The sequence below is a fragment of the Flavobacterium sp. WV_118_3 genome, from assembly GCF_039778605.1.
Lineage (GTDB): Bacteria > Bacteroidota > Bacteroidia > Flavobacteriales > Flavobacteriaceae > Flavobacterium.
In genome coordinates this window covers 1,885,822-2,001,164 of record NZ_CP156060.1, presented here as the reverse complement: position 1 = coordinate 2,001,164, position 115,343 = coordinate 1,885,822, and the positions used below count along the sequence as shown (strand labels likewise).

Genomic DNA, 115,343 nt, shown 5'->3' with positions numbered 1-115,343 from the left:
ACAAGGCAGGATTTCGGCACTACTATTGCCATGTCTTTTTCCGATGGTATCTCAGGCGCAGGATATCTTATGGGAAAAATCCTATGGCGGTAAACATGCCGAATTCTTAGCAGATGCGCTGCCCACACCCGACTATGGGTTTCTTTTAGCAGGCAGTTCGCTATCCGACAAAAACGGAAACAAAGAAATGGTATCAAGCGGTAATTTCGATTACTGGCTTTGGAAAATGGACGAACACGGATCGGCCGAATGGCAAAAAAGCTATGGTGGATCCGGTATGGATTTTCTACAAAGTGTACAATTAACAACCGACGGCGGTTTTATTCTGGCTGGTATTTCGGATTCCCCGAAAAGTGCCGGAAAAAAAGACGACTCCAAAGGTCATGACGACTTCTGGATTGTAAAACTCGATGCCAAAGGTGCCGAACAATGGCAGCGTACTATTGGCGGAAACGGTCAGGAGCAACTGGCTTGTATCCGTCGTACCAAAGATGGCGGTTATATTGTAGGCGGTTCGTCTGCATCGGGAAAATCGGGTGACAAAACGCAAGCGAATTTTGGCAACCTGGATTATTGGGTGATTAAACTCGCTTCCGAAGGCAAAATCGAATGGCAACAAACCTATGGAGGTAAAAACCTGGATCAGTTAAAAACGATCGAGCAAACCCCGGATGGCGGCTATATCATTGGTGGCTATTCGAATTCACCGGCTTCAGGAAACAAACTCAACGACAACATGGGCGCGGGGGATTACTGGATTCTTAAAACCGACAAACAGGGCGGCATCGAATGGCAGCGTACCTTAGGCGGTGATGGTGATGATAACCTGACGGCACTGATCCAATGCAAAACCGGTGGCTATTTATTGGGCGGAAGTTCCAATTCAAATCCATCGAACGATAAAAGTAAGGCCAACGGTAAAGGAACCGACTTTTGGGTGGTACGATTGGACACCGACGGACAAACCATCTGGCAGGAAACCTATAATTATGGTAAAACCGACCTGTTAACTTCGATTATTGAGAATGACGATCATACTTTTCTGATCGGCGGATACGCACATACCGAAGTAGGCGAAGGCAAAAAAGATAAAAAAGACATCAACGACTATATCGCGGTAAAAATCAACGATAAAGGCGAAGAAGTATGGAGTAAAACCGTAGGAAGTGATGGTGAAGACATCTTAGGCCGCTTGATCGAAACCCGCGATGGCGGCTACCTTTTAGCCGGAACGTCGAAAGGGAAACCTTCACGCGATAAAAACGGCGGAAATGGTGGTAGCGATTTTTGGGTGGTAAAGCTTAAAGACCGTTATAAAAAAGAACTGGACAAACCGGCCATCGAAGCTCTTCCAAACCCGGCACAACAATTCACGAACATCATTGTGGGTTACGACTTCCAAACGGGAACGGCCTCCGTCTTTGACCTTTCCGGCCGACAACTGCAACAGTTTTCTATTGACAGTCGCACCGTACCGGTAGATTTAAGTCAGTACCCGGAAGGCATCTATATCGTAGAGATTCGCACCAACGTACAACACAACTCGGTAAAAGTCATCAAGGGTATCCAACCTAAATAAGAAATCAAATGAAAAAAATAGTACTCTCTTTACTGCTTTTAGGGCTTTACGGCGAAGCTATGGCGCAAGATGAAGGTAACGGAACGATCCTGAAGCCTGATGTTACAGCTCCATCGCCACAGGCATATGCCCTTACCAAATACGGTGACATTCCTGTCAATGAATTTTCGGGAATGGTCAATGCAACTATACCGATCTATACGGCAAAGGTCGGGAAACTGGAATTACCAATAACGCTGAATTATGCGGCGGCAGGTGTTAAGGTCAATCAAACTGCTACATGGACGGGTATCAACTGGACACTGAATGCGGGTGGCGTTATTTCCCGTACGATCAATGATGCGCCGGATGAATCCACAACGGCAGATAAACGTCTGACAGCAGATATGATCATTCCCAATCAGTTGGTCAACGGTTCAGCACACGCTTATTTCCTGAACGGTGTATTTGTAGGGGCGCGAAAGCATTATGACTTTAAACCGGATCTATGGAATTTTTCATTCGGCAGTTATTCCGGTACGTTTTATCTCGATGCAGATTTTATGCCTAAACTGTCAAAAGTGGATAGCCCGCTAAAAGTCGAAATTGTAGGTAGCGAGTCCGATATGCGCCAACGCTTCCGTAACAGTCAGGAGTTCTGTATTACCACCCCCGATGGTATTAAATATTATTTCGGTGGTCTGAATGCCTGCGAAAGCTCCTTTATGGGATCGCACCGTGACAATCCTTATGCCAATACCGGATTTTATCTGCATAAGATACAGCACCCGGATTATGGTGTGATCTTGTTTGAGTACGATACCGATACGGTAACACACTCGGTGTGGACAAGTCAGGAAGAAAGCGTAACGGTAAAAGTACTGGAAACACGTGAAGGTGAATTGTGCAAACGACCACCGACAAACGAAGGGCAGCATAGCTATATTGGCAGTGCGACAGTAACTATGAATGGTAAATGGCTGAAACGGATTTATAGTCCGCACAGCTATCTACAAATCCTATTCAACCGCAGTAACGGTTCCGGTGGGAATTACAAATATGTATTGGATAATGTAGAAATCAAGGAAGGTAGTACGATGGTGCGCAAGGCTGAATTTACTTATCTGTTTCCTCAGACCAAAACCACTTCCGAACGGTTCTTTCTAACAAAAGTTGAGTTTGACAAAGACCGTAATTACGGCAGTGGTCAGGGACGAAAAAACGAAGAATATATACTGGAATATAATGACCCGCTCGGACTACCTAACCGTAGAAGTGAGGCAAAGGATTTAATAGGATATTATAATGGTAAGTCCGGTAATACGACGGCATTGCCGCAGAACGAAGATTTATTGTTCCATAACTATTACCCGAATCTGGCTGACCGTAGTCCAAGTGCCGCGCATATGGCCAAAGGAAGTTTGGTCAAGATCACCTATCCGACCAAAGGATATACCATTTTTGAATACGAGACACCCAAGGCTAAAGCATACGACAGGCAGCACCGATCAATGACAATCTGGCGAAACAGCCCCGGTAGGGTTCCTGCTTCCAAAACAAACATCGCAATACCTTTGGGTGATTTTATTGCAAATCCTGATGGTACATTTGGAACCAGTGCCGCTGTTGTTGATGAAGAAGTAAAAGTGCGGGTAGAGTTAATGGCCGATGCTCAGATGGGACATACCGATAGGATTACTTTTAGATTAGTGGATCAGACTACGGGGACAGTACAGTCCTTTCTGGTACAGATGCCAGATGGTAATCAGGAGATCGGAACGGGCGATTTTAATTTTAGCCGTGAGTTTACCGTAAATGTGATCAAGGATCATATCTATACCGTTGAAATGTATAACAATTATTCGGCTCCGGTGATGTTTGAAGCTAGCGCTTACTTTTTCCATACGCGTGGGTTTAAGACGGTGGATGAACAAGGTGGACTGCGGGTAAAGCGTACCACTGATTTTACAGAGAATGATCAGACGGCATTTAGCAAGCGATTTTATTACACGCAGGCAAAGGACGTATATGTCGATCCGTTTTCACTTATGGGATTCAAAAAGAATGTTGATTATGTGACCGAGCTGTATCTGACCAAATGCTGTAGTCCGGGCGGTATTTTTGGCCCCGGATGGATGAGCCATACCGGAGAGATCAAGCTACGTACCCTGTACTCGTCAAGTGTCTTTACCAGTGCTTTTGACCAGAAATACGAGTATGTAACCGTTAGTTATGGTGGTGATAATTTTGAACTGGGTGGAAAGCAGAAGCAGTTTGTAAACAAGTCATCCTCTACCTATCAGGAAATCCATCCGTTTTACGTAAGTCCGTTCCAAAACGAACACGCCATGTACAGGGGTAACCTGCAATATATCTATGAAGGCACATTGCTTTCGGAAATGGATATTATGAAAAGAGGAAATACCCTCTATAAGGTTAGGGAACAGCAATATGAATACGATTATATCCCTTACGGAAACGGTATTACGGGCGTTATAGGCGGTTATGCGCATATGAACTGCGGTTATCCGACCGATGGTGCGGACAATCTGGACATCGCCAAATTTGAGTTTATGTCCAAAAAGGTACATCTTGTTTCGCAGACTCAGAAAGAATTTATGATTCCGATGTCAATCACCTTAGATGCCGTCTTTGAAAACGGATACAAGCCGGTTGTAATTAAAACGGAATACAGCTATGGAGCGCTGGCCGGTTTGCCTACGGCAATTAAAACCACTACTAGCGAAGACACTATGGTAAACTTTGTGCATAATTTCTATGCCGACCAATCCAGTCTGATACCAAATATCACACCAGATCAGACTACGGCTTTAAACAAATTGGTGGAGTTAAATAAAATATCCCAGCCGATTATGGTTAAAACCTTCCGTGGACCGGGGAATGGAATTCCAACGGCAACGGCTACCAAAGTAACTTTATACAAAAGCTGGAACAATAATTCGAATCTGATTTTACCGGAGATGATCCGTTTTGCAAAAGGAAGCGGAGCTTTGGAAGACCGGTTTCAGATTCTGCAATACGATACCAGAGCGAATATGACACATGTTACGACGGTTAATGGTCCGAGAACACGTTACGAATATGATGTGTATGACAATGTAAAAGCAAAAATCGACAATTATACCGGATCGGATTCGGTACCTGTTGAAGCGCCAAACCTTCCGGTTGACTTTGAACCGGGAACCGCAGCACCATGTGGCTTTGGTGCGATGTATCCGGAAGGAATGGTTACCTGGTATTATTACGATACGTTTACAAGATTACTGCGCCGTACGGTCGATAGCAATTGTCGTAGTACGTATTATGAATACGATGCGCTCATGCGCTTAAAGCAGATCAAAGACCATGATGGTAACATTATCGAATCGTATGAAAACAATTATCGAATCAATTAAAACCAGCCGTATGAAAAAAATACTTATCACTTTATTGTGTGCGCCGGTTTTGATGGTGGCACAAACGAATTCGCAAAACTGGACTAAAAAAACGACCTATCGGGAAACCGGTAGTGGTCGTCCGGCTTCGACTGTGACCTACTATGATGGTTTAGGTCGACCGGTTCAGCAAAATATAAACAAACAATCCGGTACCGGAAAGGATATGATCACCCATATCGAGTACGATTTAGGTCGTCAGTTAAAAGACTATTTACCGTATCCCGCCACAACTAACGATATGAGTTATCAGGCCGGAGCACAGTCGGCAACCCTAAGTTATTCACAATATAGCGGACAATATCCGTTTAGTGAAAAGCTATTGGAATTATCGACTTTGGCACGTCCGTTAAAGCAGGGCGCACCCGGATTCGACTGGCAGGTAAAACCCGATTCGGATACGGATCATACGATAAAAATGGACTATCAGACCAATAGTGCCAATGAAGTCAAAAACTATTTTGCCGCAACCACCTGGGATAATGCCAACGGTGTCTATACAATTCAGTTGCAGGACAAAGGACATTATGCGATCAACCAATTGTATAAAACGATTGTTAAAGACGAAAACTGGACTTCGGGAACCGACAATACCACTGAGGAGTTTAAAGATAAAAATGGGCGTGTAGTTTTAAAGCGTACCCATTTTAAAGAGCCTCATGACACCTATTATGTTTACGATTTGTATGGAAATCTGACGTATGTCATTCCGCCATTGGTAACCAATCCGACTGCGCAACTGGATGATTTGTGTTATCAGTATAAATACGATGCCCGTAACCGTATGGTCGAAAAGAAACTACCGGGCAAACAATGGGAGTTTATTGTTTACGACAAAATTGACCGTGTGGTTGCCACCGGACCGGTTTTGTCACCTTTTGGCGGCACGCAAACCGGTTATCTAATCACCAAATATGACGGATTGAGCCGCGTAGTGTATACGGGTTGGTTACAAACTTCGACCACGCGTGCCAGTATGCAGTCACAATATAATGCCGCAGCCACAGTGGTATCAGAAACAAGAGCTAAGGTTGGCGCCCCGGTAATGGTCGACAATATTGCAATCGGATATACCAATCTGGTGATACCGACCAGTGGGATGAAATTACTCACGGTGAGTTATTACGACAATTATAACTATCCGAATGGCATTACACCACCGTCGCTAGTTGAAGGGCAAAACGTAGCAACCTCGGTAACCGGGTTATCAACGGGTAGTTGGGTACGCGTATTAACTACGGCATCGGAAACGCTAAACGAACAAAGTTATACGTTATACGATCCGAAATACCGTCCGATTCGAACCTATACCGCTAACCATTTGGGCGGTTATACCCGAGTGGACAGTAAGCTGGATTTTAGTGGAAAGGTACAGTATACCCAAACGTTTCATAAACTTAACAGTAGCGCGACGGAACTGAATATAGTCGATACCTACAGTTATACGGAAGAAGACCGCTTGTTGTTACACACGCATAAGATTAATGGCGGAACGGAACAGCTATTGGCCAAAAACACTTACGACGAATTAGGTCGATTAGTGTCCAAAAACGTAGGCGGTGAAGATATAACCGGAGCGATTGGACTACAAAAGGTAGACTATCGTTATAACATCCGCGGATGGTTAACGGATATTAATAATAGTGCTCCTTTGTCCTATCCGGGACTTACTTTAGGCGGAGGCGACCTGTTTGGATTTAAGATCAATTATAATCAGGTAACCGAAAGCGATAATTCACAGGTAGTAAGTGCCACCGAAAGTCAGGATGGTAATGTATTACCACTTTATAACGGGAATATTTCGGAGACTTTTTGGGTAACCAGTAATGATAACGTCCTTAGAAAATACGGGTATACCTATGATGCCATTAACCGGATGACATATAGTTATTATCAGCGGCCGGAAACTGGAAATCCGGCTACGAATTCCTATAATGAATATGTACGATACGATAAAAATGGAAATATCACCAACTTATTTCGTAACGGAAATCTGGACAATCAGGTTTTTTCCATTCCGATTGATGAGTTGACCTATTTCTATAACGGAAACCGTCTGAAACGGGTGAACGATGCGACAAACAATCCGGAAGGCTTTAAAGACAACGGGTATAACAATACCTACGACGATTATGACTACGATGCCAATGGAAACATGATCAAAGATGAAAATAAAAAGATCACGAATATTGTTTATAATCATTTAAACCTGCCGATGGAAATTCTGTTTAGTGATGGAAATAAAATTCTGTATCTTTACAACGCAACGGGTGTTAAAGTTCAGAAAAAGGTTATTAACGGAGGAGCTACGGTTCAGACAGATTACCAGCTAGGCTTCCAGTATGAAAATAGTACTTTAAAACTGTTCCCACATGCCGAAGGCTATGTAAGTGTCGCTTTTACGTTGGGTCGTTATAATTTTAATTATGTGTTTAACTATACGGATCATTTAGGAAATATCCGCGCGAGTTGGGCCTGGGACAGAAGAACCAATACGTTAAAAATAATGGAGGAAAACCATTATTATCCGTTTGGTTTAAAACATACGGCCTATAATACGGAGTTATATACTTTTGTGTTACCATTTGATGGATCACCGGGTTATAATGTCCCGTATTTAGAACAACAAAGTGGTAAACCGGTTGTAAATCCGTATAAATATAAGTACAACGGGAAAGAGCTGCAAGATGAGCTGGGGCTTAATGTTTATGATTATGGTGCGCGTAATTATGATGCCGCGATTGGTAGATGGATTAATATTGACCCGCTGGCGGAAAAGTTTCAAAAATGGAGTCCTTACAATTACGTTGAAAATAATCCAGTTAGCAAAATTGACCCAGACGGTAGAGGTCCTTTAGACCATTGGAAGTTAAATGCTTCGGGTAAGTTAGAGTTGGTAAAACAAACAAATGATAAATTTAATGTCTTTTTCGATGAAAAAGGGAAAAAATTATTCCAGACAAATCAGCAATCTACTGAAATGACGAAAAAAGAATGGGAAGGTAAAGCTGATGAGTACATAAATAAAGTTAAAACGGTTTTTACTGAGATTGCAAAAGAGCCTGTTGTTTTTGATAAGATGCAAGATAGGGCAAATGAAACGGGCTTTGACAATAAACTTGTTAGTGTTGAGGGAATGAAAGAAGTTGGTGAAAAATACATAAAGGATGGACCTAAAGTAGCAGCTTTAGGAGCAATACCAGCTTTGATAAAATGGGCAACAGGCTATGGCTTTGCAGATGCAATTCCAAAAATGGGTGTAATTCCTGAAGCAGCGAATGCAGCTTATAAGAGTCAAACTGGAACTGACATTAAGAAAGATGCAGGCTATTTGGTAAATAGTGCAATAGATAGTATGAAACAATTTTGGCAAAATGTAAAAACAGAAGTTAATAATGGAATCAATCAAATCAAACCTTAATTATTTAAAATTATTTTCATTGTTTTTAATGCTTGGAACTATATTGATTTCTTGTGTGAAAAACAAAAATAATAATGACGAGAAAATATTAACAAATGACGGATACGAAATAGGTAGACTAATAAATGGTGAAAAAACGGGGATTTGGAAGTTTTTTAATAATGATAATATTTTAGTTAAGGTTTCTAATTACAACAATGGAAAATTAGATGGAGTTACAACTAGTTATTATTTAACGGGGAGTGTTTATAGTGTAGGTTACTATAAAAATGGTATTCCAAGCGGGAATATGTCAGTTTTTTATGAAGATGGTAAACTGAACTTTTCTGATAATTATCACAACGGTAAAAAGGAAGGTATTAGTTATTTTTACAGTAAAGAAGATGGAATCGAAATGAAATCAAATTATGAAAACGGATTAAAAGAAGGTAAACAAATACATCTCAAAGGAATGGATACTCTAAAAATTGATTTTTTTGAGAAAGGAAAGTTAATTAAAACTATTGAAAAATAGGTTGAAAATCAAAATCATTAATCCGTTTCCAACGGCATTCGGAATACAGGATGGGCGCAACATAACGTGTCCATCCTTTTCTTTTTTTTATATTTGAAGTATGGCAAAAGAACCTTTCGCAGCGAAGCTAACCTCAATTTGGATTGGCGGATTTTTATTCTGGATTTTAAAAGGATTTAATGGGAAATTTACAGACCAAATTGTACCAGAATATCAAAATAGGAATATTTGGGTAGGATATCTAATTTCAATTATAGCTGTTTGTTTAGCAGTATATTTTATTTTCTTAAAAGAATAATCTTGAAATCATTAAACCGTTTCGATAACGGTATCATAAAGGGATGGGATGGGCGCATAATCGTGTCCATCCTTTGTTTTTCCATCAACAACCGATAGCGCGGATTTATTTCATCCGTTCGGCTAAAGCCTCGGGTGTAATCCGTGATAATAAAGAAAGAGCAAACTACAACCCTAAAAAGTTGTAGTTTTGTTTTTAGAGGGTATACGGTTTTAGTGGATTTTAAACTTAGTGCGGATTGTAAATCCGATCGAGTTGGACCTATGATGATAAAGCTGGAGGTTTAAAAATAATGGAAGAAAGCCATTATTATCCGTTTGGATTAAAACATAAGATGTATAACGTACAGCAGTTTGTTTTTGTTACCCCGCCGGATGGTTCCCCGGAGTATATGTCGCCGGTATTGCTGGAAGGCGGTTCAAAACCGTTGATCAACCCGTATAAATATAAATACAATGGGAAAGAGCTGCAAGACGAGCTGGGGCTTAATGTTTATGATTATGGAGCAAGAAATTATGATGCTGCCATTGGTAGATGGATGAATATTGACCCGAAAGCTGAGCATCCTAAACAAATTGGGACTTCACCATATGTAGCATTTGCAGATAATCCGATTAGATATGTTGACCCAACGGGGATGACATGGGAAGACCCGAAACAAGCTGAAAAGTTAAATAATTCGATAAACAATCGAATTGGAAGCATTAATAAGGATAATGCAAAAATTCAAGCGCAAATAGATAAAGGCGGTCTAAGCGATAAAAAATTAGCTAAACTTGAAAATCAATTAGCAGAAAACGGGCAAAAAATTGGCTTATTAAACCAGTCTCTCTTGGATATCAAAGCAATTGGCGATGCAAAGGAGACGTATACATTGACAGGACCAAGTAAGAACGATGGCACTCATGGCGTTGTTAAAGATGATAAGGGGGTTATTCGAATTGAAGGAAGTAACACGGGATTACATATACATGAAATTAGACATGTGGGACAATCTATCGAAGCAGGTGGGGTTAAATTCAATAATAAAGGTCAATTATTAAATTCAGCTACTACATACCAAGGCGCAAGAAATAATGAAATCAATGCTTATCAAGTTCAATATTCTTATGATGGAACTTACCCTGCTGGTGCTAGTTCTTTGCAAAGTATAAATGCTAGTTCTTTAATGGAAATCAAAAGAGAAGATGGTTCCTCAGTTTATGAAGGATTAAAAGATAAAAAATAATAAAATGAAAAAAATATTTTTCTTGCTATTGATAGCATTTCAACTTTTGAGTTGTTCAATACATAAAAGTAAAAACAGTAATGATGTTGATTATTCAGGTACTTACAAGAAAAAAAGTTCAAGTGAAAAACTGGTGCTTAAAAAAGATGGTACATATGTTTTGCTAAATCCAGAAATTACTTTTACACCGGCTATTGAAAAATGTGATTTTGCATCAACAGGTAGATGGAGTATGTTGCAAAATAATTTGCTTGAAATCACTAGTGAGAATTATTATACTAAGCAAAAGGGTTATGAGTATAATATAGAAAAGAAGAGTAGTTTTTCTCAGGACAGTCTGTACATTCAAATTGATTTTCCAAGTGATTTTCATCCTGTCAAATTGAACTTTTATTTTAACAATAATAATAGTAAATCAATAACGACAGAGAAAACATTAATTGTAATACCTAAATCAAAATACTTGTGGGATAGAAAAATTAACACAAATCAAATCAGTTTTAGTCTGGATGCTAAAGCTGCTGGTGTTACACTTTATAACAGTAGAATTCTTTTTGAAATTTTTAATGAAAGTATCGATACTGAAAAATATAACTATTTGACAATTAAGCTTCCAAATTTTGACAGATGCTTTTTTGAATTTCAGCCATATAAACAAGAATTAATTTACTTTGACAAAAAGAAACTACAGTGGCAAGGTGAAATTTGGGAAGTGGAAGCTAAATAAGATTAAAGTCATTAATCCGCTTCGATAACGGCATAATAAAGGGATGGGATGGGTGCACAAACAATCGTGTCCATCCTTTTTCTTTTAAAACTGTATATTTGAAAGAAGTAATCTGAATTTAAAGAAAAATTAATGGATGAATTTATTATTGACGAAGAGTATGTTTTAAAAAGAAATACCATTAATTCTGAATTATGGGATACATATCGACATGGGAAACTTTTGTCAAAAAGTGCTGAAAAATTATATAGGTTTTATCCATTAAACCTTTATAGTATTGATGGGCTCTTTAGAAGTTATTTTCATCTTTCAAATCCAGGAGATTTCAACGACCCTTTTGATTGTAACGTAAATCTTATTGAAGATGTCGATGATTTGTCTCATATGAAAACAGTAAAAAGAAACAACTTCGGTAATCTAGGAATTTGTTCCTTTTCAGAAACAATCGACAACCATTTGATGTGGGCACATTATACAAATAATTATTACGGTTTTGCACTTGAATTTGATGGTGATAAGATTGATATGAAACAAAGAGAAGGTCATTTATTAAGACATACATTGACAAGGGTAATTTATCCAAAAGAACCAATTAAAATAAAAAAAGATTACCCATTTGCTTCGCATTATGTGTTGACAACAAAATTCAAGCATTGGGAATATGAGAAAGAATGGAGAATTATCACAGAGTTAGGAAATGATGAAAGATGTTTGGAATACTTCCCTAAATGTGTAAAAGCAATTTACATTGGTCACAAAATAGTGGATAATGATATAAATCTTTATAAATTATTACTGGAACTTCATGAAATGAAATTCCCTGACATTCCAATATCTGTTGTCTATCCTCACCCAACAGATTTAAAATTAGAATTTGAGAAAGTATTGAATTAAAACATGGCTAGAGAACCTTTCGCAGCAAAACTCACTTCACTTTGGATTGGTGGTTTTTTCTTCTGGATTCTAAAAGGATTTAAAGGAAAATTAACCGACCAATTTGTACCTGAATATGAAGGTAGTATCTCACTAACTGTGTAAGTATAAGTTCAATGGGAAGGAATTGCAGGACGAGCTGGGGCTGAATATGTACGATTATGGAGCACGTGGATATATGCCTGATATAGGCAGAACAACAACTCATGACCCACTTGCTGAAAAGTTCTATCGTCTATCTCCGCAATCGTTTTTAAATAATAACCCTTTACGTTTTATAGACCCTACAGGAATGGAAAGTGATGATTGGATTGAAAGAAAAGGAAAAGATGGTAATTCAACTTTCTTCTATGATTCAACAATCAAAACAAATGAACAGGCGGTAGCCGCTTATGGAAATGATGTAAATATTGTAAATGAAGGAACTCGTACTGTGAGCACCACAGACGGCAAAGCAGATGGTAGATATTCTTATACATATCATAATGATGGCACGGTAAGTGACAAAAATGGTCAAAATGTAGATTTTAGCAATGGTAATTTGACAACACCTGGAGGAACTACTATTGTAAGTCCTGAAAATAAATCTGGAACTTTTAGTGGCTTTTCAATGGGAGGAGCTGTTGGAGGCGGCATTTCATTTGAACTTGGTTTAGTTAGCGATTCATCAGGAGGCAAAGCCTTATATTTTACATTTGGAGGAAATTCAGGCTTTGGAGGTGGTTACGGAATGAAAGGTGGTGTTGTCACTCCTACTGGTGATAATCCTTTTTCTGTTAATGATTTTGGAGGTAAAGGAAATTCCTTTAGTGCAGGATTTGGGACTGTTACTTATGAAAGAGGAGGTACTCAAGGAAATGGATTTAGTGACTATGGCTCTTATATAAAGGGAGCTCAAGAAAGACCTTACATTTATCAAGCAGGAAGTCAAACTGGTCATTATCCAGGTATAAGCGTACCTAACATACAAGTCGGGGGAACTATAAGTGAAACTAAAACTTGGACTTTTAAATTATAATCGTATGAAAAAGACTGGTATCGAGTTTTCTAACAATTTTTTATATAAAGCTTTGGGTTTTATTATTATAATATTTATAACTTTTATGATTGGTTGGGAATTTCTTTATAAAAATACTGATAAAAATAAAGCCAATAGTTATAAACTCTCATTAGAACATATATACAACAGCAGTTACACTGGAGTTGTCAAGTATAAAGACTACGATAAAAGTAATCATAACAATCCAACTATATATTTTACTAATGGCAATTCTTTAATTGAAGGGGATTTTTGGTCAGTTATTAAAAAAGGTGATAGTTTGATTAAAAAGAAAGGAGAATATATCATTAGAGTTTATAGAAATGACTCCATGTTTAACTTAAATCAAAAAGAAGCTTTACAAGATTATCAAAAAAATAAAAACTAAATTTGAAAAAGAAACAATTGAAATGAAAAAGCTCTTAATATTTTTATTGATAATGATTCCAACAATATTTATCGCTCAAGAAGTGCAAACTGAAGAGTTGAGAGATGCAAATGGGAAACTTATATCAAAAACAGTAATTAATCCAAACAAACGTGAAAAAAGTTTAACTGCGGAAGAAATAGCTGATTTATTTTATAAAAATCAAAATAATGTTAAGCATTTGAATTCCTTGATGAGTTTTCGGTTTTATCAAAAAACGCCGTATTTTAAGTTTAAAGAAATTATGGAACAGAAAAATCAGACTTTTGGTAAATTTCTAAATAAAACTTTAATTAGTGTAACTAATCCTGAAAAAGGTATAACAATTCATAAATACAAAGTGAATTATAAAAAGCGCACTACAGTAGAGGAAATAGGTTTTATTAAAGAAAATGAAGGAGATTCATATGAGGTAATAAGTTATAATATAAATTAATATCTAAAGTCAATAATCCGTTTCCAGCAATGGTATTCGGCATTATAAGGTAGTATCTCACTAACTGTGTAAGTATAAAAATAATGGGGTTTTAAAACCCCATTATTTTTTTGTTTAATTTTAAATGTTACACAGTCTTATGAAAAAAGAAGAGTTATTATCAGAAGAGTTTTTAAAACAGTTCAAAACAGGTGAAGACTTAAATGGTTTTCTTGCCCAACTACAAAAACGTGGTTTAGAAGCCATCTTGAATGGTGAGTTAGATGCTCATTTAGGTTACGATAAACACGAAAAATCAACGACATCCAATTCTAGGAACGGTTATTCCAACAAAAAGGTTAAAACCTCATTTGGAGAATCAGAACTTCAGGTTCCCAGAGACAGAGAAGCTTCTTTCAATCCCATGATAATTCCTAAAAGGCAAAATATGGCTGACGGATTGGAAAATGTCATCATATCACTTTATGCAAAAGGAATGAGTGTTAGCGATATTGAAGAGCAGATAAGAGAAGTTTATAATTTTGATGTATCTACCTCTACTATATCCAGGATTACAGAATCAGTAGCCAATGATATTATTGCTTGGCAAAACCGTCCATTAGATCCCGTTTACTTAATTGTTTGGATGGATGGGATTGTGTTTAAAGTTCGAGAAAGTTCCAAAGTTATTAATAAGACTATCTATTTAGCTGTAGGCCTAAACAGAGACGGTAAAAAGGAAGTTCTTGGTATATGGTTAGGCAAGAATGAAAGTGCCAGTTTTTGGTTGGGAGTATTAACGGATTTAAAAGCCCGAGGTGTGGAAGATATTCTCATTACTGCAACTGATAACCTCAATGGCTTTACACAAACCATTAAAAACGTATTCCCGGAATCTCAAACACAAATCTGTGTTGTTCATCAAATTAGAAACTCAGCCCGTTATGTAGTCTGGAAAGATAAAAAGGAGTTTTCTAAAGATATGAAACAGGTTTATGATGCGCCAACCAAACAAGCTGCAAAAGGAGCTTTGGAAGATTTTGCCAGCAAATGGAATCATAAATATCCTTATGCGGTTAAATCCTGGGAAGAAAACTGGGAGGAACTTACCGTCTTTTTTGACTTCCCAATTGAAATCAGAAAAATCATTTACACCACAAATCTAATTGAAAATCTTAATGGGAAAATTAGAAAATATACCAAAAACAAATTGTCATTCCCTACGGATGAAGCCGTTTTAAAATCCGTATATTTGGCTTTAAGAGAAGCAACCAAAAAATGGACTATGCCAATCCATAATTGGGGATTAATCCTCAATCAGTTCTTAACCATATTTGAAAAAAGGGTTCAACTTTAAATAAAAAGTCAAACCCTGTTATTTTTTAACTTACACACTTTTTGGGATAGTGTCAATAATATTTAGAAACGGATTATAAATCCACACCATCAGGGCAGTGCGTTGGGCTTTTATTCCGTTTTGTTTAATGTCCATATAATTGCCTTTTCCTTTGTAGCTCTGAATATGGTTGTGTGCTTTTCTTTCGGTTCGTCAGAAAATTTCCATTGTACGTTTGCTCGGTTTTCTATTTTCAAAATATCTGCTAATTCTTTTGTAAATGGCGCGATATCTTCTGCGTTTGAACCTGCAAACCAAAGTCGTTTGTTAGATGATGGAAATTTAGCCAAATGTTCTTTTGCAGTTCTTACTAAGTAATGATTATTCCACCAAAGCGATGGGTCAAAAGCAATGTAATTGTCAAACATTTCAGGTGTCAAGAAAAATGTTTCCATAACAAAAAGTCCTGATGCAGATTCACCAATAATACTTTTTTCATACGTTGTTCTGTATCGTTTCTCTATTTCAGGGAAAAGCTCGTCTTGAATAAACGCTCTAAACTTTTTTGAACCACCAACAATTGGTGCGATTTTTTTGTCTTTTGCTACTTCTGTAAATCCTGTCAAATCCCTTCTTCGTTGTGTGTTTTCAATCCCTACGAGAATTAAAGGTCTTATTTTGTTTTCTTTAATTAACTTCGCCAAAGTATTTGCCATGTGCGGAAAATCTTCTTTTATTCCACCGTCAGCCATATACATTACAGGTAATGAGTCAGATTCTGTTTTATAGTTCATTGGCGTCCAAATATTAATAATTCTCTCTTCCCCAACTTTTTTAGACTGAATTTTAAAAGTCTCGTATTCTGGAATTGGATCGTTTGGTTGTGATGCGTTAGAGCAACTTATAAATGTTACAAGAATAAAAAGCAAGTTGTAATAAATAAATTTCATCTTTTCTGTTGTTTTTTCTGTTAATATTCTAAGCACTGTTGTTTTAAACTAATGTACAAACTTGTTTGCATTTATAATAAAACTAAACAAAAAACGCTCAAATTTTGTCAGATACATGATTTCAACAAAGCTTAATTAATAAAAGAAATAGCTCAAGAAACGCCCGATAGCGTGGATTTATTTCATCCGTTCGACTAAAGCCTCGGATGTGCCGTGCTAGAAAACAGAAGCAAACTACAACTGTAAAAAGTTGTAGTTTTGTTTTTAGAGGATATGCGGTTTTAGTGAATACTTTATAAAAGTAGTACAATTACAAGTTCGTACTCTCGGAACTAGCCACAGTTCTTTTTTGCTCATAATATTCCATCCAATTGCGGATTCTTCCCACATACATTTTTAGATAGTTCTCCGTAAAAAATATATTCGACCAATCAAATCGTTGGGCTTGTACACCGAGATAAAATACAAAAATTGACGCTCCGGCTTCTGGAATTGATTCCATTTCTTCTTTGGATAAATTCCTTATTTTTTGGTAGCCATTTAGAAAGCTTTTCACTTTTGATTCATATTCATTTTTATCCGATTCTATAAAAAATAACTGTTTGCAAAAATAGCCGACATCTAAAATTAATAACCCATTTCCGCAATTGTCAAAATCAAAAATGGTGATTTCATTTTCATTATTTACACTTAAATTATCATACCAAATATCCAAATGAACGATTCCGGTTTTATTTTCGGATAAATTACGGTCTTTAATTCTCGTTGCTATTGTACTACCGATTTCTTTTAAGAACGTCATTTCGTCTAAATCTTCGTTAAAAAAAGGCTTTAAATTGGCATGGGGTTGATTCAGAAGTATTTCGGAATCATAATTTACCCGGTCAATTTTTTTACGTTCGGTTATGTTGTGAATTTTAGCCATCAGCGAACCAATGGAAAAGCACGTTTCGTTGGACATAAATCGCATTTTTTCACCTTTAGCAAAAGAAAAAAGTACGCCATATCGAATGCCCTCGGGAGCATTAATTTCCTGAATAAAGGTTCCATTGCGATCTGAAATGGGATAAGAAACAGAAAGCGAATTTTGTTTGAGTAAATTTAAAAGCGCTAATTCTTGCTCAATTTCTGTTTTTGTTCGCCATTTATGACAATACACTCTAAAAACAAATTTTGTTTCATGATCCGAAATAAAGTAAGTATGATTTACGCCTGTTCTAAATAATTTACAATTAAGATTTTCGGATAGCGGGTATTTTTCTTTTATAAAATTCCCTAATGCTGTTTCTGATAATGTTGAGGCTGTTACTGGAAAAGTTGTCATTTAGTTCGTTTTTTTATAATTGTGGCTAATGGTTTAGGATGAATTAATAAACAGGTATCGCTATACCATAAAACTAAAAACCTACTCCCGTTAGGAATAGGTTTTACAGGATAAAAACTACTGATGTTATCGGTAATTGTTATTTTTTGTATTCTTTTACGACTTGATTGATTTTACCAAATATTGAATTGCCGTTACGGTCTTTCATTTCAATTTCAATGCTGTCTCCAAAACGCATAAACGGAGTGGACGCTTTTCCGTCTTTTATGATTTCTAAACATCTAACTTCAGCCAAACAGCTTGAACCATTCAGGCTTCCCTGGTTAGCCACTGTTCCGGAGCCGATAACAGTTCCGGCCATTAAAGAACGCGTTTTAGAAGCATGTGCGATTAGCTGACCAAAGTCAAATGTCATATCGATTCCTGCATTAGGAGAACCGATACGTTTGCCATTTAAAGTTGAATATAAGGGTAAATGGAGCTTTCCGTTTGTCCAGTCACCATCCAATTCGTCTGGAGTAACAACGACCGGTGCAAATGATGTCCAGGGTTTGGATTGATAAAATCCAAATTGTTTGGATAATTCATTAGGAATCAGATTTCTTAGCGAAACATCATTGATAATTGTGATTAGTTTAATGTGATGTAAAGCGTCTTCCGGATTTGTTCCGGCTGGAACATCATCAGTAATAACGGCTACTTCCGATTCGAAATCAATACCCCATTCTTCGTTTTCAATCATTATGTCGTCATTAGCCCCAATAAATGCGTCAGAAGCGCCCATATACATTAACGGATCTGTCCAAAAAGATTCCGGTAATTCCGAATTTCGGGCCTTACGCACCAGTTCTACATGGGTCACATAAGCACTTCCGTCGGCCCAATGGTACGCTCTCGGAATTGGTGCTAAAACGCGGGCAGAAGAAAAATCAAATGTATCAGGTAGCTTGTCTGCGTTTAAGTCTTCATAAACACGTTGTAATTTAGCCTCAGTTTCTTTCCAATTATCGATTGCAAATTGCATGGTTGCTGCAATTTCAGGCACTTTTACTGCTTTAGTTAATTCTTTATTTACGACTACTAATTGTCCATCTCTGGTCTTGTTGTCAATTGAAGCTAATTTCATGTACTATTTGTGTTATTCGTTTTTTATAATTGTAGTTAAATTAGTATAAGAACACCAAATTTAGACAAAAACATTGAAACGAACCCAAAGGGATAAGCATCATTGATCATCTCTTTTTTAGTAGTGCTAATTTGTAACCCTTGTCAATAAAACAGTACAAGCTAAAAGTTGTCGTCTTGTGTTTAGGATAGCCCTGCGATTTAATCTCAGGGTGTATAATTGTTAAATATTAGTTTTTTTAATTAATACCTGATATTGAATAGGTTTCATTAATAGCTGATTTTCTACATTTTTATTTAGTTCGAAAAATTCTCCAAAGTTATTTTCAGCATCATAGTTGTAAATTCTATAAATACTATATTGATTAGGATGTAATCTCATGAAATCGAACTCATTATCACTTAGATAAAATGGAGAATATTCATTGCCTGTAGTTGTTTTTACTTCTATGAATTTTTCAACTCCATTTTCATCAAATGAAAAAACATCATAGCCTTTTCCATCTTTAACAATATCGACTAAGGAAGCTTTATCATGTAACCCTTTTTCATTTAAAAAATCAATTTCTCTTTGTTTTACCAATGCTTCTCCTGCGTCGCCTAAATCTTTTTGAGTTTTAGCTTTACTTTGAAAATCAATATCAACACCTTCAAATTCTTTTTTATTTTCAGGTATAGATTCAAAACCATTAGTCGGTCTGTCTTTTTTTACAAGTTGGTTTTTGAAAAGCGCGGGAGGAATTGGTTCGCCCCAAACAGAATTGATAATGGCGTCGTAATGCTCAACATGAGCATTAATAAATTTAACGCAGATATTGATTAAATACTCCCAATTGTTGGTTAATAAATCTTCAAAGATGATTTCATTCCATTTGCCAGTTTTTGGAATTAATGACTTACAAAGCTCAATCTGAGAATTATTTAGCTTAGAATCTCTTTTGTCTTGACAATCGATTTTGTATACAAAAGCTTTTACAGATGGATGGGCGTCTATTCCGAATGTAAAAAAGATATCTTTTCCTTTATCGGTATTCTTAAATATTTTAACCCAAGTGTAAGGTTTGAAAATGGCTGCTTGAACATTATCTCCTTTGTTATTTTCCTTCCAACCTCTTTGATGCCAAATTTTCTTCCCTTCAACGTTAAAGCCTTCTAATCTCTTTACAATTTCTTTTCCCAAATAAATACTCTTTTCCCAGACAGTATTCATTAAATAGTTTTTCGCTTCAACGTGTTTTTTATTTTTTGGATCATAGGATTCAAGTTGCCAAATTTTAAAAAAATCTAATTCTTCCTGAGTAAAAAAATCTATTTCATGATTTTGATTTGACATAGGTATTATTTTTTGAAAAGTTTTATATTTATCATCAATTTGTCCAAATTATTTATCCCGAGAGAAGGTGTTTTTTGATCAATTCGATAGTCTCAGATTTAATCCATATCAATAAAATAAAAACAAACTACAACTTTTTAGGGTTATAGTTTTTTTATTTTGTAATGATCCCTACACCGGTCAGGGGATCTTTTTTTTCGACAGAGATGGAAGTCTCAACGGTAAGCGTCCACCAATTAAAAAATCCTAAATCATCATCCTGCATTCCGGTACGGGAATCGATTAATTCTTTCCAGCTTTTACAATACAGGATAAATTTATCCATAAACTGTAATCGGTATGCTAAGGAAGTTGTCCTTGCAAAATGATACCGAATGCCTTTTTCTTTAGATAGGGATACAATTACTTGCTCGCCATCAGTTGTCAGGAAAGCAAAAGCCTGAAATGCATCAGGAAGTCCCAATCGGTGTGTATTTTCGTCAACCAGCTTTAAGGTTTTAAGCAGATCGGCAGTGATATAAGACCAATAACGTTGAGTGATGGAATAGGCCGTTGTCCATTTGTTGATAATAGGGGATGATTCAAAAATAGCATCCTCTTCCGAGGGAAGCCACATGGCAAAATCGACATCCTTTAAATCCTCCCAAGCAATAGATCCTTGAATGGTGTTCTCAAAATTTAGAATTGCGTTTATTAGAAGATTTTCTGATTCGTTCATTTGTTTTGGAATTGATTCGTTTGTTTGTAAAACGGATTTATTGGTAAAAAGCACTATAGCTTAAAATTAGTTAGCCAATTTACTTAAAAAAATGTAAGATAAATTTGAGATAAATAAAAAAGTTAGCAGAAAACGAAATAAGACTAAAGATCTTTTATGTCTCGTTAAAAAAGTTGCTTTTTAAAGAGAATAGCAATAAAAAAATCATAAATTTAACAGTGATAATGCATAACTGCTTTAATAATTGTGGTTTATGGGAAATACCAATCAAAAATCAGATCAGACAGCATCCGTACACTACTGGTCGATGCAACCCGATGCATTGTTTACGGTATTAAAATCGAACGAAAAAGGAATCTCGGAAGAAGAAGCCCGCCAACGGATCGAAAAGTTTGGCCCGAATACCTTAAAAGGGAAAAACACATCCAGTGCGTATATGCTGTTTTTCAATCAGTTTAAAAGTCCGATAACCCTGATTCTGATTGCCGCTGCGGTACTATCGTTTATCCTACAGGATCATACCGATGCGATTATTATTCTAATCATCGTTCTGGTGAGCAGTGGTCTGGGATTCTGGCAGGAATATGGTGCTTCCAATGCCGTAGCCAAACTGTTAAAAATGGTTCAGGTCACTGTAAGCCTTTTCCGCGACGGAAAGCTGGAAGAACTGCCAACGGAAGCCATTGTTCCGGGCGATGTGATCACATTAGCAGCAGGAGATATTATTCCGGCCGACAGTATTCTATTGACGTCTCAGGATCTTTTTGTAGACGAAGCCGCTTTTACCGGTGAAAGTTATCCGGTCGAAAAGCAGGAGGGAACCGTAGATGTTGAGGCTCCCCTTGCGAAACGTTCGAATATGCTGTTTATGGGGTCGCACGTCATTAGCGGAAAGGCCACTGCCATAGTAACAACGACAGGTAGCTGCACGGAATTTGGAAAAATTTCCGATCGCTTGCGAACCAGTATCCCGGAAACGGAATTCGAAAGAGGCATCAAAAAGTTCGGATTTATGTTGATGGAAATCACATTGGTGCTAATCCTGATCATCTTTGCGGTAAACGTACTGTTGCACAAACCTATTTTAGACTCCTTTCTATTTTCATTGGCATTGGCTGTCGGATTAACCCCACAGTTACTTCCGGTCATTATAACGGTCAACTTGTCTACCGGTGCCAAAAAAATGGCCAAAAAGCAAGTGATCGTCAAAAGACTGGCAGCGATTGAAAATTTCGGAAGTATGAATATCCTGTGTTCGGACAAAACAGGAACGATTACACAGGGAAAAGTAAAACTATACAAAGCATTCGACGGTAAGGATACCGAAAACGAAAAAGTAACGCAATTTGCCCTATATAATTCGGCATTGCAACAGGGATTTAAAAACCCGATTGATGAAGCCATCATCGAGGCCTTTCAAAATGATACGATAACATTGCCAAAAGTACTGGATGAAGTCCCGTATGATTTTATTCGGAAAAGATTGAGCATTCTGGTGGCACTCGACGGAAATCCAACGATTATAACCAAAGGAGCCTTCCAGCAGGTTATGGACGTTTGTAGTCAGGTACAGGTCGATAAAGATACTATTCGTCCGCTTACGGAGGAGAATCGTAAGCATTTAATAGACTTGTACGAGCGATACAGCAAAGAAGGGTATCGGACATTAGGGCTTTGCTGGAAAAACAGTGATCAACCAAAGATCTCCAGAGAATCGGAAAAAGAGATGGTATTTCTGGGGTTTGTTACTTTTTTTGACCCGCCCAAAGAAAGTGCTATTACCGCGATTGCCGACCTGAGAAGTCTTGGAGTCGCTTTAAAAATTATCACGGGCGATAATGCCCTTGTTGCCGAAAGTCTGGCGCAACAGGTAGGGATGAAAAATGCCGTGGTGGTAAAAGGGAGTGATTTGCGGAAAATGAGCAGCGCGGCCTTGGTTTCAAAAGTGTTACAAGCCGATATTTTTGCCGAAGTCGAGCCGAATCAGAAGGAACAGATTATTCTGGCACTTAAAAAATCCAATAATGTCGTTGGATTTATGGGCGATGGAATCAATGATGCTGCCGCATTACATGCTGCCGACGTTGGAATTTCGGTTGATACAGCTGTTGATGTCGCCAAAGAAGCGGCCGATTTTGTACTCATGGATCAGGATCTGGAAGTACTGGCCAGAGGTATTAAAGAAGGCAGAAGGACTTTTGCCAATACGATGAAATATATATTTATGGCCACCAGTGCCAATTTTGGAAATATGTTTAGTATGGCCGGAGCGTCGTTACTGCTTCCGTTTTTACCACTTTTACCCAAACAAATCCTGTTGACGAATTTACTGACCGACGTACCGGAAACAACCATTGCGACCGATAATGTAGATGAAGAATACATCAAAATGCCACACCGAATTGATATTGGGTTTATCAAAAAATTTATGATCATTTTTGGACTGCTCAGTTCGGTATTCGACTATTGTACCTTTGGCGTCTTACTTTTGGTACTTAAAGCCGACGAACAGCAATTCCAAACCGGATGGTTTCTCGAGTCGGTTGTTTCGGCTGCCTTCATCGTATTGGTAGTGCGAACACGTTTGCCATTTTATAAAAGTCCACCGAGCAAAGCCTTGTTATTTTCTAATTTATTTGTCATCCTTGCGGTGCTGATATTACCGTTAACGGCTTTGGGAAGTGTATTTGGTTTTGTGGTGCTACCGTTTAAATTTTACGTCTATATGGGAGCAATTGTAATTGTATATGTTATTACAGCCGACTATATGAAACGGTGGTTTTATCGGAAACTGGCTTCGGGCTATTAAGACCCAATGAGAAGCATTGCTTGGAAATAACGACTTTACTATAATTTTTGACTTATGAAAAGTGCTAAAACTGCTCCGCATATTTTAAGTACGTCTGCCAATTTGTTGGGATTCTGTCTTTTTGTGATCACCGCACTTCGGGTCAGTGATAAACAGGAAAGTACCTTGGTGGACGAATTTACCGCTTGAATTGCGTTGTTACTGGCGATATCGTCGCTATTGTCGTTTTGTTCCATTCGCGTACACGACGATTCCAGATTGGGAAAACAACTTGAGAATATAGCGGATATCCTTTTTATGATTGCGCTAATCGCAATAGTTATATTGATCATCTTTATATTGCTACATTTGCTATAGAAAACGATCGTAGGGGATTTGTAATCCAATGGAATTAAAACTACAACTCTAAAAAGTTAGACTTTGTTTTTAAGAGACATGCGATTTTAGTAAATACTTTATGAATATCGCACGGATTTATAATCCGTGCGATTAGCATTATTTTATTTGAGTAAGCATGGATTACAAATCTGCGCTATCATATAACAATTCAAGATAGTTATAAATGAATTTACAGAAGCAAATTTTAGATAATAAGGAGGAATACTATCAATTAGCAATTGAATATTATTATAATATTGATGAGGAACATCTTAAAAATATAGATAAAATTGTTTTTAAATCTATAGTAATACTAATTGATCATGAATTCGTTCCAACACCTTGTATTGAAATTAAAATTGAACTTTATCATCAAAACGAATCGGACAGAATTAGCTCGTATTGCTTGTATATTGACAAGGAAAAAGAGTTTATTTATGAGTTTTTAATAGATAAATAAATAAGATTTCCGTTACGCAAAGTTTTCTGACTTAGCACGTCAATAAATGAAACTACAACTGTAAAATATTGTAGCAAACTCCTTTATGTTTAACCGCGGATTTTGAAAATTATAAAGCAACATATTTGATATATTCTTTTTTAATCAATCATTAATAAAAGCAACTACTCTTTGATCATTAATGTATTTGATTTCAAAATTTTCATCTCTCGCTTTTTGAATAATACTTTTTATTGCATTATTCAACTCTTTATAATATACTCCAAAACTACCTGTATGATGAAAATAAAATACAAACTCATTGTTTGGTTCATAAAACATCATACTATAAGGAGCTGTATGCTGTGCCACACAATTTAGCGTTATAGACAAAAATTTATCCCAATCTAAGCATTTACAAAAACCAGAATAATTAGGTTCAATTTCACTATCTTTTAGCATTGCAAGATAACTTGCCGTGGGCTCTTCTTTGTTCTCAGGAGAATAATCGTATTGATCATTTTCTATATCCCAAGTATCTAAGCAAAAATCACCCCATTGCCCATCGGGTCTATATTCTGAAATTAAAATTTCTTTTACAAAAGGCTTATACAAAGAATAAAATGCCAAAATTAAATCAGAAACGATATCGTCAGGTTCAGTTATATATACTTCAAATTTATATCCATCACTATCTGTTAGATGATAAAAATTAAGCCAGCTAAACCCTTTGAAATCTTTTTTTTTATATTTTTCGATTATTTTCATCGAACTATTTAATAGTTGTTAATTTTCCCATGTCTTTCTCTATTGTCGTACTTCTCTTACCTACAAATTTAGCACCTTTTACAATATCATCAAAAGGAACCCGATCGCGTGGTTCGGCTAATGCCTCGGGTGTAATCCGTGTCAGTAAAGAGAAGGAAGTTAAAACTTTAAAAGTTGTCGTTTTGTTTCTTTATAGAATTATAAAATGAACATAATTTTGGTTTGATCAACATTAAAAATTATCTTATAGATTTTGTAAGTTGTTTTTATTCCACTTTTCAGCTCTGTCATAAATCCTATTTGCTAATTCCATTCCATCATGACCAACAAAACCATCCCAAATAGAAGTTGGGGCAAACCACAAGCATATTTGTCTGAAATCAGGAACATTTTGAACTTTTAAATCAGCGACTTCTTCGGTAAAAGCGTTGTAAAAATCCTCAACGGAATCGAAATGATAAGAAGATCCACCAGTTAGTTTACTTAAAATGTCTTGTGCTTGTTCCAAATCATGAAACAATTCAAATAGTTCATATTTTTTCCAGATTTCAATTTTATCCATTATTTTTTTTGTTTAGGTCTTATTTTGTTGATTACAAGTCTGATTCTTTTAAAAATAAAGACAAAAAATAAGAAAACAGTAATTTTTAATAGCAAAGCAAGAATTAAATTTGACGGGTAAAAATCCAAATCCGTATACATTGTCCAGGAGCTTGGAAGATAATCCCGATGAAAGGTAATTATAAGAATCACAAGTTTTTCAATAGAAAAAATGAAAAGAAAACCAAAAAGAATTCGAAGGAAAATATTGGTTCGGATATTTTTAAATCTCAAAAGTTGCGTAATTATAATCCATAGTAGCGGTTGTAGCCAATATCCGAACCAATATTTTCCAAACATTCGGTTTAACAATAATACTTTGTCTTCTTCATTCATTAAATGCAGTTCAACAATTGTTCCAATACTATATAATACTAAATATATAAGCCCAATTAATGAAATGAATTTATTTGATTCATTATCAACTTGATTTAAAATAGGCTTTTTAATGAATATTTTGAGGATAAGATAGATAAACGTGAATAGTCCAAATGCGGTGAAAAAATCAAGGCATATTAAACGTGAATTATATAGTAGTTCTTCAGACATTTCTGCTAAAACAAATTAAAAAAGGTAGAAAAAGGTAGAAAAAGGTAGAAAAAAATGACTCATGGTGTAGTTTGTATTCTGCGTGATCTGCTTAATTTAAAGGAACCATAATAATTCACCCTCGGCGTAATATTCATCCAAGTCATCCAAGTCCCCGCTTTTTTTACAGTCTTCAATGTATTTTAGCGCTTGTTCTGATACCTCGTCCTTTTGAGTTTTTAAATAATCAATTGTTTTTTCTAATCCGGCAAAGACAACCAATTGAATATCAAAACCACACATCGTATCAAAATCTATAGTTTTAGATTCCCAAATTTTCAGACAATCTTCAACGTTTTGATGCAATCCTAAAATATAACTTGCCAACATTAACGTTTGAACACCAACATCGTATCCATTCGGATAAGGTTGATTTCGAGCTTCCGATGCACTTTCTACAAATTGAAGTGCAAAATCCCGATCCTTATTTTTGATAAAGTAGTCAACCAGTTCTCCTCCGATTGTATCGTTGTTTCCTATTGCTTTAATAGTTTCCAAATGGAATGATTTAGTTGTGTCAAATTCATTTAATAGATTCTCTAAGGTGATCATAGTGTTAATGTCTTATATTGTTAATTATGCGCTGTAAATGACTGTCAGATGTCTCTATTATTATTGCATCGCCAAATAATCGGCAACGACTTCTTTTTGGGTTAAATCAATAATTCGTTTTTTATACCAGTCGACTAAAACCAGTTGCAGCTCTACACCAATAGCATACAGAAAATCGATCATCCCGGAATTGTCGGGCGTCGTTGCTATTTCGGCATCAAACGAATCGAACCATAAATAGGTTATCGTAGTCGTTTCGGCATATAAAAAAATAGCAAAATTGTGATACATAAAACAATGCGCATTTTGAATAGTATTGCGATACGATTTAAACGTACTGTTTTTTACAAAATCAGGCTCGGCATAGGGTATAAAACCGTAGTTGATCAATTTTGTAGTCATATCAGATACGGTAATCGCTAAATCAGATGTAGGAACAGGACGGTTACCGCCAATAGGGCGCGTGTTAAAATACTGTTGACTTTCCGGAATCGACTCCCAGGAATTGCGCTCGTCGTCTTCCAGTTCCGTCAATAGCGTAAAAGCCTCGTTTATAAAATGCACATTATTGATCGGAGTAAACTCATAACATAAAAAAGAATCCTCGTAAAAGTAGGGCTCCATAGGCGTCATTTTAGCGATAGTTAACAAAGCTATCAAAAGTAAGTGATCAAAAGATAAAAATTCTTTGTTGTTATATTTTACACCTGACAGGTTTCCAAAACCTGTCAGGTGTTTATTCAAAAGTTAGCGGGATCAAATATTATTGATCCTCGGCTACATATTCGAGTATATCTCCGGGCTGACAATCTAAGGCTTTACAAACGGCTTCCAGTGTCGAAAATCGGATCGCTTTTGCCTTTCCTGTTTTTAAAATGGAAAGATTCGAAAGGGTCAGGTCGACTTTTTCGGAAAGCTCATTCAGCGACATCTTTCGCCTGGCCATCATAACGTCTAAGTTTACTATTATCGGCATATATTATATCGTTAAATCGTTTTCATTCTGAATTTCGATACCGCGTTTTACGATTTGAGCAATTACAAACAGGGTCACGGCCATAAAAAGCCATACGTCGGCACCATCGAGATTTAAGAGACGCAAGTTAGGAATTCCGGCGCCTTGTTGGGTAAGCCATTCAGAATAATGTAAACCGTAATACGAAAACAAACCGATTCCCAAAGCCAGATACGCGATGTTCTGAATAAATTGGTGTAAGGCACTGCTAAAAGGATTGGCAATGTTTAGTTTTTTGTCGACAAACAGTTTGACGATACAATAAAACAGTATCGCTTTTAATACGGCTACGATGGTCATAATAATGGTAATAACAGCAAAATGACCTCGATCTGATTGAAAAAGACCAGATAGATAATCGGCGCCTTCCCAAAAATTATGTACACCATCGGGGTTGATAAAAAGTGAAATAATAGTGTTTACAGCTATGCCGCCTGCTTCTACACATAAGCCGATAAAAATGATCCAGGAAAATACTTGAAGTACTTTCAAAATCTGGTTGGTGGTGATTTTAATTTCCATAAGAGGATGATGATTTAAAATTTACATGACAAATATCAGTAAAAATTTATTGAAAAACAATAAAAATAAATTGAAATACAAAATATTTAAAAGTTGAGGTTTAGAATAGAGTGTTCTTATTTCCGGTTTTCCGTAAGGAAATCGCGGTTTGCAGACTGTTATTTGCCGGTAATTACAAACCATAAATAAATTAATCATGGAAACCATTCAGGCGATTAAACCCGGACCAAAAAGACAAACGGACAAAGGGAAAGACGACAAACGGCAACGGGTAACACCCGATAACAAGCCAAAACATCCAACTTTAAAACCGCATAAGCATAAACGTAATGACTAACGGTAGGGAGAAAAAGAACGGAGTCTTTATCAGACTCCGTTTTTAATTATTGATCAAAGCTATATAGAAAGGGCGCTTGTCGCATAAAACGAGGTTGTTCCATTTCCTGTAGCACAAAATCGGCCAGATCGGTAGTACTGATAAAAGCACCGGGGCAATCGGTCAGGGAAGTATGATACGGAAACGATTCGTTGGTTTGCCGGATTAAAGGCAACCGAATCATCGTCCAGTCCAGATCACTTTGCGCGAGTAGTTCGTATTCCTTTTGTTTATCATATGTGGTTTCCGGGAAATGATCATACATCCAGCGAGTGGCCATTTGTACTGTATCACTTTTAGCATCGGTTGGCGTGTTTACATTTAATCCGGTTGTTACAATATAACGTGATAATTTATAGTGGCGCATGGCTCTTATAATATGGCCGGTTGCGGTGCTAAAAATCGTAGGTTCGCCTTTGGGTTGTCCAAGTGTACTTACCACCCTATCACAGTCCTGTAACAAAAGCAATACCGATTCAAAATTGCGGACATCGCCTTTTACAATTTCAAGCAAAGGATTTTGAGTATCATAATTTTCGGGATTCCGAAGTAGTAATCTAATGGAAAAACCTTTTTTAAGCAGTTGTTGTACAAGGTATTTTCCGGATTTTCCAGTGCCGCCAATTACGGCAATTTTTATAGTTTTCATTGTGATTGTTTTATAAAATTAGAGAATAAAATACCGGGACTCCATTGGGAATCCGGATGTTCAGGAAGCATTCCTAAACCGGGATTGTTATTTTATAAAACAATTCGAATACAGCTAAGATACAAAAAAGGAAGTACAAAAGCGGCTAATTTTTAAACTCGGAACCGATACTGTTGCTAAGATCATAAAGCAACCACTGTTTTTCCAGTACGGCATTTTTTTCATTTTTCAGCAACCGGATAAAATCCGAAACACCAACCGGTTCATTACCATTACCATGAATCAGCACAATACTTCCGGAAGTCGCTGATTGTCCTTTTGCAAGCCAGGCATCACTACCAATTGGAATCAGTCCGTAATCCGTTACAAGACCAACGACTTTGTTATCCGATACCAATCCGGGAAACCGGAAAAATACCGATGGGATAAGTCCTTGTTCGAGCATGACAACCTCGTTTTGTAGTATTTCGAAATTAATATCGGTACCGGGTTTGAGTAGGAAATTCTCCTGTAAGGGGAATTTAGGGTCATAAAAATGACTATACGTATGGTTGATCCAGGTAATACGGATCGCATTATTCTTTTCGAGTTGTTGTAACCATCCGATATCGTCACGATGGTTTTCCAGAAAATGTCCGGATAGGGAAAGTGCTACCGGAACCGGTTTTTCAATGGTACCAAATGCAGCTATAAGATCGGTAAAAATGTTCCGGTCCAACGGTTTGTGCGACGGACAAAGGTCGATGGTTAGTGTAATGCCTTTTTCTTTCGGATAGCCGTGAATAATCCCCGCATCCTGTAACGAAAAAGATTGTGAAGAGGCATATTGCAAGGCTTTTAAATAGGGCGTGTCCTTAAATTGTTTTTTCAGTGTTTCCCAGGAAGCAGTTTGAACCTGTAATGCGGTAGCGGGTACAATCCGGGTTTCGAGTGTCGTACAATTTACGGTTAGATATTGCAATTGTCCGTTTTGTTGAAAACGTCTTAAAACGATCAGATCTTCCCGGTTGAATTGTCCGTAGCCAGTGTAACGTGTATATTGGCGAACATCAGATTGTGCATTCGCCGAGGTAACGAACAGGTACAACAAAATTTGGAATAAGTGTTTTAAGGACATCGCAGACTATTTTAAACAGTATTGAAAGTACTAAATTCGGACGAATTTCAGCTATAAATATTAAAATCAGAGCATTTAGTACAACCAAAAAACCGTTTTGTAATACAAAAAATCCCTTAAATAAGGGATTTTACAAATAATAAGGATGAGATTAAGCCACAGTAATGGCAAATTCTTCCTGCGGTAAACGCACTTTTTTAAAAGTCGCAAAAGTATCATTTTCGGCATCGCGGTAACCTAAAGCCAGTACCACAACACTTTTTAATCCTTTTTCCTGTAAACCCAAAAGGCGATCGAATTTTTCAGGGTCGAAGCCTTCCATAGGTGTGGAATCGACACGTAAATCGGCAGCAGCAATCATTGCGGTTCCAAGACCGATATAGGCTTGTCGGGCGGCCCATTGGAAATTGTGTTCGTCGCCGCGTGACAAGATACCGTTTACCAATGCATTTTTAAAATCAGCTAGATTTTCAACCGGAATTGCGCGTACGGTCGCAATATGGTTCATATAGTCTTCAATTTGTTCAAGAGTGACTTTTTCAAATGCGGCAAAAACCAATAGATGAGAGGAATTGGCAATTTGCGTATTAAAAGAACCTTCGCCCAATTCTTTTTTAAGTTCCGGGTTTTCGACTACAATCAGGCGATACGGCTGTAATCCGGTTGAAGAAGCCGATAAATTGGTCGCATTAATAATCTGGTCGATAGTATCGGGATTTACTTTTTCGGTGTTGAATTTTTTAGTCGCATAACGCCATTTAAGGCTTTCGATTAATTCCATGATAGTACAATTTAATGATTCTGAGGACAAAGTTCGAAATAAGTTGTTTACTTTTGTCACTAACAAACAAAAAGTAATAGTAACATAGAGGTAACAAGCTGGATATGGAAACACCGATTCACTCACAAATGGCCTGTAATAAGGCAATAATGGCGGTACATGATGCAATGTATGTTTTGGGCGGTAAATGGAAGATTTCGATTATTGCATCGTTGCTATTCGGAAAAAAACGCTATTCCGATATTTTAAAGGATGTCGATGGAATTTCCGGAAAAATGCTCAGTCGGGAGTTAAAGGAAATGGAAATAAATCAATTGATCAAACGTACGGTGATCACGACACAACCGGTTAGTGTGATGTACGAACTCACACCTTATGGCGAAACGGTACAACCGGTAATTACGATTCTGGCACAATGGGGAATTGCGCACCGGGATCTGATTACCAAAGGAACTGCCAGCGTAGAATTGTAATAAAACTTGTGATACGTTTTAAAAAATAGTAACTTGAAACGGTATTAAACCAAAACAAAAAACGATGGCCTGGAATCCCGAACGATACGATCAGTTTAAAAAAGTCCGTTACCAACCATTTTATGACCTGGCGGCTTTTATTCAACCGAAAGAAAATCTTAGAGCGATCGATTTAGGTTGCGGAACCGGTGAACAAACCGCGATTTTATCCCGACAGTTTCCCGGAAGTCATTTTACCGGGATTGATGCTTCGGCCGAAATGCTGGAAAAATCAAAAGCGTTTGTAAACGAGAACCTATATTTTAAGCAGACGACAACCGAATCGGTTATCCATTCCGATCAAAAATGGGATCTGATTTTTAGTAATGCCGCGTTACAATGGTCGCCGGATCACGAAGTGTTGTTTCCTAAACTCATTTCTTGCGTTCAGTCCGATGGACAATTAGCGATACAAATGCCGGTGCAAACGGAGAATATTTTAAACCGGATTTTATTCGATATGGTCCAGGAAAAGCCCTTTTCAGACTATTTAAAAGGATACAAACGCGACTCACCGGTATTGTCTTTGGATCGTTATGCGCAGATTTTGTTCGACAACGGCATACGCGACATGCAATTGCTACAAAAAGTATATCCGATCATCGCGGAAGATCATAAAACCTTGTTTGAATTTATTTCCGGAACTGCCTTATTGCCTTATACAGAACGGATGGACGACGATCAACAGTTGCATTTTAAACGAGTGTTTTTGGAACGAATCGCTGCACATTTCCCAAAACTACCGGCATTATATGCTTTTAAACGAATACTGTTATACGGTGTAAAGATGGTTTAAGAAGAAAGAGAAAAGAAGAAAGAGAAAAGAAGAAAGAGTGCGATCGTGTGGAATAGGAGTTTGGGGTTTATATAAAATTTAGTTAACGATGTATTCCGATATCCGATTTTTATATAATTTTCAATTTATATTTATTGATCAAATAAAAGTAAGTATGGCCGCCATTAAAACCAGACAAACCGACGCCAATGTTCACGAGTTTATCGACAGCTTTGCCGCTACCGAACAAAAAAAGCAGGATAGCTATGCTTTGGTGAAAATCATGCAGGATTTTACCGGTTTTGAACCCAAAATGTGGGGACCATCAATTATCGGTTTCGGGCGCTATCATTATAAATCGGAGCGAAGCCGGCAGGAAGGAGACTGGCCTTTGGTTGGATTTTCACCGCGAAAAGCGGCTATTTCATTATACATTCATATGGGAAATGAAGAACAGCACCCGTTGCTGGAAAAGCTCGGAAAATGCAAGATAAGCAAAGGCTGCATTTATGTCAAAAAACTGGCGGATATCGATATTGAAGTGGTTAAGGAATTAATGGGAAATACGATACAACAATTGCACGAAAAATACGGTAAATTGTAAAAGGGATTCCTGCATTGTATAGAAAATGAAAGCCATTTTTGAAACCTTTTCACCGGAAACCCAATATATTATTATGTTGACATCAAACCCGATAATGTGAGAACCGAGTTTACCTGTTTTCCGCATTACAACAATGTTATTTCCCTCTATCGATCGCACCAAAGAACGCCCGAAGGAATGATGGTCAGAGTTTTACGGAACTGGCATACGAATATAATTTTAGTGATCAGGCGCATTTGAATAAAACCTTTGAAAAATTTACCATCATTCGCCTAAACAGTTTTTTAATAAAGGAACCCGGTTAGGCTCGGCCGATACTTTTTGGTATTTCACAAAATAACAGGATGTCTCATTTTTACAAGTTTTCGGTTTTTAAAAAAAAAGTAATCTTGTTATTCCAAACCCTATATACAAACCAAAAATATGACAAAGCCAAACTTTCTTCAAACAATAACGATACTATTGCTATCGGCTACAACCTTTTCACAAACAACAGACAACCCGGAACTTCAAAAAATGGCCGATGATGATCAAAATGCCAGAAAGCAACCGAATATTGACTGGACGATTTTAAATAAAGAAGACAAAACAAGACGCGAACGAACCGCACAATTGTTTAAAGAAGACCGGGTAAAAACCGCGAAAGACTATCTCAATGCGGGGATTGTATTTCAGCACGGCAGTGACTCGATCGATTCGGCTATGGCGGTCAAAAGTTTTGAAAAAGCCATACAATTGGACGAAACACTGAATAAATGGTGGTATGCGGCGGCAGTCGACCGGGATTTAATGCGAAGAGGAAAACCACAGATTTACGGAACACAATTCGTTAAAAACAGAACTAACGGACGGTGGGAACGTTATAAAATCGATCCGACGCAGATAACCGACGAACAGCGAAAATACTATAGCGTAGAAACGCTTGCCGAACAGGAAGCGAAAGAACGGGCGATGAATTTAAAATCGGTTTCGGCCTATTATAACGAACAAAAAGCGATTGATCCGATCATTCAATTACTCAAATCGGAAGTCGCCAAAGGGAAACAATCGGAATACGATGTTAGTGAGGAAAGGATCAATAGTTTCGGATATGAATTATTGGAATCGGGAAAAACGAACGAAGCCCTGAAAATTTTAAAACTAAACACCGAATTGTATCCGAAAGGTTTTAATACGTTCGACAGCTACGGCGAAATATTACTACAAACCGGTGCGACAAAAAAGGCGCTTCAGGCTTATCAAAAATCATTAAAATTAAACCCGGATAATGATAATGCAAAAAAGGTACTCGAAACACATAACATCCGAATAAAATAAAAGACCAAAATAGTATTTTAAAACTCCGAAAGTATAGTGCTTTCGGAGTTTTTTATTCCATTAAAAAATCAAAAATAAGGATTGTTCTGTTTTTAAGGCATTGATTTTTAATACTTTTTTTAAACTAATATATTTTTTAACTATATACTTTGTAATACTATGTATTTTGTTTTTATATTTGTCCCATGAACGAAGATTTTACAACCAAATGGATCTCGCAACTCAAAAAAGGCACATTGTCATTTTTGGTGCTTAGTATTCTAAAAGATGGAAAAGAATACTACGGGTATGATTTAATCAATGAGATTAAAAAACGAACGCAAATCGACATCGCGGAAGGGACGCTATACCCGTTGATGAACCGATTAAAAAAAGAAGAACTGGTAGCCTCAAAATGGGTGGAACAGGAATCGGGTATTCCAAGGAAATATTACACCATTAGTACTTTGGGATTACATACTGTAAACGAAATGAAAACCTATTGGGACAGTCTCAATACAACGATAAATGCAATATGAAATTTAAAGAAATAGCTTTCCGGGAACCGAATTCGAAACGAATTTACCTGGATTATATCACACGGATTCAACAGGCGATTAAAACACTGAATGCAGCCAATCAACAGGAGATTTTACTGGAAATCAACAGTCATATTTACGAAAGTCTGATGTCGAATCCGGATTCCGGAAAAGAAGAGGTAGCCCATTTACTGGATATTCTGGAAAAACTAGGACAACCGGAAGTCTTTTTAAAACCATTGGTAGCCGAGAAAAAACTGGATGAGGCGACCCGTACGTTTAATCCGATTCAGGTGATCAAAGCCCTGGTACTAAACATTGGAAACGGAATTTCCTATATCATTTTTGCGGTTTTATACCTGCTTTTGTTCGGTTTTTTATTCCTGATCGGTGCCAAACTGTTTGATCCGGAAAACGTAGGTTTCTTCTACCGTGCAAATGACATTTGTATTTTGGGCTACTACCGAAGCTATGGTGTGACGCATTTGGAATATGAAAAGTTAGGCAATTGGTTTATTCCATTGATGCTGGTTTTGACGGTGCTTTTCTATTTTATGATCACCTTATTACTCCGATTAAAAAGAACCTTAAACGCCTCAACATAAATGACTATAAAAAAAGAAATAAAGGGCTGTTTACTAGCCTTTTTGGTTACGACATTGGGATGGGCACAAAAGATCGACACTCAAAAACTGGATTTGTATTTTAAAACACTCGAAACCCATAATAAATTTATGGGAAGCCTGGCGATCTCTCAAAACGGTCAGCCAATTTATGCCAAATCGGTTGGATATGCCGATGTAGATCACAACCGCAAGGCAAACGAAAATACAAAATACCGTATTGGATCGATCTCGAAAACCTTTACATCGGTATTGCTTTTTAAAGCTATCGAAAACAAAAAGTTAAGCCTGAATCAAACCATTGAAAAATTTTTTCCAACGATTGCCAATGCAAATAAAATTACGATCAGTCAACTGTTAAATCACCATAGCGGAATTCATGATTTTACCAGAGATGATGATTATGAAGACTGGAATACCAAACCAATGACAGCACGTGAAATGGTTGCCCTTATCGCCAAAGGAGGAAGTGATTTCGAACCGGGAAGTAAAGGGAAATATTGCAATTCCAATTATGTATTGTTGACGTATATTTTGGAAAAAACCTTTAAAAAACCGTATTCGGAATTGGTACAAACCCATATTGCGAAACCATTGGGCTTAAAAAACACCTTTTTTGGAGGAAAGATCAATACCGAAAATAACGAATCCAAGTCGTATAGATTTTCCGAAACCTGGAAAGTCGAACCGGAAACGGATATGTCCATTCCGATGGGTGCGGGTGGAATGGTATCGACTCCGGGTGATTTAGTATTGTTTAGCGAAGGACTTTTTAAAGGGAAATTACTTAAAAAGGAAAGTCTGGATGCAATGAAAACAATTGAAGACAATTATGGACGCGGCCTTTTTAAAATGCCGTTTGATGATAAAATCGGCTATGGTCATGCCGGAAATATCGATGGCTTTAACGGTACTTTTACCTATTTTAGGGATGGTGATATCTCTTTTGCGATGACATCAAACGGGTCAAATTACAGTGGAAATGCGATTGCATTAACGATTTTAAGTGCGATTTTCAACCAGCCGTATGATATTCCGGAATTTACAAGCTATTCCGTTAGCCCGGAAGTTTTGGCGCAATATCTGGGAACCTATTCGTCTGCCGAAATTCCGGTAAAAATGACGATAGCTACGGAAAATGGCGTATTACAATTACAAACACCTGGTCAGCCGGCAATTGCATTGGAAGCGTCAGCAAAAGACCAGTTCCGGTTTGATAAAGCCGGATTAATGCTGGAGTTTAATCCAACGGAAAAAAGTATGGTCTTAAAACAAAAAGGAGGCAATTTTACGTTTAAAAAAGAAGAATAATCGGTTTTTATACAACAAAAAAGGGGCTGTCTTATTCCTTAAGACAGCCCCTTTTTAAGTTTATTAAAGATACTTTTTCAGGATTATAAATGTCAATTAGAGACAATTCAAGTCAATAAAAATCAATGTTCAATAAGGTAAACTTAAAAAAGATATATTCGTTTTATCGGAAGGGAATTTTGATTTTCCGGAAGTCAAGTCATTTTACTATCAAAATATAATCCATTCAACGATTGACTCTTTTTTAAATATGAAAGCCTACTATCTGCCATTGGTCTTGTTAAGCCTGTTTTTAGGTGATTCCTGTAATTCCGGAAAAGAAAATAAAGATACGGATGACGGTCTTACGTTTAGTACCGATTTTGAATCGGGAAGTATTGGAACGATTTCAAAGCTAAAGGATAATCTTTGGTCATTAAGTCTTAAAGATGACAATAACGACACTTCCTTACCGGATTCATTCCGGACATGGTTCAACGTAAAGGTAAGCGGAATCGGAGCAGATGGTGTCCAGTTGCAATTTACCAGACTCGGATTTCCGTATTATTTTGTACCGGTATATTCGTTAAATGGAACAGACTGGAAACATTTTCCGGAAGCTTCTGTAAAGCAAATTAACAATACAACAATAGAAGTTGCTGTTCCAGGGGAACACAGTACAGTATGGATCGCACGGACATTTCCGTATACGACAAAAGACTATCTGGAGTATCGGAATACGATTGTGTCAAATCCTTTTATATCCATACGATCACTGGGGAAATCGCCGGATAAATCCTTTCCGATCGACCTGATTACAATAGAAGATAAGACCAGACATTCGGCTAAAAAGCATATCTGGATTCATGCCCGTACTCATTCCGCTGAAGTTGGGAGTTCCTATCTGCTTGAAGGGCTAATAAATACAGTAGTATCGGATGATGCAATTGGGCATGCGTTACGAACCAACTATATTTTTAAAATTGTCCCGATGCACAATGCTGATGGGATACTGTTGGGAAATTACCGAACCAATGCATCCAGCATTAATCTGGAAAATCAATGGGAATTTGATAAAACCGCGAATCCTTTATTTTTAAAGGATGTGGCTCCGATAGAAAACCGTTTTTTAAACCGGGGTGCTATGGCTCCATTGCTTATTGATAAAAACGATCCGGTAGTTTTGGCCTTAAATCTGCATTCATCCAATAGCAAACCTGAAACAAATGCTTTTTTCTTTCCACATTTCGGGTCGGGAAGCGGCTATACTCAAGAGGAACAGCAATTATGGAGCAATCAGATTGCTTTTATACAATCGGTAGCCAAACATTATGAAGGACGAATAGAACCACCACCTTTGGAAGGCGGTAAAGGATTCCTGAATTCGTATTTTCCGGAAACCTGGTTTTGGTACAATCGGAAAGAAAAAGTTACAGCAATTACGCTGGAAACAACCTATAGTAAAGCCGGTTTTGACCATTGGGTGACACCAAAGGAATGGCGGGAGTTGGGCGTTGCCGTTGCAAAAGCAATCGGTGATATGAAGAAAGCCCGACTACAAAAAGTCGGTGACCGATCGGCGTTCCGATTAAAACAAAGCACAATGACAATGGAAGAATTAGAACAATTACATTTGAATCATTAGTAAGCATTTGAAAAATTAAGAATACTAAAATAGTTGTTTTTTAAGTTAAACTATTTGATTTTTATATGGTTGTGTAATGGATGGAACGATACAAAAAAAATGCACTTATTTTAATAATGCAGTTGGCGCTATTCCAAATTGTTTTTTAAAGGCAAAAGAGAAATGCGAAAGATCTTCAAAACCAACTTCAAGATAAATTTCAATTGGTTTTTTCCTTTTTTCGGTAAGCTGATAATAGGCCAACTCCAGTCTTTTTTTTGTCAACCATTTTTGTGGAGTAGTGTTAAACAGCCTTTTAAAATCCCGATTAAAAGTGGAAAGACTGCGACCGGTAAGATAGCCCAGTTTTTCCAGGGGCATATTAAACATAAAATTACGTTCCATAAAATGAATCAGATCTACTTTACCCGGTTCATCGAAATTAGCCAGAATCGTATCAATGTTGGAATCAATTTCTCTTAAAATACTGATAGCTTCGGTGATTTTTAGGGAAGCGATATGCTCCGGAAAATTACCTTCTAATTCAAAATAAGGGATCAGAGACGATAGACAACTTTCTAATAAGGGATGCGTATTAAAATGATATATTTTATGTTGGGAAAACAATTTTTTGGGGATATCTATTTTTTCATAGAACTTTTTTAGTCGTTCTATAGTCAAATGCATCACTACTGTTTTGTGCGGCTGACCATTTTTAGGATAATTGATTATGGTAGCCAATTGATTTCTGGGAATCAGAAAAATATCTCCGGTTTTAAAAAAGAAAGTACTATCGGCCTGAATGATTTTTGTTTCCCCGGAAATAAACCAGATCAACATATGTTCGTCAAACATAATATCCGATTTGAATAATTTATCATCATAACTGGAAAGTTTGATGTCCGGAGTGATGTATTTCGCCTGATATTCCATAAGATAGTATAAAATAGTTTTTTATAAAACGCTGATCACTACAAAAGTACTGCGTATTATAGGAATAACTTTGTTTAAAATGTCAAAATGTTTTAAAAGAATAAAAAGCCTGTCTGATCTAAACAGGCTTTTTAAGCAAGTAACTTAAATCGATTGTCCGCCATCGATTAAAAATGCAGAACCGGTAATAAACAAAGCTTCGTCACTCAACAGATAGGTGATTAAACGTGCGACTTCCTGGGGCTTACCGAAACGGGCCAACGGAATACTGTTTATCATTTGTGTTTCGATATTTTTATCCAGTCCTGGTTTATCCATAATTTCGGTGGCTACCGGTCCCGGGCTCACCGCACTCACTCTTATTTTTCTTGAGGCCAATTCAAGAGCCGCGATTTTCATAAAAGCATTCAGCGCAGCCTTGCTCGCGGCATAAACCGAAGCATTAGGAGGTGATAGGGTTGCAGAAGTTGAGGATAAAAATACAACTGATGTGGCCTCATTCAGAAAAGGAATAAACCGGCTTAAAGTAAAAAAAGCACCTTTAAAATTGACATTCATTATGGAATCGAACATACTTTCGGTGGTCGTTTCTATAGCGGCCATACTTGTTATTCCGGCATTGATCAGCAACATATCTATTTTACCAAACCGCTCACTAACAGTGGTTACTAAATTCGCAATGTCGTCAAGATTAGACTGATCGGCGACCAAAGCAGTAACACCTAATTCCAAAGCTGCTTTTTCAATAGCTTCTTTTCGGCGCCCTGTGATAATGACCGTTGCGCCGTTTTCCTGGAGTTCTTTTGCCGTAGCATACCCGATTCCACTATTACCACCCGTGATAACAGCGATTTTTCCGTTAAGAGGTTTCATTTTTTAGAGAATTGAAAAGTTTACACCGGTTAGCTGTTCACTTAAATCCCATAGTTTTTTAGCATTTGACTCATCTAATGAATACAATTCCACACCATAAGATCCGACACTGGCTTCGTTGGCCAATGGTGCGATATCGGTATCTTCGCAATACACGCCGCCAATCGTATCCAATAACGGACTTGTGGCACACCATACTGTTGTCGCGGCACCTTGTGGAATGTTTTTTAATCGTGCGGCTACTTCCGGTAGCATGGCACCGTTTTCGTCCAGGAATCCCATTTTTTGAAATAATTCCAATGAAGCTTCCCGACCTAATTCCGTACCGCCAATGGAACCGGGATGTAACGAATAAGCACGGACATTAAAGGCCTTGGCACGGTTGTCGAGTTCCATTGCAAATAAGTTACCGGCCGTTTTGGATTGCCCGTAGGCTTGTAAGCTTTCGTATTCCCGGTGAAGGAAATTCGGATCTTCAAAATTAAAAGGAGCCATTTGATGTCCTAAGGAAGACACATTAATTACCCGCGCACCGTTAGCCTTTTTTAAGGCTGGAAATAACATCGCGGTTAGATGAAATTGTCCCAGATAATTGGTAGCCAGTTGCGATTCGAATCCGCGACTGTCTCTACGCAAAGGTACCCACATAATTCCGGCATTGTTAATAAGGGTATGTAAAGGTCTGTTGGACGCCAGAAATTTTTTGGAAAAAGCGGTAATCGAATCCGGATTCATAACATCCATTACTTCCAGTTCGACATTTTTGATACCGTCAAGATTTTTCTTTGCTTTTTCGATATCTCTTGCGGCAACGATCACTGTTGCACCTGCATTGGCAAGTGTTTTAGTTGTTTCAAGTCCGATACCGGTATTACCACCGGTAACAATTATGTTTTTTCCACGAAGGTCAATTCCTTTGATCACTTCATTTGTCGTTGCTGTTGCGCTAAATCCGGAACCAATGGGTTGTTGTAATGCGCCCTGATAATTGTTCTGTCTCATCTTTTTTAATATTAAAAGTTATAGGACAAAATTATAGGGTTAAGAGTACTGTCATTTTGTTTAAAATGTCAAATTACTTTGTTTAAAATGTCAAGGTGTTTTCTGTAATTTTTACTTTTGCTGGTGTTATAAAAAGGGATTAAATGTTAAAATTCTCTTCAATGATATTCTTTTAGTTCTTTTATTCTGTTTCAGATGATTTAGCTGCTTTTTTGTAAGAAAAAAATGAATTTAATAATTATAAAATGATATGTTTGCAGCCTCGTAAATCAGCATGGAAAATTTATGGGAATAAGGTATTTCAATGGCAATTGAAATAGCAGAATCGGGTTCCGAACAAATTAAGTATTTAGTAATAACCTTTTTAAATTAAAACGTATGAAAAAAGCATTCAGAGCTTTATCGGTTGCATTTGCTGCATCAATGTTATTAACTTCTTGTTATACTTACACTAGTGTTGTAGGTAAAGGAGCTCAAGGAAACCAACAGACAACAAAATGGAATCACTATGTTATTTATGGATTAGCTCCAGTTGGAGTTTCCGATTCAAAACAAATGGCAGGTGGTGCTCAGGATTATACTGTTACTACAAAACAATCATTTGTTAATGGTCTTATCTCTGCGATTACTTTTGGAATTTATACACCAACTGTAACTACAGTTACTAAATAATACTGTTTTTCAATTGTTTATAAGCTTTTGAAAGTGTCGAAAATGAAAAAAATAATATTTTATATTGCATTACTGCTTGTTGTAATTCTTTTTATCAAAGTGGTGAAAATTCTAATCTTTGATTATAGCCTCCTGACGAATTACGGGATGGGATTTTTGACAGGTCAATTACTATTATTATTGTTATTTCTGTTTTTGGCTTTTAAGCTAAGGAAACATTGGAAGTAGATTATGAACAGTAAGTACTATAAAAGGGAATACAAAATTGTATTCCCTTTTTTATTGGTTGGAATTGTTTTACACCCGACCGGTTTTTAAAACCGGTCGGGTGTAAATGATTAAAAAAATAGATATATTTATAATAGTCTAAAAAGCAATACGGTATGGCAATAGAAATGGAAATAATGCTGCGTTTTTTTATAGCTGTTATTTGGGGCGCTATTATTGGAGCCGAACGGGAATACAGAGGAAAAGCAGCTGGGTTCCGAACTACAATACTGATTTCAATAGGAGCCTGTTTTTTTACCGTTATGTCCATTTGGATAGGAGGAGAAGGTAATCCGGATCGGATTGCCTCCAATATCGTAACCGGATTGGGATTTTTGTGTGCTGGTGTTATTTTTAGAGCCGACAATCATATAAACGGTATTACAACTGCCGCTACGATATGGGCGGTAGCAGCCATCAGTATGGCAATAGGTGCAGGATATTATCTGATTTCGGCTTGTGGCGGCGGATTAATATTATTGGTACTCACTACGTTGACCTATCTGCAAAATAAAATCGACCGAATCAATCAGTACCGGACACTGCATATTACATTCGATAAAAAGGACGATGGTTTTGTCCGATGTACCGAACTCTTTTTAAAGTATGGTGTCAAATCAAGGTTGATCACACAACAAAAAGAATTAGACACAATTACCCTGATTTGGGAGATTCACGGCAGTGAAAAACAATTGGAATCGCTGAGTAAAGCCCTTTTACTGGAATCTTTTTTTTCTAAAATAGAATTATGAGTCGCCCTAAAATAGGTTGACAGATTTTAGAATAAAGATATATTTTTATACAAACTAGTATCTCAGATGATCCATGATTCAGATACTTGGATTGTTGTTGATATAAAAGGCTTATTTTATACAGGCCTCAGGTTATTTTATACAAAAGTTATTTAGTAAACGATGCTATCTTTTTATAATGTTTTTAAAATTTGGGCAGCGTTTTCGTTTTTCGGATCTAACTCCAACGCCTTTTGATAGTTTTGTTTTGCTTTGTCTTTTTCCCCGGTATTCATATAGGCTTCCCCCAGACTGTCGTACACATTTCCACTGTTGGGATACAATAGTGTATTGACACGGAAAATAGCGATTGCTTTTGTAAAATCTTTTTGACTCAGCAAGCTATAGCCCAAACGGTTTAGATAATCTTCGGAAAGAGACTGATGGTTGGGATCTTCGGATTTTGCATTTTGATAAGCCTTCAGACCTTTTTCAAACGAATCTTCCAAAAGTAGTTCTAAAGGTACTTTTTCATCGTTTTTTAGCTGCGGATTTCCCGGACGGGCCGGTTCATCCGGAAAAACCAATGTAAGTTCTTTTGTTCCCGTTTTTGTATTGCCTGTAATTTTTACGTTAAAAGGCGCGTCACGAAGCGCATAGGTGTTTTCGGATATTTTAAAGAGTGCTACCGGACGTTCTATGTTGTTGATCAACATTAATTTTCCGTTTTCACTATAAACTTTATAAAATCCGTATTTGTTTGATTGGTAACGTCCCGTATTATTAAAATCCTGTTGGGTTAACGGTAAAATGGTAAGAGCAGGAGCTATATAATCCGGCCATTGGTATACCGAAGCAACAGACCGGATTAATTCTTCTATAAATTCCGGTTTATTGGTATTGGTTAACACTACAATTCCGTCGCCGCTGGTTTTGTTACCTACGAATTTACTGGAAAAACCTTCATTCCAACCGCCATGGCTAAAGTAAACCTGTCCGTTTTTGTTTTCCAGAAAAATCCCCAATCCGATAAACGACTCGATAAAAGGAGTTGTAAATGCCTCGGCCATTTTTTGAGAAAGAACATGCGTACTTTTATGATTCACGGTATTTTGAATGTCGATGACAAACTTTGCCAGATCTTCAGCGGTAGTCCATAAACCGGCTGCGGCCTGCTCGGGATAGGTATGATATTTTCCCGGTACTCTGGCTCCATCGACACTATAAGCTGTAGCGGCAAACGGTGCCTGTGCTGCTGGCAATGGTTGTACAAAAGTACTGTTTTTCATTTCCAGAGGAGTAAGTACTTTTTCGGTCATAATGGAAGCGAAGTCCTTATCTTCAAGATCCATAAGGAGTTGTTGCATAATGGTATATCCACCACCGGAGTATCGAAATGATATACCGGGAAGTTTATCCACTACTACAGCCTGTGAATTAGCCGGTTTTTGTCCGTTTAGAATCTGATGAACCGATGGCAAAGGCTGTCCGGCTTCATATCCGGCAAAGCCATGTCCTGTTAAGCCAGCGGTATGACTGAGAATATTTTTAAGGCTGACTTTCTTTTCTTTAGTAAATTCATTTTCCGGAATTTTCCACGATTTTAAATACGAATTGACGTCGGCATCGGGATTAAGCTTTCCGGATGCAACGGTTTTTAATGCGGCATAAGCACTAACCGGTTTGCTTATAGAAGCTGCCTGAAATAAGGTTTTGGATTCGACCGGGGTTTTGGATTCGACATCGGCAAAGCCATACGATTTGCTCCAGATCACTTTCGAATTTTTGATCACGGCAATACTCATTCCGGGAATAGCGTAATGTTTCATCCGGGATTCTAAGGTCCAAAGCGGTTCGCCTTTAAAGCGAACAGCCGGCATTAATCCGGATTCTACTTTGGAAATTTCGTCTTTACTATTTGATTTTGTTTGTGCCGATGCCGGGAGGATCATGCCCCCGAAAGTAAATACCAGTAGGGCAATAGTTGATAAAGTACGTTTCATTGTTAATTGTTCGTTTGTGATTGATTGATTTAACAAATAAACGAAATTTACTACAGGATTGTTTTACAGGACACTATTTTTATTTTTAATACGATAAAGCATACAAAAATAGAATAGATACAACCCCATAGACGAAAACACCTGACAGGTTTCGAAAACCTGTCAGGTGTTTTGGTAACGGTATAATTTGATATCGTTATTTTATTTTTTTTCAATTAGCTTTTCCAGCCGCGCCATCATATCGTCCTTTTCTTTTAGCATTCGCTCGTATAAGGCAATCTTTTCTTCGTGGAGTTGGACTAATTTATCGATAGGGTGAAATGTTATGGTTCCATAGTTAAACGCATTATCATTAAACGTACTGGCAATAATATTTATAGCTTTATCTTCATCAAGATTTTCAATAGCTTCTACCGGTACTTTTAGAATTGCGGCTACCTGTGTTAGTATATTAGTTTCGATCGTTTCTCTTTGTTCCAGTAACGACACTTTTTTTTGGTTCCAGTCGTCACCAAGTTCGTAGGCCAAAGCTTCCTGTTTGATACCTAGCATTTCGCGGAAACGTTTGATGTTTCTTCCCTGGTGTACTTTTTTGTCTGGCGTATCGAAATGTGACATACTCATGGTTTTTAAAATTGTCGGTATAAATATAATTAAAAATATGGTTCTATAATAGCACTTAAAAAAGGATAGGATAATTACAGGAGTGCTAAAATAGCGAAATATATAAGATGAGTTTTATATTTTAAAACGCCAGACTATGAAAAATTCGGCACCAACCAGCAACCGTAACAAACAAAAAAACTTCCGGTACGCCGTGTTTCGGTATACGGAAAAGCCTTCCCGCGTGCTTACGGTCGGTATATTTACTATCCCGAGATCCGATTGTCCGGTAAATAACTTCAGAATACCGGGTTTAAAACCAGAATGAAAGTAAAGATAAGCTGCGCATATCGCAAGCTTATCATAACCGTTGGTCCCCGGAAAGATACCTCGTTTTATCGCTTGTACTACTTAAAAATAGCGTGGTACGTATATCCGCAACAGATCCGCAGTAAACCCACACAGCACAGCTGACGGGTTTCGAAAACCTGTCAGCTGTTAAAAGCATCGTTTTTTACTTTTTAATTCCGCGCCAGTCATCTAAATTTGTGGGAATCATAGAACACAAAAGACCGTATGTACGAATCGTTATTGCAACTTATTTCTCAAAACATGCCCCTCAGCGCTGAAGATGGAGCCTTGTGCCGGCATTATTTGTCGTCCGTATCGGTATCTAAAAATCAGATCATAGAAGAAAAAGGAAAGGTACCGGAATACCTGTATTTTGTGGTTTCGGGCTTTGTACGTTTGTTTTATTATAACGATAAAGGAGATGAGGTCACCACGCACATCAATTGTCCGCCCGGGTTTATCACTTCGTATACGCATTTTAGCAACCAAACGATATCGGACGAAAATCTGGAATGCATAACCGATTGTGAACTATTGCGCATTACCAAAGCCGATCTGGATAGTCTTATCCTTAAAAGCCCGGTATTTAAAGATTTTAGCATTCTGGTTTTTCAGCAATCCTTATCGTATAACGAAAACCGTTCGAAAGAACTGGCAACACTCACAGCCGAACAGCGTTATAAAAAACTTATCGCGACTCAGCCGGAAATTGTGCATCATGTTCCGGTACAATATATCGCTTCTTATTTAGGAATGAATCCAAAAAGTTTAAGCCGTATCCGCAAACAAATCATTAGGTAACATTTGTGAAGTGGTTTTGAATGCGTAAGGCAGAACTTTGCCGTATCATTTAAAACCAACAAAAATGGAACAGCATCAATTGGCACTTGTATCGGGTGCAAACGGACATTTAGGGAATAATCTGGTACGATTACTACTCGCTAAAGGAATCCCCGTACGCGCTACCGTGCGAAATACGAACAATAAAGAACCTTTTGTCGGTTTGAATTGCGAAGTCGTGGAGGCCGATATTACCGACAAAGCCTCGTTTGTAAAAGCCTTACAAGGTGTGCATACGTTTTATGCCGTGGGTGCTTCGTTTAAATTATGGGCGAAAGATCCGAAGAAAGAAATTTACGACGTGAATATGGAAGGCACCCGAAACACCATAGAAGCCGCTGCCGAAGCCGGAGTGAAACGGATTGTTTACGTAAGTTCGATCGCTGCGTTAGACTACCGACAGCTTCCTACGAAAGAAAGCAATGGCTATAACACCGATCGTCGGGATATGTATTACAATTCCAAAAACGATGGCGAAAAATTGGCGTTCGAATTGGCTAAAAAGCATCAAATTGAATTGGTGGCGGTGTTACCGTCGGCGATGATAGGTGGTGTTGCTTTTGCACCGCTCAATGTCTCGTACAACATCATTAGCCTGATTTTAAAAAAACAAATTCCGGTCGAAACCAATATAACCCTAAACTGGATAGATGTCAACGATGTGGCCGAAGGGTGTTACTTAGCCGCAACAAAAGGACGTAATGGTGAACGCTATATTCTGGCGAACGAACAATGTACCTCGATAAAAGAAACGACGCGAATTGCACAGGAATTGTTTCCGGAATTGGGTTTGAAACTTCCGATGGCGGTTCCGAAACCCATTTTATATACGGTTGCCTGGCTGATGGAAACGACCAGTGCGATAAGGGGAAAAGCACCCGTTATCACTACAAAAGACATCGCAATGTTTTCGGGATTACAGCAAAACTTCGATATCACCAAAGCGCGAACCGAACTGGGATTTAGTCCTAAGAATACCTTAGAAACGGTTCGGGAAGCGATGCAGTATTTACGTGAAAACGAGCGTAGGTTATGAGTTAGTAGGTATAAAGTATAAAAAAAATAACCCTTTAGGACGTTTTTTCAGCAGATACATCGGGTAGTTCCGAAATATAAAAGCATCCTGAAATAAAGGCGAATGGGCGCTATTATCCATATTAAACAGCACGATATCACAAAGAAAGTTAATTTTTGGAAAATAAAATAATACGTGTTTTTACGTTACTTCATTTACCATAATAAAAATAATTTCGCATAATGCTATATATAAAGCGGCATTGTTTTTAAATAAAATTAACCCCAAATACAATAATTATGAACACAACAAAACAAGAAAATCCTACGTGCGAACAGAAAGTAAAACCGGCTGGTATCGCAATAACCGGCGTTAAAGTGAACCGCTTAGAGACGCAAATCGATTTCCCAAATCCAAGACATGACAAACCCTTGCCACCCATTTCTCAGGCGACAGTAAACAAGAATAACGAATTAGAGATCAGTATCGTTGTTTTTATTAGTAAGAATACCGCGATTAAAGGCGATGAATTAAAAGTTATACAGGATTTTAGCTATACTAACGATCAGGTGCCTTATGCTAATTTTTACGTATGCTATGATATTGTTCCGGAACCGTGTGCGACGTTTAATATCTTTCAAGTGAATTTTATAGCCGATCCCAAAGGTTATATTCCAAACGCGACTTTACCAAAAGGTTTACCAGTACCCAACCTTTTAGCGCTACAAGAAATCGTTACTTTTTTATGGGACGAAGATCCGGTAGGTTCCCGGGGTACGGTTACAACGGTACAATCGGGTGTATAATTGCGAATGGTTAAAAAGCAGCGTCAAAATGGCGCTGTTTTTTTAACTAAATTGCTGTAAAAATCAGTAGATGAAAGCCGTTTTTAGAATCGTAATTTTTAGTTTTTTGCTTTATTCCCAATCAAACTCAGCGCAACAAAACTATACCCCTTTTGAAAAGGAAATTATAACCAAAAGCAAAACGATCGTTGGGAATCCCGATTTTACAAAAGCACAGCATTTTTTTTTACAAAAAGAATGGGACTCCTGTTTTGTTTACACGATGAAACAGTTAAGTGTAGGCAAGAAAAGTAAAGAAATTCAAAACTTTTGCCACTTTTTTAGAGGTTTCGGTTTTAAAGAGAAAAAACTATTTAAAGAAAGTAAAAAAGAGTTTCAACTCATTACAACCGACTTTCCATTCCACAATCATATCCAAATGTTTCTAGGCGAAATCGCTTTAGAAGAAAAAAGATTTAATGAAGCCATCAAATACTTTACCGAAATAGAACAACTCCATCCCAGTTTGCTTTTGGGGATCAAAAAAAGCAGTGTAAAACACAATCTGGGTTTGTGCTATTTGCATTTGGAAAAATACGATACCGCTGAGCGCTATTTACGGGAAGGATTACAATTGGAAGAAGCGCAAAACGATACTGTTGCTTTAGTCGGAACTTATGGCGACATGGCCACATTGTATTATGATCAATATAAAGACAAACTGGCGATACCTTATTTTGAAAAAGCCTATCAGCTCTCGAAAAAAGTAAAAAATTACCAGCTAAAACAAAATGCAGCCTTAAATATGGCTGTAGTCGAAGAAAATCGTAACGATTATGCCAAAGCGCTAACCTATAGAAAAGAATACGAACAGTGGAAAGATTCGTTAAACGATCAGAATAAAGTGTGGGAAGTTGCCGAACTCGAAAAGCAATTTACCGTAAAACAAAAACAAAAGGAGGTAAGTCTGCTAAAGGCGGAAAATAAAATTAAAATAGCCGAGCGAAACGGACTGTTATATTCCGCGATAGTATTATTCGTATTATTGGGAACAGCGGTTTATTTCTACAGGGAAAAAACAAAAAAGAACAAAATCATATTGGCACAAAAAGAAGCGCTTTCCGAGCTCAATGCCACAAAAGATAAACTATTTTCTATTGTGAGTCATGACCTGCGTTCTGCTGTGAATGCCATGAAAATCAGTAATGCCAAGTTACTGGAAAATGTAGCCGCCAAAAACCTGGACGAACTGGATTCGTTGTTACAACGCAATAGTGCCATTGCAAATAGTACGTACAATTTATTAGATAATTTATTGCATTGGGCGTTATTGCAAACCAAGCAATCGTATTTTGAAATAACCACTATCCGATTGTATCATTGTGTCGAACAAATGGTTTATAATTATCGGCCGTTAATGCTTGAAAAAAATCTTGTTTTTGAAAATACAATTTCCAGGAATGACATTGTTTGCGCCGATCAGGAATCGTTAAAAATAATACTTCGGAATTTTATCGACAACGCTATCAAGTTTTCAAAAGAAAACGGAATTATCAAAATGTATACTCAAAATACCGATGAAAAATATTGTACTTTATTAATCGAAGATAACGGAATTGGCATGAGTACGGCCTTACAAACAGCCCTTTTACAAGAAACAAGACTGCTGTCGAAAACCGATAATGAAGCCATAGCCGGTACAGGTTTGGGAATGCAATTGTGTAAATCGTTGCTTCAAAAAAACGGAGGGAAATTAGACCTGAAAAGCGAAGTTGGAAAGGGAACCAAAATCATTGTATCTTTGATTAAAAAGCAACCCAATGGATAATGTAAACATCCTTATTATTGAAGATACACCTGCCGAGAGTGAGGCGTTGATCAAAGTATTAAAAGCCCACAATTATACCATCACCGGTATAGCAGCCAATCATAAAGAGGCTTTGACGCTTTTTTACAATCATAAAGTCGATATCGTTATCATCGATATTTTTTTAAATGGTTTACCCGACGGACTTGCTTTTGCCGAAAACATCAGTGTTGTTCCCAATGCTGCGAAGCCTTTTGTTTTTTTGACGAGCTCGACCGACCGCCAAATATTTGAACGGGCAAAACTGACCAATCCATTCAGTTATCTGATAAAACCGTTTAATGAGCTGGAACTTTTATATGCTCTTGAACTGGCAGTTGAAAAATTCTACAATCAACACGAGGTGTTTCTCGGGGAAGAAGAAAACACAGTTGTCAGTCAGGATTATTTATTTATAAAAAAGGGAAAATCGCTTAAAAAAGTGGAAATCAGTGATATTATCTATATTGAAGTTGAAGAAAAATACTGTAGCATTATAACCGAAACCGAAAATTTTGTCATTCTGATCTCCTTAACCAAGATTTTGGAGTTATTCGACAGCCATATTTTTTGCAGAACGCATCGCAATTTTATCGTAAATACAAAAAAGATAACCGAGATCATTCCGATAGACAATTTGGTACTGTTAAAAGGCGATCATAAAGTAATACTCAGCGATAAATACAAAGACAGTATTATGCAACGCTATATTTTAAAGTAATTTTCGGACTTATTCCACCGATTTATTCCTTAGCCCTTTTTGCCTGTTGTAAAAGCGTTGTAATTAATACTCCGCATTAGGAATCTTATGCCCAAAAAGTACTGTTTCGTTCCATTTTTTTAAATCACAAAAGCAGATACATCTACTTTTATAAAACAAAGAACACCGTTTATCAATTTAAAAAAGTAATACTATGGCAACATTAACAGTAAAATTTAAGAACAACAGCGGGTTATCGGATAACCTGGTGTCCATCGGATTTGTATCCGGAAGTACTACCGCTCCATTTAGCATCAGTTACCCGTCTCCTTTTAATGCAGAACCATTGGAACTGCAAATACAACCTTTAAATCAAGCAAAAGGCTCCGGAAATTGGTATCCTTTAACGGATTTAAGTAATGGCATCACCATTTCAAATTTCAGTGGCCGGATTTATGTCGCTTATGGTCAGACGTGGTCCGTTTTGAAAGCCGGATATGAACCCGCTCAAAATAGTACCGATGCCAATTTCTTTCTGCGCTATGATAAAATGGAATTGACCTTTAATGGTAATCCGGCAGATGTAGCCGATTTAACCAGTATTGATTATTGGAGTATTCCGATGCAGTTAGAAACTTTCCTAAACGGAACCCGCGTTCAGGTGGATAATGGAGTCAAAACCGGAAAAACGGCCGAAATGATGTATTCGCAATTAAGCGCGATTACCACACCGCCACAATCAGGGTTAAAAAATGCGATTGCTGCGGTTGTTCCGGGAAGCTTTCAACAAGGACCTACGCAACCCGGAACCGGTTTTGCACGTATTATTGGCCCATCGTCATATCCGCCCATTGGAGGTGTTCCGATTATGCCATATGATCTTTTTGAAAATTATATCGACTATTTAATCCAGAATTTTGGACCGGGTACAACTTTAGGAAACGTCATCCCAGGATTAGGAAACGGAACAATTGCTACGATTGGAGGTTATTTTAACGGGGTAGGACCTGTTGTACCGACAAGCGGGCCGCAAAGTGCTCAAAGTTATAATTTTGCAGCTTCGATAAATACAGCTGGCGATGTTACGTTAACCGGAACCGTTGGAAGTGTTAGTGGAACGACGACTATGGTGTATCAAAAAAGTGATTTAATCAGTCCAAGTGGTATTTATGGCGCCAATGCTTCTTTTTCGATTAATGGCGGAGCGGCTCAAAATCCGGCAAACGATGTTTATGGATGGATAACCGGCGATTTGTTAGCCGGATTTAATATTGGCGCCATTGCTTCGGAAACGACAATAAACACTGTACAAGTGGGTGCGATGGAGAGCTCCAAATGGTTTACACTACCGGATACGTCTTTATTTGGTAATTTACAAAGCAACTCGTCGTATTACAATCAATATGCAGCTACGTTACAACCGTTGTCGGACGCCTATAATTTTGCCTATTCCGATCGTTTTTCACCGGTATTGGTATCGTTAAATCCGGCTATGGTGGATACCTTACAGATTTCGATGTTTAATGTTGATACAAACAGTTAAAAAAGTATGACTAAAATGTACCAATTCCAGACAATTGGTACATTTTAACGATACATTTTATTCCAATAGAATCCGTAGTTTTTAGAGTAAAGAATTATACAGCGTTTTATACGATTATAAGTAGTAAAAAGTCAAAGATAATAAGAGAGGAAACCCGGATTTATACGTGCCGAAAATTTTAAACTGGGATTGATGTCCAACAATGGAATTGCAAAAATCCTGTTGGGCAAAACACTGCATCCCGATCTGGGAAATGGTATACCCCGTTGCGAACTATATTTTTACGGAACCGATATTGAACACGAACTTCATAATGCTATTCAAAGTGGTGCAAAACTGATCCGCCCGATTATACCGCGCGATTGGGGAGATAAAGTTTGTTATTTTGCCGATATTGACGGACATATTATAGCATTTGCAGTGAAAATGACTCATTAGTAAAATAAAATATTTATAGCATTCTGGCTAAACAACATAGTAATATGATTGTTGGTCGTGTTTTAGAATCGGAATACACGATATATGATTCTAAAATCGCTATCTTGGTTGTGATATTAAAACATCCTATTAGTATGCGATATATTCTACTATTCTCATTGCTGTTCGTTTTTGGCACCACTTTTTCGCAGGAAACAAAAATCAAAAAAGAAAAATGGCATTGGAATAATGCTACAAAACAAGATACCGTTGCGGGTTATACACAAGTTGTAAAAGTCGACAACATGCTATACATTTCGGGGGCTGTCGCAACCGAGGTAACTCCGGAGGGTATTACTTCTGTTTATAAAGCCTTAAAAGCGTCGTTATCGAGCTATGGCGCCACATTCGAAAATGTGGTCAAGGAAAACCTATATACCACCGATATGGAAGCCATGAAAAAATACAACTACGTTAGAAAAGGATTCTACAAAGGCGACTTTCCGGCAGCGACATGGGTACAGATACAACGATTATATATGCCAACAGCAAAATTAGAAGTCGAATTGATTGCCCATTTGCCAAAATAATTGGAGCCGGTTACATTTATAGATCAGCCCTAATTCTCATTTTAGAGTCGGTACATCATAAAACCTATTTTTAATTAGAACCTGTAAATTTTGATTTACAGGTTTTTTTATGACCTTTTTCGAATGCGGATAGGGGGCGCTTATTTTCCGAAATGACTACTAAAAAATACCCTTCGCAGCGGGAATAGGTATTTTTACCTATAAAAAATCTGCGAAAAAGTTATAGGTTCGGCCTTTGAAAACGGAACGATTTTAAAGCGTATGAAAACAGCTAAAAGACAGCAGATTACTACAAGAGACATTATCCTGTTTCTTCTTTTTTTGATAGCAAATGTTTCGGTCTTGTTGGCTCAAAATGACGCTTTAAAAATACTTCCAAACGGCAATGTGGGCGTAGGAACCACTAATCCGAACGAAAAACTTCAGGTCGCCGGAAATATCAAGTCGGAAGGACGAATCAAGGATAAAACCGGAAGCGTAGCACCGGTAGGTTCGATCATGGCATTTGCCGGAAACGTAGCACCGGAAGGCTGGTTGTTATGCGACGGAAAATCCTATGCTGCCAATGGTGATAAAAATGACCTTTTTAATGTAATCAGTACGACTTATGGAGGCGGTAACGGTCAGTTTAATGTACCCGATTTACGACAAACGTTTGTGATGGGGGCGAATCCGTCTAACGGAAACGAACTGGTAGGCAGAAAAGGTGAAGCCGACCGGCATACACACAGTATCAATCCTCCGGCCCAGTCCTTCAGTACCTCGGAAAACGGGGCGCATTTCCATAGATTTAATCCCAACTGGTATAAAAGAAATTTTGGATCAGGAGGTTACTCCGGGATCGATACAGACGGGACAGATATTAAAAACCAGACGACAGGAAGTGTTCCAGATCATTCACATTCCGTTTATGTCGCACTACCGGCTTTTACAAGTGGGGAATATACGGGACAAAATCGCCCGAAATGGATGGCTCTAAATTATATCATTAAATATTAAACCTTAAAAAACGAATACTTATGGCAGTAACAATCACAGCAATCAAAAACCTTACAACTTCGGCTACCGTTACAGATTTAGGAAACTACAGTTTTAAGACAGGAACAACGGATACCATTACAATTAAAGAAGAGGCTGCGAAATTGGAATGGAAAACTACAGATAATATTCAGGTAACCTGGTCGGATGGTACGAATGAGAAAAGAGCGGTTAACGGAACACTCGATAGCGCCAAGAATACTATAAGCGGATTAGTAGATGTTTCCAAATACAGTGTGGGTATTAACGGGCAAATTGGGATTGGTCCGGTAGCAAAGCCAGACGCTGTTTTAGTGAGTATACGACTAGGAAATATTCCTTCTGAAAGAAACCTAAAAGCCGACTGGATTATCGATTTTAGTGATAAACAGGATGGTGCGCCGGGAACCTCTATTAAATTAAACGAGCTTGTGGAGTGGATTCAAAGCAAATCGGGCGACACGGCAACTGTTAGCTTTCCTCCAAGCAAAGAAGGCGACAAAAAATTAGAAGACTATAGCATCGAATTTAAAGAGTTCTACTATAACGTCACACAAAACACCTTCGATTTTAATGTACAGTCAAAAGATGGCGATACCATACAATTTGGAAACTTTACGATTAAGAAAGTAGGTTTCCGAGTAACGAATACGCCGCAAACAGTTGCTAAAAAAGCAATCGAAAAAGCATAGTTTCCAGAACAAACGATTTTAAAAATAAAACTACCATTCAAAAGGGATCCGATTTATACGCTAAATTAAGGATCCCCTTTGCATGGATTGACCTGTCGTTTTCCGATGGGTTGATCATAGTATCGCAATACCGCTTAGTATGGCAGCAAATAATTCCTTTTTAGTCGAAATCACGGGGCAGACAGCATTCCATTTGGGAAATCCGTCGGCTCCGATTGCTGTTGACATTGCGGTGGGTTACAGAAGCAGAATTACAGAAAACAGCCAAAAAGAAAGTTTCTTGTATGCTACGCTGACATCCGAAAATAAAAACGGAATTAGCGTACAGGATATCATCAATTGCTGTACAACAAAACAGGAAGTAATTCCCGAAATCCTAAATGCCGTTTCGTTTAAACAGTTTTCGGTAACCTATGGTTCCGGTGGTATGAATGCCTCGGAATTTACAATTGAATTTAACTGTAAACTTCATATCAACGACCGGTATTTTGATGCGGTTATTACGATCGATTACCAAAAAAATGGTTCGCAAACGACATTCGCTTTTGGAGGAGTTTTATCGGTGGAGGAACACCGTTTTACCTTAAAATTTGATCAACAAAAAGAAGCAAGCTATTTGTATGCCGCCTATCAGAACTTTGGTACAACAACGATCGATTTACGCGCCTTAGCCACAAAATTCTTTGGCGAAAGTGCAACCAATAAGATGCCGGCACTTTCCTTTACGCTCGACACCTTTAAGGCCTTTTTCCTCTATAAAAAAGAAAAAGACACCTCCGGTTTGTGTTTTGGAATGGGTGCGGGACTTAACCTGGATCTAAACGATTTGCCTTTGGCCGGACCAGTGTTAACGCAGGGTCATGCCTTCGGATTTAAAGAAGTACTGGCCTTATATTCCAATGGCGCTTTTGAAAAAGAGGTTTTAGAACGCTTTGAGGCCTTACCACCGGTAGCCATTGGTTCCGGTTTTAATATTACCACACAACTGGAGATTAATGGCGAAGCCGAATACTATGCTTTAAGCGACGGAACCGATCAGGAGTATCAGGAACCGGAACAGCCGCAGCAAACAAGCGGTACCGCGGTAGCCCCGTTAGGTGACGGTATCATTGCTAAGGCGAAATGGAAAAAATTAGATAAAAAAATAGGCCCGGTAACCCTACAACGATTGGGCTTTGCTTATGATAACGGTAAGGTTGTTTTGCTACTCGATGCCACCATGGAAATGAAAGGCATGGGCATGCAACTCATGGGCTTTGGTCTCGGCTTTAAGCTACAATGGCCACCCGGAATGCCGGATTTCTACCTGGAAGGTCTCGGACTCTCGTATAAAGCACCGCCCATCGAAATATCAGGAGCCTTTTTACATACCACAGCGTCTTACGACGGAAAAACGATCGATGTGTATAATGGCGGGGCGATTATAAAAGTAAGTCGTTTTACCATCTCGGCCATCGGATCGTATGCCAAAGTAGCCGACGAAGCGTCCTTGTTTATTTATGGCGTATTCGACGGTCCTATTGGCGGGCCAGCATTCTTTTTCGTAACCGGAATTGCCGCCGGATTTGGCTATAACCGCAAAATAAATGTGCCTTCGATTAACGAGGTAGCACTCTTCCCATTAGTGGCTCTGGCCATGCGACCGGAAGAGGATCAGGGATTATTACCTTTATTGGCTTCGCTGGAAACCCCTATGAAAAACGGTAAAAAACCGATAGAGATTTCTATTGGAGATTACTGGTTGGCGGTTGGAATTAAATTTACCTCATTCAAACTGATCGAGTCGTTTGTACTGCTAACGGTCAATTTTGGAACCCAGCTGGAATTTGCCATTCTGGGACTTTCCCGACTGAGCTGGCCGGAAAAATCGATGGCTCCCGAACCGATAGTATATGTGGAACTTGCAATTTTGGCACATTTCGGACCGGGTAGTGATGTGATTTCCGTAGAAGCTGTTGTGACGCCAAATTCCTATGTCCTTTCCAGAGATTGTAAGCTATCGGGAGGATTTGCTTTTTACACTTGGATCAAGGGGCCTTATGAAGGCGATTTTGTGATCACATTGGGAGGCTATCATCCGAAGTTTATAAAACCGGCACATTATCCTAGCGTACCGCGACTGGCCTTAAGCTGGAAAATCAGCAGTCTGGTGTCGATTAAAGGGGAACTGTACTATGCGCTTACCGCTTCGGCAATTATGGCAGGTGGTAAATGGGAAGTACTTTTTAAAACCTCGATTATCAAAGCGTCGATTGTGATTTGGGCCGATATGCTCATTGCCTGGGCACCGTTCCACTATTATATCGATATGGGGATCACGGTTAAAATCGAAGCCGATATTAAAATACTATTTGTCCGGATTCATTTCAGTTTCGAAATGGGAGCGGAGCTACATATATGGGGCCCTCCATTTGCCGGAGAAGCCTACGTGGACTGGACGATATTCTCCTTTACCATTCCTTTTGGGGATCATTCCAAAAAAGAACCGAAAAAACTGCAATGGTCAGAATTTGCAAACGGTTTTATACCACAAAAGAAAAATACCGTATCGGGTAATGCCCGACTAAAAGAAAGCGAAACAACAGGAGGGGGCAATCCGGATCCAACCAATATTACCATTAGTAATGGACTGATTGAAGTAAAGGGAGCCGACAAATTCCCGGTCATCAATCCGCACCAGCTGGCCATTACAATTGACTCTTTTATTCCGGTATCTCAATTAAAAATTAATGAAAAGGAAGTATCCGGAAGTACCGTGATGAAATCGGAAACAGGTGATACTATTTATGCCAACCGCGAACAAAACATCGGAATTCGGCCGTGTGGTTTTACCACAGGAACCGTAGCATTTCAGATGAATGTCGATGTGGTGTTAAACGGGACTAAAATGCCGATGACGGTTTCCGGTATTGCAAAAGGAGTTGCGGAAGCCTTATGGAGTGGCGAAGCATCGAAAAGCACGAATGCGAATCCGGGAACCACAAAAATACTAACAAATGTGCTGAGTGGCGTGATCCTTCAACCACCAGCGATCCCGCAGGTTGCGCAGATTCGCACCTTCGATTTTTCAACCTTATTTGACACTTCCAAAACCGAATTGGACTGGATATTTACGTTAGCCAAAACGGGAGAAGCCTATCATGCGATTGAAGTGTTGGGCTATTACGATGAGGTGAACGATGTCAAAGTACCGGGTATTCTGGAAAGAACCTACGAAGAAAATAGTGTAAAAACGAAACGGGAAAAAATAGTAGCGCTCCTCAAAGCGGGATTTGACGAAAGTTTCCCGGATATCGATGAGGACGCCATAAACAGAAATATGACTAATGAAGACGATTACTTTACCGGTATTCCGGTGATTTGCGAAATAGGACAGTTGCCACAATACAGTACCGATGTTAAATAAACAGGGGTAAAACGTAACAAAAAATGAGTGAGAATACGAAAATAGTACAATGCTTTTTACCTGCGATGGTTGCCGGAAAATATACAACGGTCGTCAGTCAGCAGGTGGTAAAAGACAAGGCAAACCTTCAGGATTTGAATAAAACCTTCGATTTTGGAGTGGATGCGGCCCGGTTTACGCTAAATCCGAATGATATTTATTCGGTTTATCCTCCCGCTAACCAGTCGGGAAACTATTCGGAATCCTTGCCTCATTTGGTATTTACCCGACGCACCTTGCCGTGGGAGCGTACGTTAGACGGAAAACTTCCGGTTTTCCAACGCGACACAACCCCGGAAAACCTGCGTAACCCACAGGATTCACCACCGGTTCCCTGGATGGCCTTACTGCTTTTTGACGAGGAGGAGATGAAAGATTTGCCAATCACTAAAAATACCATTGCCGGAGTGATCCAACCGAATCGTTCCGATGGGATTATCCGACCGGAAATTTTTGAAGCGAAGTCAGCCGATAAAGCGACTTTAAAACTGATGGAATGGGAGCAAAAGACGGATGGTTGTTTTACGATTGACCTGACTAAAGAACAATTTGAAAATTACATTCCGTCTCAAAAAAGTCTTTCCTTGTTGGCACACGCCAAAGAGGTAAGCATCGATAATAAAGACAAAGACGGAATTACCGATATCAATGCCGATGGAGCGGGTGTTTTTGCCGTGATCGTCGGAAACCGCCTGCCAGCCAAAGGAAAGCAACATACCGCTATTCTGGTATCGCTAGAAGGCTATACCGACTATTTAAAAGACGCGGATCCTAAAAAAAACATCCCGGACGATCATAAAGTCCGACTGGTGGTACTGGCGAGTTGGAATTTTATCGATTCGGGAAAAGCCAGTTTTTCGCAATTAGTCGACGGACTCGAACTAAAAAGTATCAAAATTCAACGGGGCACGGAAGCACCGGAACTGACCACCTATTTTGATTCGGGGTATGTCCCGTTGGAACATCTCACGCGAACCGGAGCGAATACCATCAGCTGGTATCATGGCCCATTGGTACCGAAATTATTTCCGACAACTTCAAAGGGTATTTCCTTTAGTTCGGCCGATGCAGCATTGCGCTATGATAAAACCACCGGATTTTTCGATATTTCCTTTGCCGCAGCATGGCAATTGGGACGTATACTGGCTTTGCAGAATCAGGAGTTTTCGAAGGCCATTTTAAACTGGCGTCTGGCGCAAAATCAACTGGAAGCCGAAAAGTCAAAAAACAATAGGCTGAGTGCCATTTTGGAGGACGACAGTGCGATCAACATAAAAGATAAGGTAATCCGTTATCTGGGCGATTTGCACGCGGTTACTACAGTCGTTCCGGAACAAAAAACAACCGATTTGCCAACAACCGTCCCGAACGAAGTGAAACACTTTTTAGGGAATTTGTACAAATTAAACGGAATTCCGTTTTCCTATATTGTTCCGCATGAAGGGTTACTGGAGAAGGAACACCTTAAAAATAATAAAAACTACACCGGTACCTTATCACTGTTTTATGTCGATCCGAATTGGATAGAAGCCTTATTGGACGGTGCGCTTAGTATTGGCAGAACCAATAAAAATGAAGCTTTACTGGAGCAGGCGGTGAGCGGTAATTTTATAGACGGCTATCAGACGCAGTCGATGGAAATCAGTGGAGGAACCATCGAAAAAAAAGGAAGACGACTCAATACGACCGGATTCCTGCTTCGGTCGGATCTGGTATCGGGTTGGCGCGGACTCGAAATCACGGCTTTTGATGCCGATAATCAGTTGCTTCCTGCTTTGCGTTTTGAGCGTATTGATTCGGATATTTTCCTGGGAATTTTCGACGGTAACATTGCCAGTATTTCGATCAAACAACCATACGAAGGCTTGCATTTTGGAATCAAAAACAATAAGGAATATATCAAAAACCTAAAAAACGAAGACGGTACCAATCAGGAAATAGCCGATGGAACCGCCGATGTGAATGCCGAATTAAACGATGGACTAATTCAAAACAGGATTATCGATATCGCTGGATTAGCCGGTGTGATGCAGGAAAAATTAACGGCTAAAAACTGGATGGAAATCACAGACGAAAGCAAAGGAATCCACTTTACATCTGCCGAATTTGCCTACCAGATGGTCGACAGTCCGGTAAAAAAGAACATTGCGATTAACATCCTAAATACCGATAGCTATGCGTAATACTTCCAGACTTTTTGTACCCCTGTATATGGAAGCTCTGGCCCTGGGGAGCGATAAAAACGATTGTATGGATTTGGGTCCGCAATTACAACAATACAACCAAAGTATTCTGGGGAATGTCTTACAACCCGATACCGACAAAACAGTAGCACTCCAAAAAGGAATCCACCTGCACTGGACCTTACCCAAAGCTTTAAAACACGCTTTTATAAACGAAGGGGAAGACGTGCAATTTCCGTATGTGCCCAACCGGTGGATGGTGATCCGAATCCGAACGGACAAAGGAATCCAAAACATGGAATCCCGGATGTGGATCGTTAAAAGCGACGAAAAGAATACTATCAAAAATAATAAACCCGCACCCAATTGGGTAACGCTACACGACGATAAACTGGATTTTAACAACCTCGGAAAAGCAGTCGAATGGTCGGTGGCCTATGAAGAGACTACCACACCGCCTGTTTTAACCGGAGTGGGTGCTGTAAACCCGTATTTTGCGTCGTTATACCAAAGCAGCAAAAATGTATTTGGTTTCCACGATGATATGGCCGACATCACTTCCGATTGTACGGTTACCTACGTCGTTACCGGTTGGTATACAGATCCCATTATGGATCCGTTGACCCCTTTCGATTTTAACGAAGCAACGGCAACAAACGAACAGATTCGCCAGAAAAGAACACAGGATTGGTTTAAACAACAATGGAAATGCGATTCCGAAACCTATCCGGAATCCAGTTTACTACATGCCGCCATCCACAGTATCCAATGGAACAGCGAATTAAAAAGTGGCGTTCCGGACGGAGGCGTACAAGTATATGTGGGCAATACCGCCATTGAATCGTTAAGCGCCCAGATTATCAAAAGCAGTGCGGTTGAAAAACCGGGAGTGGAAACCCTGTTAAATGCTTTGCAATATCAATTTCTGGAAGATAGTAAAAACGAACCGGGACTGAAATCCATTCAGACTGAAATTCATAAAAGAGGCTTTACGCCTAAAAACAGAGGTTCGATCTGGGAAATCACCCGGGTAGAGGCAACCGATAAAGCCCTCGAAGACAAACAGGACGATCGACCGCATTTCCCGGAAAACAGCGCGATTCTAAAGGAACTGAACGCCTTAAATGCAACGCAGATCAGCTGTAATCAAATCAAACAGGAAATCCTACGACTACAACAGGAATATTACTTTCTGTGGTACAAACAAGCCTATAAAACCGTAAATGATTATACGGTTCCAAACTTTGATTACATAAGCTCCAGAACCAACCTGCTGGATGAGTTGGTGAGTAAAAAAGTAGAAGCCGATGTATTGGATCGGGAAATCCAACAGGCAACGGTTAACTTACGACAATATCCGGAGTTAGCAGGAGAAAATCCGGAATTTGAACTAAAAGAAACCCTTGAAGATCGTTTCTGGGAACCTAATGATCCGGTTTTACTGCTTTGCGGATCGGGCATCGGTACTACCGAAAAACCGGCTTTTCAGGCCATGGATAAAGAAATAAACTGTCGACAGGAAGCGCAGTTGCTCACAAAGCTCTATCTCGATGTTCCGTATAACGACACCAGCATTCCGGTAGTTATTCCGGCTACTAAAATTAGCGTTCCGGATGTAGATGCCTTGCAACATCCGAAATTACCTTTTACAGCAATACAAGCACTGGTATCCGAAACACTGTTATTGGATCACTCGCTTGCTGTGGATATCGCGTTGCAAGCCTATATCGAAGCACAACTGGGAGATGGAAAAGACAAAACCAGTGCTGTTATCAAAGCTTTTGGTCAAAAAGTGATCGAAGTACAATCGAAACCGGAATACCGGGAAACCGAAAAAGCGCACGAAAGTTTTGCCATTACCCAATGGGAACAGGCTTGGACACCGCTGTTTATGGTCTGGGATATTGAATATAGATCCAATAATCCGGATATCAATAATCTGGATCTTATGGAAGATACGGCAAAATGGAAACTGGAAGAAGGGCTGTATTTTAAAAAGCAAACAACAAAAGAACAGGGAGAACCTATTGGCATTAGCGGTATAAGTCCGTTTTCAAATTCGGTATTTGCCAACCTGAAAAAAACGGTTCCGGAGGCAATCGTCAATAAATACGGGCAACTGAACCTGATTGCACAGGCTTTAAGTGGTTTGCATAAAAATTTACTGATGCAGCGCACCGATATTCAATTGCCTCCTTTTCACTATAACAGTGACCCTGATTATAATTTTGAAACGGAATATCAGATCGACCGGAACGAACTCAACGTAATCGGGGAAGATGGCTATAAACTGGGATGTGATCCCGGAAATAGCAAGGGCGCGGATGCTACGGCTTTTAATCCGTTGCGTTCGGGGGCTATTATCATCAAAAACCTTTCGATTGTCGATGCGTTTGGTCAGGTTAAAAAAGTAATCGTCGAAAACGATAATGCTAATCCTGATATTGCCTGTGCGGTTACGTTGCAAGGCGATGATCAGTCGGGTAGGAGCATTCCGTTGCCGCCACGAATCATTCAGCCTTCCCGTTTGCAATTTCATTGGTTAAATGCAAGCGACACTATTCTGTATCAGGATACGGGAAAAATGGACAACCCCGTTTTAGGATGGCTGGTACCCAATTATCTGGACAATAATATCTTAGTATATGACGGAGACGGAAATGAAATATGCCTATTGCAAATAACCTCGGATCTTACCCAAAATAAAGGATTAAAGCTTATCAAACAACCCTTTCCGGGCGGCAATTCAATTCCGGAAACGATACATCCGCAGTTGGAAAAGCTACTCAAAACACTCAATAGCGGAAGCAGGGCTACGGGGATTATGGACCTGGCGTATAAAGTGAGTGTAAAGGCCACGGGGAATGCGGCTTTACAAAATACAACCTCGGCCTTGCTATATGGGCAACCCTTAGCTTTAGTGCGTTGTTCGGTAGGCTTGGAAACGTTGGGACTTCCGTATTATGATCAACGATGGAGTCAATCCGGTAAAAGGGATACGGGACATATCGAAACGGTTAAATTTCCGCTTACGATTGGCGATAATGATATGGATAAAAATGGCGTAATCGGCTATTTTACCGATACCGATACGGATGTATTTCATACAATCGCCAATGCACCGGAGTTTTCGTTTAGTGATTCGGATTCCTTTTTTGCGAAGCAGACGGTATTAAAACTAAACCTGAATCAGGAGCCGGTTAAAGCCACCCTATTGATGCTACCTTCGGCCGGAGTACATTTCGCAACCGGGATTCTGCCCACAAAGTATGTGGAGTTATTCAACCATAATTCGGGGCGTTTGTTATCGCAACTGGATATTGGGTTTCGGGTAGCGCCTTTTATAGCCGAAAAAGTGGCCCCTGATATTCCGATACCAGCGGGAATTAATGCCAATTGGAAATGGACCCATAAGTCGGATGTTAGCACCTGGCAAAACGATGCCGCTTTGGCCGAAGGAAAAAATAAACAGATTTCCGGATTTACCAAACAACAGGTGTACGAAGGATGGCTACGCCTAAGCAATTTAAAAACGAACAATTAAACGATAAGAATATGGGATATGTAACTACCGGTAGCAGCAACTCGGTCACGAATGGAGAAGCACTGGCGTTGGATATAATGATCGCTCAGGACGAAAAAAAGGCCATCTTACTGATGGGTGTTTTTACGATTGAAAATTTAGATACTCTGGTCGCGGCAGCCGATTTAAAAAAACTAAGCTGTGAGCTCTGGGCCAAAACGGACGACGCAAACAAAACAACGACTTTTCCGGTAAAAATCTGTGAATTTTCATACGATAACAACAACCCGGGAAAACGAATATATAATTTTCCGAGAGACTATGATGATGTTTATACCTATCTGATCGTAAAAATCAGAGCGGCAAAATGTACGGTTACAACACCATCGACTACCTTACAACTAAACTTTAAAGATAAAAACGATCCAACCGATCCGAAACCATTGGTATCCCTTCCTTTTACGGTAATCGCCGAAGAAGCCAAACCAGAGATCATTGCGTTTGATGCGGATCAAACCGTGGTACAACGCAACGCACCGGTTACGGTATCGTGGCAGATAAAAGGATCCCGGTATATTGTAAGAGAAGGACTGGCAGAACTCAAAAGTGGCACAGACGAAACAGGAAGCTATACGATAGCCAATATCGCGAATGGAGACCATTCGTATACTTTAGAAGTACAAATGGGTACTGTTTCGGTAACCAAAACAATATTGGTCCGTGCTTTAGGAGAATCGAAATTATATTCGAATGCGAACCCAACCGGAATGTATGCGGCTTATAAGATTGGTAATTTTTGCACCGGACAAGATGCCGCTTATCTATATAGCTTAATGCTAAAAACGGAAAATAATAAAACTCAGATTGATCATATCGGATATACCAATACCAACGAAGGCTTTTCGGATAATTGGCATCGCATAACACTTTCTGATACCGAAAAAAACAAGCTAAAACCTTTTGCAACCGCACCGTTATTGCATATGAAAAGTGCGGGAGAGTTACACGGACGCCTGTTTTTTATAGGAGGTAGCTATGTTAAACCGATGGAATCCGCTAATGCGGTTGCTATTGTTACTCTGGATGCCGAAAGCGAATCCAGAGTAACCGTTATCGATAATTTACCATGGGATTCCCGTATGGGACATTCGTGCGCTATTTTTCCGCATGGCGATCAGGATAAAATCTGGATGATGGGTGGTGTAAATGAATGGGGCGGGGCTTTAAACGATATTTGGGTATCGGGCGATGGTAAAGTATGGGATAATATTGGTTTAAACGGAAGCGTAAATCCCAACCAAACCAATCCTGTAAAAATGCCGTGGAAAGTAAGATGTTTAAATGGAATTGCGACCGAGTTGGATGCGACCGGAAACAAAACGGTGTTATGGATTGGCGGTGGTTTTTCGGAAATAGGAGGAACCGAGACATCTGATATCTGGAAATGGGATAAAAATAACTGGACTTTAATTACCCCACTAACCATCAATAACAATTCGTATTTATCGTCCGGTTTGGCCTTTTTAGGTAAAGATACAGTAGATAGCACCGGAATTTTTTTACTGGGCGGCTATCAGGAACAGGAAAACAAGAAGAAATATTTTTACAGAGTAACGTTAAATAACGGTAAATATGGTAGCAATCAGATGGATACGTCAGCCGGTGTAGAAAGCTTTGCAACTACAAAAGATTCCAAGATCGTCACAGCCTTTTTTAAAGGTTGCTTATGGTATATGGTATTCACCAACGAAGGAGATTTGGGAATAACCTATTCCGATTTGTATTACTGGGTACCGGTAGCCACAGGTCGGACTTTAATTTTAACCTAGTGTACCAATTTAAAAGAAAGATTATGAAAAAAATAAGGTATAGCTATATTCTTGCAGTATTATTACTGCTCACAAAACCGCAGGGACTGTTGGCGCAATCCAAGCATACCGTTGTATTGCCGCAAATTGACATGGCATTACAAGCGGATGGCAATGGCGATTTACGGGTTGCAGCCGATGACAAAGGAAACGAAACCCATAAGTCTTTTTTTAAATTTGACTGTAACAATTTGCCGGCCAATGCCAAGGTTATGACCCTGAATCTGAAATTGTACAACATGCCCAATGATAAGATGTCTGATTTTTCGGTTCAGACGATAACGGCTTTAAAAGGCACCAACGGATGGACCGGAAACGAAACAAGTTTAAGCGATCCGAAATTAAGCTGGGCGATTTTAAGCAATAATGCGGAAGGTCCTGTAGGTCGGGCTGAGGTTCGGAAGAGTACCACATCGATAGCGATGAAACTCAAGTTCCCGGGATCGTTAAAACCGGTAGCCGATTTTCTGCCGGACGGTATTTTATCCCTCGCGGCACGATCGCCGGAGAAAGGACAGGATACCCGCTTTTTCTCTTCTAAAACCGCAGAATCATCTTTCAATTTTTCCAAAAAACCAAAATTGCTGGTGAACTACGAAATCGATCCGTATCCGTTTCGGGAAGATTGGGCGCAGTCGCTTGGAAACATGCAGCACAATAGCCTGCTAAACTGGAAAAGCAATACCTATGTTCAGGAAGCGCAAACCCGTATACTTCCCTATGGTGGCGGGTACCTGCAGGAAATCGGTCCCACGGGCGCCCTTGCGATCTATAAAAATTTACCGCTAGTATTTACGCAGGAAACTACCGGAACACCGACTGTTTTTAACGTAAAACAATTGGATTCGAAAGGAAATGTTTTATGGCAGCAAGGAGTAGACGATGTTGCCAAATCATGGCCGTTAATCGATGAGCAGGGCCGTATGTATTATATTTCCAAATCCGGAAAACTGAGCATCTTGGATTTAAACAATAGCGGAAATAAGCTACTGGAAAAAAAACTATCGGAGATCACCAATCAACAACTGACAACGATCAACAATAATGCGACTATCGGATATGACGGAACGCTTTACCTGCCCTCCGATATAGGAATTGTTGCACTGTCGGCGTATCCGCAATTAAAAATACGTTGGAAATATACACCGAAAGCCAATGAACTTTGTGGCCCGGTTTCGCTAAGTCCGGACGAGAGCAAATCCTTCTTTATTGTGGTCGATACCCAACAGAAAAAGAGCCGACTGGTGGTATTGGATAATTTGGACGGAAGCACACTGGCTACATCCGATGCGGTTTTAGCGGGCTATCAGAACGATATTAATTTTTATATTCCGGCACCGGTGGTTCAGGACAATACCCGTGTTTTTGTGTTGAATGGCTTCGACAACAGTAACCAGCTTTTTGTCTTTGATATCGACGAAAAAGGAGCGATTGCCCGAACTCAGTTTATAACTTCCGGAAATTCGGAGAACACCGGAATTTCGCAACCGGTGATCGATGCCGAATCCAATGTGTTTTTGGTATTCCAATCGAAATTAGCAAAGTATAATGAGAAACTGAATAAAGCTGAGGTCTTCGAAAAATCGGCAACGTTGAATACTGCCTCGATAGTACTCACCGATGCGTCATCGCGTATTTATGCTACCGATCCGTACAGCACGCCCAAAATGATACTGGGCTTTCAAAACGATAGTGACAATCCGAATGCCTTTGCAATGGCTATCAATCCGACTATCGGGTATACCAAGAAAAATATGGTTTTGGCTCCGGATGGAACCTTATATACGGCTACAGCTACGAATCTGATAGCGGTTACGGCTACTAAAGTTGCCCAAAACGATGCGGTTATCAATCAGGCGAATTTAAAAACGAATACGGTTTACCGCGCCACCAATAGCATTACGGTCGAAGGAATTACAGTAGCACCATCTGTAAACGTGATTCTTAATTCTGGCGGAAGCATTTCTTTTAAACCGGGATTTACCGTAACCAAAGGCGCACAGCTCAATTGTAAAACAGCAAATTAATACAACTCATATCTAAATTATACCTACCATGAAAAAAAACTATTGGTTATTGGGAACCCTCCTTGTTATCCTATCGAATCCGATGCAGGCGCAAACGGAAGCCATGAAAATTCTTCCGAATGGCAATGTGGGAATTGGCACGTCTACACCTATACAAGCCAAATTGGTTGTTTCCGGAGAACAAAGCACTAATGCGAACGGCATGTTTATGTACGGTTACAGAACCTCTAAAATTCTGGACTCGGGAACGGTAAAAAATTCGATTTATGCAACCGATGGCGTCACGGCACAACAATTTAATGTGGTATCGGATGCGCGTATTAAAAAGATATTGGGCGTAAGTAATACTGCCCGTGATCTTGACATCCTTTCCAAAATTGAGATAACGGATTATAAAATGATCGATTCGGTACAACGAGGCAATCAGGTTTATAAAAAAGTCATTGCACAACAGGTGGAACAAGTATATCCGCTTGCTGTCAATACGAAACTAACAGAGGTTATTCCCAATGTTTATCAGTTAAGTACCCTTAAAAACGGCTGGATATCGGTACCCACAAAAGACCTTGCTGTTGGCGACAAAATCAAATTGGTTTTTAGTCGCGAAACAATGCTCACCGATATACAGGCGATCAGCAAAGAGGGGATTCGGGTGAATTGTACGAAAGAAGGAAGCGTTTTTGTTTACGGAAAAGAAGTACACGATTTCCATTCGGTGGATTACGAAGCGATAGCCATGCTAAATGTAAGCGCGACTCAGGCCCTGTTAAAGCGCATTGAAATGCTGGAAGCCAAAAACACAAACCTGATTCAGACGGTAAGCAAACTGGAAAAAGAACAGCAAACCACAAACGATCGTCTAAAGGCAATAGAGAAATTAGTACTACCGGTGGTCGCCGAAAACGATGCTGTAAAATAATAAAAAGAAGAAAGAGTAAAGAGTAAAGAGGAAAGAGTAAAGAGGAAAGAGTAAAGAGTAAAGAGTAAAGAGTAAAGAGGAAAGAGGAAAGAGGAAAGAGGAAAGAGGAAAGAGGAAAGAGGAAAGACTATATTAATGATCAAAACAAGATACTATGAAAATTAATGATTTTACGCAGGTTCCGTTGGGAACGATATTGCCCTTTGTTTTTAATGATGCTTTAATACCGGATGGATGGTTGAAATGTGACGGAAGTGAAATACCAGGACATTATAAAACGTTACGAGAATTATTAGGAGGTTATACTCCAAATTTTGCTGGAAGAACCTTGATTGGTTCCGGAACCGTTAACAGTCAGCAATCGGATGGAACGTCTCCTAATTTTGGAAATGCAACCTATTGGGCGTTGGGAAAAACAGGAGGAGAATACCAACACCAATTAAAGGTTAACGAAATGCCAAGACACAGACATTCTATCTACGGAGGTAATTTTGGATTGCACAGTAGGAGTTTTAAGGGGAGTGATGACTCCGATATACCATTTAAAACAGAGTCGGATCTTAACAGAAGATTGTACGGTACGGATTATGAAGGCGGTGACGCTTACCATAACACCATGCAACCCTATTATGTGATCAATTATATTATTTATGCCGGAAGTGAATAGAATAAAGAATAAAGAATAAAGAATAAAGAATGGGGTTTATGCCCCATTTTTGATTTCGAACAATTACAAAAAGAATACTATTATACCATTTATACTAATAAAGCTACAGTAACTGCGATTAAAAATTACGTATTTTTTCGTATTGACAAGTAAGCGCTAAGTTGTTAATTTAGATGGTTTTAACTTATTGAATAACGACACCATGGAAACAAAATACGGATTTACCAAAATGACTGTCCCGGAATTTGAAACATGGATTTCAAACCTCAGAGTAGGACGGACGATTTTAAAAGTGCAACAACACCATACCTATGTTCCCAGTTATGTACATTTTACGGGAAACAATCATTTTGACCGACAGTTGGCCATGAAAAACTTCCATGTGAATCAAAACGGATGGCAGGATATCGGGCAACATTTTACCATTTTTCCGGACGGAACGGTCGTGACCGGAAGAAGTCTGGAAAACTCACCGGCCTGTATTCTCAACCAAAATGCGTATGCCATTTGCATCGAAAATTTCGGCAATTTTGATCAGAATGCCGATGTGATGACAAATGTCCAAAAGGATGCCATTATAGCCATTACCGCGGCTTTATGCAAGCGGTTTAATTTACCGGTTAACTCCAATTCGATCGTTTACCACCATTGGTTCCGTTTGGATAACGGCGTACGGAATAATGGAACCGGAAACAATAAATCCTGCCCGGGAACCAACTTTTTTGGCGGTAACAAAGTACCCGATTTTGACACTAATTTTGCCCCTTTAGTCCGCGCAAAGCTCGGCAATCATCCGATAAAAACCGACAGTAGTGCGATTACTAAATATGTATGTGTAACCGCCAACAGTCTTAATGTCCGCACCGAACCGGATGGCGGAAGTCCAAAAGCGACCGATCGTGCTGCGATTGCATTGGGTGCTATTTTGCGGGTGTATGAAGAAAAAGACGGCTGGTTAAAAATATCCAATACCCAATCCAACTGGGTGGCAGCGCGCTATACGATTGCTGTAAAAAGAGCTACCGTAAACGCTACGATTTTAAATGTAAGAACCGGTCCCGGTACCAATTTCCCTAAAGTGGACCGGATTGAAAAAGACGAAGAAGTTTTTGTTTTTGAAACACAAAACGGCTGGTGTAAAATTGACCTGGGCGAAAAGTGGGTGATGCAATCCTATGTAAACTTTTAAAACGGCAACCCAATGGAAAAAGTAGGGGTTTATATTTCGGGTTTAGGGCAATCGTTTCAACAGGAATCGTTTGAAAAATATGCCATCCGCCTTAAAAATGAATTCCGCTATAGTGATAACGGAAGTGAGTTTGAACTAAAAACGGAAAAGATTTTTTATACGGAGGAAAGAGACAGCACAGTGGTCAGTATTTTTAAATACAAAAAAGACAATCCGGATAATGCCGAACGGGTGTATAAATTATACGATTTTAAATACCATGAGATCTTAACGGAACGCTTTAAAAAGCAAAATCTGCTGCTTAAAAACCTGATTTTACTGGGATTAATACTCAAAAAACTACCACAGCTTTTTTTGCGAATTTTTAGCAGCGGTAGTTTTAGCCGACCGTATCTTACGTTTTACGCTTTTTTAGTATTACTGGTCATCTCACTGGCTATCATTTTCCTGATACCGGCCAGTATCGATATTGTGACACAATATGGTGCACAGAAAGAAATAAAGACTCTTATTGAAAGCTGTCATCTTGATTTTGAAAAAATTACCGGCTTTTTGTCGGGTCTTACTCAAAAAACGAAATGGTTTGTTCCGATTACCACCTTTATACTGCTGGTTATTCCGGAATCGAAAACCTTGTTAACCTCATTGGCGACCGAGTTTGTTTGTGTGGATCAATATATCGAAAATGGCGAACAGAGTCAGCTGGTGCTGGGAAATCTGGATTTATTGATCGAATATATTGCCGAAAACGATCCGAAGGCACAGATACACTATCATAGCTATAGTTTTGGAACGATTATCGCGATGGATTTTTTGTTTCCGATAGGTAATGTTCCGTCGGCCAATACCAAAGACAGGAGTGAGTTGCTTGTAACGATAGGAACGCCCTATGAATTTATAAATGCTTATTATCCGAAGTTTTTTAACAACAGAAGCGCTCAAATGGAAACAAAGTTGACGTGGATGAATGTCTATTCTATTGCCGATGCTCTGGCGACCAATTTTAGAAAAGACACCAACCGGGGCCCAGCTTTATTTGGGATCAATGGGTTTTCGCTTTTGCCAATCAACATCAATTATGAAGTGACCTCCGATAAAAGCATGACACTATTCAATTTTATTACGATGTATGCCATCCGCATGCATAAATGCTATTGGGATGCGTCGCCTAACGGACAGAGTTGTATCCGGGTGTTATCTAACGAAATGAAAGCACGCGGCTTTATCTAAAGCGGCTATTTTATACTTTAGCCCGGCGGAAATTGTGATTCCGGCCGGGCTACTTTTTTGATAAAGTAAGACGCAGTATTCTAAATCAAATATTCCTTGTTGCTTTCTTTGTTTATCTATCTTATCGTTTAGGCTTCCATCAGATTGTTATCGAATGCGATTTTAGCATCTTTACCCTCCCAAATAACTTTAAAACCATGGGGAAGTGCCATAAATTTAACCGTTTCCGGTCGGTAGGTCATGAGTTGTCCAACCGTTATTTCTTCGAACGCCATAGTTTCTTCATCAAAGTTATCGGTCATCACCATCCAACCCGAATCGGGAGCCGCTCTGTTCCAACGAAACAAATGTGCCGGTACTCCGGTTCGGATTAACGGATCGATCGTAACGATATGATCAAAATCAGGGAAAACAGGCTCCACTTTTAATTGATCACAAACAAAAAGCTGTTGCTCCAATACATGAAGCGTGTGATTAAGGCCACTGGCAAAGCCTCCTTTTTCCGGAACGATTTCCAGAATTTCGAAATAATCACCTTCTTCATGCGCTAAAATAAGCCAGGAGAAACAGGTTAGTTTATTACCGCTTTTAATATCCGGTTTTTCATCCTGAATGAATTCGACCAGATAGTGTAGAATAGGGTTTAATTCCTCCAGAGTAAGGCCGTGTTTTTCGATTTTTAATTCCTTTTGAATCGATGCCGCTAAACCTTTGGAATAAAAATAATCTCCATCGGCAAAAAAGGCGATATCTCTCACTTTTAATGCTTTTATTTTGTTGAATAATCCCATGGCTTGATTGGTTTGCTTTTAAAATGGTTGTGTTATTTCCCGAATATATTTTTCATAAAAAGACTTATTTTGGATTCTTTCTTCTGATCGCTGTAATAAGGAGCCGGAATATTAATATCACTGGTGTCTTTTGTTAGTTTTATAAGACAACTATGTAAATGCTCTCCGATTGAATTTGGAATTGGCGTTACTTTGGTTAAGGGATAAAATCGGTTATAGCCATCCATTCCAACCGGGAAGTTGGTTCTTTCCACCCAAAATGGCTCCAATAAATCGGCTAATGGCTCCTGGTGTATTCGGGTATCAAAACTTTGTCGCGCCTTTTGAATAATATCCTCATCCAAATTCGAGCTGACATTATCAAAATAGTGTAAGCCTTTTGCCGGTATGTGTAGCAAAAATATTTGGGTTTTATCTCCAATTTTATAAATATCAAGTACTTTAAAATAACTGTTGATATTGATACAAAAATGCCCAAATCGTTCATTATCCGGGTTTATTTCATATAATTTTGCTGCTTTTGAGGAGGCGATTAAAAAACGGGTATTAAATTTAAGACCACCGCCACGACAACTAACATCCAGAAAATAACCATTTCGGATGAGTTTGTATTTTGTAAATTTTTCGGCTACGGAAGGGGTTAAATCGCAATCTTTATAATATAATACGGCTCCGGGATAGGTCCAGTTTATGATTTCTTCGGAATTTTCAAGAATACCATTTTCTATTGTAGTCATATCGTTTGTTTTTTTAGGCTCTGCCCGTTTTTTGGGAGTGGTGAGCGGTTGTCCCTTTTTTTAATTTCGTAATAAACATCATTCTATTTGTTTTGTGGCGTCCACATTTTTAGAAACGGAAACTTTTTCGGATATTCCTCCCTTGGACAAAAGGCCAAACAGACTTCTTTGCCGTCCAGCGCCGATTCGGTTAGCAATACAAAATCCGTTTCTTTTTTAAGCGCTTCAAATTCCGTTTCATTTGCCAGACAAACCACTTTTTTAAAGATACCATTGATCCATTGGATCATGCTTTCATTTTCCTCAAATTTTTTATAGCAGGCTAAGGAAGCATGTGCCGTGATGACCGGAACCAGCTTGTCCGGGATGGTGTCTTTTACGATAATATACATTTTCATGTTGCGATGGTTTTCGTTTGTTTATTTCGCGAAATCGGGACTAATTTACTTAAATTAATGTAAGTTAAATCTTAAAATGAATAAAAAAGTGTCGGATAATGGAATACTAACAAAACGAACCAAATATAAAATAAAAAGGAATGCTGGTTTGGGTAAATCGACAAACGCTGCTTTTGTGGATATAAGTGTCGTAAAAGCGCGGATATTCGTTTTGTCGGTTTTATGTTAGGGCATTTAGTAGTAAATCATCTATAACTTTATGATGCCAAATAAGCTACAAATAGCCAAGACTATAAAGAGAAAACTTACAGTAAAAAATATAAAAATAGTGGAGTAGTTAAAATCTTCTTCATTTTTTAGAACGAATTTTTTTGGATTTTCCGGATCGTATAAAATGATAACGGGTTTGTTTATATCATTTTTATAGGTTCGTATTCTACTCAAGTCGGTTGAAGCATAGAAATAAGGCTTAGCGATTATTAGTTCATGATTCTTCGTTTCAAATTCAATAACTGGGGTTTTGAAACCTTCATGATCCGACTCATATTCTATTATTTTTCCGGAACGTTCGATTCCAATCTTTCGAATTTTTTCGTTAAAAGCGTATGCTTCGACACTAAAAAAGAATACGATTAGACCTAATAAAAGGAAACCGTAAGCTATATTTATAAAACTGAAAATCAAAAAAATGAAGATTATTAATATCCAGTATTTTTTTTTCATTATTAAATAATGCTAAGTTTTAATGTTGCTATTCGAAATACAATGAATGTTTTCGGATCTGTGAAGCTATTTATTTCGGTTAAATATAGAATTTTTCGCGGAGAAAAAAGCGTGATGGAATAAGGAGGATTAAAATAGGAGCGTTTGCTCCAACTCGTGCTAAAAAAAGACAAGATTTGATCAACTAATTGTTTTAACGAAAAGTACGATGAGCTATTTTTTGCGGTGATTACGGATGCTTTTTAAGGCAGTTGTAACCTGGCAAATTGGATCATTCTTTTTTCCAGACTTTAACCTTTCCAGCTGCTTTTTAGGATCAAAATTTTCGACCCGCCCACTATCAATTCCTTTTTGAATGGCATTTCTTAAAACAGTAATCCTGTTTTCTTCTTCCAAAGCTTTACGTTCGGCTCGGCGACTTGATTTCCGTTACTAATGCGCCCTTTTGAAACGGCTGTTATACTATAACGTTCGAAATCTACGACTATACTTCTGTTTCGTACCATGTGCTTTCTTTTAGAAAATTATCCAATTGGGGAGTCGTACTTTTAACGTTGCCTTCCTGATAAATCCGATGGCACAAACACAAATTACTACCGCGTAAAAATAGCGGAGTGCTTTTATTCCATCTTCTTTTTTAGGTTTTCGACCACTCTTACAGTAAGTCCGGTTAGTCGGGCAATAAATTCAACTTCGAATCCTTGTTCCAGACATGTTGTGGCTATTTCTTTTGCTTTTGTATTCCGACCGGTTTTTAAGCCGGTAGTTATTCCGAGTTCCTTAGCTTCCTTTTGTATCTTTTCTTCCAGTTTATATCTTGGAACGTATTTGGTACTGTTTCGTAGTTCGCTCATTAGACCAATATCAGTAAAGCTTAAATAGCTTTTTTCTGAAATGATTAAATGATCGATCACTTCCGTTTGAACGATTATCCCCACTTGTATGAGTCGGTCGGTAATATCTTTATCGGCATCCGAGGGTTTGAGTTCGCCACTCGGATGATTATGGCAAAGAATGATTTTAACGGCTCGTTTTTGCAACGCAAAACTGAACACTTCCATAGGATGGACAAGTGTTTTGTTTACGGTTCCCAAGCTAATGAGTTCAATAAAAAGCACCAGATTATTGTTGGCTAATCCAATAACCCAAAAATGCTCCCGATCGAGATCAATTTTATTTTCCCGAAGCAATACCTGTTGCATGATGACATAGATGTCATCGGAATTTAGAATTTTGATTTTTTGTGTCTCTGTTAGTTTTACATTCATTAATACAAGAATTAGGTTTTACAATTTTTGTAGTATCGTTTCAGCCTAATCGGAGTTTGTTTCTGTTGCGCAATTAGCGTTGTTTTTAAAGGTAAAACTTTTTCGGGAAGTAAAATGTGTTGGGGCGGAATTGGGAGTGGGATGGGGGGATTTGGCCTGGGTTGGATGGGAAGGTAGTTTGGTCAACGAATTGTTTTTCCGGGAAGAAATAGTGGACTGTTATGGAGTGATTATAGATGTTTTTTAGGTTTGTTATGGCATGTGAAATTTAACCATTTTTCTTTTCTGATTTTAAGGTTTTGAGATGATTTTTAGTAGTACCAAAGTTTGGTGATCAAGTCTTTTTGAATGTTGAGTTGTATGGGAAATCATCTGCAAAGTCATCGAACGGATTATTTCTATTAAGATAGGGTTTTAGGGGAGAAAATTATGAAGTAAAATTATTGTTATATAACGTTTTATTTATCCTCCCAAATAGGAACTGTGGCTGCATTATATAAGTTAACTTTACATCTAAACTTATGCTCAATTTTTTTTATATGGTCAAGATTTTCTTGAGAATAAACACCAATATAAACACTATATAATTTGTTTCCGGATTTTTGCCCTTGATGAGCAGCTTTATTTATTGCATCAATTATATGGGTATCATATTCTCCAAAATTAAAACCGAAAGTGATAAGTGAGCCTTCAATTTGAGTTAATTGGTCATAACAATGTGATAAATATTTGTTATGAGATATGTGACTTAATTTTTCTTGAGAGCTTCCTGCCGTGACAAAAATAGGATAAGATTTTGCAGCCATACGCTCGTTTATTTTCTCTAAAAGATAGTGTTGAGTATCGTAAGTTTCTTTTTCAATTTCTATACCTGTATCAAAAATTAATAGAGCTCCATGTAAATAGAAAATGGTCTGTTCTTTTTTATACTTACCCCATCTTAATTCTGAAAAAATTGGTTCTTGATTCTTTAAAACTTCATCTGGATTTTCAATTTCTCTTCCAAAACCATCAATTGCAAATTGTGAGTCATTACGCATCAAAATCCAATAGGGAAGTAAATCATAATTTGTTGAAAAAACTTTACCTTCTTGAGAAAGATACTCGTTAAGGAATGAATAACAACATTTACTTTTTTCTTCTGGTACTTTAAAAACGTGTTCTGGATGAAGCTTTTGTACCGCCTCAATTAAACTAGTTTTTAAAACTTCGTTTGCTTCTATTATTTTCTGAATTAATTTTTTATCAGAACTAAAAGTTTTGGAAATTTCTATAAAATTATCCAGTTGTTGCATTACTAATTCAAAGTTTTTGGTATTTATAACTTCAAAAAGCTTTTTCAAAAGGTCATTATCAATTTCATCTATAAACTTACTTAAAGCATTGTATGAAAAAATATTAGGATCGTAGGCTATACTAAATCCATTTCCAAAAAGCAGATGCTTTTTACGTTTTTTTGCTTTAAGTGAGTCGATTATTTGTTGATAGCTAGGCAAATCTTTTACTTGCATATATTTTATAAATGAGATTATGAGAAATGGTATGTAGCGGTTTTCAGATTGTCGTAATTACGAAACTAAAATTCCGTAGAATATTCTTTGGTTAAACATAGAAATGTATCACTTGCCATTGAAGTAAATTGATATTATGTACAACTTTTCTATTCATTATTCACTTTTGTTAATATAGTCGGAATATCATCATAAGAAGTATACCATATTATTAAAACTCCAAGTTCCTTCATTAATTCTTCATTCAACTTATGGTGTCCATTTAAGAATTGTTCAGCAGCTTTTTTGTTGTTAATTACTTGTTTCTTCTCTGTACCATTCTTCTCTTTTTCATAGCAAAATTCCTCAATAGTAAGTCTTTTCATAAATGCAAAATGTCTTGGTCGCTCACTATTGCGCGCAGAAATCTCAAGAAGTCTACGAAGATTTGGATCTGTCAATGAAAGTCCAATCATTAAACAACTATTCTCACGTAAATTATAGAGTTGAACCAAATTTGACCAGTGGTAAGCATCCGAGTATATTTGATGGTAACCTTCTTCTGAAAAAACTAATGTGATTTCCTCTAATCCTGTATATTTTGATTTGTCTTCGGGTAAAAAACCATGAACGTGATAAATCGGTAATTCATCAGGGTCAGAAAGTTCATTTTCTTTGTAAATACTATGGTGACGAATTGCTTTTGTCTCTAATTCTCTCTCTAGTAAGTCATCAAAGTTGTATGTGATAACAGATTTAACTCTTGCTCCAGTTTGTGTTGGCATACAAAGATTTGTAATAGCCTTAATTAGTTTTGAGCTAATATCTTTTTTGGAATCTCGTAACTTATATAAATTATCAGAAATAGTATTAATAAATGCTTGGCTTTCCGATTGTTCTTTTGTCAATCCCTTTCTTAAATATCTTGCAGCCATTAAAGCTGAAGGTTCGTCAACATAATTTAATCGGTGTACAATTTGTTTTATATCATTATCGTTTATGGCTTCAGAATGTTTGAATTCCTTTGCTAAATATGAGACAAAAAGTGAATTAAGTAAAGTGTTCCAGTCTGGCATTCCTGCACTACTAGAAACACCTGCGCCAAGAAAGGCAGAAAACTGTCTTTTTTTATATACGTCAATTAATAATTCAATTCTTTCCTCTCTTTCATCTTCCCAATTACGAACTTCACCACTTACAATATTTTCAAGCCTCAACGCAAATAGATTATTTGCAATTTTGTTTGCTTCTTTTTTATGTTTTGTAACAATTTTATTGAGTTCTTCAGGTCCCCAAAGTATTATTCTAAACTGTGGAGATAAGAAGTTTAATTCTATAAGAATCCTTTCTTTTGTTTCACGGGAGATAGGACGTCCATTAATTATCAAAATATTTTTAAAATCTGGAGAAACTTCTGTTCTATTAAATCGACTAAAAAATTGATCTACAAAAATTTTTGGAGGTGTTCTGTCTAAGTTTAGTTTAATTTCTACTATAGTTTTGCCTATAATATCATCAAGGCCATCTTCTGCTATTGCATCGCCAAGTGTGCGAAGGTTGTCATTATTTATAACCAGAACTTTTTGCTGTTGCTCTAAATGATATTTTAGTAGGTTTAAAATAAAGGTCTCGAAGGAATAATAAGTTTTAGATTCTGTCCCTATAAACTTTGATAGTATTTCGTCAATTAGCATGTCTTGGTCTTTAAAATTGCTTACAAGATTGTTCTTTAGAAAATGGTCTACATATTTATTTAAAGAATAAATTATATAACCCTATCCCGCAATTCGAAAGAAACTCATTTCCTCCTAACAAAACAATACGTGTTTTTACTTAATTTTTACCTTACAGAATTTTAAAGTATTGAATTATAGGTTGTAAGAAAAAAATAAAGTAGTACAGTTTTAATGTTCCGATTTTTCTTTCAAATATTTCCGATATATTTGTAAATAGTAACGCTAAAGTGGTGCAAGGTTGCTAATTTGCAACGTATTAGCAAAAAAATAAAAACGATGAGTGAATTTTCGGGCTATGAAAAAATGCCCAATAGTCCAAAAAAGCTAGGTTTAAGTGAAAAAGATTTTTCCGAAATGGAAAAATTAAAATGGGTTGTGACCGAAAAAGTACACGGTGCGAATTTTAGTTTTAGCTATGAAAACGGTACGCTTCGGTTTGCGAAACGAAAAGACTACCTCCAATGGAATGATGACTTTTTTGGGTTTCAATTGGTTGTAAATAAATTGGAAAACAACATATTGCGCCTGTTTGAACAGCTCAGTGGTGCTATAGCCGGAGAAAAATATATGGTGTACGGCGAATTGTTTGGTGGGAAATATCCGCATCCGGAAGTTGATCCTATAGCCGATTTACAAGCGATTCAGACCGGAGTATATTATACGCCTGAAATTGCATTTTGTGCTTTTGATATTGCCATCGAAAACGAATCCGGATCGAAATATTATCTGGATTATGAAACTGCCGTGGCCTATTTTGAACAGTTTGGGATCTTTTATGCCAAACCCTTACTGATCGGAAAATTTGCCGAAGCCATGAATTTTACTATCCGGATCAACTCGACGATTCCGAAAGCCTTGCAACTTCCGGAACTACAAGACAATCTAATCGAAGGCGTGGTGATCAAACCGTATAACCAAGTGGATCAGAATAGGCGACCGATCGTAAAAGTAAAGAATCCCGAATTTGACGAGGAGGAGAAATTCCACGAGGCCGAAAAATGGTCGTTTGTACCCAATGTTTCCTCGCGGACAGAAGATTTATCGTTTATCGTAACGGAATTGCGGAACTATATTACGCAAAACCGATTGCAAAGTGCGATTTCTAAAATCGGTACGTTGGATCGGACGAATCCCCTTCGGGTTGCCGACATCAAAACCGAGTTTTTAGAAGATGTAATCGTCGATTTTAATGAAAACAACAACGATCTTTTAAACGATTTAGCATCCGACGAAAAAGAGTGGATTATGGAACGAGTCCATTTTGAGATCCATAAAATGATCCTTGCAAACGGATAAACCTTTTGTATAAAAAAGCCTTGAACGTTTCCAATTCAAGGCTTTTTGTTTTAAAGGTAAATTCATAATCGAAAAATACTCAGATTCTTTTTTAGGATAAAAATCATAAAGCTGTCCTTTTGGCTCAACGATACTATTTCCTCTTTTTTATTTTCATAAATTCTACTAATGAAATTCTTAATAGGACGATTACGATACTTGGTGCACAGGGTAAAGACTATTAAGAGAGGTGTTTAATTTAATAGATAAATTTATGGAACTAGAAAGTTTAAAAACAGACAAGTTTGAGGCGTTCAAAGAAAATGAGATTTTAAACATAGTCGGTATTGTTGGTGGCAGGATAGAACCCGTTGCAACGTGCCTTAATGGTCATAATGACTACCGCGACTATGAGACTCAAACGGCAGGACAAACAGACGGAGGGGGAACTCCCTGGGATTTTAGGGTATTAGATTAGGAGTTGCAATTAGTTATGGAGCTGATTGCGGCTCCATCTTTTTAAGAGTAATGGATTATGAACAGCATATTTTCTTTAGTACTTCTTCTGATACCGCTATTTGTATATTCTCAGAAAACAGATTACCGGGACTATCATTTGAATATAAATAAGGCTGAGGAACTTTTTTTTATGCAGCAAAAAGTGGATAGCTGCTTATACTATTACGATAACGTTTTTTCGACTTATGATTTCATTTTTGTAAAAGATCTGGTCAACGCTGCACAAATTGCGATATTTTCGAAGAAACCGTATAAAAAATATATTGAACAAGCTTTTACACAAGGATTGAAATTGGAAACGATTGAAAAGTATCCATTATTCAAAAAAGTTATTCCAAAGCTAAAGAAAGACAAAAAACTAATTGAAAAATACAGGATTGCCCGGTCCAATTACATTAAGAAAATAGATTTTGAATACCTTGACTGGCTTTACAAAAATGCAATTCAGGATCAGAAAGATAAAAGATTAAAGTGGTCGAAATATAGGAATCTTGTATATAAAACATCGAATAGGATGATGGACTTAACCCAAAAGAAAGGGTTTCCGGGAGATAAAATAATTGGATTGGGCGATAGTTTAATTTTTAAAGAAATAAACAAACCCTGGTTGGATTTATATCAGCAACGAAAACAGGATCCGCGCTTGTTTTATATGAATACGAACGACAAAGGTTTGAGCGCTTTTGAATATAGTCTGGTTATTATGGTACATAATACTTGTTCCTATTTTTTATACAAAAATATTCTTATTAAAGAAATGATAAAGGGGAATATCCATCCCAGAGATATTGGTTTAATTTATGACAACACCTACAGATTTAGAGGCTATTTTCCCTATTACTGTAATGTAAAACTAAAGGGCGTTTATAGATTAAATCTTTTTACGGATTATAGCACTCATAATGATATAGAAGAAACGAATGCGATGCGAAAAAAATTATATATCGTTTCGACTCATGTTGATGATCAAAAAAAGGAATATGAAATAGAATATGGTTTTAAATTGTTTTCCGGATTTTGGAATTGTAGATAAATAAGTGATGAAAGAAATTTTTATTCAGTCAGAGCGTAATGATTTAAGTACTGATGATGTAATCGCATGGATTTATTATTTAAAAGAGGATATTACAATAAATACTTTTTTAGATGATTATCTGATAGACAACTTAAGTGTTGAAATGTCTAATAACAAAAAAGTTGAAGTTCGGATAAATAATAAGAAATTAAATAGCACCTCTAACATATGGTACAGGAGAGGTGAATGGATTGGTTTCGACAAAAATAATGTAAGGAATAAAGAAATTCACAAAAAGATAAACACGGAAGCAATTACACCTGCTCTGGAATTTTTAAATAGTGGTTTTTCTATCAATCAGATAAATAAGTTTGACGACAATCATGCTAATAAATTGAAAATGTTACGTACAGCTTTGTCACTAGGAATTAAAATACCAGATGTTTTACTAACAGGAAGCAATTTAGAATTACATCAATTTATAAAGAAGCACAAAAAAGTGATTACAAAACCCGTTGAAAATCCATACACCAATTTCAAGTTTAAGAATCATTCGATAAAATTTTCAGCGAGCTCAAAGCTAATAACAGAAGATGATGTAGAAGAAAAAGAATCCTTCTTTTTACCTTCTTTTTTTCAAAAATACATTGAGAAAAAGTACGAAATAAGGAGTTTTTATATTGATGGTTTGTTTAAAAGTATGGCAATTTTTAGTCAGCAAAACGAAAAGACAAAAATCGATTTTAGAAATTATGATCGGATTAGACCAAATAGATGCGTCCCTTATCTATTACCTAAAGCATTAGAACGAAAATTACATAAGCTAATGATTCAAATGGATTTGAATTGTGGTTCCTTTGATATTATTGTAACGCCCCAAAATCAATATTACTTTTTGGAAGTAAACCCAATAGGTCAATTCCAATGGGTTAGCCTTAATTGTAATTATTACATCGAAAAATTAATAGCAAAAAAGTTAATTAAAAATGGAAACCAAAGCGATACCAAAAGCTGTTAAAATAGATATGATGGAAAATCCAACAGCCTATCCTTTTATTGCTAAATATTGGGATGTTGAAATCTTCAAAAATGATGATGATTTAAAACATACGGAAATTGATTTAGGACATTATGAAACAAAATCATCTGTTTTAATGCCTTTTTACAAGCCCATTTCAAAGATCATAGATCTATCAGAATTTTTATGAAACCGCAACTATTTAAACTTTTTTCAAATTGTCAGGTTGTAATTGGAAAAAACAGATCTACTATCTGTGATTTACAGCGCAATAAATATATTTTAATACCGAATAGTTTGGCAAATTTATTTGATAGAAATGGAATCATAGACGTTTCCGAAATATCAAAAAAACTGGATGTAACGAATCATCTGATATTTGAGGAATATTTAGAATTGTTACATAAAAATGAAGTAATCTTTCCTTGTACGAAAAGTGAAATTGCCAGATTTCCAGTTATGGATTTAGAATTTGATTATCCTGCTATAGTATCGAATATGATTATTGATTTTTCTAAAAATTCCGATCATGATTTTGGTTTACTACTTACAAAATTTATTAAACCTCTTAATTGTCGACATATACAAGTCCGGTTTTTTGATGCGACTGGTTTTAATCAGATCAATGAAATTGTTCAAAAAGTAAATAACAGTTTTATGCGCACAATCGATTTCGTTATCAAAAGAGATTTTGAAATTTCGTCTACATTTCTACACTGGGTTTCAGAGAATAAGAAAATTAGAAGTATAACTATTCATTCGTGCGATAAAACTAAAATAATTAGTGAGGGAAAAAATGGTTTTGGAGTGGTGATTTGTACAAAGCAAAAAATAGATTCCTCGATCCATTGTGGGATAATAAGCCCCAATCTATTTAATATAACAATTGAAACTTTTTCAGAATCACAAAACTATAATACTTGTTTGAATAGAAAATTGGCGATAGCGAGTAATGGTGCGATTAAAAATTGTCCATCTATGAAGGAAGTATTGGGAAATAGTAAGACCGCCAAATTGGAAGAAATTATTGGAAACAAGGAATTTAAAAAATATTGGAATATAGCTAAAGACCAAATAGAGGTTTGTAAAGATTGTGAATTCAGGCACATCTGTACTGATTGCAGGGCGTATGTAGAGAATCCCCAAAATAGATACTCTAAGCCTTTAAAATGCGGCTATAACCCATATACGACTACTTGGGAGGAATGGAGTCATAACCCTTTAAAAAAAAATGCCATCGCCTTTTATGAAATGTTACCAGAAAAACATCAAGACTAAAGGTTTTAGACCAGTTTATTATTCCGGTCTAAGATCTTTCGCATTCCCGTTTTCAATTTCCGAAAAGTCAAAGTCATTTTCGATGACAAACGTCGCTTTAATATGCTTGGGTTCTCCAATTGGATCGAGTCGGAGTAAATCCTCGTCGTCGTTTAGTTGGGTTAAAAATTCGGATTCAGAATTGGCCGTACCCAAAATAACCCACGGCCATCCTGATTTGGTTTCCATATAGTAGACGTCTAATTCCAGATTTCCGTTATCCAGATACAAGACTTCGCCAATGGGATAATCCTGATGTTCACCGATACGTTCAAAATTGGTTCCAAGTTGTGCCAACATATAGTCGCGTTTCTGTTGCTCGATTTTATAGGCCATATCTTCCTGCGTTTGATACGCATTGGAAAAACCAGGACGTTCCGTTCGCAGTAGGAAGTATTTGTCCTCATTTTGGGTTTTATAAATAGAATAAATGGTTAATTCGCTTGCCATAAAGGAGTTGTTTTAGTAATGCGTTAAAGTAAACGTTAGATATGTGAGCTAAAATTGTATTGAATATCAAATTGTTTGCAGAAATCCCGAAGATTCCGACAACCGTCTAAACCGCTAAATTTTTCGGATAATACGGCTGCGTTATCCAATTCCGGGTTTTGTTCGGACAATTTGGTAAAAAGCAGTTTGGTATTTTCGACATCAAAAGCATACCAGTATTCGTAATCGCTATCGGAGAAATGCTCCTGAACGACATCGCCCAAATCCTGACCGGAGATTAAAAGGCATTCCTTACGGATTTCCGCCCATACATTTACCGAAAGTCGGGTGCCGTCTCTGTGTTCACAGAGCGAAAATTTTGCTATATCCTGGATGGTAGTATTGTTTAATTCCATATTTATTTTTGCAGCGCTGTAAGTCTGCTATTATCAATTGTGTTCTTTTATTCGTAGTAGTTGGAGCTCCTTTTCGGTAGAAACAAACAAATGCTCACCGTCTTTGTCGACGTATACGTTTTTGATTTCGGCTACTACATCCAAAGGTAGTTCGGCTGTGATATGCTGCTGTTCTGTATCGATGATCAATAGTATTTTTCCTTTTCCAACCACCAGAGTAGTAGGGGCTATAAAGGCCAAATAACTAGCGTTGTATTTTGAGGTATACTTCGACAGGTCCATTTCCCACAGTTTGTTTGGTTTTCCGTTTTCAAAAGTATAATATTCTAATTCGGAAGGAAAAGAAACGGCAAATTGATTTTGTTGAAAGCTAAAACCGCTTGACGTATTATCCCAGTCTTTGAAAAAAGTGCGAATAAAGGAGATCGTACCATCATTGTCGATTTGATACAGATTATAATACGTATCCTGATCGTAGCTTAAAAACGCAATCAAACTTTCGTCCGGGCTTATTTTGGGTACCATCGTTCCGTCCTCAGCTTTAAATTTACGGATCACCTTGAAATCGTCTGTAAGCAATACAAGTTCCCAGTTGGAAGCACTTCCCAAAAACATATTTTTGGAGGACAGGTATTCGATCTGATCGAACGCTAAGTCGCTTTCCAGTTGAATCGTATCGCGTAATTGAAAAGTAGTTTGTTCCAAAACCAGTAATTGACTGTCGGCTGTTGGAATTAGGATATTTCCATTTTGATCAAAGCAGAAATTTCGGATCATCGGAATAGCAATTGCCGCAATTTGATCGATGATCAATTCTCCATTGGCTACGATATACTTTACGAGCGTCATGTTCCGGGTTAACGCAATAAAACAATCCGATTGCGTTGGACTTTGTTTTAGAACAAATACACTTTCAAACGCGTAATTATCGGTCGGTATATTTTCGACTTTATAGGAAATTAATTCGGGATATTGCTCTTTAAAATGCTTTAAAATCGTTTCTCTTCGTCCTTGTTTTGCCAAATCGTAAGGCGTTCGACCGCTACCATCTTTTTGCCAGGGACAACCATTAGCGTAGGCAAAGTCAAAAACTTCCGGTAGATCGAGCCAGGCTAGCTGATGCAACAGATTACTATTTCGAGAATCGCGCCCATCTATTTTGATGTGGTGTTTCAGATATATATGTAAGCACCCGATACTTTTGCTCTCCAGATATTGTGGCGCTATAGGATCGATTTTGGCTCCTTTCAATAACAATAAGTCCACAATAGCAACTTTATCCCGACTGGTGGCTAAATACAATTCTTTATCGTTCATGGTAGCGCCATGATCCAGAAGATATCGGGCGATTTCAAAACTGTCCGCCCAACAGAGCGGAGTGGTATATAGGCCACTTCTTTCGGCATTTACGTTGGCGCCGTTTTGGATCAGAAATTGCACCATTTCGAAGTTTCCACTTAACGCTGCGATATGCAAAGGCGTATCGTCCATCCAGCCTTTAAGGGCTATTTCGGATGGATTTTGCTGTAAATGTCGTTTCGCCGCGTCGTTCTTATGCTCTTTGATCAGCGTAAAGATTTCCGGTGTTTTGGTATGATCGGTCTGATAAATATTCATTCGTATAGGTTGTGTCGTATAAGATGCTTTATTGTTTTTTGGTCGGTATTATCCGTTATCGTCCCAGGTTTGCATATTAAGCGGCGTAGGGATTGAAACCGGTTGTAAGGCATTCAGATCGTGTAGCATTTCCAAATTCGTATACGCCACGGAACCGTCGGTCGCTCTTTTGGAAGCATATAATTTTCCTTCTTTGGTCGCAATAATCCGGTTGTTATTGTCAATATCTGCCCAGCTAACGTCATGCAATTTGATTTTCGATTCCTTTCTTCCCAGATAGAACCAATCGATATTTTTTCGTTGTTTGGAATCATAAAAGCTAATCCAATACAAAGCCGCACTATGGGTAATCGGTTTTTTCCAAAGTTTCGGAACGATAGGAGCGAGGCTTTCGAGATCTGTTTCCTGTTGCAGAAAAGCGGGATCATTCTGCTCCGTCCATCCGTTTATTTCCTGTCGGTATTCGTGTAATAGATTCACATGCCCTTTCGGGAGTGAATATTCTTTTTGGGTTTGAAAAAGAGCAACATTGAGATGAGACGGCACGGGATAGTGTTCAAGTGCCTGTGTGGATTTCAAATTTAACAACACCGTTTTTTCGTCTGCGAATACGCCACCTCCGGTATCAAAAAGCAGATCGCCATGTTCCCAAACGGTAAGCCCCGTCCAGAATGGCGGCTTACAAATGACGGTTCTGCTGTTTCCGTTTTCAAAATTATCGACCGCATACATCAGGTAGTTCCCGGAAGGCGATAGATCACAATTTCGCATCGGCACCTTTTTGTTAATCCATTGTCCGGGTTCCAGGGTGTCGTTATCCAAATTCCAGAGACTCATCTGAATCCAGTCGGTAGGGCCACGTCTAAAAACAATGGCGCTATTCGTTATTCTTGATTTCAGAAAGAAAATCCGTGCGGTGGTCGTATTGGGCTGTTTCAATGTAACGTGATTTTTGTTTTATAGGCTTTTCATATTTCCGTTCTGATACCCCAATCGGGGATGTGTCGCTTCAAGTTCTCCTTTCTTGATCAATTGTGCCACTTCTTCTTCGCTCCATTCGTATGGGTAATCCAAACCATTTGCAATACCAATAACGTCCATCGTCTCTAAAGTGGTTGCGATAATGCCATCATAAACCGTTGTATGGGCGTTATATAGAGCACTTCTTGTTGCAATGGCGATCGATTCGATAGTCTGATTATCGAGTGAACGAAACTCTACACGAACATCATACGGAGCCGATTCTTCAAATTCTTCTGTAATACTTCTATAATTGACTATTCCTCCGGTTCTGTGGGTGCTAAGTCTTTCAATGACGGCATCTCTTTCCTGTTTTGACTCCGGATTGATCCATTTCGATTCAAACACATAATCGCTGCCATCATCCGTTTCAATATCAGCGAGGTAAACCGAATCGAACGGTTCCTCTTCAAATTCGAAATTATTTTGGACTAAAACAGCATGCATACGATCAAAAACGCTTTTCATCTCGGAAGGAGGTACTACTATTATGATAACCTGATATAAATAAGACATTTTTGAGTTTCAATTTTTGGTTTTAATCTATTTGGACGTATTGTAGCTTACAATTTATTTGGAGTCATCGAAAGCACCGATGTAGTTTTCCAGAACCGGATCCTGTATCTGTTTACAAACAAATTCAAAAATAGTTTTCAGCAGCTCCGATTCATTTGTATGAGCATGATAGCTATCTTTTAGTAGGAGATGAATGGGAACGGCGTCTTCCAGACTAATCTTTCTAAGAGTACCATCATTAATCGTTATACCTTTGGGTAGGGATGGATTCGTATGACAGGCTTTTATCAGACCAACGATTTTGAGTATCGTTTGATCCTCGTCAATTTTGGCATGCCAGACTTTACCATTTTCCTGAAAGTAGTCCGATTTCGACATGATAACGAGCAAGTTATAGTGCTTGTCAGTTTGTTTGATTTCGATGTCCAATTCGCCTGCCAGAGATTCTATGTTTATTTTGATCATAATGGGTTTATACTAATCAGCACTATGGTTAAACGAGTGTTATAAGCCGTCTAAAATTTTAATAATTCGGCCACTTCTTTAGGGATTTCAGCTTTATTGTCAATTTTATCATACATTTTTACTGCTTTCTGTTTCATTTTTGCGTCATTTTTGCGTTCGGAAACTTTTAATAAACACAATGCATAATGAATTTTAAAGTTATCTTCTTTTTTATAGGAAGAATAACTTTTTTCTAAATTTTCAAGCCCTTCCTCATACCTTTTATTTAGTGCGAGTAAGATTCCTTTTATGAATACTACATCATCTTTTAACGGAATATTTTTTTGATTATATTTTTCGATTGCAAGGTCTATATTTTCCAAGCCTTTTTCCACATCGCCATATATAGGGGACGTTATTGCGAATCCGAAGTATCCTTCCGGGCTTTCAGGAAAGTATTTAATAATTTCATTATATTTTCTCCTTGCAATTTTGGTTGAAATCTCGTTACCATATCTTAAAGCTTCTCCAGCTAAATTAATTTTAAATTCAAGGGATCTGTTGTTCGCTAAACTATCGGCTAAATAATAACAAGCTAATGCATTTTCATCATTCAGTAAGCGTAGTGTATAACCCGTAAAAAATAAGGCATCACAAAAAGTGGAATCCATTTTATAAGCGCCAAAAAAAGCCTCTGAGGTCATTTTTAAATACTTTTTATCTAATGTTTTATTTAAGTATAGCGTTTCAATTCCTGTATTAAATAATTGTATAGCTTTTGGATTTTCGGATTTACAATACAATGTTTTGCCTTCAAAATAGCTTTGTGAAAAGGCTACATTTATAGTAAGAACAAAAAAAATAAGAATTAATTTTTGCATAATTTATGTAGTTGTTTTTGGGTTTTAATTTTTGTAAATTATTTTATTTCAATGTTTTGTTTTAGGTTGGTTGTCGTTATAGTGGATTCCACAGTCGTTTTTAACGCCATGACGTTACCTTATAATTCGTATAATTTGTATCCATATCTTTTAATCTGTCGTTTAGGCTTTCTATCCCGTCTGTTAAATAGCGTTCCTGCTCTTCTTTTGACAGTTGGTGGTACACATCGATTCCAACACCTATAGTTTTACTAATTAAAAGGCCATAGGTTAAGTCGGGATTTTTATACATAATATAATCCATGCCTTTGTAATCAATTATAATGCGATGCGTAGGGGTAAGGCTCTCCAGATCAATTAACGCTTTTCGAACCACCCGGTATCTTTTTTGTGGACCATGGCCGCCTAATTCTACGTAATAGAAAAAAACCGTATGGCATTTTTGGCATTGATAAAGGTCACAACCGTAATACGGATAGCAGTCGAACCGGATTTTCGCATCTTGTCCCCAATAGGGAGCCTCCCATTGTTTTTCGCCAGGCGGAACAGCAATTTGTCCAATCTTAGTCAGGTTCGTTTTTAAGGCTTCCGTTTCGTTATGCCATTCCCAAAAATCGGTATGACCACCACAGGCGTCGTTCACTTTTGTGGAGGCCAGAAAATGTAAAAGTTTTTGTTCGTCAATATCAAATGTGGTTTCCATAAGATTGTAAATACTGTTTGTTAGCACTAAGACTAAGCGGATCACAGACGAAAATAGTAATTATTTTCTTAGGTGTGTGAAATTTTAATTTTAGTAAACGGTTTTTTATACATTTTTTCTTAAAAAACAGTTATCTTTCGCCCCAATTAACCGTGTTTTTGATTATTTAAAAAGGAATAAAAACGGTATTGTTAGTATTTTAAATTGAATTTTCGTCAGAAAAGCAAAACCAATACGACTGACTCCCTATGCTAAAATAATAGCTGCGGATTACAGCTGGGAACGTTCCGTTTCCGAATCAAGAATAACAAAAAAACAATTGGAACAAATCACTTATGAATACGATCCATAAAATAAAAGTATTACTTGCTATTATACCGCTTTTTAGCATTGTACAATGCCATTCTCAGGAATACAAAACCGATGATCCGCTGGCAGCCTATAGTGGATTCTATCCGTATGAAAAGGGATATGCGACAGTGGGAATCAATAAAAAATACGGATTTATAGATAAAAAAGGACGCAATGTGGTACCCTGTAAATATAGCTTTGTGTACACATTCCATAAAGGATTGGCCGTTGTTGAATTGGGCGAAAAACACGGACTTGTAGACACTACAGGCCGAGAGGTAGTACCTTTGAAATATGATTTTATTGGAAGTTTTGAAGAAAGCGATAGAGCAATCGTGAAATTAGATCACAAATGGGGCTTTATCGACAAAAACGGAAAAGAAATCATTCCTGTTATTTATGAACAAGCAGCTCATTTTTATGGAGCAATCACCACCGTTAAAGAAAACGGCAAATGGTATATCATCGATACCCTGAACAATCGAAAACCGGTTCGGGAAGATTTCGTAGACCTCGGTTCTTTTCACGAAGGACTGGCCGCTGTAAAAATCCGCGGAAAATCAGGGTGGGGCTTTATCAATAAGCAGGGAAAAATAGTCATTCCACCAAAATACGATAGTCCCGCTTTTTTCCTGAATGGTCTGGCAAGTGTAGCGTACAATGGAAAATCCGGTTTTATCAACAAAAAAGGCGAGGTGGTCGTGCCTTTGCTTTATGAAGGTTTCGCTCATTTTAGCGATGGTATGGCGGCAGTGACTCTAAATGACAAATATGGATTTGTGAACACAGAAGGAACGCTGGTTATTCCGGCAAAATACTCGAATGTCTATAGTTTTTATAACGGTATGGCCATCATTCGAATATCCGGAAAATACGGTTGCATTAATAAAAAAGGCGAAACGGTCATTCCATTTATCTATGATGAGATGTATTCGGGCGAAGGGAATTTTGCCGTGGTAAAAGACGGAAAAGGCTACTTTATAGACGCGAAACAAAACATACTGTTTCCGGAAGAGTACCAGAGTGTAGACGGCTTTAAAGACGGAACAGCCCTGGTAAAACAAAACGGAATCTGGTTTTATATCGATAAAAAAGGAAAACGGTTATTTTAGGCGGTAGTCTTTTATAATGGCTATCGCTAAATCTTCTTTATTTAAAATGTTGGAATACCAAAAGCCTTTGCCCCAGGTTCCTTTGCCGACATAGGTTTCCGGATATTCAAAACTAAGAAGTGTTGCGGTTCGACTTTTTAATCGGCCAATTTTTTGAGTGAGTACCTCGAGATCCGAAAATACGAGCATTTCGACTTTTGAGGGATCAATTGTAAGCATTTTGATTTTCAAACCATCGATAATACGGTCTTTGTTGTCTTGGCAAAGATTCTCAATGTCGGATTTTAATTGGGCCATTGCTTTTTCACTGAGTAAAGCCCGTTCTTGCTGCGGATGCTTATTGGTATATTCCGGATGTAATGCTTTGTAGAAATGATAGCTGATATGATGCTTTTCTAATTCGGCATAGGTGGCAGACAGTTTTTGCCAATTACCCCTTTTGTCCCATACGGGATATTCATTAAAAACGGTCCAAATAATATGAAATAGTTGTTTGTTTGCCATGGTTTGTAATTGCCGTAAAAAAGGTTTTTCGCGAACGGAAATTTTAAGTTAGCGGAATATTGCTAGGAAAATGAATGTTATTGTTTTAAAGTTTGTAAAACAGTTAATAGTTCTTGTGATTTATCAATTTGAGTTTCCGTCCAGAAATAACATTGCCCATCAACGCCTTTTTCATCTTTAGGATAAATAGAAAGTCTATTGGTAAAATCCCCGATCATAAAACGTACAGTAATTTCTTTAGATTTAAAAACATAAGTGATCGACTTGTTTTTTTCTGCCTTTTTCGAAGATTTAGGTATTACATAATTTTCAAGATAGATCATAAACTCCGATATTTCGTCAAGATCAACCCACGATGATGTAGAAAATGTGTGGCCTAGACAATCTACAGACATATCCACTTGAAGAGCCTTTACGATCTGGCCTGTTTTCAAATCTGTGATTTCAATCGGAAAAAATGACACTTTTTCGCCCGTACCAGATTTAATATTTGCGGCAACATTCCAATCTTTTACTATTCGATTTACAATAGCGTTTTCAATGAATTTTCGTGTACTCGAATTCATATTATTTTGCGCTGACGAAAAACAGCTCGTGACTAAAAATAACAAAAGTATCTTTATTCTCATTTTTGAAGATAGTTGAATTATAATTGCTACTAGTATTGTTTTTTACGAAATTTTACTCCTTTTATTTTGTAGAAAAACAAACGAAGTTATCTCTGACGAATATACTGTTTCTTTGTGAAAACCTAATGTGTTAGCTTTATAATCAATAATTAAGCGAGAAGATTTTGGGTTTAACTACTTTTCCCACTCGTAAAAATCCTCCAAATCCCATTTATAGAAATTACTGATCACGTCAAAGAATTCTTGTCTGGTTGGATTTTCGGGGAGTATTTCTTTTGGGAAGATCCGATTGAAAAACAGCCTATAGTCCTTAACCTGTATTTCAAAATCTTCGTCGCTTAGTTTTTCGATATCCGAAACACTATTGGGAAAAGCCCGGCTTGCGATTACATCCCGTAAATTCCGACGGTCTGTTCCGTTCCAGTTATTGCCATTGGTTTCCCAAATCGTAATGATTCCCAATAATTGTAGCGGATCTTCGGCAATAAAATCCCGGTTTTCTTGTATCGCCCAATAATTGCCATAAAAAGTATCACTTTCGCCCGGATATAAAAATATCTTATAGCCTTTGGATTGTATAATCCGCAATGCCGCATTATGCGTGTTTGCTTCTGCCGATAGTCTAAAACTTTTATTTGAATCCATATTTTCTATACCGATCATTTTACAATTATTTCCTTACTACATTTTATGTATTCAAAATCCCAATTTATTTCTTGTTCCATTTTAGTTTACAAGTAAGATAATAGTCAATACAATTTCCAATCAAATTGTCTCCGGTTTTGGCATAATAGGCTGCCATAGGATCGATAAACATTTTTTGGATTTGTTCTGTTTTTTCGAATTCCCTGCGTAAAAACAGTATTCTTATATAGTTTGAAAAGGTGCCAATTATATAAGCTCTTTTACAGCACTTTTCGTCAAACATAAAAGGAAATACGATTTCTGTCCATGCTATGTCGTGAAAAAGCAAATCTTCGTCTTGTTCCATTAAAAGCCAATGGTCATCGTAAGCCCATTTTTTGAGATTTACCTTTGAATCGGCTGGATTGTTCCAGTCAAAATCTAGAATTTCGCTCATTTAGAATTAAAATATATAAATTTTCGTTTGACTTTCCGATGTTGGAAAATCGGATGCCGATATAAGATGTTTTTTATGTTTCCGCGCTACTTCCATGCTTTTCCAATTTCATCATAAAGTCCTTTTCGCAATTCGGATAGCGCCTCGTTTTCTTTTTGACAAAGTGTTCCGTTATGATACAATACTAAATCGTTAAAAGAACCCATTCCGCCATATATGGAAAGGATTTTTCTAAAAACGGTATGGTTTTCGGCGGCTTCTAATTCTGAAATAAAATTACTAAAACATTTAGCCCAATGCAATTCTCCGACCTCCATCAGAATTTTATGAATTTCAATACAATAGTCTTTTACGGTCATTTATTAGCGGTTTTTGTTTATTGTATGTCGTAATACTCGTATGAATTTTTCAGGTTGTATTTTTGTTTTATTTCCGTTTTCCAGGCTAAATATTCATCGATAAACCCATTAACGTCACTGGGTATTCCTTTTGTCCAATACATCTCTCCGTGAACGAGTAGCATTGCCCAATGAAATTCCAGTTCATGTGTGATATATTCCACGTCCTTAATTGTCCGGGGCTCTTTTATCAGATAGGAATCATTTAGCTTTTCGGTTGCTACATCGTAGTCAACCTTTCCATAATTGACCATGATGTGTTTTAGCATTTCACAGAATGAAAAATGATTAAATACGACTCCTGTTTCGTCATCCTCCAATTGAAGTCCATCGGTTAGTTGGACTGGTTTTTGTTTGTCCCAAACTTTTATTTCGGGCTTACACCAACCCGTAATGATGTCCAGTATATCGTAGGCTCTGTCTCGTAACGTTTCATCATCTGAAAGGTCTACCGCCACTTGTTCGATAAGTTTCCGGGCCGTTTCCTGTTGTCCGCCGGATTGTTTATAGTCCAATAAAATCTGCTGTACGGACGTATTAAGACAGTCGCCTTGTGCTATTTTTGCTTTTACGATTTTTTGTAGTTCGTTTTCGGTCATTCTTAGTAGTAGGTATATTCTTTGTACAACACATGTTTTACTGTTTGTTTGGTCAGGTCGTCATAGCCATAAAGGACGGTTGGATTGCCTTGGTTGTCATATTTTTGGGCGACTTGAATGCGATACGACACGCTCTTTTTTCCATCGGTGTTTTCCATCTCTTTATTTATAATTTCCTGTATTTTATCGTCTTTGTAAACCGTTTCAATTTCTTCCTCAGATTCGATAACAGCATCCCTTTTGAAAACACTTTTGACTAAGCGGTATTTTTTATCTAAGGAAATAATGTTGGCATAAGAGCTGTCTTTTTCCGAACGAATATTGTAACTGTAATCGTCTAACCAAATGTATTTATAACTATTTTCGGTATGTTCGCCATCGTAAAGATCGACTGTTTCTTTAAACGATAAGTCTTTTCCTGTACCGGAAAAAATACTCGAAAACACCGATTTACCGATACGTTCAAAATCCCATATCTTAGTTATTGTCATAATATTACCCATATTATCGAACGTTATCGTCGTTGTTCCGATGGGTTTCGCCGTATTAGCCGGTATTTTTCCATTGTCAACGGTATGAATATACGTGATCACTTCTTTTACCGGGCCTTTCAATCCATATTCCAGTTTCTGGGTATAGACCGCTTCGGTGGTTTTGCTTTCTTGTCCGTTGCAGGAAAGAAATAGGGGAAGGAGTAAAAGTAAGAGGACTTTTTTTTTCATTTGTTGGTTGGTGTTAGAATCTGCTTTCGTGGCGGATGATTTTCTTTAATCAAAAACAATGTCGACATCAATAGATCCAAAAACAAAACCTGTAAGCTTGTTTTCTTCTATGGCATTTTTGACGTTTTCGTTGCAAATCAAACCGATTCCAAAAGCGGGTGTGATATCGAAGTATTCTGTGAACTTTAGCGATTTAGGGGTTAAACCCCAATCTTCTTTTGCTTCAAATAACTTTCTGTTTTGAATCTTAAAATCTTCAAAATTTATTACTTTAATTGTATTTCCATATTCTTCTTCAATGCTATTAAACGCTATAAAATCCGAATGCTCCCAATCTATACTGCTTGTCTCTTCTATTTCATAACACAGAAAACGGTATTGATGCGGGGTTCCTCGTCTAAAAATAGTCATAGGATAAAAATTGCCGTTTACTTTAAACGATTCAAAAACCTGATAGCATTTTTCACTGATAAATAAACCTGAAGAGGTAATAACAAAATTATTGGATACGCAGTCTGATAGCCTCGAATTATGGTGCAGTACAAAATTATTCAGATCAGGAATATCATCTTCCGTTTTCCATTGACTGATGATACCCCATTGTGAAGCTCTTGCTTGGTGAAAATCAATTTTCAGTTCTTTTACCTGTGGATATTTACCAATTACCTTTGAGTCGGTTTCTTGATATATTTTAAAGTATTTCATACTAATTTAAAGTAGGTATTTATTTGACTTTGTTGTTTGTTTTTATCGTTCTTCTAAAAGCTCAAAATAACGGCTATAATCTTTATCCGGAAACGCTTTTTGTAAGGCTTCCAATGCTTGTTTCAGGTTTTGATAAATACCATCTGCTTTTAAATCGGCTAATGATACTTCGGTAAAAAGATACTGCCAATCGGCTATGCCCAACAAATCCAAAACCGCTTCATAATAGCCGCTAAGCGTCAGATTGGTTTTATACGCCAACGCTCTATTGATATAATAAACGACCGGTTCATTTGGTGATGCGATGCCATCTTGAATACTGTAAACGGCTAATTTACCATCGCCAATTTCCGGACGCGTGTCGAGAATACGGAACGTCTTCCACAAAGCTATTTCTTCCGGTGCCTGACCTTTAAACCAAAGTTTTTCGTCATACATTTTTTCCGTTAACAACAATCCGCTGTACAGTTTTTCAATATTAAATTCCAACTGCGTCGCAAAATCATCTACTTCAAACCAGGCATGAAAATAGAATTTGTCGATATTCAAAATATCTAAATACCTATCAGCTACGTGTTCATATCCCAATTGTGAAAAATCATTGATCACAAAATCAGCGGTAGCCTGATCCGTTTCTAATATATTCGATTTAATAGTGACCTCTTCAAAATAGTTTGATTTTGTGATGGTTTCTAAATTTTCAAATTGCTCGGTTATTTTAAATTCCATATATTTTTTATGGTAGTGTTCTTAAATCCATTCTGCGGGAATAATAATTGCCTCGGGGCAATTAAAATTGTTGATGACATCGAGAAATTTTTGAGTTACGCCAATTTCTCCGTGGTCTGTAAAGTCAAAGATATCGGCACCTTCATACGTATCCGAAAAAACCTGTAGCGGAATCGGATTTTCAGTTGTTTTCCGTATAATCAATTTCGATTTTTCCTCATTGTATTCATTGAGTGTCAGGTTACATCCTTCGCAAATTCCGTTATAATCACAAGCAATAGGAATATTTTTAATCGCAGGAGCTAAAATGGCTAAATAAACAAAATCAGGTATTGTTTTAACATCAATGTCGGCATATTTATAGGGTACCTTTTTCACCTTTAGAGGCGCAAATCCTTTAATTCCTGCTTGCATCAGGGCTTCGTACAGCTTATGGGAAACCATCAGTATACCGGAAGCGCTTGCCCAATCTTCTCCGTTATATCGGTCGACCTCCAATTCAACTTTCGAATATTCGATTTCTCCTTTTAATTCCCTGTTGCATTTTTCGCATTTGGGCTGTTGTACTTTACTACTCTTTCTGCTCAGGCTTCCCATCCAACTTCTGCAATTGAGGGTGTATATTTTTTGGGGTTGATTTTCCATTTTTTTGACTTGTTATTTTGTTTATATAAGCATTAGCGTAATTTTTTACTTTGTGATTTCATTCTCCAAACTCTCGATTATTTTATCATCAATTGGCATTCTTTTCAGATTTAGCATCCCACATTTTATAAACTCCAGAATTTTTAATCCGTTTGTTTTTCCTTTAATGATCGACGTTTTTAGCTTCCCTCCGACTTTAAAGAACATTTTTTGTGACGTGCCAATAAATGATTTTCGATCTTCATCTTCCAAAAAGAAAGCGATCTCATTTTCTTTTGGTTCATAAAGCTTGGCATCAGACATTATATTAGCTCCATCCGATTGTGTTTGTATCCGAATCACAATCGATTTTAAATCGCTATCCCTGGAATTGAAAATGGCACTTTTAAAATTCTTTTTCATTACGGTTAAGTTCTCATAACCACCTCCGGAACTGTATTCGTCGTAATATTCTTTTGGGTTGTCTATTTTATGGATATTCCCACAATTGAGTTGGTGACTTTGTGCTTTGCCGATTGTAACAACAAAAAGGGCTATTAGGGTTATCTTTTTTTTCATAAAATTGTTTTGCGTACCGCTATTGCTCTGAGGCTTGTAGCGGGTGTTATTTGTTTGTCGGGCAGGCGTTTTATAGGGACAACCATAAACCCGGCCTTTTCGATAACGTCTCCGGTATCGTTAAAAGCGGATTGCCTTTTAGGTGCAGTTGATCGATCCGGTAACCACCCTGACCTAAGGTTCCTAGTGATTCCAGTTCATTGTTGTCAAGGTAGATGTCTTCAAAGACCACCTTGTGCAAGGTGTTGGGCAGTGTTTTTAAGCGATTACTACTAATATTAAAATAGACTACTGTTTCTTTTAAGTTTCCTAAAGATTCCGGCAAATGCGTTAACTGATTGTGATGTAGGTTTAGCACTTGAATCTGAGTCATGTTTCCGAACAGTTCCGGAAGCTGGGTCAGTTGGTTATTTGCTGCATTGAAACTATATACTCTCGTCAAGGAACAGATGCTATCAGGAAGTGTTTTTAGTTGGTTGCTTTCCAGATCGATATTGGTAAGCCTGGTCAGCTTTCCAATTGCGTCCGGCAAACTTGTGAGTTGGTTGTTTTTCAGGTCGATATAGGTAAGTGTGCTAAGATTCCCGATCGTGTCCGGCAGACTTGTCAGTTGGTTGTTTCTTAGGGTTAGTAAGTCCAATTGGGGTAAGTCACCAATGGCATCCGGCAGGCTTGTCAGTTGATTGTTATCCAGATAGAGCTGTCTCAGGTTTTTAAATTGTCCGATGCTCTCCGGCAGTTCCTTTAGGTTCTGATTGCGTAGGTCGAGTGAGGTGTGTTTTAACGGGTTTTTTAAGGCTTTTTCAAACGTTAGCGGCTTCTTTTTAAAGAGTTGTCCGATCGTGCTAAAAATACTTTTTTTAGGAGCTTTTTTTAAAAGATCCCCAAGGGTCATGTCGTCGTGGTTGGCCATTTTTTTAATATTTTGTTTCAAAGTTTTCCAGGTCGATATAAGGATCGGGAAGATAGCCAAAAAATCGTTTGATCAATTCGCATGATTGTGAAATTTGTCAATAAGATACAAAAATCAGCTAGCTTGAAAACGTCTGAACTTTTATCAAATGTGTATAATCAAAAATAACCAACCTATTTTAGGACGACTCAATAAAAAAAAATGATATTAGTATTGGGATTAAATAGTTTTTTTAAGAGCAAGCCGTCTGAATATACCAATAAAAAATTCAGTCTAAATTTAGTTTTTGACTGAGTTTAGACTGAATTTTAATGCTAATAAAAATGTAAAAAAGGCGAAATGTATTAAAAATCAGATTGGTATCAATAATATGAATTATTGACTTTGCTATTTTGGATTTAATACCCCTGCCGTAACGGTATAGATTAACCCATCGGCTCCCTCTTGTGCAAAACCAAAAATACCATATTTTCCTCCCTGGTAAATTTGGTTGTTTCTTTCATTGTAAGGTATAGCGGCCCATTTTTGAACATCAGAAGCTTTAACAGTGATTTTGGTAGTCGGATAGTTTGAATCTGATGGACATGAGATTTCCAGAGTGAAAGAAGTGTCCAGAATATTATCGTCCGGCACTAAAAACCAGGTAGGTGTAGGGCCAAAACCATTTTGTCCGGGAGGTGTTGGCAAGGCTATCATTTCGTTAATTGAAAAAGATCCGGTTCTTACATTTCCATTAGTAATTTTTGTTACTTCACAGAATAGTTGACTTCCGTCTGCTGCTCCTGCATCGTTTTGACTTAGAGCAGATAATTGAAAAACTGTATTTTTTGTCATGTTTTCTTATGTTTTAACTAGGTTGTTTTTTTAAACTACTGCCTCCTGTTTTTTTAGGTAAGCTTGACGTTCTCTTAAATAATCTTCGGTATTCATTACCTTTACGAAAGGATCCCAAAAATAATAACCCAGGCTGTTTCCCAGATTATCCATTATTTGAAAAGAAATTGAATACTGGGTAGTTCCTGTAGCCAATACATTAGAACAATAATCGGTTTGTTTAACTATTTGATAACCCGGTAAACCTGCCGTGTCATAAATATTTCTGTAAGTCACAACAGGAACCGGAGTAGAAATGGAGGGTGGATTAGGTTCAGAGCCCGGATTTACACCTGCAATTATGGCATCATGCTGCAAACCGGATCCGGGACACGTTAATTCCCATTGAATAGTATCACCTACATTAGCATCAATTACCAATTCGGAATCAGCTCTGTTTTTATCAGCACTGTCTATATAGCCTCGGCTCGTAATCATATACACATATATATCGGATGTGCCATATGATCCCAGAGATGTTGGATTTGTAGCTGTTCCTGCTGGAATTTTGTTTGCAAGAATCGTTTCAACATCTATTACACTAAGAATGTTTATTGTATTTGCCATGATTTCTAAAATTTATTGATTATTCCTACTCATAAGGCTTTTCGGATTTCTCCCCGTTTTTATAGTGGTTTCTGAACTCCACTTTTAAATAAATGAGTGAAAAATAAACCTAGCTAGCATTTTAATTTCTTTAGTAAAAGTATGGTGTTGTAATCGTGTACGTTGAGAAAAAACCATAAGCATTCGTTTTTTATCCATAAGAGTGCGAAACGCAGGAACAAGATTTTTGTGTAACACCTTTATAATACAAAATGAAATAACTTTCACTGGTTAATTACAATAAACATTCTTAGTGTAATAATTGTTGCGCCCATTCGATTAAAGAATGATGAATTAATTAACTGTATTAAAAGGGGGGATAAACTTAGTCGTTATATCGGTACTAGTAGGATACCTCGAAACCAATACAGATGAGAAACGATCTGAATTCGCAAAATTATTAGCATATGTACGTTTTTGTAAAACAAGCTATACATTTTTGATTGTAGTAAAACAATACGTGTTTTTACGTAATTTAGAACTAAAGCATTGAAATAGAAAATGTAATAAAAATAGAAGAGTAGTTTTGTTCACCGGAGAAGAAAATCGCAAAGTATCGTAAAATAGAAAAAGCCCTGATTTTAAAATCAGGGCTTTTTAAAAGTGGCGGGCTGACAGGTATCACAATCGAACACCTGATGCCGCTTTTGTTGTATTTTAATAAGGTTGAGGAGGATATGTAGACTGTATTGTTTAGTAATATTATGGCTTACTTATTTATAATGGTTTGGGGATTGCTGTAGGCGGGGATTTTTAGTACAAAAGTTCAATCGAAGAACGAATGTTCAACTTTGTACAAATGCCTAATCAAAGGCGTTAAGCCCCGATTTTAGCAATACCTTGTTAGCTTTAGCCTTTAATTTATTATTATAACTTTTATTGGTTGATTAATTAATATCTTTTGGGATTAACAAAGAATGAATTGTGACCACAGCAAAAAATAATATTATAACCCAGTGTAAACAAATATAGATGTTGTGACGTTTGAATTCATAATCCTTTTTTCTAATAGTAATTTTTGGGCTAGGTTTTATTATCAAATCATTAATTGTTGAAAGTTTTAAATCGTATTGTTTCCTAATTTCATCTGCTCTTATTTGATGCATCCTTATAAATGGCATAGTGCTTTTTATAAATAAAATTGAAATTATATTAATTGCAAAGCCAAATAAAAAAATAAAGAATATGGATATAGAATCTAAAGAGTTAGGATTTGCTAGAGTAATTCCTAATACCCCTGTACAAATAGTTAAAACATAGTTGCTGAAATTTTCTCTCCTAGTTTCTAAATTATCGATTCGATCGTATTGTATTTGGTGATATATATTTTCGTCCATTTTTTCGCAGTCATTCATAAGGTTACAGCTAACGTCCCGCCGGCTTTGTGGAGTTGGGGATTTTTGTTCCGAAGCCATTCCATTAGGAACTGAGACCAAATATATAAAATACCTTTAAATTTTACCCTAAACCCCAATTTCTTAAAACCGTTGTTAGTAGCAGTATTTATCCAATCAATATTTCAGATTTATTTTCAACAATTATGTTGTATTCTGCTAGTCTTTTGAAAAGATCATTGACATTAAATATGCTGTTAAACTTTTGTTTAATAACATTGTCGCTGTCGGAAATAATTTCTGGATTTGTTTTAAAAGTTTCATATACTTCTGTAAGCACAGAATTGTATGTTTTCTGAATGTTAACAATTTCATCTTTGTGAAATATTAGATATCCGAAATAAGCAGATGTAAGATTCATTAAATCTTCACCAAGAATCATGTAGATTGGAACTGCAAATACATCATTTAGGCTATCATTTTCAAAACCAATTCTTTCTAAATGTATTTTTGAAATTGAGATTTCTCTAAAAATTGCACCTGTAGTTTTAATTATCTGATTATTTTTTAGAATTTCAATTGTACTAACATTTTTTTGTGTATCTAATAGTTTTATTGGTGTCCAATTATAGTCTATTTTTTTAACTTCGTAAAAGTTGTCTTTTTTCATATTATTTTTTTTAAGGCTGTGTGAAATATTGCCACTAACATTGTTTTTTACGAAACTTTTTCCTTATTTATTTCGTAAAAAAGCTATATAGCTGTATTTCTTAGATCTATAAGAAAGTAATTTAGACATGACAAATCAATCCGTGTTTTTACCTAATTTGTAAGCTAAAGTATCGAAATATAATTCTTAATAAAAAAAGAAAAGTTTTCAGTTGAACCGCATAAAAAGTGAACCAATCACAAGAATGTATCTTAACTTAAGTTTCAGTTTTTGTTTGGATATCCAATATGCTTTAATCGTCTTCTGATAATAACTTTATAATCGCAATCCCTAATAATCCTCCTACTACCCAATTTAAAGCATTATTCGATTTTTCTTTTTTTCTTTTCTCAATCATTGAATGGAGACGAGTAATGCTATACTGTGGATTTTGTCTATTAAATCTGACAACCAAGTTACCTTGTTCAAAAGCTGGATTTATTGGTAAATTGTCTTCTATCAAAAAAAATGCTGTTTTTCCATTTTTTTGGGCTAATTCCCATTCTTTCAGTACCCATTGTGAATTGATACCAAAATGAGAAGCAATGCCAATAAATAAATCGGATTTATTGATTTGGGTTTGTATGTTATATTCTATGTTTTGTCCTGGAAATATGGAATTATTATGACTCGTTTCAATAAAATATCCATTGTTGGCCAAGTATTCTGTTATCAAAGACAATACATATAATTCGCTATCGTCCATCGAGTGTGATATGAATGCTGTTTTTTTCATTATGTCAATATGTCGTTGATACCAGTTAATTTTGCTCTTTGCATTTTATAATCGAAAAAATCTGGAAAATAATGCTCATGCAATCCATTTGTTTTATATAATTTTTTAACAAATGTACTACCGTTCCAAATCACATATTTATAATTTCGCCTACAATTATTTCTCAAATTTTCAAAAGTTGTAGAAACACCATTCGTAACAGAGTTCTTGCAGATTAACAAATATCCATCTGCTCTATATTCTTCTATTAATGTTGGAATATTGATTCTATCGAGAGAACTTTTTTTAAGTATGTCATAGAATTTACATTGAACAATCCATCTTCTTTCAAATGAGAGTATTGAATCATTTATTCGGAATGTCAACAAAATATCTCTTCCTCCGTCAGGACCTTTCCCAACAGGTTCAACAAATACTTCGGTTAAATTATTATCTTCCAAATCACGCGTCTCATTGAAATACTCAGCAACTAAGTTTTCGAATTGTTCCCAATCTTGTATTTCTGAAAAGTCAATTTTGTTCATTAAAGTTTTGATATTACCTATAGCATTTTCTTTACGGAATTCTTCGCCAATTTATTTAATAAAAAAGCATATAGCTGTATCTACATATGCAAGAAAGTAATTTATAGATAATAACGCAATACGTATTTTTACTTAATTTCATATTAAAAAAAACGTTGATAGAAATCTATTTTACTAATCTTCTATAAATGGGGCATATTTTAAAAGCAGACTGCTTTATATAAAGAGAACTAAAACCAAATCTGATCGTAATAAAATATAAAGGAAATGCAGTTTTCAAAAATCAGAGAGGATCAAAAAGTATTCTCTGTAAATTATCTAATTGTAAATCAATACCCTGCTTAAATAAGACAAAGTAATTTTGAAACATTTGTGCGTTGATACATACAAATAAATAAGTACATTTATATATTTCATACTCATTCTGTAACGGGTGAAAAAAAAGAACTATTTATAATCAATAATTAGGAAAGAATCTTTTTCTGTCTGTTAGGAATATAACACTTCCATAATTTCATTAATTGATCAAAAAGGATTACCTCTAACAATTGTAAGATCAGTCTCGCTTGAACTCAAAGCATAATTAACTGTAACATTCTAAGTCACACGAACACTTACTGTAAGAAAAGTACCCCAATGATTATACGTGTTTATACTGCAATTTGGCACAAAATGTCTTAACTACGGGAAAACCGTAATTGGATTGATATTGAGAAGCTAATATTTGCACACGCATTTTAATAACAATTATGAAAACTATTTTTAAAGTATGGATTTTTATGATCCTGGTGATGCTCACAGGCTGCGAGCTGAACGAGGAAGTTGTTCGCAACGAAAACTATGCGGCTAAAATCAAGATTAGAGAAACATCATTGGATAAATTACTTGGTGAAAGCAAGTTTGCTACAGCCTATAATAAAGTTTATGCGAACCGGGATAAATCCCGTACAGTTATGGAAGCTCAGTACAATTTTAACATCGTACCGCATGGCGCAAAGGTGATAGAAGATGGTACTAAGACTTCCTATACCTTTAAGATTACAAGAGAAATCAATAATCCTGATTATTTTGAAAACCTTGTTATCAATGTAGATAGCATAGGACAACCCAGTGCTTATATTTTAAAGTACACACCAAGTGAACCTTTACATTCAGGTGCTCACGGTTCGTTTGTATTTAAGGGAGCCATTAAGCTAACGCCTATCAATTATAACGTTTCCCAAATGAGTAAGGATATTGTTTGCCATACGGCCACAGTAATGATGTGTAATGAGGCGAATAGTGGCAATACGGTTGGAGTGGAACACGTTCGCGGAGTTAATTGTAATAACTCTGATTTTTTGTATAGTGTTACATCCACAACCTGCGACGTTGTTGGCGGAGGTGGAAGTTTTGGTGCCGGAGCAGGTCAATACACCGGAGGTAATAATACCGGAGGGCAAAGCGGTAATGGCGGTGGCGGTGATGAAGATCCAAGTGGAGGGAATTCTAATCCTCCTGGTAATTGTCCACGTTGCCCAAATATCATAACGGTACCTGTTGAAGACTGGATTGAACCTCCTTTGCATTGTGATAAACTGAATGAGTTATTGAAAAGTTTCAATTTTAAAGCGGCAATAACAAATTTAAGAAGCCCTCAGGTATTGACAGGTAATCGAGAGCTGGGATATAACCTTCTTTTAAACGCACAGGGAAAACTTTCTCTTGTAGAAGTACCTGAAGGAAACACAGGCGATAGCTATGTGAATTATTCTTCTACTTCTCCAATTTTGTTTGGAGGACTACATTCTCATAGAAATGTGCATGCTCCTATGTTTTCGCATGCGGATGTATTTATTTTATCAAAATTCTATGCACAATATAATTATAGCGCTAATCAGGGGACTCCCGATCCAAAAATACCTGTACATCTTTTAGTCTCTTATCAAGGCGTATATGCTCTATGCATGGATAATCAAAGTGCCATTCAGAAACTACAAGAAATATACAGTGACAAGGATAAGCGTAGAAAATTCATAAATGAGATTCAAAAAAGGTATGATAAATACGCAGACAAAAATACTTTGCTACCGAATGGTTATCCATCGGATTACCAAAAAAACTTATTAGACTTTCTAAATGAGAATAATTTAGCAATCTCTTTGTATAAAGCAGATGACAATTTGACAAAATGGACTAAATTGGTACTCAATACAGATCCATCCACAAAAACTAATATCCCAATAAATGAAGTTAACTGTAATTAATATTAATTGACATGAAAAATATCTTATTATCTCTTTTAACTGTCTTTATCATTTTTTCATGTAAGGCACAAACCATAGTACCATTAGCCGATAGTCATAGTGAAGCGTATCACAAACCTAACACTTATACTAAAGATGTGGATAATGAATTTGGTAAATACGAAGGGACGTGGAAGTATCAAGAAGGAAATAAAACTCTGATCATTAAATTAAAAAAGAAAAATTTTGATTATTTTCCGGATAAAAATTATTACGAAGACCTGTTAATAGGTGAGTATGCTTATAGTGTAAATGGCACAGAATTAATCAATACATTGGATAAACTTAATGTGCCTCAAACCTCTACGGGAGCGTATGACATATATGGGAATAGAATTGTCCACAGAGGAATTCACCCTATTTGTGCAGATTGTTCATTAGATGAAAAGAGAGTTATTCTTTTTATAGATGACCCAGAAAGAGATTACTTAGATAATTCTTTGGTACTTCGTTATAAAATTGAAAACGGTACGCAAAAAATAATTGCAAAAATTTATAAAAGTGGTGCATCCGTATTCATTCCCGCAGGAGCAATTGATGAAATGCGTGTCCCTTATGGAGAATACATTTTGACTAAGCAACCGTAATTAGACAGTTTTTATAAAATGAACTGCAACTAAATACAACTATGAGATATATTATCATAACGCTTGCTTTATTTGCCCTTTTCTCATGTAAGGCGCAAACTATAATTCCAATTGCAGGAGGTAATAATCCGTTAAAGTATAAAAGTGGAACTTACAATAAGGACGTAGATAACGACCTTGACAAATTTGTCGGTGTTTGGAAATTTCAACAGGGAAATACTTCTTTAGAAATCATCTTTAAAAAGATAGTGCATAGTTATTATTCGACGGGAGGTTATTATGAAGATCTTTTAGTTGGTGAATATCGTTATGTGGCTAATGGAACCGAAATTGTAAATACTTTAGAAAGAATAAACCAGCAACTTGGTGAAAATGAAATCAATACTATCGAAGGGAACCTGATCATAAATAGAGGTTTTTTTCCACAATGCTCGGAATGTTCTATAAATGAAAAAAGGATAAAACTTCATATAACTGATCCTATCAGAGATTATCTTGATAATGCTATCGTATTGCGATATAGTAATGAAAATGGAATAGCAAAGATAAAAGCAAAAATCTATAAAAATGGAGCATCTATATCAGTTCCTACAGGAGCAATCGATGAAATGCGTGTCCCATACGGCGAATACATTTTAACAAAACAACCTTAGAATTTCTTAGGAAGTTTACCTGGTTCCTGTAAACGGCCAGATGTCCGCTTGTTAAACAAACCGATCTTTTAAGCCCTTAACTCGGAACGCGTGGGCTTAGCTTGTAGTAAAAATTGATGCCTGTTTACTTTTAATGTAAGTAGACAGGTTTTTTTCTGTCTGGAATTAAGATGCTCAATAGCGCGGATTTTTAATCTGTGCCTGCGAAGAAAGATAAAATTAAGCATAAAAAAAGCCCTGATAATTTTTTATCAGGGCTTTTTAAAAGTGGCGGAGAAAGAGGGATTCGAACCCCCGGACCTGTTACAGTCAACAGTTTTCAAGACTGCCGCAATCGACCACTCTGCCATTTCTCCAATATGTTACAACCGCTTTAGGATTGCGGTTGCAAATATAGTGTGTTTTCCGGGTTTTACAAGTCTTTTGTGCTATAAAATCACTAAAAAATTAATTGGTTTTGTAACAGGTTTATAGTGATTGACTTATAAATCGGAAATTATTAAAAACCTACATATTCGGTGATCTCCAAACCGTATCCAATCATACCCACGCGTTTGGTTTGCTCGGAATTGGATAATAAACGAATCTTACAGATATCCAAATCGTGTAGCATTTGCGCTCCGATTCCGAAATCTTTAGTATCGATCTTGATCTGAGGTGCTTTGTTAACCCCTTGTGCCTGTAAATTTTTCAGTTCTGACAAACGGTTTAGCATATCAGCCGACTGGATTTCCTGGTTGATAAACAATATCGCGCCACGGCCTTCCTCGTTGATACGACGGAACATATCATCCAGACGTTTGTCAGCATCATTGGTAAGCGTACCCAAAATATCGTTATTCACATGTGTGGAATTGATTCGCGTTAGGATCGATTCGCCAGAACTCCAGCTTCCTTTGGTAAGCGCAATATGTACCTGCTTGTTGGTAATTTGAAGATAAGCGCGAAGACGGAACGTTCCGAAACGGGTTTCGATTTCAAAATCTTCTTTTTTCTGAATTAAACTGTCATGTTGCATTCTGTAGGCCACCAAAGCCTCAATCGATACGATTTTAAGATCAAACCGTTTGGCTACTTCCATTAATTGTGGTAAGCGTGCCATAGATCCGTCCTCGTTTAAAATTTCTACCAGAATTCCGGCCGGTTTTAAGCCTGCCAGACGCGCTAAATCGATAGCCGCTTCTGTGTGACCGGTACGACGCAATACACCGCCTTGTTTGGCGCGTAACGGAAAAATATGCCCAGGTCGGCCCAGGTCTTCCGGTTTAGTGTCGTCATCGACTAGTGAAAGTATCGTTTTAGCTCTGTCGTGAACCGAAATACCAGTTGTACAACCGTGACCTTTTAAGTCAACCGAAACGGTAAACTGGGTTTCATGAAGTACGGTATTATTGGTCACCATCAGATTTAAGTCAAGTTCTTTACATCGGGCTTCGGTTAGAGGAGCACAAATCAGACCGCGGCCATGAGTAGCCATAAAGTTGATCATTTCAGGAGTCACTTTTTCAGCAGCAGCGATAAAATCCCCTTCATTTTCGCGATCTTCATCATCGACAACAATAATGATTTTGCCTTGTCGGATATCTTCAATAGCTTCTTCTATAGTGTTGAGTTGTATGTTAGTGTTAGTTGCCATTTTGATTGTTATTATTTTTAAATAGTTTTTCGGAAAGTTTTTGGAACGGCAGTGTAATCCAGTCAAAATTGATCATGACACCAATGTCATTGGTTGCGCGATAGGTTAGGAATATTGCCAGCGGTGTTAATACAATGGATGCCATCCAGGTTCCTAAAAAGGGAGGAATACCATTTTCCTGAGCCACTTTTTTACCGAAGGTATTGATGAAGTGGTAAATAATAAAGATAAGTACCGCAAATACGATTGGTAATCCCAGTCCTCCTTTACGGATGATGGCTCCCAGTGGTGCCCCGATAAAGAACATTAGCAGGCAGGAAAAAGCGACTACAAATTTTTCGTGGAGTACAATCCAGTGTACGTTGATGTTTTTTTGTTTTTCAAGTAAATCGGCACTATTACTGTCGATAGAATAGTTTAGACTCGTGATATTGTTTTTGGCGATTTCCAGAACTTTGTATTGCATATCCGGCGCCATCAGTGACAATAGGTCTTTAGCTTTGTACGGGTCACCTCCAGCAGTATTATGTCTGGGCTTCAACGCATAATCGGTCCCTTGTATGATATTATCGGCAAAAGAAAGTTTATCCTTTTTTAGATTGGTTTCGAGTGAGTCGATCGTAAAATTCAACTCATTCAGAGTAAGCATGGTATTCGTATTGGTGATTTTTTCGTTTTCGTCTACCGGATTTAAAGCGGTCAGATCAATATTTACGCGGTATTTTTTAAAAGCAGCTTTGGCAAAAGGCTCTCTTTTGCGTTCTTCATAGTTTTTAGGCATCACATCCTCATAATAATAACCATCGAACAGATCCAGTTTTAGAATATTTGAATTCTCTTCGTTGATCAATAAACCTCTTTTAGCTTTAATAACCGATTTGTTACCGGTTCCGAGATTGGATTTCTCGTGCATGGTTACGCCTTGTAATTGTTCGCCTTTTTCACCGGACTTTTTGTTGACTTTAATCGAAATGTTACCGATTTTATTAAAAAGTCCCTCGGCAATAGCCATAGCGGGTTTGGTATGGAAAATTTCTTTTCGGAGGTTTACGAAGTTATATTCGGCTTTTGGAATGACATTGTTGGCAAAAAAAAAGGATACAAAGCTTAGTAACACAATAAAGATGTTCAAACTTTGCATGGCCCGTTTCAGGGAAATACCGGACGATTTCATCGCGGCAAATTCATAATTTTCAGCAAAACTTCCAAAAGTCATGATCGAAGCCAGCAAAATAGAAAGTGGCAATACCAGCGGAATCATTTTAGGCGAATAGAAAAGCAGGAATTGAAATACAAGCCAGGCATCGAGATCTTTACCTGCCAATTCGGCAATAAAGAGCCATATTCCCTGTAAAATGAATATAAAAAAAAGGATTACAAATACCGTAGCAAATGTAATCAGAAAGCTTTTAAGAATGTAACGGTCTAATATTTTCACCCGATAATTAATCTAATTTATTGATGTAGTAATTAGGATATTTACTCTCGGTAAAGGTAAAATGATTTTTCGAAATAGGCTGATTCGTTTTAAAAGAATTAACAGTAAGCGTGGTTTTTGTACCGTCTTTTGCAATTTCGATCTTATTATAGATATGTTTGGTTTGAGTATCAATACCTAACAGTATTTCTTTGGTTTTATCTTTTGAACTAAGTGGAGTTAGTTTTACATACTGAATTTTACGACCCCGGATGTTTTGCAGGATATCCCAGTTGTATTTATAACCGGAATTAAAGAACGTTAGCATTTTGGATGGAGTGATGGAATTTTCATCGTTTTCGTTGTATTTGGAAATCGTTACCTCTTCATCTTCCGGAATGATGGTATAATTTTTCTTTCCGTCGAAGATACGGGTAACGCCCATAAAGTTCAAAACAAACTGGTTCCCTTTTAAAGTAAGGTTTCCTTTGCTATCCTGATTTTGGTTTTGTTTTTGATTTTGCAGGGTAAAGCGAAAATCGATTACGATGTTATCATAACTTTTGGCTTTAGCGGAAACTTCATCCAGCAGGTCTTTTGCCTTTTTGGAGTCCTGGGCCTGTAATGTTAAACCAAATAGGAGTAGGGTTAAAAATTGAAAAAAAGTACGCATTTTACAAATCATTTAGTTCATTAGCAAAGAATTGATCAAGAGATACAAGATCAGGAATCAATACGCTACGGGCTTTGCTGCCTTCGAACGGACCAACGATTCCGGCTGCTTCCAGCTGGTCGATTAGTCGTCCGGCGCGATTGTATCCCAATTTCAGTTTTCTTTGTAACAAAGAAGCCGATCCCTGTTGTGCGGTTACAATAATTTCGGCGGCATCTCTGAATAAAGAATCTCTATCGGAAATATCAATATCAAGACTTATGCCATTTTCTTCACCAACGTATTCCGGAAGCAAATAAGCATTCGGATAAGCTTTTTGAGAACCAATAAATTCGGTTATTTTTTCCACTTCGGGCGTATCCACAAAAGCACACTGTACACGGGTAAGATCGTTACCTTGTGTATACAGCAAATCCCCGCGTCCAATCAACTGATCGGCACCCTGACTGTCCAGAATCGTTCTGGAGTCAATTTTGGATGTAACACGGAAGGCGATCCGGGCCGGGAAATTGGCTTTGATGATACCGGTAATAACATTTACCGATGGACGTTGTGTTGCAATGATCAAATGAATTCCGATAGCACGTGCCAACTGCGCCAATCGGGCGATAGGGGTTTCCACTTCTTTACCAGCGGTCATGATCAGGTCGGCAAACTCATCGACAACCAAAACGATATAGGGTAGGAACCGGTGTCCGTTTTCGGGATTTAGTTTGCGAAGTTTGAATTTTTCGTTGTACTCCTTAATGTTCCGAACCATCGCATCTTTTAGCAGGCTGTAACGGTTGTCCATTTCGATACAAAGGGAATTCAGCGTATGGATCACTTTTGTGTTATCGGTAATAATGGCATCCTCGGTATCCGGAAGTTTGGCCAGATAATGGCGCTCGATTTTATTAAAAAGCGTAAGCTCCACTTTTTTAGGATCCACCAGTACAAATTTTACTTCTGCCGGGTGTTTTTTATACAGTAATGATGTTAAAACAGCATTTAGTCCAACGGATTTACCTTGTCCGGTGGCTCCAGCCATTAAAAGGTGTGGCATTTTTGCCAGATCGACAACAAAGGTTTCGTTAGAAATTGTTTTACCTAAGGCAATAGGTAACTCCATTTCGGCCGTCTGAAATTTCGGTGAGCCGATAACGCTCTTCATGGAAACCATAGTCGGTGAATTGTTTGGAACTTCAATACCAATGGTTCCTTTGCCCGGTATCGGAGCGATAATACGGATTCCCAAAGCAGCTAATGATAAAGCGATATCATCTTCAAGGCTTTTGATTTTGGAAATACGAATACCAGCTTCCGGCACGATTTCGTATAACGTCACCGTTGGTCCTACGGTTGCTTTAATCTGCGCAATGTCGATTTTGTAATTGCGAAGCGTTTCGACAATACGGTTTTTATTTTCTTCGAGTTCCGCCTGGTTGATTGTGATGCCGCCGGAATTATACTCTTTTAGAAGATCGATCGATGGAAACTGGTAGTGCGACAAATCGAGTGTCGGGTCGAATTCTCCGAAGTCTTTAACCAGCTTAGCGGCCAGATTTTCTTCAACAAAGGTTTCTTCTTCTATTTTTTCGATGACAAAATGCTCATCATCTGTTTTGATAATTTCGGATGTTGGTACAACAGGAGGGGTTACTACCGGAACAACCGGTTCTGCCGGTTTGGTTTTTAACGTGATCTCCGAGGCATGCGCAATAGTTGGTTTTAGCGATTCCTGATCGATCTCAAAAGCAGAAGATTTGGTTTTTAATTCGATATTGGACAAAATTTCATCGTCTTCTTCGCTATTAAAATCCAGACTTGGGTTGGATGTTTCGATCGATTCGTCGATGATTTCATCCGGAAGCGGAACGGGTGTAATAACAGTGTTTTGTGCTATTGGAGCATCCTGATTTAATTCGTCGCTAAAAGACTGATTGGTTTTTTCAAAGAAATTTTTGATGCCTTCGGTCGAAATTTTTATTTTCAGAATCAGGTAGACAATAATGCCAAAAAGGAGTACCAGGAAAGTACCTGTTTTTCCGAGATAATCCTGAACAAAAAGGTTCATTTCATAACCGATGATTCCACCTAACTGCGGAACATAATTCCAGAAAAAACCGAACAGTATGGACAAAATTACCATGGCAAATAAGTCCCAGAAGATACTCTTTTTGAGTTTTCCGAGTGACAAGTCAACTAATAAATAAGCACCGGCTAAAAAGAATAGCCTGACAAATAAAAAAGAAGCCACACCAAATCCTTTGTATAAAAAGAAATCGGATAGGAAAGCTCCAAATTTTCCTAACCAGTTATAGGTTTTTTCACTGCGATTCCCAAAGTTGGTTAAGGCACTCTGATCGTAATCCCCGTAGATATAGTAGGAAATAAAAGAGAGTAACAAGGCTACCGAAAATAAAACGAGCAAAGCCCCGAGCAGGACTTTGTACTGGCGTGATAACTGCCATGTAAACTTCGGTTTTACTGTTTTTTCTCCTTTATCGGGAGTATCTTTTTTTGTTGTTTTTGCCATTTAAAAATTCGAAATTATGTTGCCCAAAAATGCAGTAAACCTTGCATTAGGTTAGCCGTGGCAAATATATGATTAATCCCACAGCAATAGCGGCCATTGCAGCAAAAAATACGGCTCCGGCGGCGATGTCTTTAATAAAACCGATTTTCTGGTGGTAGTCCGGATGAATAAAATCGGCTATCTTTTCGACAGCCGTATTCAATCCTTCAATACTGAGCACCAATCCGATTGCAAGGGTCTGGATAAGCCATTCCTCTTTTGAAATATGAAAATAAAATCCGGCCAGAGTTACCACTATTGCCAGGCTAAATTGAACCATGACACTATGTTCGGTCGTGATCAGTTTATAAGCGCCTTTAAAGGCAAAGACAAGGCTTTTCAGCCGACCGGTAAAAAAGGAATTATCTTTTTTCATTCCGCTCTTTAAAGTGCTGCCAAAGCATTATCGTAATTTGGCTCGTCAACGATTTCCGGAACCTGTTCGCTATATTGAACCACTCCGTTTTCGTCAATTACAATAACTACGCGTGAGTGTAAACCGGCCAAAGGACCGTCAGTGATGGTCAAACCATACTCTTTACCAAAATTGCCATCTCTGAAATCAGATAAGTTGATCACATTTGATAAACCTTCTGCGCCACAAAAACGAGCCTGAGCAAATGGTAAGTCACGTGAAATACACAATACTTTTGTATTCTCCAGATTACTGGCTTTTTCGTTAAATTTACGTACCGATGCTGCGCAAGTACCGGTATCAACGCTAGGGAAGATGTTTAATACAACCTTACTTCCTTTAAAATCCGATAATGAAGCCGTGGAAAGGTCGTTTTTGACCAGTTGAAAATCTTTTGCGTGTGTACCTACCTGAGGTAATTCTCCATAGGTATGGATCGTATTTCCCTGTAAAGTGATTTGTGCCATTGTTTAATTTTTTTAGTATTCAA

General features: G+C 37.5%; 116 protein-coding genes and 1 tRNA gene (1 of these 117 running past the window's edge). 56 read left to right on the top strand and 61 right to left on the bottom strand.

Features of this window, described 5'->3' with window-relative positions; all coding sequences use genetic code 11:
• From ABFU83_RS09345 to ABFU83_RS09285, 13 genes are all read left to right on the top strand, one after another.
• On the top strand, positions 1 to 1,579 hold the 3' portion of the coding sequence (locus ABFU83_RS09345) for a T9SS type A sorting domain-containing protein (RefSeq protein WP_347065419.1). Its footprint begins 20 nt before the window's first position; only the last 1,579 of its 1,599 coding nucleotides appear in the window; its start codon lies off the left edge, out of view; it ends in the stop codon at positions 1,577 to 1,579.
• An 8-nt stretch (positions 1,580 to 1,587) separates the two neighbouring features.
• Entirely contained in the window at positions 1,588 to 4,974 is a 3,387-nt protein-coding gene (locus ABFU83_RS09340; RefSeq protein ID WP_347065418.1) for a hypothetical protein, read from the top strand.
• Between the two features lie 10 nt (positions 4,975 to 4,984).
• The gene (locus ABFU83_RS09335; protein ID WP_347065417.1) at positions 4,985 to 8,434 is read left to right on the top strand and encodes a DUF6443 domain-containing protein; all 3,450 of its coding nucleotides are present in this window, start codon (positions 4,985 to 4,987) and stop codon (positions 8,432 to 8,434) included.
• Positions 8,409 to 8,948 (top strand): hypothetical protein, encoded by a 540-nt coding sequence (locus tag ABFU83_RS09330; protein ID WP_347065416.1) that lies wholly within the window; start codon positions 8,409 to 8,411, stop codon positions 8,946 to 8,948. The genes ABFU83_RS09335 and ABFU83_RS09330 overlap by 26 nt, the downstream gene beginning before the upstream one ends.
• Positions 8,949 to 9,048: 100 nt before the next feature.
• Positions 9,049 to 9,246 carry a hypothetical protein gene (locus tag ABFU83_RS09325; RefSeq protein ID WP_347065414.1) on the top strand — a complete coding sequence of 66 codons (198 nt, stop codon included), beginning with the start codon at positions 9,049 to 9,051 and terminating at the stop codon, positions 9,244 to 9,246.
• A 292-nt stretch (positions 9,247 to 9,538) separates the two neighbouring features.
• Complete coding sequence (locus tag ABFU83_RS09320) at positions 9,539 to 10,474, top strand: RHS repeat-associated core domain-containing protein (protein ID WP_347065413.1); 936 nt, start codon at positions 9,539 to 9,541, stop codon at positions 10,472 to 10,474.
• Positions 10,475 to 10,478: 4 nt separating this feature from the next.
• Entirely contained in the window at positions 10,479 to 11,201 is a 723-nt protein-coding gene (locus tag ABFU83_RS09315) for a hypothetical protein (protein WP_347065412.1), read from the top strand.
• A gap of 132 nt (positions 11,202 to 11,333) precedes the next feature.
• Positions 11,334 to 12,095, top strand: a complete 762-nt coding sequence (locus ABFU83_RS09310; protein ID WP_347065411.1) for a DUF2971 domain-containing protein — start codon at positions 11,334 to 11,336, stop codon at positions 12,093 to 12,095.
• Between the two features lie 3 nt (positions 12,096 to 12,098).
• On the top strand, positions 12,099 to 12,239 hold the full coding sequence (locus tag ABFU83_RS09305; protein ID WP_347065410.1) for a hypothetical protein: 141 nt from the start codon (positions 12,099 to 12,101) through the stop codon (positions 12,237 to 12,239).
• Positions 12,240 to 12,261: 22 nt separating this feature from the next.
• Positions 12,262 to 13,152 (top strand): RHS repeat-associated core domain-containing protein, encoded by an 891-nt coding sequence (locus tag ABFU83_RS09300; RefSeq protein ID WP_347065409.1) that lies wholly within the window; start codon positions 12,262 to 12,264, stop codon positions 13,150 to 13,152.
• Positions 13,153 to 13,156: 4 nt separating this feature from the next.
• A complete protein-coding gene (locus tag ABFU83_RS09295; protein ID WP_347065408.1) occupies positions 13,157 to 13,561 on the top strand; it encodes a hypothetical protein in 405 nt (134 codons plus the stop codon).
• Positions 13,562 to 13,583: 22 nt separating this feature from the next.
• A complete protein-coding gene (locus ABFU83_RS09290) occupies positions 13,584 to 14,036 on the top strand; it encodes a hypothetical protein (RefSeq protein ID WP_347065407.1) in 453 nt (150 codons plus the stop codon).
• Between the two features lie 139 nt (positions 14,037 to 14,175).
• Positions 14,176 to 15,372: an IS256 family transposase gene (locus ABFU83_RS09285; protein ID WP_347065406.1), complete on the top strand. Its 1,197-nt coding sequence runs from the start codon at positions 14,176 to 14,178 to the stop codon at positions 15,370 to 15,372.
• Positions 15,373 to 15,482: 110 nt separating this feature from the next.
• On the opposite strand, the gene ABFU83_RS09280 is transcribed toward ABFU83_RS09285, so the two are convergent.
• The 5 genes from ABFU83_RS09280 to ABFU83_RS09260 all read right to left on the bottom strand — a co-directional run bounded on the left by ABFU83_RS09280 (position 15,483) and on the right by ABFU83_RS09260 (position 20,801).
• A complete protein-coding gene (locus ABFU83_RS09280; RefSeq protein ID WP_347065405.1) occupies positions 15,483 to 16,301 on the bottom strand; it encodes an alpha/beta hydrolase-fold protein in 819 nt (272 codons plus the stop codon).
• A gap of 310 nt (positions 16,302 to 16,611) precedes the next feature.
• Positions 16,612 to 17,625, bottom strand: coding sequence for a phosphotransferase (locus tag ABFU83_RS09275; protein WP_347065404.1), 1,014 nt, complete (start codon positions 17,623 to 17,625; stop codon positions 16,612 to 16,614).
• 139 nt (positions 17,626 to 17,764) lie between these two features.
• Entirely contained in the window at positions 17,765 to 18,751 is a 987-nt protein-coding gene (locus ABFU83_RS09270; RefSeq protein ID WP_347065403.1) for a fumarylacetoacetate hydrolase family protein, read from the bottom strand.
• Positions 18,752 to 18,973: 222 nt separating this feature from the next.
• Positions 18,974 to 20,083, bottom strand: coding sequence for a DUF3883 domain-containing protein (locus ABFU83_RS09265; RefSeq protein ID WP_347065402.1), 1,110 nt, complete (start codon positions 20,081 to 20,083; stop codon positions 18,974 to 18,976).
• 154 nt (positions 20,084 to 20,237) lie between these two features.
• Positions 20,238 to 20,801 carry a hypothetical protein gene (locus ABFU83_RS09260; RefSeq protein WP_347065401.1) on the bottom strand — a complete coding sequence of 188 codons (564 nt, stop codon included), beginning with the start codon at positions 20,799 to 20,801 and terminating at the stop codon, positions 20,238 to 20,240.
• A 253-nt stretch (positions 20,802 to 21,054) separates the two neighbouring features.
• Between ABFU83_RS09260 and mgtA the strand changes: the two genes are divergently transcribed.
• The 3 genes from mgtA to ABFU83_RS09245 all read left to right on the top strand — a co-directional run bounded on the left by mgtA (position 21,055) and on the right by ABFU83_RS09245 (position 24,448).
• The gene (gene mgtA / locus ABFU83_RS09255) at positions 21,055 to 23,610 is read left to right on the top strand and encodes a magnesium-translocating P-type ATPase (protein ID WP_347065400.1); all 2,556 of its coding nucleotides are present in this window, start codon (positions 21,055 to 21,057) and stop codon (positions 23,608 to 23,610) included.
• A 54-nt stretch (positions 23,611 to 23,664) separates the two neighbouring features.
• Positions 23,665 to 23,799 (top strand): hypothetical protein, encoded by a 135-nt coding sequence (locus ABFU83_RS09250; protein WP_347065399.1) that lies wholly within the window; start codon positions 23,665 to 23,667, stop codon positions 23,797 to 23,799.
• A 373-nt stretch (positions 23,800 to 24,172) separates the two neighbouring features.
• Positions 24,173 to 24,448, top strand: coding sequence for a hypothetical protein (locus ABFU83_RS09245; protein WP_347065398.1), 276 nt, complete (start codon positions 24,173 to 24,175; stop codon positions 24,446 to 24,448).
• A gap of 144 nt (positions 24,449 to 24,592) precedes the next feature.
• Here the strand turns inward: ABFU83_RS09245 and ABFU83_RS09240 are convergent, their stop codons facing one another.
• The 6 genes from ABFU83_RS09240 to ABFU83_RS09215 form a co-directional block, all read right to left on the bottom strand.
• On the bottom strand, positions 24,593 to 25,195 hold the full coding sequence (locus ABFU83_RS09240; protein ID WP_347065397.1) for a hypothetical protein: 603 nt from the start codon (positions 25,193 to 25,195) through the stop codon (positions 24,593 to 24,595).
• Between the two features lie 244 nt (positions 25,196 to 25,439).
• Positions 25,440 to 25,757: a hypothetical protein gene (locus ABFU83_RS09235; RefSeq protein ID WP_347065396.1), complete on the bottom strand. Its 318-nt coding sequence runs from the start codon at positions 25,755 to 25,757 to the stop codon at positions 25,440 to 25,442.
• Positions 25,758 to 26,440: 683 nt separating this feature from the next.
• On the bottom strand, positions 26,441 to 26,935 hold the full coding sequence (locus ABFU83_RS09230; RefSeq protein WP_347065395.1) for a hypothetical protein: 495 nt from the start codon (positions 26,933 to 26,935) through the stop codon (positions 26,441 to 26,443).
• A gap of 60 nt (positions 26,936 to 26,995) precedes the next feature.
• Positions 26,996 to 27,559, bottom strand: a complete 564-nt coding sequence (locus ABFU83_RS09225; protein ID WP_347065394.1) for a hypothetical protein — start codon at positions 27,557 to 27,559, stop codon at positions 26,996 to 26,998.
• Between the two features lie 139 nt (positions 27,560 to 27,698).
• Entirely contained in the window at positions 27,699 to 27,911 is a 213-nt protein-coding gene (locus ABFU83_RS09220) for a helix-turn-helix transcriptional regulator (RefSeq protein WP_136402731.1), read from the bottom strand.
• Positions 27,912 to 27,914: 3 nt separating this feature from the next.
• A complete protein-coding gene (locus ABFU83_RS09215; RefSeq protein ID WP_347065393.1) occupies positions 27,915 to 28,472 on the bottom strand; it encodes a DUF2975 domain-containing protein in 558 nt (185 codons plus the stop codon).
• 196 nt (positions 28,473 to 28,668) lie between these two features.
• Here ABFU83_RS09215 and ABFU83_RS09210 point away from each other — a divergent pair, with 196 nt between their 5' ends.
• On the top strand, positions 28,669 to 28,809 hold the full coding sequence (locus ABFU83_RS09210) for a hypothetical protein (RefSeq protein WP_347065392.1): 141 nt from the start codon (positions 28,669 to 28,671) through the stop codon (positions 28,807 to 28,809).
• A gap of 46 nt (positions 28,810 to 28,855) precedes the next feature.
• Here ABFU83_RS09210 and ABFU83_RS09205 read toward each other — a convergent pair whose 3' ends face one another.
• The 3 genes from ABFU83_RS09205 to ABFU83_RS09195 form a co-directional block, all read right to left on the bottom strand.
• A complete protein-coding gene (locus ABFU83_RS09205) occupies positions 28,856 to 29,497 on the bottom strand; it encodes an NAD(P)H-binding protein (RefSeq protein WP_347065391.1) in 642 nt (213 codons plus the stop codon).
• A 145-nt stretch (positions 29,498 to 29,642) separates the two neighbouring features.
• Entirely contained in the window at positions 29,643 to 30,614 is a 972-nt protein-coding gene (locus tag ABFU83_RS09200) for a polysaccharide deacetylase (RefSeq protein WP_347065390.1), read from the bottom strand.
• Between the two features lie 151 nt (positions 30,615 to 30,765).
• Complete coding sequence (locus ABFU83_RS09195; protein WP_347065389.1) at positions 30,766 to 31,395, bottom strand: NAD(P)H-dependent oxidoreductase; 630 nt, start codon at positions 31,393 to 31,395, stop codon at positions 30,766 to 30,768.
• A 104-nt stretch (positions 31,396 to 31,499) separates the two neighbouring features.
• Between ABFU83_RS09195 and ABFU83_RS09190 the strand changes: the two genes are divergently transcribed.
• The 8 genes from ABFU83_RS09190 to ABFU83_RS09155 all read left to right on the top strand — a co-directional run bounded on the left by ABFU83_RS09190 (position 31,500) and on the right by ABFU83_RS09155 (position 38,679).
• The gene (locus ABFU83_RS09190; RefSeq protein WP_347065388.1) at positions 31,500 to 31,868 is read left to right on the top strand and encodes a helix-turn-helix domain-containing protein; all 369 of its coding nucleotides are present in this window, start codon (positions 31,500 to 31,502) and stop codon (positions 31,866 to 31,868) included.
• Between the two features lie 64 nt (positions 31,869 to 31,932).
• Positions 31,933 to 32,703, top strand: a complete 771-nt coding sequence (locus ABFU83_RS09185; protein WP_347065387.1) for a methyltransferase domain-containing protein — start codon at positions 31,933 to 31,935, stop codon at positions 32,701 to 32,703.
• 154 nt (positions 32,704 to 32,857) lie between these two features.
• The gene (locus tag ABFU83_RS09180; protein ID WP_347065386.1) at positions 32,858 to 33,286 is read left to right on the top strand and encodes a DUF1801 domain-containing protein; all 429 of its coding nucleotides are present in this window, start codon (positions 32,858 to 32,860) and stop codon (positions 33,284 to 33,286) included.
• A 423-nt stretch (positions 33,287 to 33,709) separates the two neighbouring features.
• Entirely contained in the window at positions 33,710 to 34,603 is an 894-nt protein-coding gene (locus ABFU83_RS09175; protein WP_347065385.1) for a tetratricopeptide repeat protein, read from the top strand.
• 185 nt (positions 34,604 to 34,788) lie between these two features.
• Positions 34,789 to 35,121 (top strand): PadR family transcriptional regulator, encoded by a 333-nt coding sequence (locus ABFU83_RS09170; protein ID WP_136402738.1) that lies wholly within the window; start codon positions 34,789 to 34,791, stop codon positions 35,119 to 35,121.
• Positions 35,118 to 35,726, top strand: coding sequence for a hypothetical protein (locus ABFU83_RS09165; protein WP_347065384.1), 609 nt, complete (start codon positions 35,118 to 35,120; stop codon positions 35,724 to 35,726). Before ABFU83_RS09170 ends, ABFU83_RS09165 begins: the two co-directional genes overlap by 4 nt.
• The gene (locus ABFU83_RS09160; protein WP_347065383.1) at positions 35,727 to 37,055 is read left to right on the top strand and encodes a serine hydrolase domain-containing protein; all 1,329 of its coding nucleotides are present in this window, start codon (positions 35,727 to 35,729) and stop codon (positions 37,053 to 37,055) included.
• A 250-nt stretch (positions 37,056 to 37,305) separates the two neighbouring features.
• Positions 37,306 to 38,679, top strand: coding sequence for a M14-type cytosolic carboxypeptidase (locus ABFU83_RS09155; RefSeq protein ID WP_347065382.1), 1,374 nt, complete (start codon positions 37,306 to 37,308; stop codon positions 38,677 to 38,679).
• 105 nt (positions 38,680 to 38,784) lie between these two features.
• Here the strand turns inward: ABFU83_RS09155 and ABFU83_RS09150 are convergent, their stop codons facing one another.
• From ABFU83_RS09150 to ABFU83_RS09140, 3 genes are all read right to left on the bottom strand, one after another.
• Entirely contained in the window at positions 38,785 to 39,591 is an 807-nt protein-coding gene (locus tag ABFU83_RS09150; protein WP_347065381.1) for a helix-turn-helix domain-containing protein, read from the bottom strand.
• 144 nt (positions 39,592 to 39,735) lie between these two features.
• On the bottom strand, positions 39,736 to 40,464 hold the full coding sequence (locus ABFU83_RS09145; protein WP_347065380.1) for an SDR family oxidoreductase: 729 nt from the start codon (positions 40,462 to 40,464) through the stop codon (positions 39,736 to 39,738).
• Positions 40,465 to 40,467: 3 nt separating this feature from the next.
• Complete coding sequence (locus ABFU83_RS09140) at positions 40,468 to 41,466, bottom strand: SDR family NAD(P)-dependent oxidoreductase (RefSeq protein ID WP_347065379.1); 999 nt, start codon at positions 41,464 to 41,466, stop codon at positions 40,468 to 40,470.
• Positions 41,467 to 41,844: 378 nt separating this feature from the next.
• Between ABFU83_RS09140 and ABFU83_RS09135 the strand changes: the two genes are divergently transcribed.
• Both ABFU83_RS09135 and ABFU83_RS09130 read left to right on the top strand, forming a co-directional pair.
• Positions 41,845 to 42,138: a Bor family protein gene (locus ABFU83_RS09135; protein ID WP_347065378.1), complete on the top strand. Its 294-nt coding sequence runs from the start codon at positions 41,845 to 41,847 to the stop codon at positions 42,136 to 42,138.
• Positions 42,139 to 42,521: 383 nt separating this feature from the next.
• Entirely contained in the window at positions 42,522 to 43,157 is a 636-nt protein-coding gene (locus tag ABFU83_RS09130) for an MgtC/SapB family protein (RefSeq protein ID WP_347065377.1), read from the top strand.
• 173 nt (positions 43,158 to 43,330) lie between these two features.
• Here the strand turns inward: ABFU83_RS09130 and ABFU83_RS09125 are convergent, their stop codons facing one another.
• Together ABFU83_RS09125 and ABFU83_RS09120 are read right to left on the bottom strand one after the other, a co-directional pair.
• Positions 43,331 to 45,139 carry a serine hydrolase gene (locus ABFU83_RS09125; protein WP_347065376.1) on the bottom strand — a complete coding sequence of 603 codons (1,809 nt, stop codon included), beginning with the start codon at positions 45,137 to 45,139 and terminating at the stop codon, positions 43,331 to 43,333.
• 201 nt (positions 45,140 to 45,340) lie between these two features.
• Positions 45,341 to 45,757, bottom strand: coding sequence for a helix-turn-helix transcriptional regulator (locus ABFU83_RS09120; protein ID WP_347065375.1), 417 nt, complete (start codon positions 45,755 to 45,757; stop codon positions 45,341 to 45,343).
• 561 nt (positions 45,758 to 46,318) lie between these two features.
• On the opposite strand from ABFU83_RS09120, the gene ABFU83_RS09115 reads away from it, so the two are divergent.
• From ABFU83_RS09115 to ABFU83_RS09025, 19 genes are all read left to right on the top strand, one after another.
• On the top strand, positions 46,319 to 46,894 hold the full coding sequence (locus tag ABFU83_RS09115; RefSeq protein ID WP_347065374.1) for a Crp/Fnr family transcriptional regulator: 576 nt from the start codon (positions 46,319 to 46,321) through the stop codon (positions 46,892 to 46,894).
• A gap of 64 nt (positions 46,895 to 46,958) precedes the next feature.
• Positions 46,959 to 47,969 carry an NAD-dependent epimerase/dehydratase family protein gene (locus tag ABFU83_RS09110; protein ID WP_347065373.1) on the top strand — a complete coding sequence of 337 codons (1,011 nt, stop codon included), beginning with the start codon at positions 46,959 to 46,961 and terminating at the stop codon, positions 47,967 to 47,969.
• Between the two features lie 278 nt (positions 47,970 to 48,247).
• Positions 48,248 to 48,754, top strand: coding sequence for a hypothetical protein (locus ABFU83_RS09105; protein WP_347065372.1), 507 nt, complete (start codon positions 48,248 to 48,250; stop codon positions 48,752 to 48,754).
• Between the two features lie 70 nt (positions 48,755 to 48,824).
• Positions 48,825 to 50,561 (top strand): tetratricopeptide repeat-containing sensor histidine kinase, encoded by a 1,737-nt coding sequence (locus ABFU83_RS09100; RefSeq protein ID WP_347065370.1) that lies wholly within the window; start codon positions 48,825 to 48,827, stop codon positions 50,559 to 50,561.
• A complete protein-coding gene (locus ABFU83_RS09095; RefSeq protein ID WP_347065368.1) occupies positions 50,554 to 51,300 on the top strand; it encodes a response regulator transcription factor in 747 nt (248 codons plus the stop codon). Before ABFU83_RS09100 ends, ABFU83_RS09095 begins: the two co-directional genes overlap by 8 nt.
• 193 nt (positions 51,301 to 51,493) lie before the next feature.
• A complete protein-coding gene (locus ABFU83_RS09090) occupies positions 51,494 to 52,822 on the top strand; it encodes a beta-1,3-glucanase family protein (protein ID WP_347065367.1) in 1,329 nt (442 codons plus the stop codon).
• A 192-nt stretch (positions 52,823 to 53,014) separates the two neighbouring features.
• Entirely contained in the window at positions 53,015 to 53,260 is a 246-nt protein-coding gene (locus tag ABFU83_RS09085) for a hypothetical protein (protein ID WP_347065366.1), read from the top strand.
• Between the two features lie 134 nt (positions 53,261 to 53,394).
• On the top strand, positions 53,395 to 53,829 hold the full coding sequence (locus ABFU83_RS09080) for a RidA family protein (RefSeq protein ID WP_347065364.1): 435 nt from the start codon (positions 53,395 to 53,397) through the stop codon (positions 53,827 to 53,829).
• Positions 53,830 to 54,090: 261 nt separating this feature from the next.
• Positions 54,091 to 54,828, top strand: coding sequence for a tail fiber protein (locus tag ABFU83_RS09075; protein ID WP_347065362.1), 738 nt, complete (start codon positions 54,091 to 54,093; stop codon positions 54,826 to 54,828).
• 20 nt (positions 54,829 to 54,848) lie between these two features.
• Complete coding sequence (locus tag ABFU83_RS09070; RefSeq protein WP_347065360.1) at positions 54,849 to 55,538, top strand: hypothetical protein; 690 nt, start codon at positions 54,849 to 54,851, stop codon at positions 55,536 to 55,538.
• 139 nt (positions 55,539 to 55,677) lie between these two features.
• On the top strand, positions 55,678 to 58,944 hold the full coding sequence (locus ABFU83_RS09065) for a DUF6603 domain-containing protein (protein ID WP_347065358.1): 3,267 nt from the start codon (positions 55,678 to 55,680) through the stop codon (positions 58,942 to 58,944).
• Between the two features lie 23 nt (positions 58,945 to 58,967).
• Positions 58,968 to 61,166, top strand: a complete 2,199-nt coding sequence (locus ABFU83_RS09060; protein ID WP_347065356.1) for a hypothetical protein — start codon at positions 58,968 to 58,970, stop codon at positions 61,164 to 61,166.
• Positions 61,159 to 64,710 (top strand): hypothetical protein, encoded by a 3,552-nt coding sequence (locus tag ABFU83_RS09055; RefSeq protein ID WP_347065355.1) that lies wholly within the window; start codon positions 61,159 to 61,161, stop codon positions 64,708 to 64,710. The genes ABFU83_RS09060 and ABFU83_RS09055 overlap by 8 nt, the downstream gene beginning before the upstream one ends.
• Positions 64,674 to 66,518, top strand: coding sequence for a hypothetical protein (locus ABFU83_RS09050; protein WP_347065353.1), 1,845 nt, complete (start codon positions 64,674 to 64,676; stop codon positions 66,516 to 66,518). The genes ABFU83_RS09055 and ABFU83_RS09050 overlap by 37 nt, the downstream gene beginning before the upstream one ends.
• Before the next feature lie 23 nt (positions 66,519 to 66,541).
• Positions 66,542 to 68,584, top strand: coding sequence for a hypothetical protein (locus ABFU83_RS09045; RefSeq protein WP_347065351.1), 2,043 nt, complete (start codon positions 66,542 to 66,544; stop codon positions 68,582 to 68,584).
• 28 nt (positions 68,585 to 68,612) lie between these two features.
• Entirely contained in the window at positions 68,613 to 69,503 is an 891-nt protein-coding gene (locus tag ABFU83_RS09040) for a tail fiber domain-containing protein (RefSeq protein ID WP_347065350.1), read from the top strand.
• A 154-nt stretch (positions 69,504 to 69,657) separates the two neighbouring features.
• The gene (locus ABFU83_RS09035; RefSeq protein WP_347065347.1) at positions 69,658 to 70,170 is read left to right on the top strand and encodes a tail fiber protein; all 513 of its coding nucleotides are present in this window, start codon (positions 69,658 to 69,660) and stop codon (positions 70,168 to 70,170) included.
• A 202-nt stretch (positions 70,171 to 70,372) separates the two neighbouring features.
• A complete protein-coding gene (locus tag ABFU83_RS09030; RefSeq protein WP_347065346.1) occupies positions 70,373 to 71,359 on the top strand; it encodes an SH3 domain-containing protein in 987 nt (328 codons plus the stop codon).
• Positions 71,360 to 71,371: 12 nt separating this feature from the next.
• Complete coding sequence (locus ABFU83_RS09025; protein WP_347065345.1) at positions 71,372 to 72,589, top strand: hypothetical protein; 1,218 nt, start codon at positions 71,372 to 71,374, stop codon at positions 72,587 to 72,589.
• 128 nt (positions 72,590 to 72,717) lie between these two features.
• Here ABFU83_RS09025 and ABFU83_RS09020 read toward each other — a convergent pair whose 3' ends face one another.
• From ABFU83_RS09020 to ABFU83_RS08980, 9 genes are all read right to left on the bottom strand, one after another.
• Positions 72,718 to 73,380 carry a hypothetical protein gene (locus ABFU83_RS09020; RefSeq protein ID WP_347065344.1) on the bottom strand — a complete coding sequence of 221 codons (663 nt, stop codon included), beginning with the start codon at positions 73,378 to 73,380 and terminating at the stop codon, positions 72,718 to 72,720.
• A gap of 32 nt (positions 73,381 to 73,412) precedes the next feature.
• The gene (locus tag ABFU83_RS09015) at positions 73,413 to 74,117 is read right to left on the bottom strand and encodes a hypothetical protein (RefSeq protein WP_347065343.1); all 705 of its coding nucleotides are present in this window, start codon (positions 74,115 to 74,117) and stop codon (positions 73,413 to 73,415) included.
• Between the two features lie 83 nt (positions 74,118 to 74,200).
• Positions 74,201 to 74,515: a hypothetical protein gene (locus tag ABFU83_RS09010; protein WP_347070185.1), complete on the bottom strand. Its 315-nt coding sequence runs from the start codon at positions 74,513 to 74,515 to the stop codon at positions 74,201 to 74,203.
• Positions 74,516 to 74,764: 249 nt separating this feature from the next.
• A complete protein-coding gene (locus ABFU83_RS09005) occupies positions 74,765 to 75,238 on the bottom strand; it encodes a DUF3592 domain-containing protein (protein WP_347070184.1) in 474 nt (157 codons plus the stop codon).
• A gap of 213 nt (positions 75,239 to 75,451) precedes the next feature.
• Positions 75,452 to 75,634 carry a hypothetical protein gene (locus ABFU83_RS09000; RefSeq protein ID WP_347070183.1) on the bottom strand — a complete coding sequence of 61 codons (183 nt, stop codon included), beginning with the start codon at positions 75,632 to 75,634 and terminating at the stop codon, positions 75,452 to 75,454.
• Positions 75,604 to 75,744, bottom strand: a complete 141-nt coding sequence (locus ABFU83_RS08995) for a hypothetical protein (RefSeq protein ID WP_347070182.1) — start codon at positions 75,742 to 75,744, stop codon at positions 75,604 to 75,606. The genes ABFU83_RS09000 and ABFU83_RS08995 overlap by 31 nt, the downstream gene beginning before the upstream one ends.
• A gap of 114 nt (positions 75,745 to 75,858) precedes the next feature.
• Entirely contained in the window at positions 75,859 to 76,506 is a 648-nt protein-coding gene (locus tag ABFU83_RS08990; RefSeq protein WP_347070181.1) for a JAB domain-containing protein, read from the bottom strand.
• A 458-nt stretch (positions 76,507 to 76,964) separates the two neighbouring features.
• Positions 76,965 to 78,017, bottom strand: coding sequence for a DUF4917 family protein (locus ABFU83_RS08985; protein ID WP_347070180.1), 1,053 nt, complete (start codon positions 78,015 to 78,017; stop codon positions 76,965 to 76,967).
• 149 nt (positions 78,018 to 78,166) lie between these two features.
• Positions 78,167 to 79,690, bottom strand: a complete 1,524-nt coding sequence (locus tag ABFU83_RS08980) for an SIR2 family protein (protein ID WP_347070179.1) — start codon at positions 79,688 to 79,690, stop codon at positions 78,167 to 78,169.
• 318 nt (positions 79,691 to 80,008) lie between these two features.
• On the opposite strand from ABFU83_RS08980, the gene ABFU83_RS08975 reads away from it, so the two are divergent.
• From ABFU83_RS08975 to gwsS, 6 genes are all read left to right on the top strand, one after another.
• Entirely contained in the window at positions 80,009 to 81,028 is a 1,020-nt protein-coding gene (locus ABFU83_RS08975; RefSeq protein ID WP_347070178.1) for an RNA ligase family protein, read from the top strand.
• A 253-nt stretch (positions 81,029 to 81,281) separates the two neighbouring features.
• Positions 81,282 to 81,485: a hypothetical protein gene (locus ABFU83_RS08970; protein ID WP_347070177.1), complete on the top strand. Its 204-nt coding sequence runs from the start codon at positions 81,282 to 81,284 to the stop codon at positions 81,483 to 81,485.
• A 171-nt stretch (positions 81,486 to 81,656) separates the two neighbouring features.
• Complete coding sequence (locus ABFU83_RS08965) at positions 81,657 to 82,559, top strand: hypothetical protein (RefSeq protein ID WP_347070176.1); 903 nt, start codon at positions 81,657 to 81,659, stop codon at positions 82,557 to 82,559.
• A 7-nt stretch (positions 82,560 to 82,566) separates the two neighbouring features.
• On the top strand, positions 82,567 to 83,559 hold the full coding sequence (gwsG, locus tag ABFU83_RS08960) for a grasp-with-spasm system ATP-grasp peptide maturase (protein ID WP_347070175.1): 993 nt from the start codon (positions 82,567 to 82,569) through the stop codon (positions 83,557 to 83,559).
• Positions 83,528 to 83,749: a hypothetical protein gene (locus ABFU83_RS08955; RefSeq protein ID WP_347070174.1), complete on the top strand. Its 222-nt coding sequence runs from the start codon at positions 83,528 to 83,530 to the stop codon at positions 83,747 to 83,749. The genes gwsG and ABFU83_RS08955 overlap by 32 nt, the downstream gene beginning before the upstream one ends.
• The gene (gwsS, locus tag ABFU83_RS08950) at positions 83,746 to 84,837 is read left to right on the top strand and encodes a grasp-with-spasm system SPASM domain peptide maturase (protein WP_347070173.1); all 1,092 of its coding nucleotides are present in this window, start codon (positions 83,746 to 83,748) and stop codon (positions 84,835 to 84,837) included. Before ABFU83_RS08955 ends, gwsS begins: the two co-directional genes overlap by 4 nt.
• Positions 84,838 to 84,855: 18 nt before the next feature.
• On the opposite strand, the gene ABFU83_RS08945 is transcribed toward gwsS, so the two are convergent.
• The 8 genes from ABFU83_RS08945 to ABFU83_RS08910 form a co-directional block, all read right to left on the bottom strand.
• Entirely contained in the window at positions 84,856 to 85,326 is a 471-nt protein-coding gene (locus ABFU83_RS08945; protein WP_347070172.1) for a hypothetical protein, read from the bottom strand.
• 35 nt (positions 85,327 to 85,361) lie between these two features.
• Positions 85,362 to 85,721, bottom strand: coding sequence for a hypothetical protein (locus ABFU83_RS08940; protein WP_347070171.1), 360 nt, complete (start codon positions 85,719 to 85,721; stop codon positions 85,362 to 85,364).
• Between the two features lie 33 nt (positions 85,722 to 85,754).
• Positions 85,755 to 87,338 (bottom strand): ankyrin repeat domain-containing protein, encoded by a 1,584-nt coding sequence (locus ABFU83_RS08935; RefSeq protein ID WP_347070170.1) that lies wholly within the window; start codon positions 87,336 to 87,338, stop codon positions 85,755 to 85,757.
• A 48-nt stretch (positions 87,339 to 87,386) separates the two neighbouring features.
• Positions 87,387 to 88,277 (bottom strand): hypothetical protein, encoded by an 891-nt coding sequence (locus ABFU83_RS08930; RefSeq protein WP_347070169.1) that lies wholly within the window; start codon positions 88,275 to 88,277, stop codon positions 87,387 to 87,389.
• A gap of 18 nt (positions 88,278 to 88,295) precedes the next feature.
• On the bottom strand, positions 88,296 to 88,874 hold the full coding sequence (locus ABFU83_RS08925) for a hypothetical protein (protein WP_347070168.1): 579 nt from the start codon (positions 88,872 to 88,874) through the stop codon (positions 88,296 to 88,298).
• 54 nt (positions 88,875 to 88,928) lie between these two features.
• Positions 88,929 to 89,339 (bottom strand): hypothetical protein, encoded by a 411-nt coding sequence (locus tag ABFU83_RS08920; protein ID WP_347070167.1) that lies wholly within the window; start codon positions 89,337 to 89,339, stop codon positions 88,929 to 88,931.
• 50 nt (positions 89,340 to 89,389) lie between these two features.
• Positions 89,390 to 90,199, bottom strand: a complete 810-nt coding sequence (locus ABFU83_RS08915) for a hypothetical protein (RefSeq protein ID WP_347070166.1) — start codon at positions 90,197 to 90,199, stop codon at positions 89,390 to 89,392.
• Positions 90,200 to 90,299: 100 nt separating this feature from the next.
• Positions 90,300 to 90,902 carry a hypothetical protein gene (locus tag ABFU83_RS08910; protein WP_347070165.1) on the bottom strand — a complete coding sequence of 201 codons (603 nt, stop codon included), beginning with the start codon at positions 90,900 to 90,902 and terminating at the stop codon, positions 90,300 to 90,302.
• 335 nt (positions 90,903 to 91,237) lie between these two features.
• On the opposite strand from ABFU83_RS08910, the gene ABFU83_RS08905 reads away from it, so the two are divergent.
• On the top strand, positions 91,238 to 92,365 hold the full coding sequence (locus ABFU83_RS08905) for a WG repeat-containing protein (RefSeq protein ID WP_347070164.1): 1,128 nt from the start codon (positions 91,238 to 91,240) through the stop codon (positions 92,363 to 92,365).
• On the opposite strand, the gene ABFU83_RS08900 is transcribed toward ABFU83_RS08905, so the two are convergent.
• The 18 genes from ABFU83_RS08900 to ABFU83_RS08815 form a co-directional block, all read right to left on the bottom strand.
• The gene (locus tag ABFU83_RS08900) at positions 92,357 to 92,869 is read right to left on the bottom strand and encodes a hypothetical protein (RefSeq protein ID WP_347070163.1); all 513 of its coding nucleotides are present in this window, start codon (positions 92,867 to 92,869) and stop codon (positions 92,357 to 92,359) included. The two genes, ABFU83_RS08905 and ABFU83_RS08900, sit on opposite strands and share 9 nt — an antisense overlap.
• Positions 92,870 to 92,946: 77 nt before the next feature.
• Complete coding sequence (locus ABFU83_RS08895; RefSeq protein ID WP_347070162.1) at positions 92,947 to 93,435, bottom strand: hypothetical protein; 489 nt, start codon at positions 93,433 to 93,435, stop codon at positions 92,947 to 92,949.
• A 237-nt stretch (positions 93,436 to 93,672) separates the two neighbouring features.
• Positions 93,673 to 94,143: a hypothetical protein gene (locus ABFU83_RS08890; RefSeq protein WP_347070161.1), complete on the bottom strand. Its 471-nt coding sequence runs from the start codon at positions 94,141 to 94,143 to the stop codon at positions 93,673 to 93,675.
• Between the two features lie 64 nt (positions 94,144 to 94,207).
• Positions 94,208 to 94,579 (bottom strand): hypothetical protein, encoded by a 372-nt coding sequence (locus tag ABFU83_RS08885; RefSeq protein ID WP_347070160.1) that lies wholly within the window; start codon positions 94,577 to 94,579, stop codon positions 94,208 to 94,210.
• An 86-nt stretch (positions 94,580 to 94,665) separates the two neighbouring features.
• Positions 94,666 to 94,938, bottom strand: a complete 273-nt coding sequence (locus ABFU83_RS08880) for a hypothetical protein (protein WP_347070159.1) — start codon at positions 94,936 to 94,938, stop codon at positions 94,666 to 94,668.
• Between the two features lie 17 nt (positions 94,939 to 94,955).
• A complete protein-coding gene (locus ABFU83_RS08875; protein ID WP_347070158.1) occupies positions 94,956 to 95,576 on the bottom strand; it encodes a hypothetical protein in 621 nt (206 codons plus the stop codon).
• A gap of 2 nt (positions 95,577 to 95,578) precedes the next feature.
• Positions 95,579 to 96,298 carry a hypothetical protein gene (locus tag ABFU83_RS08870; protein ID WP_347070157.1) on the bottom strand — a complete coding sequence of 240 codons (720 nt, stop codon included), beginning with the start codon at positions 96,296 to 96,298 and terminating at the stop codon, positions 95,579 to 95,581.
• A 45-nt stretch (positions 96,299 to 96,343) separates the two neighbouring features.
• Positions 96,344 to 97,003 carry a hypothetical protein gene (locus tag ABFU83_RS08865; RefSeq protein WP_347070156.1) on the bottom strand — a complete coding sequence of 220 codons (660 nt, stop codon included), beginning with the start codon at positions 97,001 to 97,003 and terminating at the stop codon, positions 96,344 to 96,346.
• 42 nt (positions 97,004 to 97,045) lie between these two features.
• Positions 97,046 to 97,732, bottom strand: a complete 687-nt coding sequence (locus ABFU83_RS08860; RefSeq protein WP_347070155.1) for a hypothetical protein — start codon at positions 97,730 to 97,732, stop codon at positions 97,046 to 97,048.
• A gap of 21 nt (positions 97,733 to 97,753) precedes the next feature.
• Positions 97,754 to 98,377 carry a hypothetical protein gene (locus ABFU83_RS08855; RefSeq protein WP_347070154.1) on the bottom strand — a complete coding sequence of 208 codons (624 nt, stop codon included), beginning with the start codon at positions 98,375 to 98,377 and terminating at the stop codon, positions 97,754 to 97,756.
• A 45-nt stretch (positions 98,378 to 98,422) separates the two neighbouring features.
• Complete coding sequence (locus ABFU83_RS08850; RefSeq protein WP_347070153.1) at positions 98,423 to 98,935, bottom strand: hypothetical protein; 513 nt, start codon at positions 98,933 to 98,935, stop codon at positions 98,423 to 98,425.
• 70 nt (positions 98,936 to 99,005) lie between these two features.
• Positions 99,006 to 99,869, bottom strand: a complete 864-nt coding sequence (locus ABFU83_RS08845; protein ID WP_347070152.1) for a leucine-rich repeat domain-containing protein — start codon at positions 99,867 to 99,869, stop codon at positions 99,006 to 99,008.
• A gap of 366 nt (positions 99,870 to 100,235) precedes the next feature.
• Positions 100,236 to 100,682 (bottom strand): hypothetical protein, encoded by a 447-nt coding sequence (locus ABFU83_RS08840; protein ID WP_347070151.1) that lies wholly within the window; start codon positions 100,680 to 100,682, stop codon positions 100,236 to 100,238.
• 30 nt (positions 100,683 to 100,712) lie between these two features.
• On the bottom strand, positions 100,713 to 101,288 hold the full coding sequence (locus ABFU83_RS08835; protein WP_347070150.1) for an AidA/PixA family protein: 576 nt from the start codon (positions 101,286 to 101,288) through the stop codon (positions 100,713 to 100,715).
• Positions 101,289 to 102,214: 926 nt separating this feature from the next.
• Positions 102,215 to 102,742, bottom strand: coding sequence for a hypothetical protein (locus tag ABFU83_RS08830; RefSeq protein ID WP_347070149.1), 528 nt, complete (start codon positions 102,740 to 102,742; stop codon positions 102,215 to 102,217).
• Between the two features lie 88 nt (positions 102,743 to 102,830).
• Positions 102,831 to 103,331 (bottom strand): hypothetical protein, encoded by a 501-nt coding sequence (locus tag ABFU83_RS08825; protein ID WP_347070148.1) that lies wholly within the window; start codon positions 103,329 to 103,331, stop codon positions 102,831 to 102,833.
• A 292-nt stretch (positions 103,332 to 103,623) separates the two neighbouring features.
• Entirely contained in the window at positions 103,624 to 104,076 is a 453-nt protein-coding gene (locus ABFU83_RS08820; RefSeq protein ID WP_347070147.1) for a TIR domain-containing protein, read from the bottom strand.
• 29 nt (positions 104,077 to 104,105) lie between these two features.
• Positions 104,106 to 104,630: a restriction endonuclease gene (locus ABFU83_RS08815; protein ID WP_347070146.1), complete on the bottom strand. Its 525-nt coding sequence runs from the start codon at positions 104,628 to 104,630 to the stop codon at positions 104,106 to 104,108.
• Between the two features lie 749 nt (positions 104,631 to 105,379).
• Here ABFU83_RS08815 and ABFU83_RS08810 point away from each other — a divergent pair.
• Genes ABFU83_RS08810 through ABFU83_RS08800 form a run of 3 tightly spaced genes read left to right on the top strand, consistent with a single transcriptional unit; the run spans position 105,380 to position 108,155 of the window.
• On the top strand, positions 105,380 to 106,876 hold the full coding sequence (locus ABFU83_RS08810) for a hypothetical protein (protein ID WP_347070145.1): 1,497 nt from the start codon (positions 105,380 to 105,382) through the stop codon (positions 106,874 to 106,876).
• 11 nt (positions 106,877 to 106,887) lie between these two features.
• Positions 106,888 to 107,502: a DUF6705 family protein gene (locus ABFU83_RS08805; protein WP_347070144.1), complete on the top strand. Its 615-nt coding sequence runs from the start codon at positions 106,888 to 106,890 to the stop codon at positions 107,500 to 107,502.
• 41 nt (positions 107,503 to 107,543) lie between these two features.
• Positions 107,544 to 108,155, top strand: a complete 612-nt coding sequence (locus ABFU83_RS08800) for a DUF6705 family protein (protein ID WP_347070143.1) — start codon at positions 107,544 to 107,546, stop codon at positions 108,153 to 108,155.
• A gap of 268 nt (positions 108,156 to 108,423) precedes the next feature.
• On the opposite strand, the gene ABFU83_RS08795 is transcribed toward ABFU83_RS08800, so the two are convergent.
• The 7 genes from ABFU83_RS08795 to tpx all read right to left on the bottom strand — a co-directional run bounded on the left by ABFU83_RS08795 (position 108,424) and on the right by tpx (position 115,320).
• A tRNA-Ser gene (locus ABFU83_RS08795) sits at positions 108,424 to 108,511 on the bottom strand.
• 143 nt (positions 108,512 to 108,654) lie between these two features.
• Positions 108,655 to 109,791 (bottom strand): 3,4-dihydroxy-2-butanone-4-phosphate synthase, encoded by a 1,137-nt coding sequence (gene ribB, locus ABFU83_RS08790; protein ID WP_347070142.1) that lies wholly within the window; start codon positions 109,789 to 109,791, stop codon positions 108,655 to 108,657.
• Complete coding sequence (locus ABFU83_RS08785) at positions 109,781 to 111,229, bottom strand: LptF/LptG family permease (RefSeq protein WP_347070141.1); 1,449 nt, start codon at positions 111,227 to 111,229, stop codon at positions 109,781 to 109,783. Before ABFU83_RS08785 ends, ribB begins: the two co-directional genes overlap by 11 nt.
• A gap of 7 nt (positions 111,230 to 111,236) precedes the next feature.
• Positions 111,237 to 111,881 (bottom strand): outer membrane lipoprotein carrier protein LolA, encoded by a 645-nt coding sequence (locus tag ABFU83_RS08780; RefSeq protein WP_230978983.1) that lies wholly within the window; start codon positions 111,879 to 111,881, stop codon positions 111,237 to 111,239.
• Position 111,882: 1 nt separating this feature from the next.
• The gene (locus ABFU83_RS08775; RefSeq protein WP_347070140.1) at positions 111,883 to 114,399 is read right to left on the bottom strand and encodes a DNA translocase FtsK; all 2,517 of its coding nucleotides are present in this window, start codon (positions 114,397 to 114,399) and stop codon (positions 111,883 to 111,885) included.
• A gap of 46 nt (positions 114,400 to 114,445) precedes the next feature.
• Positions 114,446 to 114,814, bottom strand: a complete 369-nt coding sequence (locus tag ABFU83_RS08770) for a diacylglycerol kinase family protein (protein ID WP_300492116.1) — start codon at positions 114,812 to 114,814, stop codon at positions 114,446 to 114,448.
• 8 nt (positions 114,815 to 114,822) lie between these two features.
• Positions 114,823 to 115,320 (bottom strand): thiol peroxidase, encoded by a 498-nt coding sequence (gene tpx, locus ABFU83_RS08765; protein WP_347070139.1) that lies wholly within the window; start codon positions 115,318 to 115,320, stop codon positions 114,823 to 114,825.
• Between the last annotated feature and the right edge of the window lie 23 nt (positions 115,321 to 115,343).

Coding starts and splice junctions, on each gene's coding strand:
- ABFU83_RS09340 (WP_347065418.1), top strand. CDS start 1,588: ATGAAAAAAATAGTACTCTCTTTACTGCTTTTAGGGCTTTACGGCGAA.
- ABFU83_RS09335 (WP_347065417.1), top strand. CDS start 4,985: ATGAAAAAAATACTTATCACTTTATTGTGTGCGCCGGTTTTGATGGTG.
- ABFU83_RS09330 (WP_347065416.1), top strand. CDS start 8,409: ATGGAATCAATCAAATCAAACCTTAATTATTTAAAATTATTTTCATTG.
- ABFU83_RS09325 (WP_347065414.1), top strand. CDS start 9,049: ATGGCAAAAGAACCTTTCGCAGCGAAGCTAACCTCAATTTGGATTGGC.
- ABFU83_RS09320 (WP_347065413.1), top strand. CDS start 9,539: ATGGAAGAAAGCCATTATTATCCGTTTGGATTAAAACATAAGATGTAT.
- ABFU83_RS09315 (WP_347065412.1), top strand. CDS start 10,479: ATGAAAAAAATATTTTTCTTGCTATTGATAGCATTTCAACTTTTGAGT.
- ABFU83_RS09310 (WP_347065411.1), top strand. CDS start 11,334: ATGGATGAATTTATTATTGACGAAGAGTATGTTTTAAAAAGAAATACC.
- ABFU83_RS09305 (WP_347065410.1), top strand. CDS start 12,099: ATGGCTAGAGAACCTTTCGCAGCAAAACTCACTTCACTTTGGATTGGT.
- ABFU83_RS09295 (WP_347065408.1), top strand. CDS start 13,157: ATGAAAAAGACTGGTATCGAGTTTTCTAACAATTTTTTATATAAAGCT.
- ABFU83_RS09290 (WP_347065407.1), top strand. CDS start 13,584: ATGAAAAAGCTCTTAATATTTTTATTGATAATGATTCCAACAATATTT.
- ABFU83_RS09285 (WP_347065406.1), top strand. CDS start 14,176: ATGAAAAAAGAAGAGTTATTATCAGAAGAGTTTTTAAAACAGTTCAAA.
- ABFU83_RS09280 (WP_347065405.1), bottom strand. CDS start 16,301: ATGAAATTTATTTATTACAACTTGCTTTTTATTCTTGTAACATTTATA.
- ABFU83_RS09275 (WP_347065404.1), bottom strand. CDS start 17,625: ATGACAACTTTTCCAGTAACAGCCTCAACATTATCAGAAACAGCATTA.
- ABFU83_RS09270 (WP_347065403.1), bottom strand. CDS start 18,751: ATGAAATTAGCTTCAATTGACAACAAGACCAGAGATGGACAATTAGTA.
- ABFU83_RS09265 (WP_347065402.1), bottom strand. CDS start 20,083: ATGTCAAATCAAAATCATGAAATAGATTTTTTTACTCAGGAAGAATTA.
- ABFU83_RS09260 (WP_347065401.1), bottom strand. CDS start 20,801: ATGAACGAATCAGAAAATCTTCTAATAAACGCAATTCTAAATTTTGAG.
- mgtA (WP_347065400.1), top strand. CDS start 21,055: ATGGGAAATACCAATCAAAAATCAGATCAGACAGCATCCGTACACTAC.
- ABFU83_RS09250 (WP_347065399.1), top strand. CDS start 23,665: ATGAAAAGTGCTAAAACTGCTCCGCATATTTTAAGTACGTCTGCCAAT.
- ABFU83_RS09245 (WP_347065398.1), top strand. CDS start 24,173: ATGAATTTACAGAAGCAAATTTTAGATAATAAGGAGGAATACTATCAA.
- ABFU83_RS09240 (WP_347065397.1), bottom strand. CDS start 25,195: ATGAAAATAATCGAAAAATATAAAAAAAAAGATTTCAAAGGGTTTAGC.
- ABFU83_RS09235 (WP_347065396.1), bottom strand. CDS start 25,757: ATGGATAAAATTGAAATCTGGAAAAAATATGAACTATTTGAATTGTTT.
- ABFU83_RS09230 (WP_347065395.1), bottom strand. CDS start 26,935: ATGATCACCTTAGAGAATCTATTAAATGAATTTGACACAACTAAATCA.
- ABFU83_RS09225 (WP_347065394.1), bottom strand. CDS start 27,559: ATGGAGCCCTACTTTTACGAGGATTCTTTTTTATGTTATGAGTTTACT.
- ABFU83_RS09220 (WP_136402731.1), bottom strand. CDS start 27,911: ATGCCGATAATAGTAAACTTAGACGTTATGATGGCCAGGCGAAAGATG.
- ABFU83_RS09215 (WP_347065393.1), bottom strand. CDS start 28,472: ATGGAAATTAAAATCACCACCAACCAGATTTTGAAAGTACTTCAAGTA.
- ABFU83_RS09210 (WP_347065392.1), top strand. CDS start 28,669: ATGGAAACCATTCAGGCGATTAAACCCGGACCAAAAAGACAAACGGAC.
- ABFU83_RS09205 (WP_347065391.1), bottom strand. CDS start 29,497: ATGAAAACTATAAAAATTGCCGTAATTGGCGGCACTGGAAAATCCGGA.
- ABFU83_RS09200 (WP_347065390.1), bottom strand. CDS start 30,614: ATGTCCTTAAAACACTTATTCCAAATTTTGTTGTACCTGTTCGTTACC.
- ABFU83_RS09195 (WP_347065389.1), bottom strand. CDS start 31,395: ATGGAATTAATCGAAAGCCTTAAATGGCGTTATGCGACTAAAAAATTC.
- ABFU83_RS09190 (WP_347065388.1), top strand. CDS start 31,500: ATGGAAACACCGATTCACTCACAAATGGCCTGTAATAAGGCAATAATG.
- ABFU83_RS09185 (WP_347065387.1), top strand. CDS start 31,933: ATGGCCTGGAATCCCGAACGATACGATCAGTTTAAAAAAGTCCGTTAC.
- ABFU83_RS09180 (WP_347065386.1), top strand. CDS start 32,858: ATGGCCGCCATTAAAACCAGACAAACCGACGCCAATGTTCACGAGTTT.
- ABFU83_RS09175 (WP_347065385.1), top strand. CDS start 33,710: ATGACAAAGCCAAACTTTCTTCAAACAATAACGATACTATTGCTATCG.
- ABFU83_RS09170 (WP_136402738.1), top strand. CDS start 34,789: ATGAACGAAGATTTTACAACCAAATGGATCTCGCAACTCAAAAAAGGC.
- ABFU83_RS09165 (WP_347065384.1), top strand. CDS start 35,118: ATGAAATTTAAAGAAATAGCTTTCCGGGAACCGAATTCGAAACGAATT.
- ABFU83_RS09160 (WP_347065383.1), top strand. CDS start 35,727: ATGACTATAAAAAAAGAAATAAAGGGCTGTTTACTAGCCTTTTTGGTT.
- ABFU83_RS09155 (WP_347065382.1), top strand. CDS start 37,306: ATGAAAGCCTACTATCTGCCATTGGTCTTGTTAAGCCTGTTTTTAGGT.
- ABFU83_RS09150 (WP_347065381.1), bottom strand. CDS start 39,591: ATGGAATATCAGGCGAAATACATCACTCCGGACATCAAACTTTCCAGT.
- ABFU83_RS09145 (WP_347065380.1), bottom strand. CDS start 40,464: ATGAAACCTCTTAACGGAAAAATCGCTGTTATCACGGGTGGTAATAGT.
- ABFU83_RS09140 (WP_347065379.1), bottom strand. CDS start 41,466: ATGAGACAGAACAATTATCAGGGCGCATTACAACAACCCATTGGTTCC.
- ABFU83_RS09135 (WP_347065378.1), top strand. CDS start 41,845: ATGAAAAAAGCATTCAGAGCTTTATCGGTTGCATTTGCTGCATCAATG.
- ABFU83_RS09130 (WP_347065377.1), top strand. CDS start 42,522: ATGGCAATAGAAATGGAAATAATGCTGCGTTTTTTTATAGCTGTTATT.
- ABFU83_RS09125 (WP_347065376.1), bottom strand. CDS start 45,139: ATGAAACGTACTTTATCAACTATTGCCCTACTGGTATTTACTTTCGGG.
- ABFU83_RS09120 (WP_347065375.1), bottom strand. CDS start 45,757: ATGTCACATTTCGATACGCCAGACAAAAAAGTACACCAGGGAAGAAAC.
- ABFU83_RS09115 (WP_347065374.1), top strand. CDS start 46,319: ATGTACGAATCGTTATTGCAACTTATTTCTCAAAACATGCCCCTCAGC.
- ABFU83_RS09110 (WP_347065373.1), top strand. CDS start 46,959: ATGGAACAGCATCAATTGGCACTTGTATCGGGTGCAAACGGACATTTA.
- ABFU83_RS09105 (WP_347065372.1), top strand. CDS start 48,248: ATGAACACAACAAAACAAGAAAATCCTACGTGCGAACAGAAAGTAAAA.
- ABFU83_RS09100 (WP_347065370.1), top strand. CDS start 48,825: ATGAAAGCCGTTTTTAGAATCGTAATTTTTAGTTTTTTGCTTTATTCC.
- ABFU83_RS09095 (WP_347065368.1), top strand. CDS start 50,554: ATGGATAATGTAAACATCCTTATTATTGAAGATACACCTGCCGAGAGT.
- ABFU83_RS09090 (WP_347065367.1), top strand. CDS start 51,494: ATGGCAACATTAACAGTAAAATTTAAGAACAACAGCGGGTTATCGGAT.
- ABFU83_RS09085 (WP_347065366.1), top strand. CDS start 53,015: ATGTCCAACAATGGAATTGCAAAAATCCTGTTGGGCAAAACACTGCAT.
- ABFU83_RS09080 (WP_347065364.1), top strand. CDS start 53,395: ATGCGATATATTCTACTATTCTCATTGCTGTTCGTTTTTGGCACCACT.
- ABFU83_RS09075 (WP_347065362.1), top strand. CDS start 54,091: ATGAAAACAGCTAAAAGACAGCAGATTACTACAAGAGACATTATCCTG.
- ABFU83_RS09070 (WP_347065360.1), top strand. CDS start 54,849: ATGGCAGTAACAATCACAGCAATCAAAAACCTTACAACTTCGGCTACC.
- ABFU83_RS09065 (WP_347065358.1), top strand. CDS start 55,678: ATGGCAGCAAATAATTCCTTTTTAGTCGAAATCACGGGGCAGACAGCA.
- ABFU83_RS09060 (WP_347065356.1), top strand. CDS start 58,968: ATGAGTGAGAATACGAAAATAGTACAATGCTTTTTACCTGCGATGGTT.
- ABFU83_RS09055 (WP_347065355.1), top strand. CDS start 61,159: ATGCGTAATACTTCCAGACTTTTTGTACCCCTGTATATGGAAGCTCTG.
- ABFU83_RS09050 (WP_347065353.1), top strand. CDS start 64,674: ATGGCTACGCCTAAGCAATTTAAAAACGAACAATTAAACGATAAGAAT.
- ABFU83_RS09045 (WP_347065351.1), top strand. CDS start 66,542: ATGAAAAAAATAAGGTATAGCTATATTCTTGCAGTATTATTACTGCTC.
- ABFU83_RS09040 (WP_347065350.1), top strand. CDS start 68,613: ATGAAAAAAAACTATTGGTTATTGGGAACCCTCCTTGTTATCCTATCG.
- ABFU83_RS09035 (WP_347065347.1), top strand. CDS start 69,658: ATGAAAATTAATGATTTTACGCAGGTTCCGTTGGGAACGATATTGCCC.
- ABFU83_RS09030 (WP_347065346.1), top strand. CDS start 70,373: ATGGAAACAAAATACGGATTTACCAAAATGACTGTCCCGGAATTTGAA.
- ABFU83_RS09025 (WP_347065345.1), top strand. CDS start 71,372: ATGGAAAAAGTAGGGGTTTATATTTCGGGTTTAGGGCAATCGTTTCAA.
- ABFU83_RS09020 (WP_347065344.1), bottom strand. CDS start 73,380: ATGGGATTATTCAACAAAATAAAAGCATTAAAAGTGAGAGATATCGCC.
- ABFU83_RS09015 (WP_347065343.1), bottom strand. CDS start 74,117: ATGACTACAATAGAAAATGGTATTCTTGAAAATTCCGAAGAAATCATA.
- ABFU83_RS09010 (WP_347070185.1), bottom strand. CDS start 74,515: ATGAAAATGTATATTATCGTAAAAGACACCATCCCGGACAAGCTGGTT.
- ABFU83_RS09005 (WP_347070184.1), bottom strand. CDS start 75,238: ATGAAAAAAAAATACTGGATATTAATAATCTTCATTTTTTTGATTTTC.
- ABFU83_RS08995 (WP_347070182.1), bottom strand. CDS start 75,744: ATGGTACGAAACAGAAGTATAGTCGTAGATTTCGAACGTTATAGTATA.
- ABFU83_RS08990 (WP_347070181.1), bottom strand. CDS start 76,506: ATGAATGTAAAACTAACAGAGACACAAAAAATCAAAATTCTAAATTCC.
- ABFU83_RS08985 (WP_347070180.1), bottom strand. CDS start 78,017: ATGCAAGTAAAAGATTTGCCTAGCTATCAACAAATAATCGACTCACTT.
- ABFU83_RS08980 (WP_347070179.1), bottom strand. CDS start 79,690: ATGCTAATTGACGAAATACTATCAAAGTTTATAGGGACAGAATCTAAA.
- ABFU83_RS08975 (WP_347070178.1), top strand. CDS start 80,009: ATGAGTGAATTTTCGGGCTATGAAAAAATGCCCAATAGTCCAAAAAAG.
- ABFU83_RS08970 (WP_347070177.1), top strand. CDS start 81,282: ATGGAACTAGAAAGTTTAAAAACAGACAAGTTTGAGGCGTTCAAAGAA.
- ABFU83_RS08965 (WP_347070176.1), top strand. CDS start 81,657: ATGCAGCAAAAAGTGGATAGCTGCTTATACTATTACGATAACGTTTTT.
- gwsG (WP_347070175.1), top strand. CDS start 82,567: ATGAAAGAAATTTTTATTCAGTCAGAGCGTAATGATTTAAGTACTGAT.
- ABFU83_RS08955 (WP_347070174.1), top strand. CDS start 83,528: ATGGAAACCAAAGCGATACCAAAAGCTGTTAAAATAGATATGATGGAA.
- gwsS (WP_347070173.1), top strand. CDS start 83,746: ATGAAACCGCAACTATTTAAACTTTTTTCAAATTGTCAGGTTGTAATT.
- ABFU83_RS08945 (WP_347070172.1), bottom strand. CDS start 85,326: ATGGCAAGCGAATTAACCATTTATTCTATTTATAAAACCCAAAATGAG.
- ABFU83_RS08940 (WP_347070171.1), bottom strand. CDS start 85,721: ATGGAATTAAACAATACTACCATCCAGGATATAGCAAAATTTTCGCTC.
- ABFU83_RS08935 (WP_347070170.1), bottom strand. CDS start 87,338: ATGAATATTTATCAGACCGATCATACCAAAACACCGGAAATCTTTACG.
- ABFU83_RS08925 (WP_347070168.1), bottom strand. CDS start 88,874: ATGTCTTATTTATATCAGGTTATCATAATAGTAGTACCTCCTTCCGAG.
- ABFU83_RS08920 (WP_347070167.1), bottom strand. CDS start 89,339: ATGATCAAAATAAACATAGAATCTCTGGCAGGCGAATTGGACATCGAA.
- ABFU83_RS08915 (WP_347070166.1), bottom strand. CDS start 90,199: ATGCAAAAATTAATTCTTATTTTTTTTGTTCTTACTATAAATGTAGCC.
- ABFU83_RS08910 (WP_347070165.1), bottom strand. CDS start 90,902: ATGGAAACCACATTTGATATTGACGAACAAAAACTTTTACATTTTCTG.
- ABFU83_RS08905 (WP_347070164.1), top strand. CDS start 91,238: ATGAATACGATCCATAAAATAAAAGTATTACTTGCTATTATACCGCTT.
- ABFU83_RS08900 (WP_347070163.1), bottom strand. CDS start 92,869: ATGGCAAACAAACAACTATTTCATATTATTTGGACCGTTTTTAATGAA.
- ABFU83_RS08895 (WP_347070162.1), bottom strand. CDS start 93,435: ATGAATTCGAGTACACGAAAATTCATTGAAAACGCTATTGTAAATCGA.
- ABFU83_RS08890 (WP_347070161.1), bottom strand. CDS start 94,143: ATGGATTCAAATAAAAGTTTTAGACTATCGGCAGAAGCAAACACGCAT.
- ABFU83_RS08885 (WP_347070160.1), bottom strand. CDS start 94,579: ATGAGCGAAATTCTAGATTTTGACTGGAACAATCCAGCCGATTCAAAG.
- ABFU83_RS08880 (WP_347070159.1), bottom strand. CDS start 94,938: ATGACCGTAAAAGACTATTGTATTGAAATTCATAAAATTCTGATGGAG.
- ABFU83_RS08875 (WP_347070158.1), bottom strand. CDS start 95,576: ATGACCGAAAACGAACTACAAAAAATCGTAAAAGCAAAAATAGCACAA.
- ABFU83_RS08870 (WP_347070157.1), bottom strand. CDS start 96,298: ATGAAAAAAAAAGTCCTCTTACTTTTACTCCTTCCCCTATTTCTTTCC.
- ABFU83_RS08865 (WP_347070156.1), bottom strand. CDS start 97,003: ATGAAATACTTTAAAATATATCAAGAAACCGACTCAAAGGTAATTGGT.
- ABFU83_RS08860 (WP_347070155.1), bottom strand. CDS start 97,732: ATGGAATTTAAAATAACCGAGCAATTTGAAAATTTAGAAACCATCACA.
- ABFU83_RS08855 (WP_347070154.1), bottom strand. CDS start 98,377: ATGGAAAATCAACCCCAAAAAATATACACCCTCAATTGCAGAAGTTGG.
- ABFU83_RS08850 (WP_347070153.1), bottom strand. CDS start 98,935: ATGAAAAAAAAGATAACCCTAATAGCCCTTTTTGTTGTTACAATCGGC.
- ABFU83_RS08840 (WP_347070151.1), bottom strand. CDS start 100,682: ATGACAAAAAATACAGTTTTTCAATTATCTGCTCTAAGTCAAAACGAT.
- ABFU83_RS08835 (WP_347070150.1), bottom strand. CDS start 101,288: ATGGCAAATACAATAAACATTCTTAGTGTAATAGATGTTGAAACGATT.
- ABFU83_RS08830 (WP_347070149.1), bottom strand. CDS start 102,742: ATGGCTTCGGAACAAAAATCCCCAACTCCACAAAGCCGGCGGGACGTT.
- ABFU83_RS08825 (WP_347070148.1), bottom strand. CDS start 103,331: ATGAAAAAAGACAACTTTTACGAAGTTAAAAAAATAGACTATAATTGG.
- ABFU83_RS08820 (WP_347070147.1), bottom strand. CDS start 104,076: ATGGACGATAGCGAATTATATGTATTGTCTTTGATAACAGAATACTTG.
- ABFU83_RS08815 (WP_347070146.1), bottom strand. CDS start 104,630: ATGAACAAAATTGACTTTTCAGAAATACAAGATTGGGAACAATTCGAA.
- ABFU83_RS08810 (WP_347070145.1), top strand. CDS start 105,380: ATGAAAACTATTTTTAAAGTATGGATTTTTATGATCCTGGTGATGCTC.
- ABFU83_RS08805 (WP_347070144.1), top strand. CDS start 106,888: ATGAAAAATATCTTATTATCTCTTTTAACTGTCTTTATCATTTTTTCA.
- ABFU83_RS08800 (WP_347070143.1), top strand. CDS start 107,544: ATGAGATATATTATCATAACGCTTGCTTTATTTGCCCTTTTCTCATGT.
- ribB (WP_347070142.1), bottom strand. CDS start 109,791: ATGGCAACTAACACTAACATACAACTCAACACTATAGAAGAAGCTATT.
- ABFU83_RS08780 (WP_230978983.1), bottom strand. CDS start 111,881: ATGCGTACTTTTTTTCAATTTTTAACCCTACTCCTATTTGGTTTAACA.
- ABFU83_RS08775 (WP_347070140.1), bottom strand. CDS start 114,399: ATGGCAAAAACAACAAAAAAAGATACTCCCGATAAAGGAGAAAAAACA.
- ABFU83_RS08770 (WP_300492116.1), bottom strand. CDS start 114,814: ATGAAAAAAGATAATTCCTTTTTTACCGGTCGGCTGAAAAGCCTTGTC.
- tpx (WP_347070139.1), bottom strand. CDS start 115,320: ATGGCACAAATCACTTTACAGGGAAATACGATCCATACCTATGGAGAA.